91 protein-coding genes, 1 tRNA gene and 1 riboswitch (1 of these 93 running past the window's edge) are annotated in these 115,343 nt (G+C 70.4%); of the genes, 37 read left to right on the forward strand and 55 right to left on the reverse strand.

All coding sequences use genetic code 11. The features are described 5' to 3' along the window. The first annotated feature begins 202 nt into the window (after positions 1–202). Positions 203–841 carry an HAD family hydrolase gene (locus tag ACIQTP_RS39490; protein WP_403409054.1) on the forward strand — a complete coding sequence of 213 codons (639 nt, stop codon included), beginning with the start codon at positions 203–205 and terminating at the stop codon, positions 839–841. Between the two features lie 84 nt (positions 842–925). On the opposite strand, the gene ACIQTP_RS39495 is transcribed toward ACIQTP_RS39490, so the two are convergent. Then, a complete protein-coding gene (locus ACIQTP_RS39495) occupies positions 926–2,083 on the reverse strand; it encodes an acyl-CoA dehydrogenase (RefSeq protein WP_402042705.1) in 1,158 nt (385 codons plus the stop codon). Between the two features lie 175 nt (positions 2,084–2,258). On the opposite strand from ACIQTP_RS39495, the gene ACIQTP_RS39500 reads away from it, so the two are divergent. After that, entirely contained in the window at positions 2,259–3,602 is a 1,344-nt protein-coding gene (locus tag ACIQTP_RS39500; protein ID WP_403409056.1) for a UDP-glucose dehydrogenase family protein, read from the forward strand. A 152-nt stretch (positions 3,603–3,754) separates the two neighbouring features. Here ACIQTP_RS39500 and ACIQTP_RS39505 read toward each other — a convergent pair whose 3' ends face one another. Next, positions 3,755–4,252, reverse strand: a complete 498-nt coding sequence (locus ACIQTP_RS39505) for a CGNR zinc finger domain-containing protein (protein ID WP_403409058.1) — start codon at positions 4,250–4,252, stop codon at positions 3,755–3,757. A 104-nt stretch (positions 4,253–4,356) separates the two neighbouring features. Between ACIQTP_RS39505 and ACIQTP_RS39510 the strand changes: the two genes are divergently transcribed. Further along, the gene (locus ACIQTP_RS39510) at positions 4,357–4,725 is read left to right on the forward strand and encodes a VOC family protein (RefSeq protein WP_403409060.1); all 369 of its coding nucleotides are present in this window, start codon (positions 4,357–4,359) and stop codon (positions 4,723–4,725) included. 54 nt (positions 4,726–4,779) lie between these two features. On the opposite strand, the gene ACIQTP_RS39515 is transcribed toward ACIQTP_RS39510, so the two are convergent. After that, positions 4,780–5,139 (reverse strand): MerR family transcriptional regulator, encoded by a 360-nt coding sequence (locus ACIQTP_RS39515; RefSeq protein ID WP_403409062.1) that lies wholly within the window; start codon positions 5,137–5,139, stop codon positions 4,780–4,782. A 59-nt stretch (positions 5,140–5,198) separates the two neighbouring features. Here ACIQTP_RS39515 and ACIQTP_RS39520 point away from each other — a divergent pair, with 59 nt between their 5' ends. Further along, positions 5,199–6,338 carry an alkene reductase gene (locus ACIQTP_RS39520; protein ID WP_403409064.1) on the forward strand — a complete coding sequence of 380 codons (1,140 nt, stop codon included), beginning with the start codon at positions 5,199–5,201 and terminating at the stop codon, positions 6,336–6,338. Here ACIQTP_RS39520 and ACIQTP_RS39525 read toward each other — a convergent pair. Genes ACIQTP_RS39525 through ACIQTP_RS39535 form a run of 3 tightly spaced genes read right to left on the reverse strand, consistent with a single transcriptional unit; the run spans position 6,278 to position 9,200 of the window. After that, positions 6,278–7,495 carry a dipeptidase gene (locus tag ACIQTP_RS39525; protein WP_403409066.1) on the reverse strand — a complete coding sequence of 406 codons (1,218 nt, stop codon included), beginning with the start codon at positions 7,493–7,495 and terminating at the stop codon, positions 6,278–6,280. The two genes, ACIQTP_RS39520 and ACIQTP_RS39525, sit on opposite strands and share 61 nt — an antisense overlap. 5 nt (positions 7,496–7,500) lie before the next feature. Then, positions 7,501–8,031, reverse strand: a complete 531-nt coding sequence (gene purE / locus ACIQTP_RS39530; RefSeq protein ID WP_402042684.1) for a 5-(carboxyamino)imidazole ribonucleotide mutase — start codon at positions 8,029–8,031, stop codon at positions 7,501–7,503. Then, positions 8,028–9,200, reverse strand: a complete 1,173-nt coding sequence (locus tag ACIQTP_RS39535; protein ID WP_403409068.1) for a 5-(carboxyamino)imidazole ribonucleotide synthase — start codon at positions 9,198–9,200, stop codon at positions 8,028–8,030. Before ACIQTP_RS39535 ends, purE begins: the two co-directional genes overlap by 4 nt. A gap of 229 nt (positions 9,201–9,429) precedes the next feature. On the opposite strand from ACIQTP_RS39535, the gene ACIQTP_RS39540 reads away from it, so the two are divergent. Beyond that, on the forward strand, positions 9,430–9,981 hold the full coding sequence (locus tag ACIQTP_RS39540; RefSeq protein ID WP_403409070.1) for a GtrA family protein: 552 nt from the start codon (positions 9,430–9,432) through the stop codon (positions 9,979–9,981). 58 nt (positions 9,982–10,039) lie between these two features. Here the strand turns inward: ACIQTP_RS39540 and ACIQTP_RS39545 are convergent, their stop codons facing one another. Together ACIQTP_RS39545 and ACIQTP_RS39550 are read right to left on the reverse strand one after the other, a co-directional pair. Further along, the gene (locus tag ACIQTP_RS39545; protein ID WP_402042675.1) at positions 10,040–11,317 is read right to left on the reverse strand and encodes an ATP-binding protein; all 1,278 of its coding nucleotides are present in this window, start codon (positions 11,315–11,317) and stop codon (positions 10,040–10,042) included. 247 nt (positions 11,318–11,564) lie between these two features. Then, the gene (locus tag ACIQTP_RS39550; RefSeq protein WP_018566970.1) at positions 11,565–12,242 is read right to left on the reverse strand and encodes a response regulator transcription factor; all 678 of its coding nucleotides are present in this window, start codon (positions 12,240–12,242) and stop codon (positions 11,565–11,567) included. Between the two features lie 490 nt (positions 12,243–12,732). Between ACIQTP_RS39550 and ACIQTP_RS39555 the strand changes: the two genes are divergently transcribed. Beyond that, a complete protein-coding gene (locus ACIQTP_RS39555) occupies positions 12,733–14,229 on the forward strand; it encodes an oligopeptide:H+ symporter (RefSeq protein ID WP_403409073.1) in 1,497 nt (498 codons plus the stop codon). 105 nt (positions 14,230–14,334) lie between these two features. On the opposite strand, the gene ACIQTP_RS39560 is transcribed toward ACIQTP_RS39555, so the two are convergent. From ACIQTP_RS39560 to ACIQTP_RS39590, 7 genes are all read right to left on the reverse strand, one after another. Beyond that, a complete protein-coding gene (locus ACIQTP_RS39560) occupies positions 14,335–14,820 on the reverse strand; it encodes a GNAT family N-acetyltransferase (RefSeq protein WP_403409075.1) in 486 nt (161 codons plus the stop codon). A gap of 38 nt (positions 14,821–14,858) precedes the next feature. Further along, positions 14,859–16,133 carry a hypothetical protein gene (locus ACIQTP_RS39565; protein WP_403409244.1) on the reverse strand — a complete coding sequence of 425 codons (1,275 nt, stop codon included), beginning with the start codon at positions 16,131–16,133 and terminating at the stop codon, positions 14,859–14,861. Positions 16,134–16,192: 59 nt separating this feature from the next. Continuing rightward, positions 16,193–17,317, reverse strand: coding sequence for a hypothetical protein (locus tag ACIQTP_RS39570; RefSeq protein ID WP_403409247.1), 1,125 nt, complete (start codon positions 17,315–17,317; stop codon positions 16,193–16,195). A gap of 26 nt (positions 17,318–17,343) precedes the next feature. Then, the gene (locus ACIQTP_RS39575; RefSeq protein ID WP_403409077.1) at positions 17,344–18,294 is read right to left on the reverse strand and encodes a hypothetical protein; all 951 of its coding nucleotides are present in this window, start codon (positions 18,292–18,294) and stop codon (positions 17,344–17,346) included. A gap of 53 nt (positions 18,295–18,347) precedes the next feature. Beyond that, the gene (locus ACIQTP_RS39580; protein ID WP_403409079.1) at positions 18,348–19,076 is read right to left on the reverse strand and encodes an LPXTG cell wall anchor domain-containing protein; all 729 of its coding nucleotides are present in this window, start codon (positions 19,074–19,076) and stop codon (positions 18,348–18,350) included. 180 nt (positions 19,077–19,256) lie between these two features. Continuing rightward, a complete protein-coding gene (locus tag ACIQTP_RS39585) occupies positions 19,257–19,772 on the reverse strand; it encodes an ATP-binding protein (protein ID WP_403409081.1) in 516 nt (171 codons plus the stop codon). 282 nt (positions 19,773–20,054) lie between these two features. Further along, on the reverse strand, positions 20,055–20,423 hold the full coding sequence (locus ACIQTP_RS39590; RefSeq protein WP_351434467.1) for an STAS domain-containing protein: 369 nt from the start codon (positions 20,421–20,423) through the stop codon (positions 20,055–20,057). A 238-nt stretch (positions 20,424–20,661) separates the two neighbouring features. On the opposite strand from ACIQTP_RS39590, the gene ACIQTP_RS39595 reads away from it, so the two are divergent. Next, the gene (locus ACIQTP_RS39595; RefSeq protein ID WP_402042656.1) at positions 20,662–21,582 is read left to right on the forward strand and encodes an RNA polymerase sigma factor SigF; all 921 of its coding nucleotides are present in this window, start codon (positions 20,662–20,664) and stop codon (positions 21,580–21,582) included. Positions 21,583–21,791: 209 nt separating this feature from the next. Next, the gene (locus ACIQTP_RS39600) at positions 21,792–23,312 is read left to right on the forward strand and encodes an RICIN domain-containing protein (RefSeq protein WP_403409083.1); all 1,521 of its coding nucleotides are present in this window, start codon (positions 21,792–21,794) and stop codon (positions 23,310–23,312) included. 64 nt (positions 23,313–23,376) lie between these two features. Here the strand turns inward: ACIQTP_RS39600 and hutI are convergent, their stop codons facing one another. The 4 genes from hutI to hutU are packed head-to-tail and all read right to left on the reverse strand — an operon-like array spanning position 23,377 to position 28,854. Further along, entirely contained in the window at positions 23,377–24,564 is a 1,188-nt protein-coding gene (gene hutI, locus ACIQTP_RS39605; RefSeq protein ID WP_402042650.1) for an imidazolonepropionase, read from the reverse strand. A gap of 59 nt (positions 24,565–24,623) precedes the next feature. After that, a complete protein-coding gene (locus ACIQTP_RS39610) occupies positions 24,624–25,964 on the reverse strand; it encodes a formimidoylglutamate deiminase (protein ID WP_403409250.1) in 1,341 nt (446 codons plus the stop codon). After that, positions 25,955–27,184, reverse strand: a complete 1,230-nt coding sequence (locus tag ACIQTP_RS39615; protein WP_403409086.1) for an allantoate amidohydrolase — start codon at positions 27,182–27,184, stop codon at positions 25,955–25,957. Before ACIQTP_RS39615 ends, ACIQTP_RS39610 begins: the two co-directional genes overlap by 10 nt. After that, entirely contained in the window at positions 27,181–28,854 is a 1,674-nt protein-coding gene (gene hutU / locus ACIQTP_RS39620; RefSeq protein WP_403409088.1) for a urocanate hydratase, read from the reverse strand. The genes ACIQTP_RS39615 and hutU overlap by 4 nt, the downstream gene beginning before the upstream one ends. Before the next feature lie 206 nt (positions 28,855–29,060). On the opposite strand from hutU, the gene ACIQTP_RS39625 reads away from it, so the two are divergent. From ACIQTP_RS39625 to ACIQTP_RS39645, 5 genes are all read left to right on the forward strand, one after another. Then, positions 29,061–30,539 carry a diaminopimelate decarboxylase gene (locus ACIQTP_RS39625; protein ID WP_403409090.1) on the forward strand — a complete coding sequence of 493 codons (1,479 nt, stop codon included), beginning with the start codon at positions 29,061–29,063 and terminating at the stop codon, positions 30,537–30,539. 298 nt (positions 30,540–30,837) lie between these two features. Continuing rightward, positions 30,838–31,236, forward strand: a complete 399-nt coding sequence (locus tag ACIQTP_RS39630; protein WP_054236907.1) for a hypothetical protein — start codon at positions 30,838–30,840, stop codon at positions 31,234–31,236. A 119-nt stretch (positions 31,237–31,355) separates the two neighbouring features. Further along, positions 31,356–32,087, forward strand: coding sequence for a transcriptional regulator (locus tag ACIQTP_RS39635; RefSeq protein WP_403409253.1), 732 nt, complete (start codon positions 31,356–31,358; stop codon positions 32,085–32,087). 38 nt (positions 32,088–32,125) lie between these two features. Next, positions 32,126–32,635 carry a roadblock/LC7 domain-containing protein gene (locus tag ACIQTP_RS39640; protein ID WP_403409092.1) on the forward strand — a complete coding sequence of 170 codons (510 nt, stop codon included), beginning with the start codon at positions 32,126–32,128 and terminating at the stop codon, positions 32,633–32,635. A 66-nt stretch (positions 32,636–32,701) separates the two neighbouring features. Beyond that, a complete protein-coding gene (locus ACIQTP_RS39645) occupies positions 32,702–33,076 on the forward strand; it encodes a hypothetical protein (RefSeq protein WP_054231414.1) in 375 nt (124 codons plus the stop codon). A gap of 51 nt (positions 33,077–33,127) precedes the next feature. Here ACIQTP_RS39645 and ACIQTP_RS39650 read toward each other — a convergent pair whose 3' ends face one another. From ACIQTP_RS39650 to ACIQTP_RS39660, 3 genes are all read right to left on the reverse strand, one after another. Next, positions 33,128–33,697, reverse strand: coding sequence for a hypothetical protein (locus tag ACIQTP_RS39650; RefSeq protein ID WP_403409094.1), 570 nt, complete (start codon positions 33,695–33,697; stop codon positions 33,128–33,130). A gap of 105 nt (positions 33,698–33,802) precedes the next feature. Then, positions 33,803–34,753 carry a MurR/RpiR family transcriptional regulator gene (locus ACIQTP_RS39655; protein WP_403409096.1) on the reverse strand — a complete coding sequence of 317 codons (951 nt, stop codon included), beginning with the start codon at positions 34,751–34,753 and terminating at the stop codon, positions 33,803–33,805. Continuing rightward, a complete protein-coding gene (locus ACIQTP_RS39660; protein WP_403409098.1) occupies positions 34,750–36,489 on the reverse strand; it encodes an aromatic amino acid ammonia-lyase in 1,740 nt (579 codons plus the stop codon). Before ACIQTP_RS39660 ends, ACIQTP_RS39655 begins: the two co-directional genes overlap by 4 nt. 142 nt (positions 36,490–36,631) lie before the next feature. Here ACIQTP_RS39660 and ACIQTP_RS39665 point away from each other — a divergent pair, with 142 nt between their 5' ends. Genes ACIQTP_RS39665 through ACIQTP_RS39680 form a run of 4 tightly spaced genes read left to right on the forward strand, consistent with a single transcriptional unit; the run spans position 36,632 to position 39,936 of the window. Continuing rightward, positions 36,632–37,681 (forward strand): ABC transporter ATP-binding protein, encoded by a 1,050-nt coding sequence (locus tag ACIQTP_RS39665; protein ID WP_403409100.1) that lies wholly within the window; start codon positions 36,632–36,634, stop codon positions 37,679–37,681. Continuing rightward, positions 37,678–38,319, forward strand: coding sequence for an ABC transporter permease (locus ACIQTP_RS39670; protein WP_403409102.1), 642 nt, complete (start codon positions 37,678–37,680; stop codon positions 38,317–38,319). The genes ACIQTP_RS39665 and ACIQTP_RS39670 overlap by 4 nt, the downstream gene beginning before the upstream one ends. 1 nt (position 38,320) lies before the next feature. Further along, positions 38,321–38,989: an ABC transporter permease gene (locus tag ACIQTP_RS39675; protein WP_403409105.1), complete on the forward strand. Its 669-nt coding sequence runs from the start codon at positions 38,321–38,323 to the stop codon at positions 38,987–38,989. 14 nt (positions 38,990–39,003) lie between these two features. Next, positions 39,004–39,936, forward strand: a complete 933-nt coding sequence (locus ACIQTP_RS39680) for an ABC transporter substrate-binding protein (protein ID WP_403409108.1) — start codon at positions 39,004–39,006, stop codon at positions 39,934–39,936. Positions 39,937–40,229: 293 nt separating this feature from the next. On the opposite strand, the gene ACIQTP_RS39685 is transcribed toward ACIQTP_RS39680, so the two are convergent. Continuing rightward, positions 40,230–41,234, reverse strand: coding sequence for a LacI family DNA-binding transcriptional regulator (locus tag ACIQTP_RS39685; protein WP_403409111.1), 1,005 nt, complete (start codon positions 41,232–41,234; stop codon positions 40,230–40,232). A gap of 198 nt (positions 41,235–41,432) precedes the next feature. Here ACIQTP_RS39685 and ACIQTP_RS39690 point away from each other — a divergent pair, with 198 nt between their 5' ends. The 4 genes from ACIQTP_RS39690 to ACIQTP_RS39705 all read left to right on the forward strand — a co-directional run bounded on the left by ACIQTP_RS39690 (position 41,433) and on the right by ACIQTP_RS39705 (position 44,176). Continuing rightward, positions 41,433–42,332 (forward strand): amidohydrolase, encoded by a 900-nt coding sequence (locus ACIQTP_RS39690; protein ID WP_403409114.1) that lies wholly within the window; start codon positions 41,433–41,435, stop codon positions 42,330–42,332. After that, on the forward strand, positions 42,329–42,841 hold the full coding sequence (locus tag ACIQTP_RS39695; RefSeq protein ID WP_403409116.1) for a cysteine dioxygenase: 513 nt from the start codon (positions 42,329–42,331) through the stop codon (positions 42,839–42,841). Before ACIQTP_RS39690 ends, ACIQTP_RS39695 begins: the two co-directional genes overlap by 4 nt. A gap of 131 nt (positions 42,842–42,972) precedes the next feature. Further along, positions 42,973–43,638 (forward strand): carbonic anhydrase, encoded by a 666-nt coding sequence (locus ACIQTP_RS39700; RefSeq protein ID WP_403409119.1) that lies wholly within the window; start codon positions 42,973–42,975, stop codon positions 43,636–43,638. 103 nt (positions 43,639–43,741) lie between these two features. Continuing rightward, on the forward strand, positions 43,742–44,176 hold the full coding sequence (locus tag ACIQTP_RS39705) for a hypothetical protein (protein WP_402042599.1): 435 nt from the start codon (positions 43,742–43,744) through the stop codon (positions 44,174–44,176). Positions 44,177–44,633: 457 nt separating this feature from the next. Here the strand turns inward: ACIQTP_RS39705 and ACIQTP_RS39710 are convergent, their stop codons facing one another. Then, entirely contained in the window at positions 44,634–46,028 is a 1,395-nt protein-coding gene (locus ACIQTP_RS39710; RefSeq protein ID WP_054237278.1) for a cystathionine beta-synthase, read from the reverse strand. 143 nt (positions 46,029–46,171) lie between these two features. On the opposite strand from ACIQTP_RS39710, the gene ACIQTP_RS39715 reads away from it, so the two are divergent. The 3 genes from ACIQTP_RS39715 to ACIQTP_RS39725 all read left to right on the forward strand — a co-directional run bounded on the left by ACIQTP_RS39715 (position 46,172) and on the right by ACIQTP_RS39725 (position 49,925). After that, positions 46,172–47,197, forward strand: a complete 1,026-nt coding sequence (locus tag ACIQTP_RS39715) for an SGNH/GDSL hydrolase family protein (RefSeq protein ID WP_402042596.1) — start codon at positions 46,172–46,174, stop codon at positions 47,195–47,197. A 437-nt stretch (positions 47,198–47,634) separates the two neighbouring features. Beyond that, positions 47,635–48,855 (forward strand): acetyl-CoA C-acetyltransferase, encoded by a 1,221-nt coding sequence (locus ACIQTP_RS39720; RefSeq protein WP_402042593.1) that lies wholly within the window; start codon positions 47,635–47,637, stop codon positions 48,853–48,855. Positions 48,856–49,139: 284 nt separating this feature from the next. Next, entirely contained in the window at positions 49,140–49,925 is a 786-nt protein-coding gene (locus ACIQTP_RS39725) for a hypothetical protein (protein WP_402042590.1), read from the forward strand. Between the two features lie 28 nt (positions 49,926–49,953). Here ACIQTP_RS39725 and ACIQTP_RS39730 read toward each other — a convergent pair whose 3' ends face one another. Continuing rightward, the gene (locus ACIQTP_RS39730; RefSeq protein WP_402042587.1) at positions 49,954–50,265 is read right to left on the reverse strand and encodes a hypothetical protein; all 312 of its coding nucleotides are present in this window, start codon (positions 50,263–50,265) and stop codon (positions 49,954–49,956) included. Positions 50,266–50,368: 103 nt separating this feature from the next. On the opposite strand from ACIQTP_RS39730, the gene ACIQTP_RS39735 reads away from it, so the two are divergent. Next, positions 50,369–50,599 carry a DUF4287 domain-containing protein gene (locus ACIQTP_RS39735; RefSeq protein ID WP_402042584.1) on the forward strand — a complete coding sequence of 77 codons (231 nt, stop codon included), beginning with the start codon at positions 50,369–50,371 and terminating at the stop codon, positions 50,597–50,599. A 106-nt stretch (positions 50,600–50,705) separates the two neighbouring features. Here ACIQTP_RS39735 and ACIQTP_RS39740 read toward each other — a convergent pair whose 3' ends face one another. From ACIQTP_RS39740 to ACIQTP_RS39750, 3 genes are all read right to left on the reverse strand, one after another. After that, a complete protein-coding gene (locus ACIQTP_RS39740) occupies positions 50,706–51,584 on the reverse strand; it encodes a Bax inhibitor-1/YccA family protein (protein WP_403409125.1) in 879 nt (292 codons plus the stop codon). A 198-nt stretch (positions 51,585–51,782) separates the two neighbouring features. Further along, a complete protein-coding gene (locus ACIQTP_RS39745) occupies positions 51,783–53,021 on the reverse strand; it encodes a 4-hydroxybenzoate 3-monooxygenase (RefSeq protein WP_403409128.1) in 1,239 nt (412 codons plus the stop codon). A 174-nt stretch (positions 53,022–53,195) separates the two neighbouring features. Further along, positions 53,196–53,278: transfer RNA gene (locus ACIQTP_RS39750), tRNA-Leu, on the reverse strand. Between the two features lie 414 nt (positions 53,279–53,692). Between ACIQTP_RS39750 and ACIQTP_RS39755 the strand changes: the two genes are divergently transcribed. Further along, on the forward strand, positions 53,693–54,463 hold the full coding sequence (locus tag ACIQTP_RS39755; protein WP_403409131.1) for an ABC transporter ATP-binding protein: 771 nt from the start codon (positions 53,693–53,695) through the stop codon (positions 54,461–54,463). Positions 54,464–54,628: 165 nt separating this feature from the next. Next, entirely contained in the window at positions 54,629–57,157 is a 2,529-nt protein-coding gene (locus ACIQTP_RS39760; protein WP_403409133.1) for an ABC transporter permease, read from the forward strand. A 74-nt stretch (positions 57,158–57,231) separates the two neighbouring features. Here the strand turns inward: ACIQTP_RS39760 and ACIQTP_RS39765 are convergent, their stop codons facing one another. The 9 genes from ACIQTP_RS39765 to ACIQTP_RS39805 form a co-directional block, all read right to left on the reverse strand. Beyond that, positions 57,232–58,533 (reverse strand): class I SAM-dependent methyltransferase, encoded by a 1,302-nt coding sequence (locus tag ACIQTP_RS39765; protein ID WP_403409136.1) that lies wholly within the window; start codon positions 58,531–58,533, stop codon positions 57,232–57,234. A 559-nt stretch (positions 58,534–59,092) separates the two neighbouring features. Continuing rightward, positions 59,093–60,493 carry an NAD(P)/FAD-dependent oxidoreductase gene (locus ACIQTP_RS39770; protein ID WP_403409139.1) on the reverse strand — a complete coding sequence of 467 codons (1,401 nt, stop codon included), beginning with the start codon at positions 60,491–60,493 and terminating at the stop codon, positions 59,093–59,095. Between the two features lie 457 nt (positions 60,494–60,950). After that, positions 60,951–61,892 (reverse strand): exopolyphosphatase, encoded by a 942-nt coding sequence (locus tag ACIQTP_RS39775; RefSeq protein WP_402042113.1) that lies wholly within the window; start codon positions 61,890–61,892, stop codon positions 60,951–60,953. 215 nt (positions 61,893–62,107) lie between these two features. Continuing rightward, positions 62,108–62,644, reverse strand: a complete 537-nt coding sequence (locus tag ACIQTP_RS39780; RefSeq protein WP_403409256.1) for a DUF501 domain-containing protein — start codon at positions 62,642–62,644, stop codon at positions 62,108–62,110. A gap of 68 nt (positions 62,645–62,712) precedes the next feature. Then, positions 62,713–63,189, reverse strand: coding sequence for a septum formation initiator family protein (locus ACIQTP_RS39785; protein ID WP_403409142.1), 477 nt, complete (start codon positions 63,187–63,189; stop codon positions 62,713–62,715). A 117-nt stretch (positions 63,190–63,306) separates the two neighbouring features. Beyond that, positions 63,307–64,602 carry a phosphopyruvate hydratase gene (eno, locus tag ACIQTP_RS39790; protein WP_168509061.1) on the reverse strand — a complete coding sequence of 432 codons (1,296 nt, stop codon included), beginning with the start codon at positions 64,600–64,602 and terminating at the stop codon, positions 63,307–63,309. Between the two features lie 336 nt (positions 64,603–64,938). Beyond that, positions 64,939–65,658: a transglycosylase family protein gene (locus ACIQTP_RS39795; protein WP_403409145.1), complete on the reverse strand. Its 720-nt coding sequence runs from the start codon at positions 65,656–65,658 to the stop codon at positions 64,939–64,941. Between the two features lie 4 nt (positions 65,659–65,662). Continuing rightward, a riboswitch (cyclic di-AMP (ydaO/yuaA leader) is annotated at positions 65,663–65,826 on the reverse strand. Between the two features lie 183 nt (positions 65,827–66,009). Next, the gene (locus tag ACIQTP_RS39800; protein WP_403409148.1) at positions 66,010–67,029 is read right to left on the reverse strand and encodes a transglycosylase family protein; all 1,020 of its coding nucleotides are present in this window, start codon (positions 67,027–67,029) and stop codon (positions 66,010–66,012) included. Between the two features lie 171 nt (positions 67,030–67,200). Next, a complete protein-coding gene (locus tag ACIQTP_RS39805) occupies positions 67,201–68,484 on the reverse strand; it encodes a cytochrome P450 (RefSeq protein WP_403409151.1) in 1,284 nt (427 codons plus the stop codon). Positions 68,485–68,723: 239 nt separating this feature from the next. On the opposite strand from ACIQTP_RS39805, the gene ACIQTP_RS39810 reads away from it, so the two are divergent. After that, positions 68,724–69,968, forward strand: coding sequence for a globin domain-containing protein (locus ACIQTP_RS39810; protein ID WP_403409154.1), 1,245 nt, complete (start codon positions 68,724–68,726; stop codon positions 69,966–69,968). Between the two features lie 133 nt (positions 69,969–70,101). Here the strand turns inward: ACIQTP_RS39810 and ACIQTP_RS39815 are convergent, their stop codons facing one another. From ACIQTP_RS39815 to ACIQTP_RS39835, 5 genes are all read right to left on the reverse strand, one after another. Further along, the gene (locus ACIQTP_RS39815) at positions 70,102–71,088 is read right to left on the reverse strand and encodes a nucleoside triphosphate pyrophosphohydrolase (RefSeq protein ID WP_403409157.1); all 987 of its coding nucleotides are present in this window, start codon (positions 71,086–71,088) and stop codon (positions 70,102–70,104) included. Positions 71,089–71,232: 144 nt separating this feature from the next. Beyond that, entirely contained in the window at positions 71,233–71,892 is a 660-nt protein-coding gene (locus ACIQTP_RS39820) for a SurA N-terminal domain-containing protein (protein WP_403409160.1), read from the reverse strand. 261 nt (positions 71,893–72,153) lie between these two features. Beyond that, positions 72,154–72,795 (reverse strand): hypothetical protein, encoded by a 642-nt coding sequence (locus tag ACIQTP_RS39825; protein WP_403409163.1) that lies wholly within the window; start codon positions 72,793–72,795, stop codon positions 72,154–72,156. A 74-nt stretch (positions 72,796–72,869) separates the two neighbouring features. Beyond that, the gene (locus ACIQTP_RS39830; RefSeq protein WP_351300940.1) at positions 72,870–73,187 is read right to left on the reverse strand and encodes a hypothetical protein; all 318 of its coding nucleotides are present in this window, start codon (positions 73,185–73,187) and stop codon (positions 72,870–72,872) included. Positions 73,188–73,259: 72 nt separating this feature from the next. After that, a complete protein-coding gene (locus ACIQTP_RS39835; protein WP_403409166.1) occupies positions 73,260–74,087 on the reverse strand; it encodes a glycoside hydrolase domain-containing protein in 828 nt (275 codons plus the stop codon). Between the two features lie 388 nt (positions 74,088–74,475). Here ACIQTP_RS39835 and ACIQTP_RS39840 point away from each other — a divergent pair, with 388 nt between their 5' ends. Both ACIQTP_RS39840 and ACIQTP_RS39845 read left to right on the forward strand, forming a co-directional pair. After that, on the forward strand, positions 74,476–75,192 hold the full coding sequence (locus tag ACIQTP_RS39840) for a hypothetical protein (RefSeq protein ID WP_403409169.1): 717 nt from the start codon (positions 74,476–74,478) through the stop codon (positions 75,190–75,192). Between the two features lie 112 nt (positions 75,193–75,304). Next, positions 75,305–75,679, forward strand: coding sequence for a hypothetical protein (locus tag ACIQTP_RS39845; protein WP_403409172.1), 375 nt, complete (start codon positions 75,305–75,307; stop codon positions 75,677–75,679). Positions 75,680–75,722: 43 nt separating this feature from the next. Here the strand turns inward: ACIQTP_RS39845 and ACIQTP_RS39850 are convergent, their stop codons facing one another. Together ACIQTP_RS39850 and ACIQTP_RS39855 are read right to left on the reverse strand one after the other, a co-directional pair. Next, a complete protein-coding gene (locus tag ACIQTP_RS39850) occupies positions 75,723–77,435 on the reverse strand; it encodes an insulinase family protein (RefSeq protein WP_403409175.1) in 1,713 nt (570 codons plus the stop codon). Positions 77,436–77,468: 33 nt separating this feature from the next. Next, a complete protein-coding gene (locus ACIQTP_RS39855) occupies positions 77,469–78,422 on the reverse strand; it encodes a hypothetical protein (protein ID WP_403409178.1) in 954 nt (317 codons plus the stop codon). A 295-nt stretch (positions 78,423–78,717) separates the two neighbouring features. Between ACIQTP_RS39855 and ACIQTP_RS39860 the strand changes: the two genes are divergently transcribed. Continuing rightward, a complete protein-coding gene (locus ACIQTP_RS39860) occupies positions 78,718–79,161 on the forward strand; it encodes a hypothetical protein (RefSeq protein WP_403409181.1) in 444 nt (147 codons plus the stop codon). A gap of 112 nt (positions 79,162–79,273) precedes the next feature. Continuing rightward, positions 79,274–79,858: a hypothetical protein gene (locus ACIQTP_RS39865; protein WP_403409183.1), complete on the forward strand. Its 585-nt coding sequence runs from the start codon at positions 79,274–79,276 to the stop codon at positions 79,856–79,858. A gap of 1,124 nt (positions 79,859–80,982) precedes the next feature. On the opposite strand, the gene ACIQTP_RS39870 is transcribed toward ACIQTP_RS39865, so the two are convergent. From ACIQTP_RS39870 to ACIQTP_RS39885, 4 genes are all read right to left on the reverse strand, one after another. Further along, entirely contained in the window at positions 80,983–81,495 is a 513-nt protein-coding gene (locus tag ACIQTP_RS39870; protein WP_403409186.1) for an SUKH-4 family immunity protein, read from the reverse strand. A gap of 44 nt (positions 81,496–81,539) precedes the next feature. Continuing rightward, positions 81,540–92,492: a LamG-like jellyroll fold domain-containing protein gene (locus ACIQTP_RS39875; protein ID WP_403409189.1), complete on the reverse strand. Its 10,953-nt coding sequence runs from the start codon at positions 92,490–92,492 to the stop codon at positions 81,540–81,542. 316 nt (positions 92,493–92,808) lie between these two features. Continuing rightward, on the reverse strand, positions 92,809–93,534 hold the full coding sequence (locus tag ACIQTP_RS39880; protein WP_403409192.1) for an HNH endonuclease family protein: 726 nt from the start codon (positions 93,532–93,534) through the stop codon (positions 92,809–92,811). Between the two features lie 254 nt (positions 93,535–93,788). Next, the gene (locus ACIQTP_RS39885) at positions 93,789–94,703 is read right to left on the reverse strand and encodes a hypothetical protein (RefSeq protein ID WP_403409259.1); all 915 of its coding nucleotides are present in this window, start codon (positions 94,701–94,703) and stop codon (positions 93,789–93,791) included. Between the two features lie 165 nt (positions 94,704–94,868). On the opposite strand from ACIQTP_RS39885, the gene ACIQTP_RS39890 reads away from it, so the two are divergent. Continuing rightward, positions 94,869–95,453 (forward strand): TetR/AcrR family transcriptional regulator, encoded by a 585-nt coding sequence (locus ACIQTP_RS39890; RefSeq protein WP_403409195.1) that lies wholly within the window; start codon positions 94,869–94,871, stop codon positions 95,451–95,453. A gap of 16 nt (positions 95,454–95,469) precedes the next feature. On the opposite strand, the gene mfd is transcribed toward ACIQTP_RS39890, so the two are convergent. Further along, positions 95,470–99,000, reverse strand: a complete 3,531-nt coding sequence (mfd, locus tag ACIQTP_RS39895) for a transcription-repair coupling factor (protein WP_403409198.1) — start codon at positions 98,998–99,000, stop codon at positions 95,470–95,472. Positions 99,001–99,478: 478 nt separating this feature from the next. On the opposite strand from mfd, the gene ACIQTP_RS39900 reads away from it, so the two are divergent. After that, positions 99,479–100,930: a DUF2079 domain-containing protein gene (locus ACIQTP_RS39900; protein ID WP_403409201.1), complete on the forward strand. Its 1,452-nt coding sequence runs from the start codon at positions 99,479–99,481 to the stop codon at positions 100,928–100,930. Between the two features lie 106 nt (positions 100,931–101,036). On the opposite strand, the gene ACIQTP_RS39905 is transcribed toward ACIQTP_RS39900, so the two are convergent. Both ACIQTP_RS39905 and ACIQTP_RS39910 read right to left on the reverse strand, forming a co-directional pair. Next, the gene (locus tag ACIQTP_RS39905; protein WP_403409204.1) at positions 101,037–103,604 is read right to left on the reverse strand and encodes an ABC transporter permease; all 2,568 of its coding nucleotides are present in this window, start codon (positions 103,602–103,604) and stop codon (positions 101,037–101,039) included. Continuing rightward, a complete protein-coding gene (locus ACIQTP_RS39910; RefSeq protein ID WP_402042036.1) occupies positions 103,601–104,389 on the reverse strand; it encodes an ABC transporter ATP-binding protein in 789 nt (262 codons plus the stop codon). Before ACIQTP_RS39910 ends, ACIQTP_RS39905 begins: the two co-directional genes overlap by 4 nt. Before the next feature lie 409 nt (positions 104,390–104,798). Between ACIQTP_RS39910 and ACIQTP_RS39915 the strand changes: the two genes are divergently transcribed. Then, entirely contained in the window at positions 104,799–106,292 is a 1,494-nt protein-coding gene (locus tag ACIQTP_RS39915; RefSeq protein ID WP_403409262.1) for an MFS transporter, read from the forward strand. A 39-nt stretch (positions 106,293–106,331) separates the two neighbouring features. Here the strand turns inward: ACIQTP_RS39915 and ACIQTP_RS39920 are convergent, their stop codons facing one another. The 4 genes from ACIQTP_RS39920 to ACIQTP_RS39935 are packed head-to-tail and all read right to left on the reverse strand — an operon-like array spanning position 106,332 to position 113,792. Continuing rightward, positions 106,332–110,132 carry a TIR-like protein FxsC gene (locus tag ACIQTP_RS39920; protein ID WP_403409207.1) on the reverse strand — a complete coding sequence of 1,267 codons (3,801 nt, stop codon included), beginning with the start codon at positions 110,130–110,132 and terminating at the stop codon, positions 106,332–106,334. 7 nt (positions 110,133–110,139) lie between these two features. After that, positions 110,140–111,201 carry an AAA family ATPase gene (locus tag ACIQTP_RS39925; protein ID WP_403409210.1) on the reverse strand — a complete coding sequence of 354 codons (1,062 nt, stop codon included), beginning with the start codon at positions 111,199–111,201 and terminating at the stop codon, positions 110,140–110,142. Further along, a complete protein-coding gene (locus tag ACIQTP_RS39930; RefSeq protein WP_403409213.1) occupies positions 111,198–112,853 on the reverse strand; it encodes a hypothetical protein in 1,656 nt (551 codons plus the stop codon). The genes ACIQTP_RS39925 and ACIQTP_RS39930 overlap by 4 nt, the downstream gene beginning before the upstream one ends. Continuing rightward, a complete protein-coding gene (locus ACIQTP_RS39935) occupies positions 112,854–113,792 on the reverse strand; it encodes an SEFIR domain-containing protein (RefSeq protein WP_403409216.1) in 939 nt (312 codons plus the stop codon). A 409-nt stretch (positions 113,793–114,201) separates the two neighbouring features. Here ACIQTP_RS39935 and ACIQTP_RS39940 point away from each other — a divergent pair, with 409 nt between their 5' ends. After that, the gene (locus ACIQTP_RS39940; RefSeq protein ID WP_402042027.1) at positions 114,202–114,693 is read left to right on the forward strand and encodes a DUF485 domain-containing protein; all 492 of its coding nucleotides are present in this window, start codon (positions 114,202–114,204) and stop codon (positions 114,691–114,693) included. 32 nt (positions 114,694–114,725) lie between these two features. Then, positions 114,726–115,343, forward strand: the start of a protein-coding gene (locus tag ACIQTP_RS39945; protein WP_403409265.1) for a cation acetate symporter. Its footprint extends 993 nt past the window's final position; the window shows 618 of its 1,611 coding nt (coding positions 1–618); its start codon is at positions 114,726–114,728; the stop codon falls past the right edge of the window.

A 115,343-nucleotide genomic window follows, 5' to 3' on the forward strand; every position in this document is an offset into this window, starting at 1 on the left:
GGAGCCGGTCCACTTCCCCCAACCTCACTCCGGGAAGCTGCCCACGATCAGCCGAGATCACTCAACGTAACGAAGCACTACTAGGTCCTGTCCGGCGGATCAGGCGGGAAGGTGACGACAGGGCCCAGGACCGGGCCGGGAAGTCACCCCGGCCGGTGGCCCTGGCCGACAGTGACTCCCGGGCGGATGTCAGGGTGACGTCATGACCCTCTCCCCCGCCGCCCCCTCCGCTTCCGGCGCACGCCCCTTCGACGCGGTGCTCTGTGACGTCGACAACGTGATCCGCGTCTACGAACCGGCCCATCTGTACGCGCTGGAGCGCGCCGCCGGGCTGGCCGAGGGCACCACCATGAAGGTGGCCTTCGCACCGGAGACGGCGCTTCCGCTGGTGCTGGGCCGGATCACACCGGACGAGTGGGCGGGGTCGATCCTGCGGGGCCTGACCGGGCTGGTGCCCGACGGGACGGCGGTGGAGCTGAGCACGGCGCTCGTACGCTCGCCGTTCCACGCCGACGAGACGGTGGTGGCGCTGCTGCGCCGGGCCCGCGCCCGCATGCCCGTGGTCCTCGTCACCAACACCTCGGTCCAGCTGGAGGAGGACCTGGAGTCCCTGGGGCTGACGGACCTCGCCGACCACGTGGTCAGCAGCGCGCGGGTGGGCATCGCCAAGCCCGACCGGCGCATCTACGACATCGCCGTCGAGCGGGCGGGCGTACCGGCGGAGCGCTGCCTGTTCGTGGACGACACCCTGGAGAACGTGGAAGCGGCGGCCGCGCTCGGCATGCGGACCGTCCACTACCGCACGCCGGAGGATCTGCGGGGCGCGCTGAACGGCCTGTGAGGCCGAGAACGGCATCGTGCTGCCGGGACAAGAACGAGGGGCACCCTGGCGGGTGCCCCTCAAGTCCCTGGCGCCGAGGGTGGGTTACGGCAGGTTGCGCGCCATCACGATGCGCTGGACCTGGTTCGTGCCTTCGTAAATCTGCGTGATCTTGGCATCGCGCATCATGCGCTCGACCGGGTAGTCGCGCGTGTAGCCGTAGCCGCCGAGGAGCTGGACGGCGTCCGTGGTGACCTCCATCGCCACGTCCGACGCGAAGCACTTGGCCGCGGCGCCCTGGAAGGTGAGGTCCTTGTCGCCGCGCTGCGACTTGGCCGCCGCCGCGTACGTCAGCTGGCGGGCGGCCTCGATCTTCATGGCCATGTCGGCGAGCATGAACTGGATGCCCTGGAAGTCGGCGATCGGCTTGCCGAACTGCTTGCGCTCCTGGACATAGCCCTTGGCGTAGTCGAGGGCGCCCTGCGCGATGCCGAGCGCCTGCGCGGCGATCGTGATGCGGGTGTGGTCCAGGGTCTTCATGGCCGTGGCGAAGCCGGTGCCCTCCTCGCCGATCATGCGGTCGGCCGGGATGCGGACGTTGTCGAGGTAGACCTCGCGCGTCGGGGAGCCCTTGATGCCGAGCTTCTTCTCGGGGGCACCGAAGGAGACGCCCTCGTCCGACTTCTCGACGACGAAGGCCGAGATGCCCTTCGAGCGCTTGGTGGGGTCGGTGACCGCCATCACCGTGTAGTACTCCGACTCGCCCGCGTTGGTGATCCAGCGCTTCACACCGTTGAGGACGTAGTCGTCGCCGTCACGGACGGCCTTCGTCTTCATGCCCGCCGCGTCCGAGCCCGCGTCCGGCTCCGAGAGGCAGTACGAGAACATCCCGTCGCCCTTGGCGAGAGGGGTCAGGTACTTCCGCTTCAGGGCCTCGGAACCGGAGAGGATCACCGGGAGCGAGCCCAGCTTGTTCACGGCCGGAATCAGGGAGGAGCTGGCACAGACACGCGCCACCTCCTCGATCACGATCACTGTGGCGAGCGCGTCGGCGCCCGCGCCGCCGTACGACTCCGGCACGTGCACGGCGTGCAGGTCGGAGGAGACCAGGGCGTCCAGGGCCTCCTGCGGGAAACGGGCTTCCTCGTCCACCACGGCCGCGTACGGCGCGATCTTCGCCTCGGCCAGCGAGCGGATCGCGTCACGGAGCATGTCGTGCTCCTCGGACGGGCGGTACAGGTCGAAATCAGCCGATCCGGCCAAGGTCTCTCACGCTCCAAGCACGCTAATTACCGTTAAGTAACCCAAATTTTAGGGGTCCGCCCACGGGAGGGATACGTGAGCTTGGCGACAGGGGGGAACCTGCCCGATGAGGGGCCCGAACATGCCCCGACTATGCTCGGGCAGCGCACTGAAGCCATACATCCCAGGAGCATCCATGGCCCTCAAGATCACCGTGATCGGCACCGGCTATCTCGGCGCCACCCACGCCGCGGCCATGGCCGAGCTCGGGTTCGAGGTACTGGGTCTCGATGTCGTCCCCGAGAAGATCGAGATGCTGCAGCGGGGTGAGGTCCCGATGTACGAGCCGGGGCTCGAGGAGCTGCTGCGCAAGCACGTGGCGGGGATCGAGGGATCCACCGGCCGACTGCGCTTCACCATGGACTGGGCCGAGGTCGGGGAGTTCGGCGACGTCCACTTCGTCTGCGTGAACACGCCGCAGAAGCACGGGGAGTACGCCTGCGACATGTCGTACGTCGACGCCGCCTTCGAGGCGCTCGCCCCGCACCTGAAGGGGCCCGCCCTCGTCGTCGGCAAGTCCACCGTGCCGGTGGGCTCCGCGGAGCGGCTGGCGCGCACGCTCGCCGAGCTCTCCCCCGCCGGTGAGGACGCCGAGCTCGCCTGGAACCCGGAGTTCCTGCGCGAGGGCTTCGCCGTCCAGGACACGCTGCACCCCGACCGTCTTGTGGCCGGCGTGCGCAGCGAGCGGGCCGAGAAGATCCTGCGCGAGGTGTACGCGACGCCGGTCTCCGAGGGCTCGCCCTTCGTCGTCACCGACTTCCCGACCGCCGAGCTGGTGAAGACCTCCGCGAACTCCTTCCTCGCGACCAAGATCTCCTTCATCAACGCCATGGCCGAGGTCTGCGAGGCCGCCGGCGGCGATGTCGCCCTGCTGGCCGAGGCCATCGGGCACGACGAGCGGATCGGACGGAAGTTCCTGCGGGCGGGGATCGGATTCGGCGGCGGCTGTCTGCCGAAGGACATCCGCGCCTTCATGGCCCGGGCCGGTGAGCTCGGCGCGGACCAGGCGCTGACCTTCCTGCGCGAGATCGACTCCATCAACATGCGCCGTCGCGGCCAGATGGTGGAGATGGCCCGGGAGGCGCTGGGCGGTGGATCCTTCCTCGGCAAGCGGGTCGCCGTGCTCGGCGCGACCTTCAAGCCCGACTCGGACGACGTCCGGGACTCGCCCGCGCTGAACGTCGCCGGGCAGATCCACCTCCAGGGCGGCCAGGTGACCGTCTACGACCCGAAGGGCATGGCGAACGCCAAGCGGCTCTTCCCCACGCTCGGGTACGCCGACTCCGCGGTCGAGGCCGTGCGTGGCGCCGACGTCGTCCTGCACCTGACCGAGTGGCGGGAGTTCCGCGAGCTGGACCCGGCGGTGCTGGGCGAGGCCGCCTCGGCCCGGGTGCTCCTGGACGGCCGCAACGCGCTCGACCCCGAGGTGTGGCGCCGGGCCGGATGGACGTACCGGGCGATGGGTCGGCCGACCGCCTAGGTCCTGTCGGTGCTTCGCGGGTGATCCGGTAGTGCTGCGCAGGTGACGGCGGTCCGGCCGAGGCTCAGTCGGCCGGACCGCCGTCGGCACATATTCTCCACCCTCCCGGCGACCGGTGTGGCCGGTTGTCCCACTTCGCGCCCACGGACGGGCTACTTCGCGCGGTAACGGCGCATCTTCGCGCGCGCCCCGCAGACCGACATCGAGCACCAGCGGCCGCGGCCGGCCGGGGAGCGGTCGTAGTACGCCCAGTGGCAGGTCGGTGCCTCGCAGGCCTTCAGCCGCAGCCAGGTGCCCTCGACGAGCGCCTCCGCGAGGGCCGCCGCGACGCGCGACGCGAGTGAGGCGGCCGCGGGGACGAGCCGCGCCGCGCCGTCGTGCTCGTCGACCGTCACGTGCAGCGGGGCCCGGGCCAGCAGCTCGCCGAGGGGGGGCACCGCGCGGTGCGCCGGGTGGCCCGCGTGCGCCAGGCAGGCCGCGCGCAACGACTCGCGCAGCTCGCGGGCCGTCTCCGCCTCGCCCTCCGCGAGGCCGAAGGGCGCCCGGCCCTCGGCGGTGTCCAGCGAGTCCGCGCCCGACTCGATGTCCAGGGTGTTCACCAGCGACTGGATCAGAGCCAGACCGCCGGGTGCGGGCGCACGGTCATTCATGGTTGCGACGTTACCTCCTATGCGGGAGCATGCAGTAACCGTTACCTCTTGAAGAGGCATAGAGGTAACTCGTCGGTGTCGTTGGTAACCCATCGGAGGAAGTCATGGCTCTCGCCAAGCTGGGTGTCGTCGTCCTGGACTGTCCCGACCCGCGCGCCCTCGCCGGGTTCTACGCGCAGGTGCTCGGCGGCAGCGTGGAGGAGGACCCCGGGGACAGCTCATGGGTGGACCTGAAGGTGCCGGACGGTCAGGCGCTCGCCTTCCAGCAGGCGCCCGACTTCGTCCCGCCGCGGTGGCCCGCGCCGGACGGCTCGCAGCAGTTCCACCTGGACCTGGTGGTGGAGGATCTGGACGCGGTCGAGAAGGAGGTGCTGGGGCTGGGCGCGAAGCCCCTGGACACCGAGGACCGTTCACGCACCTGGCGGGTGTACGCCGACCCGGCGGGGCACCCCTTCTGTCTCTGCGCCTGCTGAGGACGAGGAGGAGAAGCGGGCGAGGCCGATGCCAAGGGGGCCTACGTACGTCGGTCAGGCGTCCCCGGCCGCGTCGATCACCTCGTCCAGCGTCTCCCGGGAGCGCACCAGGTCGGCGATCACACGGTCGATGCGGTCGCGTTCCGCGGTGAGGTCGGCGACCAGCCGCGGGGTGGCGGTCGCGGAGGGCCCGCCGTCCTGGTCGCGCATGCACGGCAGCAACTGCCGGATCTTCGGGCTGTGCAGCCCCGCCGCGTACAGCTCCTGGATCCGTACCACCCGGTCGACGGCCGCCTCCGCGTAGTCGCGGTGTCCGCCGGGCGTGCGCTCGGACGCCAGCAGCCCCTGGGTCTCGTAGTAGCGCAGCGACCGCTCGCTCACGCCCGTGCGCCGGGCGAGTTCACCGATCCGCATTCCGCCTCCGCCGTCCGGGACTTGAATCTGACACCCGTGTCAGGTTCTAGCGTACGGCCATGACACGGACGACGGACTTCCTGGCCCCGGCCCGGCTCGGCCGGCTCGGGCTCCCCCACCACCTCGTGATGGCCCCGCTCACCCGCAACCGCGCGGAGGCGGACGGCACCCCGGGCCCCCTCATGGTCACCCACTACGCCCAGCGCGCCACGGCCGGTCTGCTCATCGGTGAGGCGTCGACGCCGAACGCGGTCGGCCAGACGTACCCGAACATCACCGCGATCCACACCGACCGGCACGAGGCCGGGTGGCGGCGGGTCACCGAGGCGGTGCGGGCGGCGGGCGGGCACATGTTCCTGCAGCTCCAGCACGGTGGGCGGGTCAGCCATCCGGCGACCACCGGCCTGACCCCGGTCGCGCCCTCCCCCGTGCCGCTGCCGGAGACGATCTTCACTCCGCGGGGGCACCGGCCCGCCGTCGTACCCCGGGAGATGACCCGCGACGACATCCGCGCCACCGCCGCCGACTTCGCCGCGGCCGCCCGCCGCGCCGTCGCGGCGGGGTTCGAGGGCGTCGAGGTGCACTCGGCCAACGGGCATCTGCTGCACCAGTTCCTCGCCGGAAACACCAACCGCAGGACGGACGGGTACGGCGGCCCGGCCGGGCGACGGGTGCGGTTCACAGCGGAGGTCACCGAGGCGGTGGCCGACGCGATCGGCGCCGACCGGGTGGGAGTGCGGATCTCCCCCGGCAGCACCGTCAACGGCGTGCGGGAGGACGACACCGAAGCCCTCTACCCCGCGCTCCTGGCCCGGCTGAAGGAGCTGGACCTCGCCTATCTGCACCTCGTGCACGCCGACCCGGACACGACGGTGTACCGGCGGATCCGCGCCGACTGGCCCGGCGTCCTGATCGGCAACCCGGTCCTGACCGGCCTCACCACCGAGGCCGTCACCCGGGCCGCCCGGGACATGCTGGCGGCCGGCGCCGATCTGGTCGCCCTCGGCCGCCCGTTCCTGGCCAACCCGGACCTGGTGCGACGGCTGCGCCTGGGCGCCCCGCTCAACCCGGTCCGGGACCAGTACCTGATGTACGTGGGCGGGGCGGACGGCTACACCGACTACCCCGCCCTGGACGCTCAGGCCCCGTTGCCGTCGAGGGACTCGATCGTCGCGACGGACGGACCGCGGGTGGCCTGAAGACCGCGCGCCACGTCTTCCGCGGCACCCAGCACCCGTACCGCGTTCTGCCAGGTCAGCTTGGCGAGGTCGGTCTTCGACCAGCCGCGGTCCAGCAGCTCGGCGATCAGGTTCGGGTAGCCGGAGACGTCGTCGAGGCCGTCCGGGGTGAACGCCGTGCCGTCGTAGTCGCCGCCGATGCCGAGGTGGTCGACGCCGGCGACCTCGCGCATGTGGTCGAGATGGTCCGCCACCGTCGACACCGTGGCGACGGGGCGCGGGTGGGACTCCTCGAAGACGCGGTGGACCTTCATGCCCTCGGGGGTGGTGTCGAGGTGGTGGAAGCCGTTCGCGCGCATGTTCTCGTCGGCCGCGGCCGTCCAGTCGACCGCCGCCTGAAGGACGAATTTCGGTACGAACGTCACCATCGCCACTCCCCCGTTGGCGGGCAGCCGCTCCAGCACGTCGTCCGGGATGTTGCGCGGGTGGTCGCACACCGCGCGCGAGGAGGAGTGGGAGAAGATCACCGGCGCGGAGCTCGTGTCGAGCGCGTCCCGCATGGTCGTCGCCGCGACGTGCGAGAGGTCGACCAGCATGCCCTCGCGGTTCATCTCCCGTACGACCTCACGGCCGAAGGCCGACAGACCGCCGACGGCGGGCACGTCCGTCGCCGAGTCCGCCCACGCGATGTTGTGGTTGTGGGTGAGGGTCATGTAGCGCACACCCAGCGCGTACAACCCCCGCAGCACGGCGAGGGAGTTGTCGATGGAGTGGCCGCCCTCCGCGCCCATCAGGGAGGCGATACGGCCCTGCGCGCGCGCCGCCTCCATGTCGGCGGCGGTCAGCGCGGCCCGCAGGTCGGAGGGGTGACGGTCGATCAACCGCCGTACGCAGTCGATCTGTTCCAGCGTCGCGGTGACCGCGCCCGGCAGGTCCGAGCGCACGTACACCGACCAGAACTGCGCGCCGACGCCGCCGGCGCGCAGCCGGGCCAGGTCGGTGTGCAGGTGGGCGCTCTGGTCGGCGGCGATGTCGCGGGCACCGAGGTCGTAGCGGACCTGTTCGCGCAGCGCCCAGGGGAGGTCGTTGTGGCCGTCGACGACGGGGAAGTCGGCGAGGAGGGCGCGGGCCTCGTCGGCGGACGACGTGGACGTGGCGGATGACGTGGAGGTGGCCATGCGCGTCACTTCCCGGAGCCGAAGCCGAAGCCGCCGCCCGCGCCCTCGACCTTGGCGCGCAGCCGCTTGCCCTTCTCGGTGGCCTGGTCGTTCAGCTCCTGCTGGAACTCCCGCATGCGGGTGAGGAGTTCCTCGTCGTGCGCGGCGAGCATCCGGGCGGCCAGCAGGCCCGCGTTGCGCGCGCCGCCGACGGAGACGGTCGCGACCGGCACACCGGCCGGCATCTGCACGATCGACAGCAGCGAGTCCATGCCGTCGAGGTACTTCAGCGGGACGGGCACACCGATGACGGGCAGCGGGGTGACGGACGCGAGCATGCCGGGCAGATGGGCCGCCCCGCCCGCGCCCGCGATGATCGCCTTGAGACCGCGCCCCGCGGCCTGCTCGCCGTACGCGATCATCTCGTGCGGCATGCGGTGCGCGGAGACGACATCCACCTCGTAGGGGATCTCGAACTCGTCCAGCGCCTGCGCGGCCGCTTCCATGACGGGCCAGTCGGAGTCCGACCCCATGACAATGCCTACGACGGGGCTCATTCGGTGATCGTGCCTCTCAGGTAACCGGCTGCGTGGCGGGCGCGCTCGAGGACGTCGTCCAGGTCCTCGCCGTAGGTGTTGACGTGGCCGACCTTGCGGCCGGGCTTCACGTCCTTGCCGTACATGTGGATCTTCAGCTGGGGGTCGCGGGCCATGCAGTGCAGGTACGCGGAGTACATGTCCGGGTAGTCGCCGCCCAGGACGTTGACCATGACCGTCCACTTGGCGCGCGGGCGCGGGTCGCCCAGGGGGAGGTCCAGGACCGCGCGGACGTGGTTGGCGAACTGGGAGGTGATCGCGCCGTCCTGGGTCCAGTGGCCCGAGTTGTGCGGGCGCATGGCCAGTTCGTTGACGAGGATGCGTCGGGCGCCGTCGGCAGTCACGGTCTCGAAGAGCTCGACGGCCAGGTGACCGACGACACCGAGTTCCTTGGCGATGCGCAGCGCGAGCTCCTCGGCCTGGAGGGCCAGCTCGTCCGGTATGCCGGGCGCGGGGGCGATCACCGTGTCACAGACGCCGTTGACCTGCTGGGACTCGACCACGGGGTAGGCGACCGCCTGGCCGTGCGGGGAGCGGACGACGTTCGCCGCGAGTTCCCGCACGAAGTCGACCTTCTCCTCGGCGAGGACGGGCACGCCGGCCCGGAAGGGGTCGGCCGCCTCCTCGATCGACCGGACGAACCAGACGCCCTTGCCGTCGTAGCCGCCGCGGACCGTCTTGAGGATGATCGGGAAACCGTCGCCCTCGGCCCCTTCGGCGAGGCCCTCCGCCGCGAACGCGGCGACGTCCTCGACGTCGGTCACGATCCGGTGCCGTGGGCACGGCACGCCGATCTCGTCGAGTTTCGCGCGCATCACGCCCTTGTCCTGGGCGTGCACGAGCGCGTCCGGGCCGGGGCGGACGGGGATGCCGTCCGCCTCCAGGGCACGCAGATGCTCGGTGGGTACGTGTTCGTGATCGAAGGTGATCACGTCGCAGCCCCGCGCGAACTCACGCAGCGTGTCGAAGTCGCGGTAGTCGCCGATGACGACATCGCCGACGACCTGCGCCGCGGAATCCTGAGGGGTGTCACTGAGGAGCTTGAACTTGATGCCGAGCGGGATGCCCGCCTCGTGTGTCATACGAGCGAGCTGGCCCCCGCCGACCATGCCGACTACCGGGAACGTCACGCTCCAAGGGTATCGGTCGCGCCAGGGGGGCCGGTTTCCGCGCCTGCGCCCGGCTGTGATTCCGGCGTGGCCCCGGCTGTGATCCCGGCCGCGGCCCGGGTTTTCCCTCGCTGTGACCCGCTCTTTCCGGTCCCGTGAGGCCCTCCACAGGCACGAGGGCGGCCCGCTGGATAGAGTGGCTGGGTTGAATTTTTCGACCGATGTCCGACCTACGGGGGCTGGCGACACCATGGGCAGTGCTTCTTCGGGGCTTCACGTACGGCCCCGCAGCGCGGTTCGCCGCCGGTTCGACCAGCTGTTCCGGGAGATCGCGAAGTTCGGAGCAGTCGGCGGAGCGGGGCTTCTCGTCAACCTGGTGACCTTCAACCTGGTGCGTAGCGCGACCGGGCTGCAGGTCGTACGGGCGAGTGTCATCGCCACGATCGTCGCAATCGTCTTCAACTACATCGGGTTCCGCTACTTCACGTACCGGGACCGTGACCGGGGCGGCCGCACCAGGGAGATGGGCCTCTTCGTGCTGTTCAGCGCGGTGGGGCTGGTCATCGAGAACGGTGTGCTGTACGTGGCGACGTACGGGTTCGGCTGGGACAGCCCGCTGCAGAGCAACATCTTCAAGTTCCTCGGCATCGGCATCGCGACGCTGTTCCGGTTCTGGTCGTACCGCACGTGGGTGTTCCGTACGGTCCCGGGCGAGGCACGTGAGGTCCTGGAGAGCGCGGAGGCGCTCCTCGACGAGGAACCGGAGCCTCGGCGGTCCCGGGCACGGGCCCGGGCGAACTGAGCCGTCCAGGGCCGGTCCAGGGCTGTCCGACCGTCCGGGGCTATCTGACCGTCCGGCGCTATCTGACCGTTCGTTCCTCGTCCTCCACCAGTGGTGGCCTCTTCAGCGGGGTGCGGGAGAGGAACAGGCCGAACACCGGCGGCTGTGCCTGGAGCATCTCCAGGCGGCCCCCGTCCGCCTCCGCGAGGTCGCGGGCGACCGCGAGGCCGATGCCCGTGGAGTTGCGGCCGCTGATCGTGCGCTCGAAGATGCGGGCGCCCAGGTCGGTGGGGACACCGGGGCCCTCGTCCGTGACCTCCACGACGGCCTGGTTGCCCGTGACACGGGTGCGCAGGGCGACCGTGCCGCCCCCGTGCATGAGCGAGTTCTCGATGAGCGCGGCCAGGACCTGGGCGACCGCGCCCGGCGTGCCGACGGCCTGCAGATGCCGCTTGCCGGAGCTGACGATGGCGCGGCCCGCGCTGCGGTAGGCCGGGCGCCACTCCTCCAGCTGCTGCTTGATGACCTCGTCGAGGTCGAAGGTGACGGCGGAGCCGGTCCGGGGGTCGCGGGCGTTGGTGAGGAGCCGCTCCACCACGTCCGTGAGGCGCTCGACCTGTGTCAGGGCGATCGTCGCCTCCTCCTTCACGTTGTCCGGGTCATCCGTGAGGGTGATTTCCTCCAGGCGCATGGAGAGGGCCGTCAGCGGCGTACGGAGCTGGTGGGAGGCGTCCGCGGCGAGGCGGCGCTCGGCGGTGAGCATCCGTGCGATCCGCTCCGCGCTGCCGTCCAGGACGTCGGCGACACGGTCCAGCTCCGGGACGCCGTAGCGCTTGTGGCGCGGGCGGGGGTCGCCGGAGCCGAGCCGCTCCGCGGTCTCCGCGAGGTCGGTGAGCGGGGAGGCGAGGCGGTTGGCCTGCCGTACGGCCAGCAGGACCGCGGCGACGATCGCGAGCAGCGCGACCGCGGCGATGATCAGGAGGGTGCGGCCGACCTCGCGCGTCACGGCCGAGCGGGGCTCCTGGACGGTGACCGTCTCGCCCTCCTCGCCCTTGGCGGTGGAGTGGATGACGTCGCCGCTGGGCTGGAGGCCGAGCTCGACGGGGGCCTGGCCGGGGATGCGGATCACGGCGTACCGGTCTTCCGCGACCTGGTTCTTGAGGATCTCCGCGTTGACGTGCTCGTCACCGAGGATGCGGCTGTCGACGATGCTGGCCAGGCGCAGGGCCTCGGAGTCCACGCGTTCCTGGGCGCTGTTGCTGATCGTGCGGGTCTCGACGATCACGAGGGACACACCGAAGACGGCGATCACGACGAGCACGACGGAGAGCGTGGACTGGATGAGACGGCGACGCACGGGGTCCTCCGGGCAGGTGGCTGTACGTGGACCAGTGTGCCTTGACGCCGCGCTGGGCTGGGCTGGGGCGGGCGTTCGGGTGGCCCGCGGTTCTTGGCCGCGGGTGGATGGGGTGCGGGTCGGGTCGTTCCCCGTCCGCGGGCCGGTGGGGGCTGATCACGCGGTTCCCCGCGCCCCTGGGGCGGGGCTTCGCCCCGCATCCCCGGCCCCGCCCGGAGTCGCTCCCAGCCCCCGCCGCCGCAGGGCCTCAGCTCTTTTCGAAGCGGAAGCCGACGCCTCGTACCGTCGCGATGTAGCGGGGGTTCGCCGCGTCGTCGCCGAGCTTCTTGCGGAGCCAGGAGATGTGCATGTCGAGGGTCTTGGTGGACGACCACCACGTGGTGTCCCAGACCTCGCGCATCAGCTGGTCACGCGTGACGACCCGGCCGGCGTCGCGGACGAGGACCCGCAGCAGGTCGAACTCCTTCGCCGTGAGCTGGAGTTCCTCGTCGCCCATCCAGGCGCGGTGCGACTCGACGTCGATGCGCACCCCGTGCGTGGCGGGCGGCTGCTGCGGCTCCGCGGCGCCGCGCCGCAGGAGGGCCCGGACACGGGCGAGCAGTTCGGCAAGGCGGAAGGGCTTGGTGACGTAGTCGTCGGCGCCCGCGTCGAGACCGACGACGGTGTCCACCTCGTCGGCGCGCGCGGTCAGGATGAGGATGGGGACGGTGTGGCCTTCGGCACGGAGGCGGCGGGCCACTTCGAGGCCGTCCATGCCGGGCAGGCCCAGGTCCAGGACGACCAGGTCGACGCCGCCCTGCATTCCGGCGTCGAGCGCGGTGGGTCCGTCCTCGCGCACTTCGACCTCGTAACCCTCCCGGCGCAGGGCGCGGGCCAATGGCTCCGAGATGGACGCGTCGTCCTCGGCGAGCAGTACACGGGTCATGGGGTGATGGTAGTCCGCCGCGGACAGCGCCTGTGGTGTGATCGCCGACCGTAATTCTTACCCGGGGCTGTACGGTTTCCCGCCTGCGGCTGTGGGAAGCGATCTTGCCCGGCACCTTCGAATAGGCATCCGTGGTTCCATTATTACCTGTGATCCATGTCTCAAGTCCTTCCATATGCCACATTGGGATGTCGTATGGTGACCAGACGCCTGTAGCACCAGTGAGGACCTTTGGCGCGCACTTGTCGCTGAAGGTCTCTTTCATGTGCGGGCTGGTGTTCGCCAGCCTTGAAAGGAATGACCTGTGGCCGGGCCCGAGCGCATCGATGCGTGACGGGCGTGGATCCCGGTGGTCGCCGTCCACCGCTTCGCAATCCGGAGCGGACTCCCCGTGGGCGTGGGGAAGGACGGGCGAACCCCGCCGGTGCCGGCCGCCCCCCACCGGGCGCGTAACGCTCAAGCAGCGCGTCCCGACCAGCAAGGAACGACCATGGCGTCCAGCCTGACGAAGGACTCGGTGACTCCGGGCACCCCCGGTTCCGAGAGGACCTTCTTCGGCCACCCCCGCGGACTGGCCACTCTCTTCATGACCGAGATGTGGGAGCGATTCTCCTACTACGGCATGAAGGCTCTGCTCCCGCTGTACCTGGTGGCACCGGGCGGCCTGCACCTGAGCGCGGCCACCGCGACCGCGATCTACTCGGTGTACCTGTCGCTGGTGTACCTGCTCGCCCTGCCGGGTGGCTGGTTCGCCGACCGTGTCCTCGGCCCCCGCAAGACGGTCGCCGTCGCGGGCGTCATCATCATGCTGGGCCACCTCACGCTGGCCCTGCCGTCGTCCGGCACGTTCTACGGCGGCCTCGGGCTCGTCGCGATCGGTTCCGGTCTGCTGAAGGCCAACATCTCCACGATGGTCGGTCACCTCTACGACGGCCCGGACGACCCGCGCCGTGACGGTGGCTTCACGCTCTTCTACATCGGCATCAACGTCGGCGCCTTCGCCGCTCCGCTGGTCATCGGCACCGTCGGCGAGAACGTCAACTGGCACCTGGGCTTCGCGCTCGCCGCGCTCGGCATGGCGCTGGGTCTGGCCCAGTACCTGCTCGGCGGCCGTCACCTGAACCCGCGCTCGCACGAGGTCCCCACGCCGCTGTCGGCCCAGGAGAAGGCCGCGACCCTGCGCAAGTCCGCGCTGTGGGCGGCCGTCGCGGTGGTCTTCTACTGCATCGTCGGCTTCTCGGGGCACTACACCCTGAACTGGCTGCTGGTCCCGATCACCATCGCCGGTCTGGTCATCCCGGTCATGGTCATCGCCCGGATCAAGCGCGACAAGGACCTCGACCGCGCCGAGCAGTCGAAGATGTCCGCGTACATCTGGTTCTTCGTCGCCGCGGCCGTCTTCTGGATGATCTACGACCAGGGCGGCTCGACCATGTCGATCTTCGCCGACTCCTCCGCCGAGAACACGATCTTCGGCTGGGAGTTCCCGGTCTCCTGGTACCAGTCCGTCAACCCGGTCATGATCATGGCGCTCGCGCCGGTGTTCGCCTGGGCGTGGCTGGCGCTGAACAAGCGCGGCAAGGAGCCGAGCACGGCCACCAAGTTCGCGTCGGGTCTGATCCTGATCGGTGCCTCGTTCTTCCTGTTCCTGGCCCCGCTGACGATCGCCGAGGGCGGTCACAAGGCGGCCGCGATGTGGCTGGTCGCGATCTACTTCGTGCAGACCGTCGGTGAGCTGACGCTCTCCCCGGTCGGCCTCTCCGTCACCACGAAGATGGCTCCCGCGAAGTACGCCTCCCAGATGATGGGTGTCTGGTTCCTGGCCGTCACCGCCGGTGACGCCACGACGGGTCTGCTGTCCATCGCCAACGTCGACCTCAACAAGACGGGCATCGTCGCCCTGGAGGCCACGCTCGCCGTGATCGCCGGTGTCGCGGTGTGGATGTACCGCAAGAAGGTCAAGGTCCTGATGGGCGACGTCCACTGACGCACGCCGCCATGTAGGCGCTGTTCTCCGACCGAAGGGCCGTCGCACCAGCGGGTGCGGCGGCCCTTCGGCGTGCGCGGGTACGGACGGAAAGTCTCCCCGGGGTCAGTCCCGCAGGCTCCGTACGAAGCGCAGGCCGGGGCGGCCGCCGATCTCGATCTCACCTGTGGGCAGGAATCCGGTGCGGTCCAGTACGGCTCGCGAGCCGGCGTTGTCGAGTGTCGTGCGGGCCCACAGCGTCGTCAGCCCGTACTCCCCGCCGGCCAGGGCGCAGGCCTCACGGACAGCGGCGGTGGCCAGGCCGCGCCCGGCGGCCCGCTCGGCGATCCGGTATCCGAGCTCGGCCGTACCGTCCACCGCGTCGATCAGGTTGACCCGTCCCAGCAGCTCACCGTCGCCGCCCACCAGGACATGGAAGAAGCACGTCCCTGTGGCCTGCTCGGCCAGCAGGGCGCTGTGCCGTGCGTCGAAGCCGGCGAAGTAGTCGTCGCCCCGGTCGGACACGGAGGCGGCGAAGTAGGCCCGGTTCTCCTTCTCGAACTCGAGAAGCGCCGGGGCGTGATCGGGGCGAAGGAGCTGGAGTCGGGGCACGCGCCGATGCTACGCACCTGCCCCGAGACTCCGAAAGCTCAGCGTGTGCGGCGGTGCGGCATGAACGTGAAGATCGCTCCGCCCAGCAGGATCACCGTCCCCGCGACCAGGCCGAGTGCCCTGAGCATGCCGTGGTCGTCGGCGCCCGTCTGGGCGAGGCCACCGCTGGAGCCGCCCGAAGAGCTGCCCGAGTTACCCGAGGAGCCCGAGGAGCCCGAGGAGTCACCACCCGACGCGCCGCCCGCCTGTTGGGTGGTGTCCAGGGTCAGGGAGACCTCGGACTTCGTCGGGGTGCAGGTCGTGGTCGTACCGAGGGCCATGATCGTCAGCACGCCCGGGGACAGCGTCGACCGCCCGCTCGCGCCCGGCTTGTACGTGCCCGTGAGGTCGGGGATCTCGATCGGGTCGCCCGACTTGATCGCCTGGGAGTTGGTCGGCCCCTCGACATGGACCGTGCCCTTGTCCGAGCCGCCCAGGGCCACCTCCATCGACGGCTTGACCGAGTCCGCCGGGATGTCGGCCGGGCTGTCCATCACGGACTTCTTGAACTGGACGGTGAGGTCGAAACTCCCGCCGTTCCTCTTGGCGTCGATCTGCACGGGAGAGGTGGCGTTCTTGTCCCCGATGGGCGTCTTGCAGGCGTAGGGGACGGAGACTTCCTTGCCGGTGAAGTCGGTCTGGCCACTGTCACTGGGACTTGCCGACGACGATCCGGTGGGCTGCGTCGACGGTGTGGTGGAGGGAGTGGTCGTAGGAGTCGTCGAGGGCGTGGTGGAAGGAGTCGTCGTCGGTGTGCTCGAAGGAGTCGTCGACGACGCCGTGACCTCGATGGTCGCCGCCGGCTCCACCGTCTGGGTCGGTGCGCACTTCGTGTCCGTCGAGAAGGCGTTGATGCTGTACGCGTCCGGTGTCAGCGTCACCTTGCCCGGCGCCGTCAGTTTCAGCGTGCCCTTCATGTCGGAGAGCACCATCGCCCCGCCCTTGGGGATGGCCGGGTTCTCCCGAGGTCCCTGCATCGCCAGGTCGGCGGTCTGCGCACCGGCCGCCTTGAGGGTGCCGCTCGGCTGGACCGAGTTGGCCGGGAGGTCGATGAGGTCGGGGTTCTTCGAGGCGGCCTGGGTGAACTTCCAGACCACCGTGACCTCGTCGCCCACACTCGCCGTCGCGGGCGCGGTGATCTCCACCTTGGTGGTGCCCTCGACGGGATCCAGGCCGGAGGCCGGGGGCGGAACGCATCTGGTCGCGTAGGACACCTCGGCGGCCTGGGCGGGGCCCGCGGCCACGCCCACCAGAATGCCCGCGCCGCCGAGCATCAGCGCGAGCCCTGCCGCGCTCGTTCTGCGACCTCCGGGCACAACTCTCCCTCGCCTGTTCACGGGTTCCCCTTCGTCGTCGGACCGGTGTCGTGCGGTGCGGAGAGCTGACCGTTCGCCGCGGTCCCCGGAACGTTGTCCGGCGTGAACCACGGCAGGGTCGGGGTCGTAGCGGTGCCGGGTGGCACGGGTGTGGCCGCGGACGCGCTCGCTCCGGGCACCCGGGACGGGCTCGCCTCGGCCATGCGGAACGGGGCCGGCCTCGGCACACGGGAGGCGAGTTCGGGCAGGCGCAGGATCCGCTGGCGCCGCGCCCGCCCCGCCGGCCTGCGCGGGCGCACCCGGTCCACCACGGCCATCCCGACCCGGAAGACCGCGGCCGGCACCACCACGGCGAGCAGGATCCAGAAGAGGGTCACCCCCCAGGGGCGGCCCACCCCCCAGGGCTGCTCGGCGAGGACCTTCCCGCCGTACCGCAGCGAGACCGTGTAGTCGCCGTGCGCCCCGGCCGCGAGCTCGACCGGCAGCTTGACCTGCGCCTTCTTGCCGGGTGCGATCGTGCCGCGCCAGTCCTGTTCCTCCCACTGCGGCGCGAACACGCCGTGGGAGGTGCCGATCTGGAAGACGGGGTCCTTGACGGCGGCGGTACCGACGTTGCCGACGGTGAAGACGAGGCTGCGCGAGGCCGGCGCGCCGAACCAGGTCAGCAGCCCGCTCGACCCGTCGAGGCGGGTGTCGGTGAGCACCGAGAGCCGCCCCCCGCCCACCTCCTTCGGCAGTGGTTCTACTGAGTGCCCGGCGACCATGAAGATCGCGTCGGCCTCCGCCTTCTCCCCGGTGACCGTGGCGACGTGCACCACGCACGGGCACGGTTTCGGCGGTTCGGTGACCGGCAGTTCTTTACTGAAGTGGCCCTGCGCGTCGGTGGTGACGGCCCGGCCGTCGGCGTTGGCGCAGGAGTTGGTGCCGCCGATCACCCCGCGGGACGGCACGGCCTGCCCGCAGATCAGCATCATCAGCAGGGTCTTCGGCCGCCATCCGTTGCCGGTCACGGTGATCGAACCGCCCGTCCCCGCCTCGGACCTGGACAGGCTCACACCGGGTTTCCCGGCCGCGGACGCCGGGGACACCGGCCCCGCCAGCGGGGCCAGGACGAGCGCGAGCGCCGCCACCAGCGCCGACATCCGCGCCTTGCCGCTCAGGACTCCGCTCACGACACCGCTCCCGTCCACTCGACTTCCGTACGCGGCCGTTCACCCGTCCCGCCGTCCGTCGTACGACGCCTGTGACGTCGTACGCCCCACCAGGTGCCCAGCGCCGCGAGCCCCGCCCCGGCGGTGGCCGCGAGCGCGCCCCACGGCACGAACCGCACCGACGCGGACGCCGTGGCACGCGCCCCGCCCGCCGCGGTCACCGTCAGCCGTACGTCGACCGTGTCCAGCGCCGGGGGGTCGCGCCAGGGCTCGGTGAGCGTGACGCGGCGGCCGGGCAGGAGGTCGAGGGGCAGGGTGCGCGGGGCACGGTCCAGGGCGCGGCCGAGAACGCCGTCGGCGCGTACCGCGAGTCTCGGGGTGAGCACGGTGTTGCCGCGGTTGACCAGCTCGTAGGAGATGCGCCCGCCGTGCACGACGACGTGCTCGACGGTGAGCGCCGACACCGCGGGACCGCCGACCCGCAGCTGGACCCGGACCGCCGAGGACCGGCGGCCCGCGCCCGCCACGATCGCGCCGGGGTGGTCGCCGGGCGTCGCGCCGGCCGGGACGCTCACGGTGAACGGCACGTCGGCCCGGGTGTGCGCGGGCACCCGCAGCGAGAGCGTGCGCACCGGGACCCGGCGGCCGCCCCGGTCTCCGGCGAAGGCGATCCAGGCGCCCGTGTCCGTGGACTTTCCGGCGGCGCGCACGGTGAGGTCGCCGTCTTCGGTGGTGCCGGCGTCCGCGCCGCGCAGCCGCACGGTCACGGGCCGCGCGCCCGGGTTGAGCACGGACACGGAGTCCTGCAGCACCGTGCCGGGCGCGCCCTCCGCGTAGACATACGGCCGCCCGCCCGGCGCGCTCGCGGACGGCGCGAGGGACCAGCCGTCGTCGGCCGCGGCCACCGGGGCGGCGGCGGCCGACAGCAGCACGGCGACGGCACAGCGGAGGACGGGGGCGAACGGCATCGGCGGCTCCTGCTGGTCGTACGGTCGTACCGTCGTACGGGGGCGCGGCGCCCTCAGCGGCGGGTCGTCTGATGCCTGCGGGTCAGCCACAGCGTGCCCGCCGCGCCCGCGAGCAGCACCGTGCCGCCGAACGTGCCGAGGGCGATCGCCGAGTCGGCGGGGCCGGTCTGCGGGAGCTGGCCGCCGGAGTCGGTGCCGGTCGAGCCCGTCGAACCGCCCGAGCCGCTGGGTCCGCTGGATCCACCGCTTCCCGAACCGCCGCTCGCCGCCGTGACGTCGAGGGTCAGCGACGGCCCGGGGTTGTTCGTGGGAGTGCAGGTGGTCGTCGTGCCGAGCGCCTTGATCGTGAGCACGCCCGCGGTGAAGGTGACCTTGCCGGTCTTCTTCGGTGTGTACGTACCCGACAAGTCACTGATTTTGATCGGGGTGTTGGCGGGGATCGCGGCCGCGTTGGCGGGGCCGCTCACGGCCACCGTGCCGCTGTCCGCGCCGCCCACCTTGATCACGGCGCTCGGGCTCATCGCGCCCTTGCCGAGCTCCACCGGGCTGGAGGAGACGCCCTTCTGCCAGGACATGGTGAGCTGGTAGCCGCTGCCGCTCTTGACGCTCTTGATGTCGATGGGCGAGACGGCGCTCTTGTCGCCGATCGGCGTCTTGCACTGGTAGTTGACGTTCACCACGCCGGCCTCGGCGGCAGGGGCGGCCATCAGCACCGCCGAGCCGGCCAGGGCCGCGGCGAACGCGAGCGCGGCGGTTCGTTTCTGGTACGTCCGGTACGACACCTCGGGGCCTCATTCCTGACGGAACATCAGATCGGCCGTCAAGGTACGCCCGGTCCCTTGTGGAGGGAAGACAAAGTGCGCGCCGGATCCGAGGAGATCCGGCGCGCGTTCGGCGACGTACGAAGAAGGGTTCGAACCGCGGGTAACCCAAGGTCGGAGTCGCACCCGGGATCGGGTGGGCTACGCGGGCGCCCCGAGTTCCGCCCACACCGTCTTGCCGGTGGCCCCCGGAGTGCGTACGACTCCCCAGTCCAGGCACAGCCGCTGCACGATGAACATGCCGTGGCCGCCGGGGCGGCCGGCGCGGTGTGGGGTGCGCGGGGCGGGCTGGCCCGCGCCACGGTCGGAGACCTCGACGCGCAGCACCTTGTTGTCGCAGGCGATCCGGAGCTCGTCCGGACCCTCCGCGTGCAGACAGGCGTTGGTGACGAGTTCGGAGACGACCAGCAGGACGTCCTCGGCGGCGGCCCGCCGGTCGGCGCTCGCGGCGGGCAGCCAGCCCCACGCGTGCAGCGCCTGGCGGGCGAAGTCGCGGGCGAGCGGCACGACGCCGCTCTCGCCGTCGAAGCTCAGCCTGCGGGCCTGACGCCCCCCGGACGGGGCGGCCAGGCCGCCGCCCCCAGGTGCCCCGGAAGCGCCGCCGTCGCCCGATTCCGGGCCGCGGTCGCCCGGCGGGTAAGGCCGGGTGGTGCTCATCAGCGCTTCACCTCACCGATTCACCAGTTTCACGATTCAAGACTCAGTACTCAGCATGTGGTACGCGCCGCGGGCGCTTTCGCACTCAGGGCGTTCCGGACGAATATCTACGACGATCACCTACGACGTTCCCACCGATTGTTGCCGACATAGTCAGGATGTCTCCTGCCCGACCGATCCGTGGGAACACCCCCTTTGTTCGACGAGGATCGTGCGACACGGGCGAGCCGCGATCCCAGGGGGGCTCCGGAGCATGCCGAGACGGGGCCTCGGCCGCCCCGCCTAGTCGGCCAGGGCCGCATCGAGCGTCTCGTGGACGGTGAAGACGGCGTCCGCCCCGGTGATCTCGAAGACCCGGGCCACCACCGGCAGCATCCCCGCCAGGTGGACTCCGCCGCCCGCGGCCTCGGCCTTCAGCCGGGCGCCGAGCAGCACGTTCAGCCCAGTGGAGTCGCAGAACTCCAGTCGCGAGCAGTCCACGACCAGTCGCGAGTGCCCCTTGTCAAGGCAGTCCTCGAGTGGTTCGCGCAACAATTCAGCGGTGTGGTGATCCAACTCACCCGCGGGGGTCACGACGGCGCTTGAGCCCTCTTCTCGCACCTCGACTAGAAGTCGGCCCGACTGTGCGCTGCCGACCGTCTGGCGGTCCATGCCGTCTCTCTCCCGAGCGTCGCGACTGCTGATGTACGCACTCGAACACTACGCCTTCCTCACGATCCCCGACACCCGAACAACCCCCCGAAAATGGACATTTCGTAATGAAACGCACTTGCGGGCGGCGCGCAAAAGCGGATAGGGCTAGTAGCGACACCTATTCGACACGGCCGGCTTCGGAGGCGCCGCACACCGCAGTGCACGCATTGGCATCGGCGGCCATATGCCGAGAACGATGGAGGACACCATGTCACCCCGGCTCGACGCATCGCAGACCCAGACGGCGACGTCGACACCCTCTCTGGAAAGCCCGGAGCGTCTCGACGAAACCGGAACCAGTGGACTCGACGGACTCGACGGACTTCCCGAGATCCCCCCGTACGACGAGGTGGGACCGGTGGACGCACGGGCCCTGTCCAAGACCCTCTTCGAGCGGCTGGAGTCCCTCGAAGAAGGCACCCACGACTACTCGTACGTGCGCAACACGCTGGTCGAGCTCAACCTCGCGCTGGTCAAGTTCGCCGCCTCCCGCTTCCGCTCCCGCAGCGAGCCGATGGAGGACATCATCCAGGTCGGCACGATCGGCCTGATCAAGGCGATCGACCGCTTCGAACTGAGCCGCGGCGTCGAGTTCCCCACCTTCGCGATGCCGACCATCATCGGCGAGATCAAGCGCTTCTTCCGCGACACCTCGTGGTCCGTGCGCGTACCGCGCCGACTGCAAGAACTGCGTCTCAGCCTGGCCAAGGCGGGCGACGAACTCGCCCAGCAGCTCGACCGGGCGCCCACGGTGGGCGAGTTGGCGCAGCGCCTGGGCATCACCAACGACGAGGTCGTCGAGGGCATGGCCGCCTCGAACGCCTACACGGCCAGTTCGCTGGACGCCCAGCCCGAGGAGGACGACTCCGAAGGCGCGCTCGCGGACCGCATCGGCTACGAGGACCACGGCCTCGAGGGCATCGAGTACGTGGAGTCCCTCAAGCCCCTGATCGCCGAACTCCCCTCGCGCGACCGGCAGATCCTCTCGCTGCGCTTCGTCGCCAACATGACGCAGTCCGAGATCGGTGACGAGCTCGGGATCTCGCAGATGCATGTGTCGCGGCTGCTGTCACGGACGCTGGTGCGACTGCGGAAGGCACTGACGGTCGAGGAGTGACGGTCGAGGAGTGACGCTCCCTGCCCCCTCCGGCACCTGCTCTTTTCAGCTGGGAGCGGTCCGGCGCCGACGGCGCCGGACCGCTTTTTTCTTGCGCCTCCTTCCTCCCTCTTTCCTCAAAGGGCAACTCCCGTCACCATGAACACTCCAAACTGGCTGGTACGTCAGGACGGGAGCGAGCGACCGCACGGGTGCGAGGAGGCCGACACATGGCTCAGGACGACGCGGGCGCGTCCGACACGCGGCTCACCGAACTGCTGAGCGCCGACACCCCCAGCGCCTATCCGGCCCTCCAGGAGCTCCGCGGGCGGCACCGCCCGTCCGTCCTCGCCTACGCTCGCCTGTGCACCCGCGGCGAGTCGGCGGCGCGACAGCTCGCGGCGCAGGCGTTCACCCTGGCGGCACAGGAGACGGCGCGCGGCTCGAACCCGAGCGTCCCCTGGCGCCACCGGCTCCTGCTGCTGGCGGGGCAGGTGGCCGCCTCGTGGGCGAGGGACGAACGGGCCGCCGGCCTCGACCCCGGTCTGCTCCTCGTGCTGAGCACGGCGGGCCCCGGCGGGCCCGTGCCGCCCATGCTCGCCCCGTTCCGGTCCCTCCCGTCCCGCGCCCAGGGCCTGCTCTGGTACGGGGTCGTGGAAGAGGAACCCGCCGACCGGGCGGCCGTCCTGCTCGGCCTCACCCGTGAGGACGTGACGTACGGCGCACAGCCCGCGCTGCACGCCCTGGGCCAGGCCTGTCTGAAGTCCCGGCTCGCCGCCTCCGACGACCCGCGCTGCGGGGACTTCCGGCGGCTGATCGAGGAGTCGCTGCGGCCGGACAACCCCCGTTCCAGCCCCGACCTGCACGCCCACATGGCGCACTGCGCGCACTGCACGACGGCCTACGAGGAGCTGTCCGCCCTGCGCGACCATCCGCGCACCGCCCTGGCCGAGGGACTGCTGCCGTGGGCGGGCACGGCGTACGTCACGAGCGAGGCGAGCGAGCCCCGGCCCGGCGTCCCCATCGCCTCGGGGCCCTGGCCGCCGTCCCGCCGTTTCGTCCTGACCTCGGCGGCGGCCCTCGGCGTCGCGCTGGTGCCGCTGCTGTTCGTCGTGCTGTCGTCGGGCGGCTCGCCGTCCCAGAACACGGCGGGCTCGGTCACCGTCTCGTCGAGCGTGCCGCAGGTGACGGTGACGGCGACCGTCTCGGCGACCCCCTCGCCCCCGGCCCCGCCGCCCTCCGCGACCAGCGAGTCCCCTTCCCCTTCCCCTTCCCCGAAGCGGAGCCCCTCCCCGTCGAGATCGGCCAGTGCGACGCCGTCTCCCACGCCCACCCCGGCCTACCCGCCGGGCAGCGACTACGCCCAGGTCGTGAACCTCGCCTCGGGCCTGTGCCTGGACATCCGCGACGGCGATCCGACACAGGGCACGGACGTCGTCACGGCCCCCTGCACCTCGGCCCGCACCCAGCGGTGGCGGGTCGACTCCGGGCGCGGCGTCCTGCAGTCGTACGCCGACTCCGACCTCTGTCTGGACAGCCGCGGCTCCGTCGACAACGGCGTCGGGATCTGGGACTGCGGCTCGGTCGACGGCAGCCACGGCCAGAACCTGAGGTTCACCGTGGACGACGACGGTGTGATCCGCCCGTCCATCGCCGTCGAGACCGCGGTCACGCCGAGCGGCGGGGACGGCCTGTCCCTGCTGCCGCTCGACGGGGGTACGAGTCAGCGGTGGCGGGCGGGGGCGTCCTGATCCCGGCGTCCTGACGCCGGCGCCGTGACTCCGGCCTCGCGGCCTCGGACTCGGGACCCCGGCGTCAGACCTCGCGTGCGCCGCGCCGCCAGACGCCGGTGACCAGCGGTACGCCCGGCCGGTAGGCGAGGTGGACGTGGCTGGGCGCGTCCAGGAGGGCCAGGTCGGCGCGGGCGCCGACGGTGAGGCGGCCGATGTCCGTGCGGCGCAGGGCCGCCGCGCCGCCCGCCGTGGCCGACCAGACCGCCTCGTCCGGGGTCATCCCCATGTCCCGTACCGCCAGCGCGATGCAGAACGGCACGGAGGAGGTGAAGGACGAGCCCGGGTTGCAGTCGGTGGAGAGGGCGACGGTCACGCCCGCGTCCAGGAGGCGGCGGGCGTCCGGCCACTCGGCGCGGGTGGAGAACTCGGCGCCGGGGAGCAGGGTCGCGACCGTCCGGCCGTTCGCCAGGGCCTCGACGTCCGCGTCCGTGAGGTGGGTGCAGTGGTCGGCGCTCGCCGCGTCGAGTTCGACGGCGAGCTGGACGCCGGGGCCGTACGAGAGCTGGTTGGCGTGGACGCGCGGGTGCAGGCCCTTCGCCTTGCCGGCCGTGAGGATCGCGCGGGCCTGGTCGCCGTCGAAGGCGCCCTTCTCGCAGAAGACGTCGACCCAACGGGCGTACGGGGCGCAGGCGTCGAGCATCTCGCCGGTCACCAGGGCCACGTACGCGGCCGGGTCGTCGGCGTAGTCCGGGGAGACGATGTGCGCGCCGAGGTAGGTGACCTCGTCGGTGTGCGCCGCCGCGATGCGCAGCGCCCGGGCCTCGTCCTCGACGGTGAGGCCGTAGCCCGACTTGGTCTCGAAGGTGGTGGTGCCCTGGCGCAGGGCCTCGTGGAGGTAGTGGGTGAGGTTGCGCTCCAGGTCCTCGTCACTGGCGGCGCGGGTGGCGGCGACGGTGGTGCGGATGCCGCCCGCCGTGTAGCCGCGGCCCGACATGCGGGCGTTGAACTCCTGGGTACGGTCGCCCGCGAAGACCAGGTGCGAGTGGGAGTCCACGAAGCCCGGGATCACCGCCCGGCCACCGGCGTCGACCCGGTTGTCAGTGGCGGGTGCTTTTCTTGAGTCACCGGTCCACGCGATGCGGTCGCCTTCGATGACGACGGCCGCGTCCTGGATCAGACCGAGGGGAGATCCGTCGCCGAGGGAGGGATCGTTGGTGACCAGGCTGGCGATGTTGGTGATGACGGTGGTCGTACCGGTGGTGCTGCTCATGGCGTCCTCTTGGGGGCGGAGTTCGGCGGTCGTGACGACAGGGCCCAGGTCGACAGGGCCTAGGCGCGCAGGGCTTCGACTGCCTGCGCGAGGGCCTGCGGCACATCGGGAACAAGGGCGTGCGCTCCGTCGCGTACGACGTGCCGACCGCCCACGACCGTGTGCCGTACGTCGGCCGCCGTCGCCGCGAATACGGCCGTCTCGGCGCCCAGGCGCGGCACCGGCCCCGCTGTTCTGACCGAGTCGAGGGCGATCGTCGTGAAGTCGGCGAGCGCGCCCGCTTCGAGGATGCCCGCGTCCTGCCAGCCGAGGGCCGCGTGGCCGTCGGCGGAGGCGGCGCGCAGCAGGGCGGCCGCCGTCCAGTGACCGCGGGTGCGGGTGCGCAGGCGCTCGTTCAGCTCCATCGCGCGGGCCTCTTCGAGCAGGTCGATGACGGCGTGGCTGTCGGAGCCGAGGGACAGCGGCGAGCCGGCTCGCTGGAGGGCGACGGCGGGGCCGATGCCGTCCGCCAGGTCCCGTTCCGTCGTCGGGCACATGCACGTGCCCGTCCGGGAGTCGCCCAGCAGCGCGATGTCCTCGTCCGTGAGGTGCGTGTTGTGGACGCCGGTCGTGCGGGAGCCGAGCACGCCGTGGTCGGCGAGGAGCCGCGTCGGGGTGCACCCGTGCGCGGCCTGGCAGGCGTCGTTCTCCGCCGTCTGCTCCGACAGATGCACGTGCAGCGGGGCCCGCCGCTCCTCGGCCCAGCGCGCGACCGTCGCCAGCTGCCCGGCGGGCACGGCCCGTACGGAGTGGATGGCCGCTCCGATCCGTGCGTGATCACGTTCCTTGAGAAGTGAAGAGCGTTCCGCCCAGGCCTCCGCGCTGCCGTCGGAGAAGCGGAGCTGGTGGTGGTTGGGCGGCTGCCCGAAGCCGGAGGACACGTAGGCCGTGTCGAGGAGGGTGATCCGGATGCCGGCCTCGCCCGCGGCCGCGATGAGCGCCTCGCCCATCGCGTTCGGGTCGGCGTACGGGGTGCCGCCGGGGGTGTGGTGCACGTAGTGGAACTCGCCGACGGCCGTGACGCCCGCGAGCGCCATCTCCGCGTACACGGCGCGGGCGAGCGCGTGGTACGTGTCGGGGGTCAGCTTGTCCGCGAAGGCGTACATAAACTCGCGCCAGGTCCAGAAGGTGCCGGAGCCGACCTGGACGGTGCCGCGCAGGGCGCGGTGGAAGGCGTGCGAGTGGGCGTTGGCGAGGCCGGGGAGGGTGAGTCCGCGGAGGATCTCGGCGCCGGGGGGCGGGGTGGCGGTGTTCTCGCGGACGGCAGTGATCCGCCCGTCCGTCACGTCCAGGGCCACGTCCGGCTCGACGTGGGTGTCGAGCCAGGCGTGTTCAAGCCAGTACGTCTGCGTCACCTGCAGGCCAGCCCTTCGAGTACGTCGGCGAGTGCGGTCACCCCGGCCACGCAGTCGTCCTCGGCGGCGTACTCGGCCGGGGAGTGCGAGACACCCGTGGGGTTGCGTACGAACAGCATGGCGGTCGGGACGGTCCCGGAGAGGATTCCGGCGTCGTGTCCGGCGCCCGTGCCCAGGACGGGAACCGTGAGTGCCGCGGCCCCTTCCCCGTCCTTGCCCAGGATGCGGGCGAGCTCGTCGCGCAGAGCGTGTTCGAACTCGACGACGGGGGTGAACGACTCGCGGACGACGTCGAGTTCGACGCCCTGGGCCTCCGCGTACTCGCGGGCCGCCTTCTCGACGCCGGTGACGACCGTGTCGAGGGTCGTCTGGTCGGCGGCGCGGGAGTCGAGCCAGCCGCGCACGAGAGAGGGGATGGCGTTCACACCGTTCGGCTCGACGGAGATCTTGCCGAAGGTGGCGACGGCGCCGGCGAGCTGGGCTTCACGGCGGGCGGCGAGCACGGTCTCGGCGTACGACAGCATCGGGTCGCGGCGGTCGACGAGCCGGGTGGTGCCCGCGTGGTTGGCCTCGCCCCGGAAGTCGAAGCGCCAGCGGCCGTGCGGCCAGATGGCGCTGGCGATGCCGACCTGGTCGCCGCTGAGGTCGAGGGCACGGCCCTGCTCGACGTGCAGTTCGACGAAGGCGCCGATGCGGGCGAGGCGCTCGGGGTCGGGACCGATGGTGTCGGGGTCGTATCCGGCGCGCTCCATGGCCTGCGGGAGCGTGATGCCGTCGCCATCGGTCAGCCGGTGCGCCTGTTCGACGGTGAGCTGTCCGGCGGCCAGCCGGGAGCCGACGCAGGCGAGTCCGAAGCGGGCGCCTTCCTCGTCGCCGAAGTTGACGATGGCGAGGGGACGGGTGAACTCGGCCTTCCTGGCGCGCAGTTCGTCCAGGGCGGCGAAGGACGACACCACGCCGAGGGGCCCGTCGAAGGCCCCGCCGTCGGGCACGGAGTCCAGGTGGGACCCGGTGACGACGGCGTCGCCCTCGGCGGGGTCGCCGAGCCAGGCCCACTGGTTGCCGTTGCGGTCCAGCTCGTAGCGCAGCCCGCGGGACTCGGCCTGGGCCCGGAACCAGGCCCGGCAGTCGGTGTCGGCCCCGGTCCAGGCGAAGCGGCGGTAGCCGCCGGAGGCGGAGCTGCGGCCGATCGGCAGCAGCTCCGCCCACATGCTGTGGAAGGTCACGCGGCGCCGCCCTCGTCGCCTTCGCGCATCGGGATGCGCACGCCGCGCTCCTGGGCGACGGACTCGGCGATGTCGTACCCGGCGTCGACGTGCCGGATGACACCCATGCCGGGGTCGTTGGTGAGCACGCGGCGGATCTTCTCACCGGCCAGCTTGGTGCCGTCGGCGACGGACACCTGGCCGGCGTGGATGGAGCGGCCCATGCCGACGCCGCCGCCGTGGTGGATGGAGACCCAGGAGGCGCCGGAGGCGACGTTCACCATGGCGTTCAGCAGCGGCCAGTCGGCGATCGCGTCGGAGCCGTCGAGCATGGCCTCGGTCTCGCGGTACGGGGAGGCGACGGAGCCGCAGTCGAGGTGGTCGCGGCCGATGGCCAGGGGCGCGGCGAGCTCGCCGGACGCCACCATGTCGTTGAAGCGCTCGCCGGCCTTGTCGCGCTCGCCGTAGCCGAGCCAGCAGATCCGGGCGGGCAGGCCCTGGAAGTGGACGCGCTCACCGGCCAGCTTGATCCAGCGGTGCAGGGACTCGTTCTCCGGGAAGAGCTCGAGGATCGCCTTGTCGGTCTTGGCGATGTCGGACGCCTCGCCGGAGAGGGCCGCCCAGCGGAAGGGGCCCTTGCCCTCGGAGAAGAGGGGGCGGATGTAGGCGGGGACGAAGCCGGGGAAGGCGAACGCCCGCTCGTACCCGGCGAGCTGGGCCTCGCCGCGGATCGAGTTGCCGTAGTCGAAGACCTCGGCGCCAGCGTCCATGAAGCCGACCATGGCCTCGACGTGCTTGGCCATGGACTCCCGGGCGCGGGTGGTGAAGCCCGCCGGGTCCTTGGCGGCAGCGTCGGCCATGTCGTCGAAGTCGATGCCTACGGGAAGGTAGGCCAGCGGGTCGTGGGCCGAGGTCTGGTCGGTCACGATGTCGATGGGGGCGCTCTCGGCGAGCATGCGCGGCAGCAGCTCGGCGGCGTTGCCCAGGAGGCCGATGGAGAGCGGCTTGCGCTGGTCGCGGGCCTCGACGGCGAGCTGGAGGGCGTGCTCCAGGGAGTCGGCCTTGACGTCCAGGTAGCGGTGCTCGATGCGGCGCTCGATGGCGCGCGGGTCGACGTCGATACAGATCGCGACGCCGTCGTTCATCGTCACGGCGAGCGGCTGGGCGCCGCCCATGCCGCCCAGGCCCGCGGTCAGGGTGATGGTGCCCGCGAGCGTGCCGTTGAACTTCTTGGCGGCGACGGCGGCGAAGGTCTCGTAGGTGCCCTGGAGGATGCCCTGGGTGCCGATGTAGATCCAGGAGCCGGCGGTCATCTGGCCGTACATGGTGAGGCCGAGGGCCTCCAGACGGCGGAACTCCTCCCAGTTCGCCCAGTCGCCGACCAGGTTGGAGTTGGCGATGAGGACGCGCGGGGCCCACTCGTGGGTCTGCATGACGCCGACGGGGCGGCCGGACTGGACGAGCATCGTCTCGTCCTGCTTGAGGGTCCGCAGCGTGCGGACCATGGCGTCGAAAGAGCGCCAGTCACGGGCGGCCTTGCCGGTGCCGCCGTAGACGACGAGCTTGTCGGGGTGCTCGGCGACCTCGGGGTCGAGGTTGTTCTGCAGCATCCGCAGGGCGGCTTCCTGCTGCCATCCCAGGGCACTCAGTTCCGTACCGCGCGGCGCTCGGACGGGGCGGGGTCCTGACATGGTCTGCCTCCTAGCGGACTGTTGCAGTAGATATTCACATCCTGGCTTCTTGAATAGAGCTAGTCAATAGATGAGTGGGCCAGCGGGGGCGTAGCGCGGATGTTTGGCTGGGATGTATGGGCACAGAAACGGACACGACGGAGGATTCAGTGAGCGATGGGGCGGCAGGGACCGGGGTGTCTTCGACGGGGACGCCTTCGACCGGAATGCCTTCGGCTGCGGCGCCTTCGGGTGGGGCTTCGGCGGGCGGGGCGTCTTCGGGTGAGGCGCCTTCGGCGGGCGGGGGCGAATCCGGCTCCGGTCGCGTGGCGCGGCGCGACGGTGCCGTCCGGGCGGCCGTGGAGCATGGACTGCTGGGGCCCGAGGCCCCCATCATCGCCCTCCTCGACGTTCCCGGCATCAAGGCCTCGGCGGCGGAGCTGCGGGCCGCCTTCGACGCGGTGACGGCGCCGGGCACGCCCGTGCTGCACGCCTTCGCGGTGAAGGCGACCCCGCTGGTGCCCGTACTGCGGCTGCTGCACGAGCACGGCATCGGCGCGGAGGTCGCGAGCCCCGGCGAGCTCGCCCTCGCACGGGCGGCCGGGGTGCCGCCCGCCGAGACCGTGCTCGACTCACCCGCCAAGACGATCGCCGAGCTGCGCGAGGCGCTGGCGCTGGGCATCGCCGTCAACGCGGACAATCCGCAGGAGCTGGACCGCATCGACGGCCTGGTCGGGAACCTGCCCGGCGGACCGAACGGCGGCCCCGCGGGATCCCCGCACCCCCGCTCCCCCCTCGGAATCCGGGTGAACCCGCAGGTCGGCGGGGGCTCCATCGAGGCGTTGTCCACGGCGACGGCGACCTCGAAGTTCGGGGTCGCGCTGCGCGACGAGGGTGCCCGGGAGTGGATCGTCCAGGCGTACGCCGACCGGCCGTGGCTGACTCGGCTGCACGCGCACACCGGATCGCAGGGCATCCCGCTCTCGCTGATGGCACGGGGGATCGCGGAGACGTACGCGCTCGCCGAGGAGATCAACCGGCGTGTCGGGCGGCGGCAGATCGACACGCTCGACATCGGCGGCGGGCTGCCGGTCAACTTCGGCTCCGACGTCACGACCCCGACGTACGCGCAGTACGCGCGGCTGCTCGCCGAGGCGGTGCCGGGGCTCTTCGACGGGCGGTACGGGCTGGTCACCGAGTTCGGGCGGTCGCTGCTGGCCAAGCACGGGACCGTGGTCGCGCGGGTCGAGTACGCGAAGTCCGCCGGGGGCCGGCCGGTCGCGGTGACGCACGCCGGGGTGCAGATCGCGACCCGCACGGTGTACGCGCCCGGGTCCTGGCCGCTGCGGATCGCCGGGTACGACGCGTCGGGGCGCCCCAAGGCGGGACCGGACGTCGTCCAGGACATCGCGGGGCCCGCCTGTTTCGCGGGCGACCTGCTGGCCGAGGGGCGCGCGCTCCCGCTGCTCGAACAGGGCGACTACGCGGCGGCGTTGGACACGGGCGCGTACTACTTCGCCCACCATTACGCGTACAACTCCCTGGCCCGGCCGGGCGTTTACGGCTTCGCGTCGGTCGAGGGCGGGGACGGGAACGGCGGCAGGAGTACGGACGTGCGGTTCGCGGTCGTACGGGAGCCGCAGCGCGTCGAGGAGATCGTCGCGGAGTCGGGCGGCGCGCGGCCGACGGCACTCACGGCGCTGTAGCCCCCGGCACCCGGCACCCGGCGTCCAGCCCCCCGGCACCCGGCGCCCCGAAATAGAACACGGCGTGCGTGGCCTCGCCGCGCACCCCGGTGGACGTGCGGGCGCCCCCCGGCGCGCCATCGCAACGCCCTCACCAGCATCCGAACAGCGCCAAGAGGACTGAAAATATGGTCAGTTGACCCACCTTAGTCACCGCGCGCATGTTCCACAGGAAAATGCCAGATCCCTCACCCGTCGCGCACACGTTGCGTAACTTCGGCGTCACTCGGCCGAACCCTTTGGCGGGAGGGGATACGTGGTGCCCGGAATCGACGAGTGCCTACTGGAAGCCATGCGACTGCCCGGTGCCCGGGGCGCCGCGGTGGTCGACTGGACCAGCGGGCTGGCCCTGGGCACGGTCGGGGACGCCCCGGGCGGTGACCACGAGACGACCGCGGCGGAGGCGGCCGAGCTCGCCCGGCTCGCCGCGGAGCACAAGGCGTTCGCCCCGTCCGACGGGTCCGACTGGTCCGAGCAGGAGACCCCGGTCGAGGACCTGATCGTCAGTAACCGTGACAGCTACCACCTGCTGCGGTTCGTCAGGACCACGTTCGACAGCAGCGTGTTCCTGCATCTGTGGCTGGACCGCGCGGACGGCAATCTCGCGCTGGCCCGGATCCGGCTCGGTGAGATGGCCGGACGGCTGGTGCTGGGATGACGACAGTCAGAACACCGCCCGCGCCCGGACTCGCCGTGCGCAAGGACAGCGGCCAAGACCACGACAAGGACCACGACAGCGACAACGACAGGGCGGCGGCCCCCGTCGGCCTCTCGCCCATGCTCAGCCGACTCGCCGCCGAGCGGGCCACCGGCGTGCTGGTGCGCGAGCGCGGGGTGCTCTACCTCTGTGACGGCGAGGTCGTGCACGCCGAGAGCCCCGCCACCCCCTCGCTCGACGTGCTGCTCACCGCGCGCGGAGTGCTGGCGGCCGAGTCCTGGCGGGAGGCGGTCGCCGAGGCCGGGGCGCGGCGGCGGGTCGGGCGGTTCCTGGTCGAGCGCGGCCGGATCGCCGAGGGCGCGCTGGAACTGTGCCATCTCGGGGCCCTGTACGACGCGGCGTACTTCGCGCTGGGGCCGAGCAGCACTCCGGCCCGGTTCCGGTACGGCGCCGCGCACTGGCTCGGCCCCGTGCGTCCCGTGCCCGTGGCCGCGCTGGAGCGGGAGACGCTGCGCCGCCGCCAACTGCTGCACCGGGTCTGGCCCGAACCGGCGACGGACACCGCCCCGTTGGCGCGCGCCTCGCGCGCCGCCGAGCCGTCGGTCCCCCTGCGCCAGTGGGCCGTGCTCGGCCGGGTGGACGGTCTGCGGACGGCGTCGGACATCTCGCTCGCCCTGGGGCGGCCCGCGTTCCACACCCTCGTCGACGTCCGCCGGCTGGCCGCGGCCGGGTTCGTCACGGCGGCGAACGCGCCGGAGCGTGCGCCGTTGCCCAAGGTGCTCACCCAGTCTTCCGCCGATCCCGACGTCGCGTTGTTGCGCCGGCTCCGAGATGCGCTGGAGGCCCTGTGATCCGCGCGCTGCGACAGCGTGCCGAGAGGAGACTGCTGATGGCGGCGGAACCCGAAGTCCTCGACGAGCTGCACCGGTTGAGGGCCCGTGTGCCCCAGCTGACCGGTGCGCTGGCGGCCAGCGTCGACGGACTCGTACTCGCTCATGACACGCCCGGAGTGGAGCCCGAGGGCGTGGCCGCGCTCACCGCGGCCGCGCTGGGGGTGGCCGTGCGGATGGCGGACGCCACCGGGCAGGGCGAATTCCGCGAACTGCTGGTGCGCGGCGTCGACGGCTATGTGGCGACGTACGCGGCGGGCGGCTCCGCCGTGCTGACGCTGCTGGCCCAGGACCGGGTCAACGTAGGCCGGCTGCATCTGGAGGGGCGCCGTTCCGGTACCCGGATCGGCGAACTCGTGGAGGCCGCGACGGCGCGCGGCGAACCGGTCGCCCCGGCGCGGGCTCCCACGCGGCCCGCCTCCATGCCGACGCGCACCCGTACGGCGCGCGGGACGCCCCGCACGCCCCCGACCCCCACCCCCAACGCCCCCACCGCATCGGAAAGCTGACCGAAGAGTCGGCCCGAGAGTCGGACCGAAAAGTCGGGCCGACAAGCCGAAAGGAAGAACCACACCATGACGAACACCGAAACCGCGCTGAAGGAAGCACTGGCCTCCATCGAGGGCGCGACCGGAGCCGCCCTCGTCGACTACACCAGCGGAATGGCGCTGGGCACGATCGGCGGCAGCAAGGGCTTCGACCTCACCGTGGCGGCGGCGGGCAACACCGACGTCGTCCGCGCCAAGATCCGCACCATGGAGCACCTCGGGCTCAAGGGCGAGATCGAGGACATCCTGATCACGCTGTCCGACCAGTACCACCTGATCCGGCTGATCAAGGGGCGCGGCGGCAACGGGCTCTTCCTGTACCTGGTGCTCGACGCCAAGCGGTCCAACCTGGCGATGGCCCGGCACCAGCTGAAGCGGATCGAGGCGGACCTCGAGGTGTAGCGACCCCCAGTCGCCGCCTCGGGTCAGCCGCCTCGGGTCAGCCGCCTCGGGTCAGCGGCGTCGCGCTCCGCCGGGCGCGGCGTCGCCGGCCGCCACTCCGGTGGCCCGGCAGGCCTTGACCGGCTTTCCGGCGGGAGCCCCGGCACGTCGGCCGAGCCAGTCGACGCGCACCCAGATCAGCGCCTCCTCGGCGCGTTCCCGGCGCCCGAGCCAGCCGGCCTTGAGCCACAGCCCGACGCCCGCACCGGCGAGCAGCATGCCGCCCGCGGCGGGCACCGCGAAGGAGCTGCCGAGCGCGGCCACGAAGGCGAGCAGCAGCCACCAGCGATGACCTCGGCGCCAGTTGCGTACCGTCACGGCCCGGTCCTGGAGCACGTCCTGCTTGCTCGCACGTGCGGCCGAGCGGACGAGTGCGGCGTACCGCTTCCTGCGGGTGTACGCCACCACGACGGCCGCGAGGATGAACAACGCGGCCCCGGCCAGGACCCCGATCCGGCGTCCGGTCAGCCCCGGCAACAGCACTCCGATACCGGCCGCGAACACCCCGAACCACCACAGTGGTGCCGCCCCGGCCCTCACCACGACGGCCACCCGAGCCAGGCCCTGCCCTCCGCGCGCCACGTTCTCCGCCTCCCGTGCCTTACGTCTTCAGCGTCTTTGGGCGCGCACGCTAACGAGCGAACGTGAGACGAGTCTGAGAAGCCGGGCCACTCCACCGAACCGTGACTACTCCACGAACAGGCCCCTGGCCGCCGCCCGCGCGTCGAACTCCTCCAGTCGCGTCTGGGCGTCCGGGATGTCGTCGCACATCGCCTCCAGCAGGACGCGCCCGAGGAGCATCGGGGAGCAGGCCGTGTCGAAGGCGAGCCCGGTGCCGACGGCGGCGGGCAGGAGGAGGTCCGAGACCTTGGCGACGGGCGCGAACGCGGAGTCCGCGACCGTCACCACCGTCAGCCCGGCCCCCTTGGCGTAGGCGAGCGAGTCCACGACCTCGCGCGGGTGGCGGGGCAGCGCGAAGCAGAGCAGGGAGGTGGCTCCGGCGTGGACGGCCGCGTCGATGCGGTCGTGCAGCATGGTGCCGCCCTCGTGCAGCAGCCGTACGTCCGGGTGGACCTTGGCGGCGAAGTACGCGAAGCCGTACGCCTGGGAGGCGGCGGCGCGCAGCCCGAGTACCGGGAGCGGACGGGAGGCGGCGAGCAGCCGTCCCGCGCGCTGCACCGGGCGGGGGTCGGCGAGCACCTCGGCGAGGTGCTTCAGGTTCTCGATCTCGGCCTCGACGGCCTGCTGGTACTCGTTGTACGAACCCGGGGCCGCCGCCTGTTCGGTGGGCGCGACCTCGCGCAGGTGCTTGCGCAGCGCCGGGTAGCCGTCGAAGCCGAGCGCGACCGCGAAGCGGGTGACGGAGGGCTGGCTGACCCCGGCGAGTTCGGCGAGTTCGACGCTGGAGAGGAACGGCACGTCGGCGGCGCTGCGCACCATGCTGTGCGCGATGCGCCGTTGGGTGGGCGTCAGCCGGTGCCCCTCGAAGAGCGCCTGCAGGCGCCCGGCGGGACTGTCCAGCACGCTCTCGTCGGCTTTCACGCCGGCGTTCACGTCGGCCTTCGCGCCGGCGTTCACGTCGGCCTTCACGCCGGCTTTCGCCTCCGCGCTCACGTCCATGCTCCTGTCCACGCTCATGACTCGCTCCCCCTCCAGATGTCCGTGAACCGGTCGAGCAGCGCGGCCGCCGCCGTCACGTCGTCCGTCAGCGGCCGGTCGGTCTGGTCCAGGCCGAGCACGGACTCGGCCAGTTCCATCGCCCGTCCGACCGGCAGCGCCGGGTCGGGCCGCAGGTCGCGCTGGCGCAGCGCCCGTACGGCGGAGACCAGTTCGCAGCCCACGACGAGACGGTAGGCACCGCACGCCCGCAGTGTCTGCCGTGCGGCGAGCGAGGCGAAGCTCGCCTGTTCCTCGACGCCCCGGGAGAGTACAGCGTGGCCGAGCGAGGCGGGCGCGGAGAAGGCGCGCAGGTCGCCGAGGGCGGCTGCGGCGGCGTACTCCAGGATCATCACGCCGGAGGACGCGGGCTCGTGGTCGGCGAGGAAGGGGCGCAGGCGGGTGTAGGCGGGTTCGTTGAGGGTGGAGAGCCGGGAGGTCGACAGCCGCGCCACCTGTGTGACGGCGAGCCTGAAGTGGTCGAGGGCGAGGGCGAGTTGGGCCTGGTAGAAGCCGCCGTGGTGATACGCGGCCATGTCCTCGGGCGAGATGAGGGGGTTCTCGGCGGCGGCGTTGATCTCGACGACCAGGACCCCTTCGAGGGCGTCCGCGGCGTCCTGCGCGGGCCCATGGATCTGCGGGACGCAGCGGAAGCCGTACGGGTCCTGGATCCGCCCGAGCGGCGGGGTGGGCCGGTCCGCCGCTCCGATCAACTCCCGCATTCGGCGCGACACTTCGGCCGAGCCCTTGTGCGGGCGCGCGGCGTGCACGGGCGCCGCGTACGCCTCGTGCGATCCGTCGACGGCCAGCAGTGACAGCGCGGCGACGACCTGTGTGGCCTCGATCAGCCCCCGCAGCTCGTCCAGGGCGAGCGCGGACTGTCCGAGGGTGAGGGCGTTGCTGCTGATGAGGGCGAGAGCGTCGTTGTTGTCGAGGGGCTGGGGTTCGGGGGGCAGGCCCTGCCCGAGGGACGACACCTCCTCCCCGAAGGACGTCACCCTCTCCCCGAGACCGAGAGACGGCAGCCCCTGGGCGAACGGATCGTGGCCCTGGCCCTGGCCCTGGGCCGGCACTCCCTGCCCCGCGAGCCGCTCCCCCTGACCCTGGGACCGCGGCCCGGACGATACGGGCGGCCCGGACGGTACGGCCGACACGGCCGGCGTCCGTGAGGCATCCGGCCCCCGCCAGGGATGCTCCCCCACCAGCGCCAGCCCCACCTGGGCCAGCGCCGCGATGTCTCCCGTACCCACCGACCCGAACTCGTTCACGACCGGATACGCGCCGGTCTCCAGGGCCTCGCACAGCGCCGTGACGACGGTGGGCCGCAGGCCCGCTCCGCCCGCCAGGAGCTGGTTGGCGCGGACGGCGAGCATGGCCCGTACCTGGCGGGCGGGGAGCTCCTCGCCGATGGCACCGGCGTGGCTGCGCAGCAGGCGCAGACCGTGCTCTGCGGCGGCCTCGGTCGGCACGTCCTCGTTCCGGTTGGCGCCGACGCCGGTGGAGCGCCCGTAGACACGACCGGTGGCGGCGATCTGCCGGGCGGCGTCCCAGGACTGCTCGACGCGCTTCATCGCCTCGGTGCCGGGAACGGGCCGCGCGGCCCCGTCGGCGAGCCGCACGATGTCGGCGACACCGGTGCTGCACCCGTCGAGCACCACGAGACCGGCGGTGAGACCGGCCACCACCGCACTCGGCGTGTCCGCATTTCGAGACGACATAGAGCCCAAACTCCCCTCAATCCCGACATTGGATCTTGCCTGGTGGTCATAAGTAACCAGCGATTAACACCGGACCGTTGACAACCTATTCAGGTACAGAGAACTCTGCATGACGATATGCAGGCCGGGCAAGGGACACCTCATGATCCAGTTCGACACGGTCCACAAGCGCTTCCCCAACGGCACCACAGCAGTCCACGACCTCTCTCTGGAGATGCCGGAAGGCGGCGTGACCGTCCTCGTCGGATCTTCCGGTTGCGGTAAGACCACCACCCTCCGGATGATCAACCGGATGGTCGATCCGACCTCCGGCACCATCCGCGTCGGCGGCAAGGACGTCCTCGAGCAGGACGCGGCCGAACTGCGCCGCTCCATCGGTTACGTCATCCAGCAGGCCGGCCTCTTCCCGCACCGCACGGTGCTCGACAACATCGCCACCGTGCCGCTGCTGCTGGGCTGGGGCCGCAAGAAGGCCAGGGCGCGGGCGGCCGAGCTCCTGGAGACCGTCGGCCTCGCCGCCGACGCCGGCAAGCGCTACCCGCACCAGCTCTCCGGCGGCCAGCAGCAGCGCGTCGGCGTGGCCCGCGCGCTCGCCGCCGACCCGCCCGTCCTGCTCATGGACGAGCCCTTCGGCGCGGTCGACCCGGTCGTGCGCACCCAGCTCCAGGACGAACTGCTCCGCCTCCAGAAGGAGCTCAGCAAGACCATCGTCTTCGTCACCCACGACATCGACGAGGCCGTCCGGCTCGGCGACCAGATCGCGATCTTCCGCACCGGCGGACATCTGGTGCAGTGCGCGACCCCGGCCGACCTGCTCGCCCGCCCCGCGGACGACTTCGTCGCCGACTTCCTCGGTGCCGAGCGGGGCCTGAAGCTCCTCTCGCTCCAGCACCTCGCCGACGTGCCGCAGGGCCCGGCCCCCGAGGGCGGCGCCTGGACCCTCGTCCTCGACGAGGCCCGCAAGCCGCGGCACTGGCGTGCGACGACGGACGACGCCGAACTCCCCGTACGACCGCTCAAGGACACCGACTCCCTGCTGGCGGCGCTCAACGAGTCCATCGCCTCACCCACCGGACTGGTCGCACGCGTGGACGCCGACGGCGTGCTCACCGGCGTCACCTCCCGCGACGACATCCACGAGCACGCGAGCAAGGCGCACGGCACCCACGGCACCGCGAGCGTGGCGATATGACCGTCGACTGGTCCTGGATCGGCGACCACACCCACGACCTCACCACCCTCGCCCTCTCCCACCTCCAGGCCGCGCTGCTGGCGGTCTTCTTCGGCCTGCTGATCTCCCTCCCGCTGGCCGTCGTGGCCCACCGGGTACGCGCCCTGCGCGGCGTGCTCCTCGGCCTCTCGAACGTCCTCTTCACGATCCCGTCGATCGCGATCTTCGTCCTCCTGCTCCCGGTGAGCGGCCTGACCCGCACCACCACGGTCATCGGCCTGACGGTCTACACCCTGGTCGTCCTGCTCCGGAACACGGTCGAGGGCCTCGACTCGGTCCCCGTGAAGACCAAGGAAGCCGCCAAGGCGATGGGCACCCGCCCGCTGCGGACCCTGCTCACCGTCGAACTCCCGATCGCCCTCCCCGTGATCATGGCGGGCGTGCGGATCGCGACGGTCATGTCGATCTCCCTGGTCTCCGTGGCCACCTACATCGGCGACGGCGGACTCGGCCAGCTCTTCACGGACGGCTTCCAGCGCAACTTCCCGACGCCGGTGATCGTCGGCGTGGTCCTGACCCTGCTGCTCGCGCTGGTCGCGGACGCGCTGCTGGTCGCGATCCAGTACGTACTCACTCCGTGGACGAGGCGGCGAGCCTGACATGTACGAACTCTTCAAGAACCTCGCCAAGTGGCTGGTCAGCGGCGATCAGTGGGCCGGCACCGACGGCATCGCGCACCGGATCGCCGAGCACCTGGAGTACTCGCTCCTCGCCACGCTCATCGCGGCCGCGATCGCGCTGCCGCTGGGCCTGCTGATCGGTCACACCGGCAAGGGCGCGTTCCTCGCCATCAACCTGTCCTCCTTCGGCCGGGCGCTGCCGACCGTGGGCCTGGTCGTCCTGGTCTTCCTGGTCAGCGGCCTGTCGCTGTGGTCGGTGTACGTGGCCCTTGTCGTCCTCGCGGTACCGGCCATCGTCACCAACACCTACGCCGGTATGAGCGCCGTCGACCCTGAGGTCAAGGACGCGGCGCGCGGGCAGGGCATGCGAGGCCACCAAGTCCTCTTCCAGGTCGAGATCCCGCTCGCCCTCCCTCTGATCATGACCGGCCTGCGCCTCTCCCTCATCCAGGTGGTGTCCACCGCCACGATCGCCGCGTACGTCAGCTTCGGCGGTCTTGGCCGGTACGTCTTCGACGGCCTGGCGCAGCGCGACCTCGTCCAGGTCCTCGGCGGGGCGGCGCTGGTCGCGATCGTCGCCGTCGTGCTCGACCTCGCGCTGGCCGGACTCCAGCGCTACCTCTTCCTCCGCCGTACCTCCGCCCACTGAGGAGCCGAAGAACCATGAACCGTAGGACTCTGCTCGGCGGCCTCTTCGCCGCGGCCTCCGTCCCCGCCCTGGCCGCCTGCAGCAGCGGCATCACCTCGCTGGACAGTTCCGGCAGCGGCAGCGGCGGCGGCTCCGGATCCAGTGCCGGCGGCGTGACCATCGGCACCGCCAACTTCACCGAGAACCAGATCCTCGGCTACCTGTACGCGGGTGTCCTGGACGCCGCGGGCGTCAAGACGAAGGTCCGCCCCAACCTCGGCTCACGCGAGATCGTCGTGCCCGCGCTGGAGGGCGGCGACATCGATCTCCTCCCCGAATACCAGGGCAGCCTGCTCCTCTACCTGGACGCGAAGGCCACGGACACCGAGGCCGGCGCGATGCAGAACACGCTGACGACCGTGCTCCCCAACAGCCTCGAAGTCCTCCCCTACGCGGCGGCCGAGGACCGCGACAGTTTTGCCGTCACCAAGGAGACGGCGGCCAAGTACGGTCTGACCTCCCTGGCCGACCTGCGCAAGGCCAACGGCAAACTGGTCCTGGGTGCCGCCGCCGAGATGAAGAAGCGGGTCGTCGGCGTCGTGGGCCTCAAGGACCGCTACGGGGTGGAGTTCAAGGAGTTCAAGTCCCTCGACTCCTCGGGCCCGTTGGTCAAGGGCGCCCTGAAGAAGGGCGACATCGACGTCGCCAACGTCTTCACCACGGACGTGGACGTCATCGAGAACGGCTGGGTCGTCCTCACCGACCCCCTCAACCTGATCCCCTCCCAGCACATCGTCCCCCTCATCGCCTCCCGCAAGGCCGACGCGAAGGTCCGCAAGGCCCTGGCCGCCCTCGGCAACGTCCTCACCTCCGAGGAACTGACCAAGCTCAACCGCCTGGTGGACAAGGAGAAGAAGGACCCGGACGCGGTCGCCAACGCGTGGCTGAAGAGCAAGAAGCTGGCATGAATCCCTCCCTTGGCGCCGCGCCCCAGACCCAGTGGGTGGTTCTTCGGCTGCGGGTGCACGGGGGCCGGTCGCGCAGTTCCCCGCGCCCCTAAAGCCACGCCCCGTGCGTGGGGGCCGGGGCTGGGCGCGCGGTTCCCCGCGCCCCTGAAGCCTCGGGCCGGCCGGAGTTTGAGGACGAGGCCGTTCAGCCGGTGCGGGGGTCCAGGGGGCGCAGCGCCCCTGGCGGGGGTCTGGGGGCGCAGCCCCCAGGGATGGGACGGGTAGGGGCGGCGGGGGCGAGGAACCCTGTGGGGCTACACCCGGACCGCTGAGCCCCGTTCGCTCATCCTCGGCGCGCACAGGATCCGCTTCTTCCGGACCCGTTTCCCCTCGATCGCCGCGACGGTCAGGCGGGCGGCCTCCGCGGCGATCTCCGGGAGGCCCCAGTCCACCGTGGTCAGCGGTGGGGTGAGCACCCGGGACACGGGGTGGTCGTCGAAGCCGACCACGGAGACGTCCCGGCCGACGGACAGCGAGGCCTCGGCGGCGGCGGCGTACACCCCGTACGCCAGCGAGTCGGAGAAGCAGAAGACGGCGGTCGCGGGCCGGGGCCCGTCAAGGAGGCGTCGGGCGACGACCGTGGCCTCGCCCAACTCCTGCGGGCACGGGACCAGTTCGGCAAGGAGCCCGAGCCGTTCCGCGGCCTCGCGGACGTACACGTCGGCGGGCCGGTCGGGCGTGCTCGGCCGGGTCGGGGTCAGCACGGTCACCCGGCGGTGGCCGAGCCCGTACAGATATTCCAGGACGGCGTCGATGCCGGCCCGGTTGTCGAAGATGACCTGCCCGGCGGTACGGGCCGTGCTGAGCGAGTCCCCGACGGCCACCACCGGCAACGCCTCGGCGATCGCCGCCCACCCCTCGGCAGAGGGGTTCACCGGCGACACCAGCAGCGCGTCGACACGTTGGTCGCGCAGCTGCTTGGCGAGCTTCAGCTCACGGTCGGGGTCACCGCCCGCGTCGAGGATCAGCGCGTAGCGGTCGCCGGCCAGCAGCTCCCGGCCGATGGCGGCCATCAGCTGCTGCTGCCAGAGGTCCTGGAGGTCGCCCGCCAGGACACCGACCATGCTGGTACGACCGCTGGCGAGGGCGCGGGCGATGGGGTCGGCCTCGTAGCCGAGGTCGGCGGCGGCCTTGCGCACCCGCTCCTCCGTCTCCTTCGAGACGTGCTTGCCACGCAGGGCGTAGGAGACGGCGGCGGTGGAGAGACCAGTGGCCTCGGCCACCTCCCGGAGGGTGGTGCGCTTATTGGGCCTGGCCATGCCGGGAAGCCTACCGGGACACGTCCACATCGCGGGCATACGGCGCCCTCCACCCCAGGGGCGCATGGTTGACAGAGAGGCTTGTTAACCGCTTAAGTTAACCGCATAAGTGAACCGGTTAACCACGCTCAGACCAGTCACCCCACCCCACCCCATCCCTCCCCGAAGACCGAAGACCGAGGACCCGAGGAACGCCGCGTGCCCACCGACGTCCACCAGCACATCTGGCCGCCCGCCTTCGTCGAGCTGCTGCGCGCCCGCACCGCACCCCCGTACCTCGACGGCTGGACCCTGCACCTGACGGGCGAGCCGCCGTACGAGGTCGACCCGGCCGACCACGACGTCGCGGCCCGCACCGCACTCGCCCACTCCGACGGTCTGGACCTGGCCCTGGTCTCCCTCTCCAGCCCGCTCGGCATCGAACACCTGCCGGCCGCCGAGGCCGCCCCACTGCTCGCCGCCTTCCACGACGGCGCCCTCGCGCTCCCGGCCCCCTTCGGCGTCTGGGCCTCCGCCTGTCTGTCGGAACCGGACACGGACCCGGACGCGGTCGAGCGCGAACTCCGCCGGGGCTGCGCAGGCCTCCAACTCCCCGCCACCGCCCTGCTGGACGCGGCCGGCTGGGACTTCTGCGCACCCCTCCTCGACGTCCTCACCCGCCACGACAAGCCGCTGTTCGTGCACCCGGGCACGGCTCCGCTCACCCCCGGCACCCCGCCCTGGTGGCCCGCGCTGGTCCCGTACGTCCACCAGATGCACGCGTCCTGGTTCGCCTTCCGCGCCTTCGGCCGCGCCCGTCACCCCCGTCTGCGTGTCTGTTTCGCCGCCCTCGCGGGCCTCGCCCCGCTGCACGGCGAACGGTTCGCGGCGCGCGGCGGCGGGCGCGGCGAGGTCGACTTCGACGCCTTCTACGAGACCTCGTCGTACGGGACCCGCGCCGTGGACGCGCTCGTGCGGGCCGTCGGCGTCGACGTGGTCGTCAGCGGCAGCGACCGCCCCTACGCCTCCCCCACCGTTCCCGACCTCGGCGCGGCCGCCGCCGTCCACGCCCTGCGCACCGCCAACCCCGCCCGCCTCCTGAAGGGAGCCACCCCATGACGTACGAGGCCCTGCCGGACCGCACGCTCGACAAGCGCGAGCTCCAGGCCCTCGTCGACGACCTCGCCGGCCGCCCCGAACTCTGGCGCGAACAGGTCGCGTTCTCCGACGAGGAGCGGCACTACGCGTCGCTGTACCGCGACGAGTACGTCGATGTCTGGCTGCTGTGCTGGACCCGGCGCAACGACACCGGCTGGCACGACCACGACATCTCCTCCGGTGCGGTCGGCGTCGTGCAGGGCGCGCTGACCGAGTCCAACCCGCGCATCGGCGGCAGCCATCTGTCCGTCACCGTCGGCGCGGGCGAGTCCTTCTGCTTCGGCCCCGATCACATCCACCGTCTCACCGGCGCCACCGACGACGCGGTGTCGATCCACGCGTACTCGCCGCCGCTGTGGCGCCTGGGCCAGTACGACATCACCGAGGACGGCCTGATGCGCCGTATCTCCGTCTCGTACGCGGACGAGCTGCGGCCCCTGGACCTTCCCGCGGACAGCTCCGCAGCCTGATCAAGGGGCGGTATCGCGGCAGCGATGATCCGACGACGATTCAACCAAGGATCATTAAATCGATACTCAGAGTGAGAGAGTGTGCGCCTACGGTGATGGAGCGCTACAGGCACAACTCCTGAGGGAGCGTCATGCCCTCGAACCGCAGGGCCTTTCTGGCGGCGACCACCGCCTCCGTACTCACCACCACAGCGTCGGCTCCGGCCGTCGCCGCCCCCCGCTCCCGGCCGGCGAACGCCCGCGCGGCGCTCGACGAACTCCTCGCGGGCAACCGGCGGTACGCCGCCGGGCGGCCACGTCATCCGCACGAGGAGCGCGCCCGGCGGCATGTCCTCGCCGCCGGGCAGCACCCGTTCGCGGTCGTCGTCGGCTGCATCGACTCCCGGGTCCCGCCCGAGCTGGTCTTCGACCAGGGGATCGGGGACCTGCTGTGCATAAGGACCGCCGGGCAGGTGCTCGACGAGGCGGTCCTCGCGTCCGTCCAGTACGGGGTGGAGGAGCTGGGCGTTCCCCTCGTGCTGGTGCTGGGGCACGAGCGCTGCGGGGCCGTCGCGGCGACGCTCGAACACCTCCGCACGGGGGCACCCGTGCCCGGCCATCTCGCCCTTCTGGTGGACGAGATCACGCCCGCGGCGCTCCGTACCCGGGCGGTGCCCGGGGACTGGGCCGACCACACCGTGCGGGCGCACGCGGCCTGGGTCCGGGACGCGATCCGGGCGGACCCGGCCTTCACCGCGGCGCATGTGGCCGCCGCGCGGTTCGACCTCGACACCAGCCTGGTCGCCCTCCTCCCCTAGCTCGGGGTGCAGGCCCCGGACATGCCCCCGGGGGTGCAGCCCAGCCCCAACAGGGGGGCTATCCCCAGTGCCCCGGGAGCCGCCGCTCCCTACCCTGAACAGCATGACCGGTAGGGAAGCGGGCGGCGACGCCGAACTGAAGAAGGAACTCGACGCCACCCTGCACGCGCGCAGGGAGTTGGGCGAGGAATACGAGTCCGCGCTCGTCGACTCGTTCCTGGAGAAGGTCGAACAGCGCCTCGACGGAGCGGTGGACCGCCGGGTACGGCGGCAGCTGGCCGAGCAGCAGATGGTGGTGGCCCGCGGTACGCGCTCCCCGCAGGGGACGTCGGATTCGTGGGGGGAGCGCTTCGGTTTCGGGATCGTGTCGCTCGTCCTGGCGGTCCCTCTGTCCGCGATCGGCGGCGGCGTGGCGCATCTGCCCGGCCTGTTGGTCGCCTGGGCCGGCATCGTGGGCGTCAACGTGGTCCAGGCCGCGCGCGTCACCCCGAACATCTTCGGCCGCCGCAGGGGCAAGGACTCCGACTGGGACGAGTAGTCAGCGGCGCCGTTTCGGGCGCAAAGACGCGGAAGGGCCCGGCACCTGTGACAGGTGCCGGGCCCTCTCCACGTGTTGCGCGGGGACCGCCGCACCCCCGTTACCGGGGGGCGGGACGACGGCGGTCCCCGCGAGGGACGCGGGCCGGGTCAGGGCCGGGCTTGCGCGTCCGTGGCGTCCATGGAGGTCCGGGAGCCGCTCCGGAGGTCCTTGGCGCCGTTTTGGCGTCGGCCGAGGCGGGGAGCCGCTCCCGCCCTGCCGACACCCACTAATGTGCCGGATCCGTGTTAAGCGGGTGCTGCGCGGACGTGACGCGCTCGTACCACTTCCGCGAAGTTCCCCGCCGAAAGACGGGAAGATCCCCCTCAGGAGGGGAACTTCGGGAAATATCCTCCCGCCGCCTGCGGAAATCGCCCCGACCGGCGCCTTCTTGCCCGCGGGGCGCTCCCGTCGGCTCCTACTGCTTGGCGCCGCCCTTGGCGAGGAAGGACAGCAGGTCCTGGCGGCTGACGACACCGGTCGGCTTGCCCTCGACGAGCACGATCGCCGCGTCGGCGCTGCCGAGCACGGACATCAGGTCGCCGACCGGTTCGCCGGAGCCGACCTGCGGCAGCGGCGCCGACATGTGCTTCTCCAGCGGGTCCTGCAACGAGGCGCGCTGGGTGAACAGGGCGTCGAGCAGCTCCCGTTCCACGACGGACCCGACGACCTCGGCGGCCATCACGTCCGGGTGACCGGCGCCCGGCTTGACGATCGGCATCTGCGAGACGCCGTACTCGCGCAGCACCTCGATGGCCTCGCCGACCGTCTCGTCCGGGTGCATGTGGACGAGGGAGGGGATGGCGCCGGACACCTTGTCGTTCAGCACGTCAGCGACGCGCGCGCTCGGGCCGGAGTCCTCCAGGAACCCGTAGTCGGCCATCCACTCGTCGTTGAAGATCTTGCTGAGGTAACCGCGCCCGCTGTCGGGCAGGAGCACCACCACGACGTCGTCGGGTCCGAGCCGCTCGGCCACCCGCAGCGCGGCGACCACGGCCATCCCGCAGGAACCGCCGACGAGCAGCCCCTCCTCCTTCGCGAGCCGCCGCGTCATCTGGAAGGAGTCCTTGTCGGACACGGCCACGATCTCGTCCGCGACCGTCCGGTCGTAGGCCGTCGGCCAGAAGTCCTCACCGACGCCCTCGACGAGGTACGGCCGCCCGGACCCGCCGGAGTACACGGATCCCTCCGGGTCGGCGCCGACGACCTTGACCTTGCCGTCGCTCGCGTCCTTCAGATAGCGCCCGGTCCCGGAGATCGTGCCGCCGGTGCCGACGCCCGCCACGAAATGGGTGATCCTCCCCTCCGTCTGCTCCCACAGCTCGGGGCCGGTGGAGTGATAGTGCGAGAGGGGGTTGTTCGGGTTGGAGTACTGGTCGGGCTTCCAGGCGCCGGGCGTCTCACGGACCAGCCGGTCGGAGACGTTGTAGTACGAGTCCGGGTGCTCCGGGTCGACGGCCGTGGGGCAGACGACGACCTCGGCGCCGTACGCCCGCAGCACGTTGATCTTGTCCGTGCTCACCTTGTCGGGGCAGACGAAGATGCACTTGTAGCCCTTCTGCTGGGCCACGATGGCCAGCCCGACCCCGGTGTTTCCGCTGGTCGGCTCGACGATCGTGCCGCCGGGCTTGAGGGCGCCGCTCTCCTCCGCGGCCTCGATCATGCGCAGGGCGATGCGGTCCTTCACGGACCCGCCGGGGTTGAAGTACTCAACCTTCGCCAGGACGGTCGCCTGGATACCTGCGGTCACGTTGTTGAGCCTCACCAGCGGGGTGTTGCCGACGAGGCTGATCATCGAGTCGTGGAATTGCACCGTTGTCTCCGGAGCTGCGTTTTAACAGGAATGGTCCCGTCAGCCTAAGGCCCTGGGTGACGGTTCACTCGCCGTTGAGATTGGCCGACCTGCTCCACGGGGCAAGCAGTGGTTGTACGGCTACGAGGAGGTGGCGGCGACGTATGTCGAGCTTGTCGAGGGCGAGGGTGGCACGGCGGATCGCGGCGGGCGCGGCGTACGGCGGCGGCGGGATCGGGCTGGTCGGTGCCGCGGCGGTCGGGGTGGTGCTGGCCGAGGTGCAGCTGGCGAAGCGCCATGTGGGCAACGGGCACGCGCACGCGCCGCGCGCCGATGGTCTCTACGGGTACGCGTACGCCGTGCAGGACGGGCCGCCGCTGCGGCTGACCATGCTGGGTGACTCGACGGCGGCCGGTCAGGGCGTGCACCGGGCCCGCCAGACGCCCGGCGCGCTGCTGGCGTCCGGGCTCGCGGCGGTCGCCGAACGCCCCGTCGAGCTGTGCAACGTCGCGCTGCCCGGCGCCCAGTCCGACGACCTCGACCGTCAGGTCGCGGTCGCCCTCGCGGACACCTCGCGGGTGCCGGACATCTGCGTGATCATGATCGGCGCCAACGATGTCACCCACCGGATGCCGCCGACGCGGTCGGTGCGCCATCTGTCGGCCGCGGTGCGACGGCTGCGTACGGCGGGGGCGGAGGTCGTCGTCGGGACCTGCCCCGACCTGGGCACGGTCGAGCAGGTCCAGCAGCCGCTGCGCTGGCTGGCCCGCCGCGCCTCGCGCCAGCTCGCCGCCGCGCAGACGATCGGCGCGGTCGAGCAGGGCGGCCGTACCGTCTCGCTGGGCGACCTGCTGGGCCCCGAGTTCGAGGCGAATCCGCGCGAGCTGTTCGGCCCCGACAACTACCACCCCTCGGCGGAGGGGTACGCGACGGCGGCGATGGCCGTCCTCCCCACCGTCTGCGCGGCGCTGGGCCTCTGGCCGGCCGAGGAGGAACGCCCGGACGTCTCCCGTCACGAGGGCTTCCTGCCGGTCGCGCGGGCCGCGGCGGAGGCGGCGTCCGAGCCGGGCACGGAGGTCACGGCCGCCATGCCCACGGGACCGCGGGGCCCGTGGGCCCTCCTCAAGCGCCGCCGGCGCCGGCGCGTCCCCGCCACGGATCCGGCTCCCGCGCCGACGCCGTCCGCGTGAGACGCCCGCTGCGGGTGCGGGGGCGTGTTCGCTCGCTGCGGGCGCCGGGTGTGTTCGCTCGCTGCGGGCGCGGGAGTGTGTTCGCTCGCTGCGGGCGCGTGGGGGCTTGGCGCGCCGTTCCCCGCGCCCCTCAGCGCGGGGCTGCGCCCCGAAACCCCCGGCGCCCGAACTTCCTCGGCTGCCCGCCGGTGGGGGCTTGGCGCGCCGTTCCCCGCGCCCCTCAGGGCGGGGCTGCGCCCCGGTTCGCCGCGTCTCTGGGGGCGGGGATGCGCCTCGGATCCTCGCGCCCCTGGATGCCTCCAGCAATCCAGGTGAGGAAAGCAAGCGCTTAGAAATGCGGTCCTAGTCACACCGTCGGAGCGGTGACCCGGGCGGTACGGGCGGGTAACTTCCCAAGCAGCCCTGCCCGTCCACCCCATAGCGCCCATGGAGCCGTGATGCCCGAAGCCGTGATCGTCTCGACCGCCCGTTCTCCCATCGGCCGCGCTTTCAAGGGCTCCCTCAAGGACCTCCGCCCGGACGACCTCACCGCCACGATCATCCAGGCCGCCCTCGCCAAGGTCCCCGAGCTGGACCCCAGGGACATCGACGACCTGATGCTCGGCTGTGGCCTCCCCGGCGGCGAGCAGGGCAACAACCTCGGCCGCATCGTCGCCGTGCAGATGGGCATGGACCACCTCCCGGGCTGCACCATCACCCGTTACTGTTCCTCGTCCCTCCAGACGAGCCGCATGGCCCTGCACGCCATCAAGGCCGGCGAGGGCGACGTCTTCATCTCGGCCGGCGTCGAGCTGGTCTCCCGCTTCACCAAGGGCAACTCCGACTCCCTCCCCGACACGCGCAACCCCTTCTTCGCGGAGGCCGAGGCCCGCACCGAGGCCGTCGCCAAGTCCGAGGGCTCGACCTGGCACGACCCGCGCGAGGACGGCCTCGTCCCGGACGCCTACATCGCGATGGGCCAGACCGCCGAGAACCTCGCCCGCATCAAGGGCGTCACCCGCCAGGACATGGACGAGTTCGGCGTCCGCTCCCAGAACCTCGCCGAGGAAGCCATCAAGAACGGCTTCTGGGAGCGCGAGATCACCCCGGTCACCACCCCCGACGGCACGGTCGTCAGCAAGGACGACGGTCCGCGCGCGGGTGTGACGCTGGAGGGCGTCCAGGGCCTCAAGCCCGTCTTCCGCCCCGACGGCATGGTCACGGCCGCGAACTGCTGCCCTCTCAACGACGGCGCCGCCGCCCTCGTGATCATGTCCGACACGAAGGCCCGCGAGCTCGGCCTCACCCCGCTCGCCCGCATCGTCTCGACCGGCGTCACCGGCCTCTCCCCCGAGATCATGGGCCTCGGCCCGGTGGAGGCCAGCAAGCAGGCCCTCCAGCGCGCCGGCCTGACCGTCGACGACATCGACCTCTTCGAGATCAACGAGGCCTTCGCCGCCCAGGTGATCCCCTCCTACCGCGACCTGAACATCCCGCTGGAGAAGCTGAACGTGAACGGCGGCGCCATCGCCGTCGGCCACCCCTTCGGCATGACCGGCGCCCGCATCACCGGCACGCTCATCAACTCCCTCCAGTTCCACGACAAGCAGTTCGGCCTGGAGACGATGTGCGTGGGCGGCGGCCAGGGCATGGCGATGGTCATCGAGCGTCTCAGCTAGTCCGTACGGGTAACCAACACCGAGCCCAGCGTGACCGGATCGGCCCAGAGCCCAGTAACCACCTGGGCTCTGGGCCGATTTGTGATCCAATCCCCCCCAAGATGTGACCTATCTCCCCTCGGAGAGGGATTTACGCAGGTCAGAGCCGCTGCGCGACTAAACCCGAGGGCCAAAGTCCTGTCCTATTCGTGACGTTACGCACTGACAGCAGGATGGTCCGCCCTTCAAGCTGATGTAGGAAGTCGGGGGGTCGACTTTGAACCGGGAGTACGTCAGTGAGCGCCATGCCGATTGCTTTGCTGCTCACCACCGCCGCGACCGCGGCCGTGGGCGTCGCCGTTCTGCGCACCCTGCAGGGTCTGCGCCGGCAGGTCGCGGCCCTGCACAACGAGCTGGCCGAGAGCCGCGCCACGGCCCTCACGCACGGCCTCGTACCGGCGGCACGCTCGGCCGCGGACACGGACGAGATACGCGCTGCCGTCGCCGAGGCGCTCGCCGAGGAACGGGAGCGGGAGCTCGCCGAGGCGCGGGCGTTCTGGGCCGCCCAGGAGGCGCGTGACGCCTCGGACGCGCCCTCCCTGCTCGGTCTGCCCGACAGCGAACTGTTCATGCCCCGCGAGTCGGACTTCGTGAGCCTGGAGCCCCTGGAGCCGGTCACCGAGGCGGGCCTCGACGCCGACGAGTACGCGGGCGACTCGCCCGAACTGGCCGCCGCCCGCCGCCGTCACCCCTCGCACCCGGACTTCGTCCCGGTCCAGTCACCCGTCGTGAACGACCACGAGCGCACGGTGTCCTGCCTGGAGGAGCTCGCCGAGTCCCGCACCGAGCTGGCGGACGTCCGCCCCGGCCCGCTCGGCACCCTCGACGTCTACGTCTTCGCCGACGGTACGACCCTGTGCATGACCCCCGGCCACCGCGAAACCGCGGAACGGCTGGCCGCGGCCCTGCACGCCGGCGAAACCCCGGTCCTCCTCGGCGGCTCCGGCATCTCCGGCGCCTACGCCCTGACCTTCGCCTGCGGCGAGGAGAACATCTACATCCTGGCGGACAGGGTCATAGCGTCTCTGTGAGCCCCCGCAGCAAGCCCCTGCACCGGCGTCACACCCCGGCTCTCTTCTGCGCCTCCTCCACCAGCAACACCGCCTCCGCCAGCTCCCCCTCGTCCCTCAGGACGACCGCCAAATCATGCACCGCGACGGTGATTTGATCAGCGACGGCGAACATCCCCGCGTCCGGCATCTCCAAAGGCTCGGCCGAGGGGTCCTCCACCCGCTGCGCCCACCGTGCCAACTCCCTGGCCAGCCCCAGCGCCTCCGCGGCGGCCCCTCTTTGCAGCCGGCTCTGCGGCGCGGCCCGCAACCGGTCGGCGAAGTGGTCCACGGCTCGGGTCAGCGGCGTCGTATCAAGCACGCCGCGAGACTACGCGCCGCGACGGGACTGTTGCCAACAACCGAACCCTCAGGCACCGTGGCGTGAAGGACCGGCTTACACCCCATTGCGTCCGGAGGCGCCGATGTCCCAAGTGTTCTCCCAGGAGACCCACCGCAATCTGCTCGCCCGCATTCCCCATTGCACCGGTCGTGAAGTCTCCGACTGGCTGCGCACCGTCGACGAAGGCCCCACCCTCTTCCGCTTCGAGGAGAAGGTCAGCTGGCTCCGCGCCGAGCACAACCTCGCGTACGGCCACGCCAAGGCGATCATTCACGAGTACGACTTGAGGAGGGCCGCGCGCAAGCTGCTCTGAGCGCGCACCACCAGGACCAGGCATCCCCCATGACAAAGGGCCCGCGAACCGTCGGTTCGCGGGCCCTTCAGGCCGGTCACCGGCCCGTTCGGCCGGTAGGGGTCGGCTAGTCGTCGCCGCTGAAGATCGCGACCAGCCGCAGCATCTCGACGTAGATCCACACGAGGGTCATGGTCAGGCCGAACGCGGCCAGCCAGGCCTCCTCCTTCGGCGCGCCGTACGCGATGCCGTCCTCGATCTGCTTGAAGTCGAGGGTCAGGAAGAACGCGCCGATCAGGATCGCCAGAATGCCGACGATCGCGCCCAGCGGGCCCATGCTGCGCAGTCCGCCGTCGCCCGCGACACCGAAGGCGACGAGCAGCAGGTTGACCGCCATGACGACCACGAAGGCGATCGCGATGGTCATACCGATGCGCGCGTACCGCGCGGTCACGCGGACCCAGCCCGCCTTGTAGACGAGGAGGGTCGCTCCGGAGACCGCCATGGTGCCGAGCACGGCCTGGAACGGCGCGCCGCTCCACCGGCTGTTGTACATCTCGCTGATGACCCCGAGGAAGACGCCCTCGAAGGCGGCGTAACCGAGGATCAGCGCGGGCGAGGCCGTGCGCTTGAAGGACTGCACCATCGCGAGGACGAACGCGACGAGCGCGGAGCCGATGGCGAGCCCGTAGCTGGTGCTGGACACCGGAAGCAGCGCCCAGGCGAGGATCGCGCCCACGGTGACGGTGCCGAGCGTCATGGCCGAGCGCATGACGACGTCGTCCATCGTCATCCGGCCGGTGGAGACCGGGGCCTGCGGCGGTGCGCCGGGCTGCAGGCCCTGCTGGGCGTAAGGGTTCTGCGCGTAGGGGTTGCCGCCCTGGGCGTACGGGTTGGCCTGCGTGCCGACAGCGGGTCCCCCGGCCTGCGGCGCCGCGTTGAATCCCGCGTAGCCGTTGTCGCGGCTGAACCCCCGTCGCGAGAAGACCGGGTTGCTGCTCCTCATTTCACTCCTCCATGGCCACCGTGCGTGGCCTTGGCCTCAAGGGTAATGGGTAGGCAAAGGACTGACCCTACTGCTTGGGGAGGATCTTTCCCTCACGTTGCCAAGGTACGCGTGTGTTTCCCGGCCCGCGCGCACTGGTACCAAGCCGTGACAGGCCCCTTACGCCCTGCTTGGCGGGGTCTCGGGACTCCGCGGCGGTCAGCCCAGAGGAAACCCGGTGTACCCCTCCGCCAGGTCCGTCCCGGCCGCCCGTGAGGTGGCGATCCGGCGCAGCCGGGCCAGCTGGACGCGGTCCTCGAAGGGGGACGCGTCCGGGGCGCGGTGCAGCAGGGTGGTCATGTCGTACGAGAACCGCTCGGCCTGCCAGACGCGGCGCAGACAGGTCTCGGAGTACGCGTCGAGCCGTTCCGCCGATCCGGTCTCCTCCAGGTGGACCAACGCGCGGGCGAACGTCACCACGTCGCCGACGGCGAGGTTGAGCCCCTTGGCGCCGGTCGGCGGAACGATGTGGGCGGCGTCCCCGGCGAGGAAGAGCCGCCCGTGCCGCATGGGCTCGTGGACGTAACTGCGCATCGGGGTGACGGACTTGGAGGTGATGGCGCCGCGCTCCAGACTCCACCCGTCGGCGGTCTCGAAGCGCCGCTCCAGCTCGTCCCAGATCTCCTCGTCCGCCCACGAGCCGGCGTCCGTGCCCTCGGGCACCTGGAGGTAGAGCCGGGAGACGGCGGGCGAGCGCATGCTGAGCAGGGCGAAGCCGCGGTCGTGGCGGGCGTAGACCAGTTCGTCGTGGGAGGGCGGCACGTCGGCGAGAATCCCGAGCCAACCGAAGGGGTACGTCCGTTCGAATACACGGGAGTGCTCGGCGGGTATCGCCTGCCGGGCCACTCCCCAGAACCCGTCACAGCCCACGACGTAATCGCACTCCAGCACGTCCTCGCGGCCCTCGTTCCCCTCGTCCCCCTCGTTCCCCTCGTTTCTCTCGTTCCTCTCGTGCCCCTCGCTCCTCCCGCGCCGGAAGCGGACCCGCGGCCGCTCGCTCTCCACCCCCTCCACCGCCAGCGCCTCGGCCCCGAAGAGCAGCGGGCCGCCCTCCTCGAGCTGGAGCGCGACGAGGTCCTTGCAGACCTCCGTCTGGGCGTACACCATCACGGAGCTGCCGCCGGTCAGGGCGGGGAAGTCGACCCGGTGCCGCTCCCGCGCGAACCGCAGCTCGATCCCGTCGTGCCGCAGCCCCTCCCGGTCCATCCGCCCGCCGGCCCCGGCGGCCCGCAGCACGTCCACCGTCCCCTGCTCCAGGATCCCGGCGCGCTGGCGCTGCTCGACGTACGCCCGGTCGCGGCTCTCCAGCACGACGGAGTCGATCCCCGCGTTGTGCAGCAACCGCGCCAGCAGCAGGCCGGCCGGCCCGGCTCCGATGATTCCGACGGTGGTACGCATCCGGCACGCCCCTTCGCGTTCCGCTCAGCCCGCAGTCCAGCTCGTTCGCCTGGTGAAAATTACTTCACCATTTCCTGACGGGAGTCTGCGGCGGCACGCGCTTGCTGTCAACGGTTCACGACGAAGACGCCGAAGGCGCCCCTGAGGGACGCAAGAGGACAGAAGGGTCGGAGGTGCCCGGAACCGGACTTGAACCGGTACGCCCGCGAGGGGCAGCGAGGTTTAAGCTCGCCGTGTCTGCATTCCACCATCCGGGCAGGCCATGGGCTCCGCATCGAGGTTCCGAGCCTATCGGGACGCATCCCTCGAACAGTGGGCGAGCGAACCGATGTTGTCTTATTTTATTGACGTCTGAGGGTGCATCAGCCCCCGGTACGGGCCATCCGCACTTGCCAATAGGGTTTCTGGCGGCACAGACCCGCGTATACGGAATGACGGAATTTCACCGTCCGAACGGACGCACCCACAGGGGTCGTACCCGGACGGCGCTCAGGAAGCACTCAGGGAGCACTCGGGGCGCGCCCTCATCCCCAGGTATGACAAGACCGTCCGCGGTCCGACCCGAGGCTGCCCCCGGAACCGGAACAGCGGCTGACTCCACGGCGCAAAACGGCCGCGAGGATGGGACACGTCCCCAAAAAACGCCGTCGTCCCGACAGGAGCACCCTCCCGTGACCAGCACGCCCCTCGCCGACCGGGCCACCACCGTGGCCGCCCGCGCCACGGAACTGTCGAAGGTCTACGGACAGGGCGAGACCCAGGTGGTCGCCCTCGACCGGGTCTCCGTCGACTTCCGGCAGGCGGAGTTCACCGCGATCATGGGCCCCTCGGGGTCCGGCAAGTCCACGCTGATGCACTGCGTGGCGGGCCTCGACACCTTCTCCTCCGGCTCCGTGCGCATCGGGGAGACCGAGCTCGGCTCTCTCAAGGACAAGCAGCTCACCAAGCTCCGCCGGGACAAGATCGGCTTCATCTTCCAGGCGTTCAACCTGCTGCCGACGCTGACGGCCCTGGAGAACATCACCCTCCCGATGGACATCGCGGGCCGCAAGCCCGACCGCGAGTGGCTGGACAAGGTCATCACGATGATCGGTCTCTCCGACCGCCTCAGCCACCGGCCCTCCCAGCTCTCCGGCGGCCAGCAGCAGCGCGTCGCCGTCGCCCGCGCGCTCGCCTCCCGGCCCGACATCATCTTCGGCGACGAGCCGACCGGAAACCTCGACTCGCGCTCGGGTGCCGAGGTGCTGGGCTTCCTGCGCAACTCGGTACGGGAGTTGGGGCAGACCGTGGTGATGGTGACCCACGACCCGGTCGCGGCGGCGTACGCGGACCGGGTGGTCTTCCTCGCGGACGGCCGGATCGTGGACGAGGTGTACGGGCCGACGGCGGACTCCGTCCTGGACCGCATGAAGCAGTTCGACGCCAAGGTCCGCACCAGCTGAACGGCCTGTACGGCCTCGTCCTCGACCCCCGGACGGGCTGAAGTCGCGCGCAGCGCCGCCCCTTCAGGGGCGCGGGGAGCTGCGCGACCAGCCCCCGCCGGCCCGCAGACAGGGCCACACCCTCCGCCTGCCGACCGCCTCACCCTCCTGGACTGAGAAAACTCCATGTTCCGAACCGCCTTGCGCAACGTGCTCGCGCACAAGGCCAGGCTCCTGATGACCGTGCTCGCCGTAATGCTCGGCGTGGCGTTCGTATCGGGCACCCTGGTCTTCACCAACACCATCTCCGACGCCTACCAGAAGAGCTCCGCCAAGGGCTTCGGCCAGGTCGACGTCGCCATCCAGCCCGAGGCCCAGGACGACAAGGGCGACAAGGTCGGCAAGGAGCGGAAGCTCACGCAGGCACTGCTCGAGAAGGCCTCCAAGGTCCCCGGCGCCGGCAACACCGTAGGCGTCGTGAGCGGCTTCACCGCGATAGCCGGCAAGAACGGAAAACTCGTCGGCAGCGGCTTCCAGTCGCAGGGCGGCAACTACTGGGGCACCAAGGACGCCCGCTACCCGCTGACCAGCGGCCACGCGCCGAAGGGCAGGAACGAGGTCGCGATCGACTCGGAGACCGCCAGGCGCGCGGGCTACAAGGTCGGCGACACCGTACGGCTCTCCGTCGACGGCCCCGTCCTCAAGCCCACCGTCGCCGGAGTCTTCACCACCGACGACGGCAACGTCGCGGCCGGCGGCAGCCTCGCCCTCTTCGACACGGCGACCGCGCAGCAGCTCTTCCACCGCGTGGGCGAGTACGACGAGATCGACGTGAAGGCCGCGTCCGGCACCAGCCAGACCGCCCTGCGCGCCGCCCTCGACCAGGTCATCCCGAAGGGCGTCGCCTCCACCACCACCGGCAAGCAACTCGCCGACGACCAGGCGAGCGCGATCGCCTCCGCGATGAGCGGCATGAAGACGGGCCTGCTGGTCTTCGCGGGCATCGCGCTGTTCGTCGGTACGTTCATCATCGCCAACACCTTCACCATGCTGGTCGCCCAGCGCACCAAGGAACTGGCCCTGCTGCGCGCCGTCGGCGCCTCCCGCCGTCAGGTCACCCGCTCCGTGCTCGTCGAGGCCTTCGTCGTCGGCGCGGTCGCCGCGGTGGCGGGTCTGCTCGCGGGCATCGGCATCGGCGCGGGCATGCGCTCCCTGATGGGCTCGCTCGGCGCCACCGTCCCGGACGGCCCGCTGGTGATCTCGCCCGGCACGATCGCCACGGCCCTGCTCGTCGGCATCCTCATCACCATGCTGGCCGCCTGGCTGCCCGGCCGTCGCGCCGCGCAGATCCCGCCGGTCGCCGCGATGAGCAGCGTGCACGCGCAGGCGTCGACGAAGTCCCTGGTCGTACGGAACACGATCGGCGCCCTGTTCGCCGCGGCCGGCATCGCCGTCGTCCTGTACGCGACGACCATGAGCGGCTCGGACGGCCAGGCCCCGATGGGGCTCGGCGCGGTCCTCCTCATCATCGGCGTCTTCGTGCTGACCCCGCTGCTCTCCCGCCCCCTGATCGCGGCGGCGGCCCCGGTGCTCCGTGTCTTCGGGGTCTCCGGCAAGCTGGCCCGCCAGAACTCGGTGCGCAACCCGCGCCGTACGGCCGCCACCGCCTCCGCCCTGATGATCGGCCTCACCCTGATCACCGGTATGACGGTGATGGCTGGCAGCCTGCAGAAGTCGATCGACAAGATGGCCAGCTCCGCGATCAAGGCGGACTACGTCGTGTCGATGGCGAACGGCGTCCCCCTCTCCCCGGCCGTCGCGAAGACCCTCGCCGGCCTCGACGGTGTCACCGACACCAGCCCCCTGCGCACCTCCCCCTCGCGCATCGACGGCACGTCCGAGTTGCTGGCGGGCGTGAACGGCGAGTCCATCGCCAAGCTCACCGACCTCACGCTCGACGAGGGCGCCTTCAACGTCGGCGGCACCCAGGTCGTCGTGGACGACGACACCGCCAAGTCGCACGGCTGGAAGGCCGGTTCGGACCTCGCGGTCTCCTACGAGGACGGCAAGAAGCAGCGCCTCACCGTCGCCGGGATCTACCACGGCAACATGATGATCAACGGCATCATGGTCGACAACGCGACGCTCGCTCCGCACCTGACGGACGTCTCCGACATGCAGGTCATGCTGAAGACGTCCAACGGCACGTCCGACGCGACCAAGAACAAGCTGGAGAAGGCCCTCGGCGACAACCCGGCCATCCAGGTCCAGGACAAGAAGGACATCTCCAACGGCATCGCGCAGATGTTCACCCTGATCCTGAACATGCTCTACGGCCTGCTCGCCATGGCGGTCATCGTCGCCGTCCTCGGTGTCATCAACACCCTGGCCATGTCGGTCTTCGAGCGCTCCCAGGAGATCGGGATGCTCCGCGCGATCGGCCTCGACCGCAAGGGCATCAAGCGGATGGTCCGCCTGGAGTCCCTGGTCATCTCGCTCTTCGGCGGCGTGCTCGGCATCGGCCTGGGCGTGTTCTTCGGCTGGGCGGCCGGCGAGCTCGTCGGCAGCAGGATGTCGACGTACGAACTGGTCCTGCCCTGGGCCCGGATGGCTCTCTTCCTGCTCCTCGCGGGGACGGTCGGCGTGCTGGCCGCGCTGTGGCCGGCCCGCCGGGCGTCCCGCCTGAACATGCTGTCGGCGATCAAGTCGGAGTAGCGGCGCAGGAACCGTCACGAACGTCGGGGCCCCGTTCCGGATCGGAACGGGGCCCCGGTCGTCGGCGGACCACTTCAGTGGGCGGGGTTCCAGGTTCTGGCCCGCAGGGGCATTCCGGAGGAGCCGGAGGGCTCGGGGGTCCTGACCGCCAGCACCTGGTTGACGCCGATGCGGTTGCGCTCGAAGGCGACCGCGGAGGCCGCCATGTAGAGACGCCAGACACGGGCGCGGCCCGGACTGGTGAGCGCCACGGCCCGCGCCCACTGCGCCTCCAGGTTGGTGACCCAGCGGCGGAGCGTGAGGGCGTAGTGCTCGCGGATCGACTCGACGTCGCGGACCTCGAACCCGGCGCGTTCCAGCTGGGTGACGGTCGTGCCGATGGGCGCGAGCTCGCCGTCCGGGAAGACGTACGCGTCGATGAACTCGTCCACGTCGTACGCCGATTCGTCCCGCCGGGGCGGCCGTGCGATCTGGTGGTTGAGCAACCGCCCACCCGGCTTGAGGAGGCGGTACAGCACCTCGGCGTACTCCAGGTAGCGCTCGGCGCCCACGTGTTCGGCCATGCCGATGGAGGAGATCGCGTCGTACGGCCCGTCGGCGACGTCCCGGTAGTCCTGCACCCGGATCTCCACCCGGTCGGTCAGTCCCTTGTCCGCGACCCGCTTACGGGCGTACGCGGCCTGCTCGTGCGAGAGCGTGACCCCGACGACGCTCACGCCGTGCTCGCGGGCGGCGTGGATCGCCATCGAGCCCCAGCCGCAGCCGACGTCGAGGAGCCGCTGACCCGGCCTCAGATCGAGCTTCCGCGAGATGAGTTCCAGCTTGTCGCGCTGGGCGTCCTCGAGGATGCCGCCGTCTTCCCAGTAGGCGCACGAATAGACCATCGAGGGCCCGAGGACGATCTCGTAGAAGTCGTTGCCCACGTCGTAGTGGTGGCTGATGGCGCGCTGGTCGCTGCGCTTGGTGTGGAGGTGGCCGCGGCGCCTGCGCACCTCCTCCTGGGGCGGGCTGGGCGGCAACGGGAGGCCACCCATCTTCACCAGTCCGCGCACGGCGGCCCGTACCTCCGGATCGCGCAGGGCCTCCGCGACGCCTCGCGCGTCCTCGCCCCGGTCCCAGACCAGCCCCGACAGCAGGTCGAGCGCGGTGTAGAGGTCACCCTCCACTCCCAGGTCCCCGGCGACCCAGGCCCGGGCCAGCCCCACCTCACCCGGTTTCCACAGCAGCCGGCGCAGAGCGCGCCGGTTGCGTACGACGACGGCGGGGGCGCCGGGAGGGCCCGCCTCCGAGCCGTCCCAGGCGCGGATGCGGAGGGGGAGCGGAGCCCCCACCAACTGTTCGACAAGGCTCTTCAGCCGCGGCGCGGCGTCCTGCATGGCGTACACCTCCGAGACAACACTCCCGAACGCTCCAACACCACGTAAACACCAACTGGCCTCGTGCGCAGTCCCCCTTCCGCGTTACAGCTGAGCAAAATACCTGTACCTACCACGTTCTTCCGCCCCCGCCGCCCCTACCCGTCCCCTCCCCACCGGGGGCTCCGCCCCCAGACCCCCGGGCGGGTTCGTCGGCCGACGGCTGGTGGGGGCTTGGCGCGCAGTTCCCCGCGCCCCTGAAGCACGGGGCTACGCCCCGGCGCCCCTTCAGGGGCGCGGGGAACTGCGCGGTCGACCCCCGCCGGCCGACAGCCGGACAAGTACAGGCGGCCGGCGGGGGATCTGGGGCGCAGCCCCGGCCCTGGGGGGCGCGGGGAACTGCGCGACCAGCCCCCACCAGCCGTCGGCCAAAAGGCGGAGGGCGGCGGAGGATGCGGGGCAGAGCCCCCGCCCCAGGCAGAAGACTCGCCCCCCCGACGCCAAAGGGACCTCCCGCACCACGGATGGCGGGAGGTCCCTCGGGGACGAGCGGGTGACCGGAGTCAGGAGGCCTTGGCCGTCAGGAGGCCTTGGCCTTCTCCTCGGTCTTGGCTGCGGCAGCCGGAGCCACGGCGGCCGCAGCCGGCGCCGGCTTCGCAGCCTCGTAGAACTCCTCACGGGGAGTCTCGATCGCACCGAGCGAGACGACCTCACGCTTGAGGAACATCGCGAGCGTCCAGTCGGCGAAGACCCGGATCTTACGGTTCCACGTCGGCATGGCCAGCCCGTGGTAGCCGCGGTGCATGTACCACGCCAGACGGCCCTTGAGCTTGATCTTCATCTTGCCCATGACGATCATCGCGACGCCCTTGTGCAGGCCGAGACCCGCGACAGCGCCCTTGTTGGAGTGCGAGTACTCCTTCTGCGGGAAGCCCCGCATACCGGAGACCACGTTGTCGCCGAGGACCTTCGCCTGACGGAGCGCGTGCTGCGCGTTCGGCGGGCACCAGGCGTTCTCGACCCCGGCCTTGCGCGCGGCGACGTCCGGCACCTGGGCGTTGTCGCCGGCGGCCCAGATGTAGTCCGTGCCCTGCACCTGGAGGGTGGTCTGGGTGTCCACGTGACCACGCGGGCCGAGCGGCAGACCGAAGCGAGAGAGGACGGGGTTCGGCTTGACGCCGGCCGTCCACACGATCGTGTTGGAGTCGACCTCGAGGCCGTTCTTCAGCACGACGTGGCCCTCGACGCAGGAGTCCATGGAGGTGGAGAGGTAGATCTCCACGCCACGGCCCTCCAGGTGCTCCTTGCCGTACTGGCCGAGCTTGGGGCCCACCTCGGGGAGGATCTTGTCCGCGGCGTCGACGAGGATGAAGCGCATGTCCTCGCGGGACACGTTGGTGTAGTACTTCGACGCGTCGCGGGCCATGTCCTCGACCTCGCCGATGGTCTCCGCACCCGCGAAGCCACCGCCCACGAAGACGAAGGTGAGCGCCTTGCGGCGGATGTCCTCGTCCGTGGTCGAGTCAGCCTTGTCGAGCTGCTCGAGGACGTGGTTGCGCAGGCCGATGGACTCCTCGATGCCCTTCATACCGATGCCCTGTTCGGCGAGGCCGGGGATCGGGAAGGTGCGGGAGACCGCGCCCATCGCGATGACGAGGTAGTCGAAAGGCAGCTCGTACGCCTCGCCCACGAGGGGGGCGATCGTGGCGACCTTGCGGTCCTGGTCGATGGTGGTGACCCGGCCGGTGAGGACCTCCGCCTTGGGCAGGACGCGTCGCAACGGGACGACGACATGCCGAGGGGAGATGCTGCCGGCGGCGGCTTCGGGGAGGAAGGGCTGGTAGGTCATGTACGACCGGGGGTCGACGACCGTGACGGTCGCCTCGCCGTAGCGCATCTTCTTGAGAATGCGCCGAGCTGCGTACAGGCCTACGTACCCACCGCCTACTACGAGGATCCTGGGACGCTCCGTGGTGCTCATGCCATCGAGTATCCACCCGCCCCTGGGGGGTCGCTCGTGCGCCCCTTCACAAGCTTGGGTGAGGCCTCTGCTACACTGCGCCGCCCACGTGACCCAGGTCATGGCGGGGAGGGGGAACCACCGTGTAGTGGCGACCGTTGTCAACACCGCGTGAGCTGCCGCTCCGGGTGTTCGAACCCGTCGAACCACCCCTCCGCTTCACCCGCCGGAAACACTCCCGGAACACTCCGTTGAGCACCCTCCCGAGCCTGGTGAGCACCCTAGGAGCACCCAAGCGGGCTCATCGTCCCCCCACAGGGCCGAATTCCTTGTGAAGAACTTCACGAAGTTTTCCGGCGGCGTGTCGCCGAGAGGGTCCGAATGGCCCCCTGGACGCGCTCATACGTTATCCGACCTGCTCAAGGGAGGCTACCAGCGGGTAGCAAAGGATCCCTCGGAAGACGCGAGCGTCAGCCCTTCACGCGATGGACCACGCGATCCCGTCCAGGATGTCGTGCTCGCTCACCACGACCTCCGCCGCACCGATCCGCTCCATGATCGCGAGCAGTACGAGGGCGCCGGCCGCGATGACGTCGACGCGCCCCGGGTGCATGGAAGGGATCGCGGCGCGCTCGGCGTGGGTGGAGGCCAGCAGCCGCTCGGTGATCTCGCGGACCTTCTCGTACGGGAACCGGGAGTGGTGGATGGCGGCCGAATCGTAGCCGGGGAGGTCCAGCGCGATGGCCGCGACCGTGGTGACCGAACCGGCGAGGCCGACCAGCGTGTGGGCCTCGCGCAACGGGACCGTCCGCTCGGCGAGGTCGAGGGCCGCCTCGATGTCGGCGCGGACGGCCTCGATCTCGGCGGGGGTCGGCGGGTCGCTGACGACCCCGTCGTGCACGAGGTGCCGCTCGGTCATCCGTACGCAGCCGATGTCCACGGAACGGGCGGCGCGTACGTGGTCGTCACCGACGACCAGTTCGGTGGACCCACCGCCGATGTCCACGACCAGGTAGGGCCTGGCGAGGTCGTCCCGGCCCGTCAGTTCCTTGGTCGCGCCGGTGAAGGAGAACTCGGCCTCCTCGTCGCCGGTGATGACCTCGGGCTCGACGCCCAGGATGTCCAGCACACCACGCACGAACTCGTCCCGGTTCTCCGCGTCGCGGGAGGCGGAGGTCGCCACGAAGCGCAGTCGCTCCGCGCCGTGCTCCTTGATGATCGCCGCGTACTCGCGGCAGGCCGCGAAGGTGCGCTCCAGGGCCTCGGGGGCGAGGCGTCCGGTGCGGTCGACGCCCTGGCCGAGCCGGACGATCGTCATCCGGCGGTCCAGATCGACGAGTTCTCCCGTCGCCGGGTTCGCGTCGGCGACGAGGAGGCGGATCGAATTCGTACCGCAGTCGATGGCGGCGACCCTGGTCATCGGTTGTTGTCTCCTGCTCGTGGATTCGGTTCAGCGCCCCGTCAGGGGCGCGGGGAACTGCGCGACCAGCCCCCACCGCCCCGCAGCCGAACAACGACCGGGCGGAGCGGGGCCCGGGGCGCAGCCCCGACCCCGGGGGGCGCGGGGAACTGCGCGCCCGGCCCCCACTCACCCGCAGACGAAGCACGCACCGGGGGGAAGGAGGCGAAGCCCCCTCACTCTCCCTCGGACGGCGGCTCCGCCGCCACCACGCACGCACCCTTGCGCCACCACTCCGGCAGCATCGCGATCGCCTCGTCGCCCAGCGGATTCACTCCCGGCCCCGCGGCCAGCGAGTGCGCCACCAGTACATGCAGACACTTCACCCGGTCCGGCATCCCCCCGGCGCTCGGAAAGCCCGCCAGCACCTCGATGGCGTCGCGCCGCGCGATGTAGTCCTCGTGGGCGGCCCGGTACGCGGCGGCCAGCTCGGGATCGGTCGCCAGCCGCTCCGTCATCTCCTTCATGACACCTCCCGCCTCCAGCGTGCCGATCGCGGAGGCCGCGCGCGGGCACGTCAGGTAGTACGTCGTCGGGAACGGCGTACCGTCCGGCAGCCGGGGCGCCGTCTCCACCACGTCCGGCTGCCCGCAGGGACAGCGGTGCACGATGGCCCGCAGCCCGCGCGGCGGCCGGCCGAGCTGTTGCTTGAAAGCCTCGACGTCCGCGTCGGTCGGCTCGGTGCGCGGGGTGGGCGGCGGGGGCGTTTCCATGCCTGTGCTCAAGTCTCTTTCTTCTTCGATTCACCGGTTCACCGGTCATCAGGTCACCGGTCGTCAGGTCACCGGTCGGAGTGGTCCGACTTGTCGACGCCGTCCCAGACGTTGGCGTACCAGGGGCGGGCTGCCACCCCCAGGTCCGTACGCGACCGCTTCGCCGCGTCCGGGTCGATCACGACGTATCCGGTCTCGCCCGGCATCACATAGTGCAGCCGTTCCCGGATCTGCTGCTTCGCGTACGCGTCGTCCTGCCAGCGCGCCTTGAGGTCGCGCAGCTGTTCGACCCGGGCGCGGGCCTGCTCCTGTTGTCGCTCCAGATCGGCGATCTCGGCGCGCTGGGACACGTACTGCCTTATCGGGTACGCGAGGGCCACGATCAGAGAACAGAGTACGAGAGCCAGCAGTGCGGCGCGGCCGGTCAGTCGCGAGCGGCGGGCCTGGCGCTTGGTCTGCGAGCGGTAGACCCGGGCCGCCGTCTGCTCGCCGAGCAGCTTCAGCCTGGTCGCGGTGGAGAACCGGTCCCGGTCCTTCACGGCCATGTCCCGCCTCCCGTTCACACGCGCGTACGTCCCCGGACACGGTACGGGACCGGGTACGGGGACGTACGTACGACTGGCTAAGGCTTGACCCTCGGCGGGTGTCAGCCCTTGCTGTGCCTACTGGTTCGCAGAGCGAAACCGCGGGAAGGCGCTACGGCCCGCGTACACCGCCGCGTCGTCGAGGATCTCCTCGATGCGCAGCAGCTGGTTGTACTTGGCGACGCGGTCCGAGCGGGCCGGGGCGCCGGTCTTGATCTGGCCGCAGTTCACCGCGACGGCGAGGTCGGCGATGGTGACGTCCTCGGTCTCGCCGGAGCGGTGGGACATCATGCACTTGAAGCCGTTGCGCTGGGCCATCTCGACGGCGTCCAGGGTCTCGGTCAGCGAGCCGATCTGGTTGACCTTGACGAGCAGGGCGTTCGCGGAGCCCTCCTCGATGCCGCGGGCCAGGCGCTCCGGGTTGGTGACGAAGAGGTCGTCGCCGACGATCTGGACCTTGTCGCCCAGCTTCTCGGTGATGACGTTCCAGCCGGCCCAGTCGTCCTCGTACAGCGGGTCCTCGATGGAGACCAGCGGGTACGCGGAGACGAGCTCCTCGTAGTACTCGGTCATCTCGGCGGCCGAGCGGGACTTGCCCTCGAACTCGTACTTGCCGTCCTTGTAGAACTCGGACGCGGCGACGTCGAGCGCGAGCGCGATCTGCTCACCGGGGATGTAACCGGCCTGCTTGATGGCCTCGAGGATGAGGTCGAGCGCGGCGCGGTTCGACTCCAGGTTCGGGGCGAAGCCGCCCTCGTCGCCCAGGCCGGTGGACAGGCCCTTGGTCTTCAGCACCTTCTTGAGCGTGTGGTAGACCTCGGCGCCCCAGCGCAGGGCCTCGGAGAAGGACTCCGCGCCGATCGGGGCGATCATGAACTCCTGGATGTCCACGTTGGAGTCGGCGTGCGAGCCGCCGTTCAGGATGTTCATCATCGGAACGGGCAGCAGGTGCGCGTTCGGGCCGCCCAGGTAGCGGAAGAGGGGGAGGTCGGACGCCTCGGAGGCGGCGTGCGCGACAGCGAGCGAGACGCCGAGGATGGCGTTGGCGCCGAGCGAGCCCTTGTTGTCGGTGGCGTCCAGGTCGAACATCGCCTGGTCGATCAGGCGCTGCTCGGTGGCGTCGTAACCGACGAGCTCCGGGCCGATCTGTTCGATGACGGCGAGGACGGCCTTCTCGACACCCTTGCCGCCGTAACGGTTGGGGTCACCGTCACGCAGCTCGATGGCCTCGAAGGCGCCGGTGGACGCGCCGGACGGAACGGCGGCACGACCCGTGCTGCCGTCGTCGAGGCCGACCTCGACCTCGACCGTGGGGTTGCCTCGGGAGTCCAGGATTTCCCGGGCTACGACGACGTCGATGGACGGCACGAGCATCTCCTTCTGGGATGTGACGCGGGTACGCGGAGCCTGTGATGGCTTCGCGACATGAGCCTAACCGCCCCGGGGGGATCGGCCAGCCGGTCGCCCACCCCTTGGGCAGAACTGAACGTACACATTGTTCCAGAACGGAACAAAAACGGGTACGGAAATCTGGGTACGAAACGCTCGCTACGAATGCCGGATACGAAAAACCCCGCTCTGGTGCGTACGGGGGAACACGCACCGGAGCGGGGGGCCCGTGGGGACGGGGGTGGCCCTCACCGGGGTCTCCAGTGTGGAGACCCCTTTTATGAGGAACCTGTCATTCGGCTTGGGTGAGGCTGCCGATCATCAGCTGAGGTGAAGCTGCTGACCCGGGTAGATGAAGTCGGCGTCGTCGACGATGTCCTTGTTCAGCTTGAACAGCTGCTGCCAGCCGCCCTTGATCTTCTTCTTCTCGGCGATCGAGCTGAGGCTGTCACCCTTGACGACCTTGTACTCGCCGTCACCCTTCTTGACCTTCTTGCCGGTCGGGGTGGAGACGGTCTTCCCGGCGGCCGGACGGGACGCCGAACGGGAGGCCGCGGTGTCCGTCGAGCGGGTGGTGGTGCCAGTGCTCGGCGAGCTGTTCGACGAGGAGCCGTTCGAGGAGGACGAGGTCGACGGGGTGCTCGAGCCGCCGGTGTACGCGGCGCCCGAAAGGCCCGTGCCGCAGGTCGGCCAGGCGCCCTTGCCCTGCGCGGCGAGGACCTTCTCGCCGATGGTGATCTGCTGGGACTTGGAGGCCTGGTTGGCGGTCGCGGCGTACGCGGTGCCGCCGTACGCGGCCCAGGTGGAGGCCGAGAACTGCAGACCGCCGTAGTAGCCGTTGCCGGTGTTGATGGACCAGTTCCCGCCGGACTCGCACTGGGCGACGGTGTCCCACTCGGAGGTGGTGGCGGCGGAGGCGCTGCCGGCCGCCATCAGCGGAGCGGCGATGGCGACACCGGTGACACCGGCGAGCGTGGCGACACGGGTGGTCCGGTTGAAAACGGTCGGGCGGCGGTGCTTGCCCTTGCTGGAAAACAGCATGGAGAGATCCCCTCACCGACGCCTGCGAGGTGAGCTGTCGGGTTCGGGCGGGTGAGTGCCCGGCCGTGCGCTGTGAGCGCTCGGCTTCACCCCAAGCCACTCCCGGTCAACTACCGGGCGCGGCGCTTACCTTGGGTCCCCCGCTCCTGCCTACGGCGCTGACGCGTCGACTGTTCCCGTACGGCCGCTGGCAGGATTCGGCGTTGGCGACCGTCGGGGCCCGCTGTGGCGAGCGGTCACGACCGTAAGCAGTCGATCGACTGAATTCCAAAGACGATCAGGGTCTTTGAGATCCATCTCTCACTCACGCCAAACCGGACATTACACAGCGAACCATGACGTGAACTGCCCCTACTTTTCGCCCGGTTCAGCACCAACTGCAAGGCTCTGACCGGGGAGGATCAGGTTCGGGTCGACGCCGACCGTCTTCTTGTTCGCGTCGTACAGCTCGGCCCATCCGCCTTCGAGGTCAAGGGCGTCCGCGATGGTCCAGAGATTGTCTCCGGCGCGCACGACGTAGGAGCCGTCGACGACACCACGGGAGGCGCCGACGCCGCGCGAGGCGTGCCGCCCCGAGGAGTCGTCGGTGCGACCGTCCACGGCGCTGTCGGTGGCGTTCTCGTCCGCGTTGTCGCCACGGTGACGACCGGCGCCGGTCGTCGCACTCTCGGACGCGCCGGAAGGGTCGTCACTCTGGCCGGAGTTGCCCGAGCTGTCACCCTTCGTCGTCTCCGTATCGGAGCCGTCCGCTCCCTGAGTGCCGCCGGTGTCGGCCTTCGTCGTGTTCTCGGTCGCGTTCCTGGTCGCCTTCGAGGACGAACCGGACGAAGACGAGCCAGACGAAGACGAATCAGACGAAGGCGAATCGGACGTCGAGCCGGACGAGGCGGACGGGGTGGACGGAGTCGACGTCGCAGACGAACTGGACGAACCGGATGAATTCGATCCCTTGGACGAGTCGTTCGCCACGCCCGTGTCGACCAGGATGTCGCCCGAGTTCTTGCTCAGCCCGGAGAGCGGTCCGCAGGTCGGCCAGGGGGTGAGGCCCTGGTCGTCGAGGAGCTTCTCGGCGATGGCTATCTGCTGCGAGCGGCTGGCCTCGTCGGCGCTCGACGCGTAGGCGAGGCCGCCGTACTTCTCCCAGTCCGCCTGGCTGATCTGGAGCCCGCCGTAGTACCCGTTGCCGCTGTCGGCACTCCACTGGCCGGCGCTCTCGCACTCGGCGACCCGGTCCCACGTGGTGCCGTCGGCCGCGCTCGCGCTGGTGGCACCGAGCAACGGGATCGCGATGGCGGATCCGGTCACTCCTGCCGCGACGATGAGGGCCGGGGCCTGACGGGGGCGACGATGGCGGCCGTTCCCGGAGAGCATGCGGAAGCCTTTCACGTGACAGCAGGTGATTACGCGACGGGTGAGTCGCGTTGACGAGTGAACGTATCCGCACCCGAACACTTGTCACAAGTCGATGCAGCGTAGATCACGTGAAGATCACAGAGTTGAGAGCGTGTCAGGTTTACTCGCCCGTGGGTGTATGGTCGCCCGCTATCGCGAGACCGGTACCGGAGACGTGAACTCCACTGGAAGCGTGCGCAATCCGCGCATAATGAGGCCGCCGCGCCAGCGCAAATCGGCCGAATCTACCGCGAGTTGAAGGTCGGGGAGACGGGTGAGGAGGGTGGCGAGCGCGGTCTGGCCCTCCAGACGGGCGAGCGGGGCGCCGAGGCAGTAGTGGATGCCGTGGCCGTAGCCGAGGTGTTGGTTGTCACGGCGGGAGAGGTCGAGCGTGTCCGGCCGTTCGAACCGCGCGGGGTCACGGTCCGCAGCCGCGAGGACCACGAGGACGGGGTCGCCGGGTGCGATGTCCTGACCGCCGATGCGGACGGCCTCGGTGGCGAACCGCCACGTGGCCAGTTCCACGGGCCCGTCGTAACGGAGGAGTTCCTCGACGCCGGTCTCGAGGAGTTCGCGTTCGTGGGCGGCGAGGGACTTCTGGAGGCGCGCACGCTGCTCGGGGTGGGTGAGCAGGGCGTACGTGCCGTTGCCGATGAGGTTGACGGTCGTCTCGAACCCGGCGAAGAGCAGGATGAAGGCCATGGCGGCGGCCTCGTTCTCCGTGAGGTGCTCGCCGTGGTCGGACGCGCGGATGAGGCCCGAGATGAGGTCCTCACCAGGGACGGGCGTGTCCGGAAGCCCTTCCCGCTTCTTGTGAATGAGCTCGAGCAGATACCCGCGCATCTTCTTGACGGACCGCGCGACCCCGCCCCGCGGCCCGCCCCCGTGCCGGATCATCATCCCCGCCCAGTCCCGGAAGTCGTCCTGGTCCTCGCGGGGTACGCCCAGGAGGTCGCAAATGGCGTAGATGGGAAGCGGGAACGCGAACTCGTGGATCAGGTCGGCGGAACCCTTCTGCGCGAACTGGTCGATCAGTTGATCGGTGAGCTCCTGCACACGCGGCGCGAACTCGGCCACCCGTCGCGGCGTGAACGCCTTCGAGACCAGCCGCCGCAGCCGGGTGTGGTCCGGCGGGTCGATGTTCAGCAGATGCGTCATCAACTCGGCCTTGCGCTCCCCGGGAATACCCGTCTTCCCCTTGGCATGCGCAGGCTCGTCATGATGCGCCGGATTCTTGCTGAGCCGCGCGTCGGCGAGCGCCTGCTTGGCGTCCGCGTACCGGGTGACGAGCCAGGCCTCCACCCCGCTCGGCAGCCGCGTCCTGTGCACGGGGGCGTGCTCCCGCAGCCAGGCGTACGCGGGATAGGGGTCGCTGGCGAACTCCCAGGTGAAGAGTTCGGGAGCGGGGCTGAACGGCGGCGGCTGATCGGTCACTCCCCGACGGTATCCGGAGGGAGGGGAAGGACGGGGCGGTGGTGGGAGGGGAGGGGCGAGGCGGTGGTGGGAGGGGCGGGAAAGGGCGGCGCGGGAAAGGGCGGGGCGGCATGCCGAAGGGAGGGGGAGCGGGGTGGGGATTGGCGCAGGTGGCGCAGGCCGCATCCCTTTCATCCCGGACCATCCCTGAATCGGCTCCTGTTTGACTCCGCGGCTCGCCGCCTCCCTAAATTCGCGCCGTGGACCCCGAAATACTCAGATCCAGCTTCGCGGTCGTCGAGAGACGGGCCGAGTTCGCGGTCAAGTACTTCTACTCGCATCTCTTCCGGCACAACCCGGACATCCGCGGGCTGTTCCCCCTGGGCTTCCCGGAGGACATGGAGCGACAGCGGGACCGGCTGTTCGCGGCACTCACGTATGTGATGGAGCGGCTGGAGGATCCGACGCTGCCGGCGTACCTGCGGGACCTGGGACGGGACCACCGGAAGTACCTGGCCGAGCCGGAGCACTACGCCGCCGTGGGGGCGAGCCTCATCGCCGCGTTCGCCGCCGTCGCGGGGTCGGCGTGGAACGCGGAGACCGAGAAGGCCTGGGCCGAGGCATACGGGGCGATCACGAACGTCATGCTCCAGGGCGCGTGGGAAGCAGAGCACGAGGGTGAACCGCCCTGGTGGGACGCCGAGGTCGTGTCCCGGACCCGGCACGGCGACGACCTCGTCGTACTGACCCTCCGCCCGCACCACCGGCTGCGCTACTCCCCCGGCCAGTACGTCAGCGTCAGCGTCCCCCACCTGCCGGGCATCTGGCGCCCGTACTCGCTCGGCAACGCCCCCCGCGCCGACCACACCGTCGACCTGCACGTCAGCCGCGTCGAGGACGGGGTGCTGTCGACCGCCCTGGTCCGGCAGACCCGAGAGGGCGATGTCCTGCGGCTCGGCGCACCCGGCGGCGCCCTGACCCTGCGGGCGCCGGGGGAACGGCCGCTGACCTTCATCGCGGCCGGCACCGGATGGGCCCCGGTCAAGGCGCTGCTCCAGCAACTCGACGCCACGCACGAGGCCCGGCTGTTCCTCGTGGCCCGCGACACCTCGTACCTCTACGACCGGTCGGCCGTGGAACGACTCCAGTCCCGGTTACCCCACCTCGCGGTCACTTTCATCACCCCTGCCCCCGGCCGCCCCAAGGCCCAGGCCACCGAGCGGCTGCTGACCGCGCTGGGCAACCGTGCCGGCTGGGCCCGCCACGACGTCTATCTCGCCGGCCCGTCCCAGCTCCTCGAGGAGATCGCCGGGGCCCTCCCCGCCCTCGGCACCCCGCCGGAACAGATCTTCCACGACCTCATCCCACCCGCCGACCCCAGCCGCCCCCGCCCCCTGGGCCCCGCGGAGTGGCTCCTGGACCGCCCCCACCCCAACTGGCACAACCCGACAAGCCGCGCCCCCCAGCACGTAGCCCTGGGGGTCCTTCCCCGGACGAAAGCGTGAAGGCGGGGCCTGCACGTGATCGACACCGGCGACATCGACGTCTTCCTCGGCCTGGACGAACAGACCGTCACCGTCCCCGGCACCGGCGCGGCCGCGCTGATCGTCCCCCCTCCCCCTCCCCGCTTCCGCTTCCTCAGCCCGTCTCCGTCGTCCGGATCGCGTCCCGGTAAGCCCGCGCGGCCGCGCGCAGGGCCGCCTCCGGGTCCACTCCCTGGGCTTCCGCGTGGGCGGCGATGGCCAGCAGTTCGTAGCCGACGCCTTCGCCTCGGGGGAGTTCGACCTCAAGTCCCGCCGTGCGCACGCGCGATGCCAGCTTCGCCGCGAGGGCCAGGCCCGGCTGGCCCAGTGGTATCCCCTCCGTCACGGACGTCCGCCGCTTCTCCTCGGCCTTGGTGCGCAGCCAGTGCTCCTTGACCTCCTCGGGGGTCGTGGCCGTCTCGTCGCCGAACACGTGCGGGTGGCGGTGGATCAGCTTGGCGACGATGCCGCCGGCCACGTCGTCGATGGAGAAGGGAGACTCGGGGTCCTCCTCCGCGATCCTGGCGTGGAAGACGACCTGGAGCAGGACGTCGCCGAGCTCTTCCCTGAGCTCGTCCCGGTCGCCCTCCTCGATCGCCTCGACGAGCTCGTACGCCTCCTCGATCCCGTACTTCGCGAGGCCCTTGTGGGTCTGCTGGGACGACCACGGGCACTCGACGCGGATGCGGTCCATGACCTGGACGAGGTCGAGGAGGCGGGCGCCGGGCAGGTCGTACGAGGCCGGGAGCAGCTCCAGGTCCGGCATCTGTATGCGGCCGGAGCCGGCGAGGCGGGCCAGGCCGTCGGTGAGACGCGGCTCGCCCTCCCCGGTGGCCACGACGACCACCGTGCGACCGCCGGCGCAGACGTCCACGAGGTCCTGGGCATCGGGGGACGCCTCGTCGACGCCGATACCCGCCTCACGCAGATACGGCAGCTGCGGATGCGCGCCGTCCGCGCACAGCACCTGGTCGGCGGCGCGCAGCGCCTGCCAGGCGGGCCAGGACAGCAGCCCGGGGGCGACGCGGTGGCTGGTGGTGAGCAGGACGATACGGCCGGGGTCGGGAACCTGGGCGGTGGCGTCGGAGCTGGTTGCGTTCACCCCACGAACGTAACCCACGCCACCGACGGCCCCAGGAGTTATCCACAGGTCGGGAGGGGGTCGACCCGTTTGTCCACAGCGCCGCCCCCAGGCCGGGACCCTGGCGCTGCCTACTGGCCCAATGGCCGATGAACCACCGGCCTACTAAGCCGTCTGCTGCGTCCCCGTCGACGTGACCTCCCGCAGCCACGGCGTCTTCACGTCGACGCGGCTGCTCTTCTGGACGTCCCAGGCGCCGTAGCGCGGGTTCAGGTCGACGTTCAGCTTCTTGGACGCGTTGGACATGGCCTTCCAGAACATGGCCTTGCCGTCGGTGGTGTTCATGTCGGCACCGAGCGCGGCGGCGAGTTTCTGGGCCTCGATCTCGGTACGGAGGTTGTCGTCGAGACGCTGGGGCGCCACCCCGTACTGCTGCAGCCAGGCCGTCTCCAGCGCCTTCGCACCGCCCGCCTGGCCCTCCAGCGTCGTGCGCATCTGCTGGGTGTCCGCGCGGGTGACGCTCACGCCCGCGTCCTTGGCGGCCCGGTCGAGGACCTGGTCGAGGACCATGGTGTGCAGGGTGTCGCGGGTGAGGCTGCCGGTCTTGGCGATGACCTGCTCGTACTGGGTGTCGTCCTTGACGGCGGCCCGCTGCGCGGAGCGCACCTCGTTCACCCGGCTCTCCAACTGCGCGACCGTGATCCTCTGACCACCGACGACGGCCGCGGCGCCTGGGTGCGCCTCGCCACCGCACGCCGTGAGAAGGGGGGCCGCGGCGACGATCGCGGCGGAGAGGACGAACGCGGTGCGACGGCGGCGGTGCAAGGAAACCTCCCGAGGAGATTGTGCGACGGTGCACAAAGTCTTGCGGTGATCGATGTTAGGCAGTGGCCCGGCTCTCGGCCAGCCATTCGACCAACGATTCGCGGAGACTTCGGATACCGGCGCGGCCGCCGTGACGAGCGGGACGGCCACCGTCCGCTCGTAGGACCGTTCACATCCATTCGTGCGACCGATCACGTACGGCCGCACAACCGGCCACGTCGGGTCGTACCGCCGGTCGTGTCCTGTCGTGGCGGCCCCCGGCTAACCGCGTGCCTGGACCTCGCGCTCGATGACCCCGGCGACCTCGGCGCGCAGTCCGTCGCCGACGCGCGCCACGGTGATGTTCTTGGCGCTCGTGGAGTCGGCTCCGGCGTCCCCCACCAGCACGAAGTCGACCCTCTGATACTGCGGGGCAGTCTGCGCGGCCGCCGTGACCTCGGGTCTTCCGGTCGCGACGACCACGTCGCAGGACCGCTGGAGCAGGCCGTTGAGGTAGGGCCGCGCGTTGGCCGCGGACTGCTCACCGGTCACCGGGACATAGCTCACGCGCGCGTGCGTCTTGAGGGACGCGTCCTGCATGCCCTGCCAGACCTCGGCCGCGGTGGTCCCGGCCGTGATCCCGTCCTTGCCGGTCAGCAGGCAGGCGTCGACGTCCTTGTAGTGGCGGGCCCGGGTGTCGGGCAGCTGTCGCTTCGTGTCGGTGCGGGAGAGCAAGTACCCGGTGACGGCTACCGCGACCGCGACGATCACGGCGCCCGCCACCATCGCGACCCCCCGGCCGCCCAGCACACGCGGCCACTGGAGTACCGCCCGCACACCGGCGGCGAGCCTCGACTCCTGCGTGGCGTCGCGCGCCGCCTTCGCGCGCTGCGCCTGCGGCACCTGCCTGACCCGCTTGACCACGTGGTTCCCGTACTTCCGCTCTTCGCTCTTCCGCTCTTGCGTGCTCTCGTCCGGCCGGTCCGGCCAATGCGCCGCTAGTACCCGACGCGCCGGGGCCAGACCGTCCAGGCGTGCACCGCGGCGCCGACCATCGACACCAGGATCAGGAGCACGTCGTCCGCGAACTCGAGGCCGTGGGTGGTCTCGGGCGTGAGCGAGAGCTGCATGACCCACGCCACCAGCACCGCGCAGAACCCCCCGAAGACCGCCCAGTCCGCGCGGGTGCCCCGCCGCAGGGCGATCACGAGGGACGGAACAGGACACAACAGCCCCAGGCTGACGACGGGAAGCGCCGCCAGCCCGGCACGGACGGCGGACGGTCCGACGACCGCCGGCAGCCTTTCGACCCTCATGCCCTGCTCCTCCTCTTGTTGTTCTCCGGCGATCCCGGGATGGGTCCGGATGACGCCGGACGCTTCCGGATGTCAGCCGGTGATGGCGACCGGCGCGTCCCAGGCGTCGCGGTCCACGGTGATCGTGTAACCGCCGATGGTCTCCTTGCTGTTGACCATGTACTGGTGGGCGCGGCTGTGGTTGGTGAACTGGGTGGAGCCCCACGGCCAGTCCGAGGTTGTGGTGTTGGCCTTGTCCCACAGCGCGTACCAGAGGTTGCCCGGCAGGTCCGTCTTGTCGGTCGCGGTCGCGATGGCCTTGGCGCTGGAGCTGGTGAAGCCGTAGAACCCGGTCCGGTACGTCTTGGCGTGCAGTGCCTTGTCGAAGGCGCGCACGTACGTCAGCGTGGCCTTGTTGCACGCCGTGTTCGTGACGTCGTACGACTCCATGTCCAGGTAGATCGGGCTGCCCGCCTTCATGCCCAGCGCGGACGCCTTGGTCACCGCGTCCGCGGCGTCGGTGGCGCCGAGCGAGGCGGCGTTGGTGGCGGTGAGCTTCTCCGGGTTGGAGCCGGTCTGGCAGGACGGCTGGGCGCCGACGTACAGCGGGATGAGCTTCCAGCCCAGCGTGCTGACCGACTTCACCCAGGAGGCGGTGAGGTTGGGCTGGCTGCAGCCGCGGTTCTTGCCGCCGATGTAGACGGCGGCCGCTCCGTAGAAGCCGGTGTGCCAGGCCTTCATCGCCGTCAGCGAGGGTGCGGCGCAGGTGTCGAAGGCGCGGCCCGTGAACGTCCGCTGGGCGGGCCAGGTCGTCGCCGCCATCGACGTCTGCGCCGCGATCCCGGCTCCGGCGACCACAGCTGCGCCTGCCGTCGCCCAGGCGATGTAACGGCCCTTCTTAGACATCCGATGGCTGGACATCCCCACCCCATTCATGACACGCGCACGTCACGGCGCGCGGTACGCGCAGGACATGCGGACATATAGATCGAATCAAGACAGTTCAAGACAGTTGAGCCCCGTCGGCGCCCATCCCGGCTCACCGGCGAGAGAGGGTGACCGGCCCCCGGCGCGCGGGGCGGATCGCACCGTAACCGACGCCACCCCCTTGATCGGGAAACCCCGCATCTCAATCGCCACAAGAATCCCTCAAGTCACGGCAAAACATCGGGAGTCCATGGAACCCCGGCCCGATCGAGCCCCTCTTTTACCGATCTTTGGTACCCCGATGGCTGTGCATGGCCTGTGCACCCATAGAGTCCGCTCGGCTCAACAGCACCACTTCTCAAAGAAGGACTCAGACATCCCGATGCGTCACCCCTCTCGCACGGCCAAGGCCCTGCTCGCCGCAGCCGTGCTCCCGCTCGCCCTGGCGGCCTGCTCCTCCGGAACCACCGTTCAGCCCTCGTCCGCCAAGACGAAGCAGGCCAAGGACCCCAACGCCGGTCTGCTGACAGGCGCGCAGCTCAAGAAGGCGCTGGCGCCCGCGTCCTTCTTCGCCACCGGTTTCGCGGTCGACCCCAGCGGTGCGCGGGACACCGGCACCACGTACATCGCCCCGAGCTCCTCCCCCGCTCCGAAGCCGGACTGCTCCCTGCTGGGCGGCACCAGCTGGATATCGATCACCGGCGATTCGGGGGTGTCCTTCGCCCAGAACGACTACGTCAGCAAGAACACCTCCGAGGACATCGCCCAGGAGATCGACACCTACCGCGGCACCACCTCGACGACCGTGCTGACGGACCTGGAGAAGATCGCCACCACGTGCGCGACCTTCACCGACTCCGAATCGCACACCAAGGTGAAGGTCACCGGCGCCACCACGCCCGGCCTGGGCGACGCCGCGTACACCATCACCCTGACCAACAGCGCCTGGCAGAACGGCACGACCCTGATCGCCGTGCGCGCGGGCACCGATGTCGTCAGCGTCATGTCCACGGACGGGCACGACAACGGCGCCGCCACGGCGAAGAAGCTGGCGACCCGGATCGTGACGTCCCTGAAGGGCGAACACCAGCGCGTGTGACCCGCCAGATGGGAACATGACGCCCCCCGAGAGGTTTCTCGGGACCCGGGAAACCTCTCGGGGGGCTCGTAGGGCGCTCGTGGGTGCTCGGGGGAGTGTGAGGGGCGTGGGCATGAGCGTGGACAAGCGCCTGGAAGCCGGCTGGGCCCAGCGGATCGCGTGGTCGGTTCTGGTGGTCGCGTCGCTGGGTCTGCTCGTGTGGGTGCCGTTCCTGTATGTCGCGATCCGCCGCGGCAGGGGCTCGGACTGGGGCGCCTTCGCCGCGTTCCTGCTGTACGAGCTGGTGACGCTGCCGTGGGCGACCGTTCAGTCGAACGCGGGTGATCCCGTCCTCGGCGCGGTCGCCGTCGTCACTCTGGCGATGGCGGTCTGGCTGCTGCTGTTCGCGCTGTTCGACAAACGCACGCCGAAGTACGCCAGGGCGAACGCGGACCGGATGCCCGGACCCATTCCGGGCCCGGCGCCGGGCAACCCGTATCTGCGCTGAGGGCACCCGGAAACCCGCGTCCACGCCCAAGGCACCGGGCGGTTCACCCGCGCCGGGTGCTGCGAACAACCCTGACGGCCGGCCAGGCCAGCAGTGCCCCGACGGCCCAGAGGAAGACGGTGAGACCGGCCCATTCCCCGGTGCTGGTCTCCGGGTCCGAGGCGCCGAAGACGGTGTACGAGAGGGCCAGGAGGGACCAGAGTCCCGCGAGGATCCCGAAGATGACGAGCATCGCCGTCTGCCCGCCGGTGCGCCGCGCCGATGTCTGCTGCCGAACCGCGCCGGCGGATCCTGCGGTCCGCCCCGCCGAAGCGGCGCCCTCCGACTGCCGCTGCCGGGGCGGCAGGTGCACCACCGCACCCGGATGCACCGCCGCGTCGATGGTCGCCATGGTGTGCGCGTCGATCCCGTGCTCCCTGGGCTCCACCTCCACGGACAGCCCGTCGGTGCCGATGAGCCGGCGACCGCCGTCGGGCCAGCTGAGCAGGGCGGCGCAGGCGCGGTAGAGCACGGTGACCGCCTCGCCCCCCGCCGTCAGGCTGACCCCCTCGCCCCCGACGACCACGGCCGGGCCGCCCTTGCGCACGGCCTCGAACCGCGTGCCCGTGACGGCGTACGACGAAGTGGTCGGGGCGGCCGTGTACCCGGCCCAGTCGGCCCCGTGCCCCGAGGGAGCCTGCAGCAACGCCGTCCCGGCGGCCTCCAACGCCACCGCGTGCACATGCTGCGGCGTCATCGCCCACAGCTCGGCGCGCAGTTCGTCGAGCCCGCGCGGCGGACGGTGGGCGAGCAGTTCCTCCGCGGCGCCCGGCAGCCGCCGTACGGCCGCGTCGGGCGCGGTCAGCGTGGCGTCGCTGCGCCCGCGTACGGCCTCCAGGTCGGCCTGCGCGATCCGGCCGACCTGGAGCCCCGCGAGCACGTCGACGAACCCGCCGAGGACCGCGTCCTGCTTGGCGGGCAGGGCGTCCGCGAAGGCGGTGACGGTCGCGAAACCGTCCCGGCGGGAGGTGTAGTCGCTGGCCGCCGTGTAGGAGTAGCCGCCCTCCTGGCGCAGGGAGCGGGAGAGTTCGCGTTCCAGGACACCGGCGTACAGCCGGGCGGCGGTGGTGTCGGTGACGACGGCGTCGAGCAGGACGCCGCCCTTGCCGTCGGAGAAATAGGCGGGGGCGGTGGGGAGGGCGGAGGTGACGGCGGGCATCGGTCGCCGCTGACCGGCGGGCAACTTGAGCGAGAGCCCGGCCGGCAGCCGCTCCCCCGCGATCCACAGCACGGCGTTGTCCCGGGTGAACCAGGTCCCGGCCCATTCCCGTACGTCGTCCGGCCGCACCCCCCGTACGCCCCACTCCGGGTAGCTGACCAGCCCGTACCCCTGGGCGCCGTACCGCCACAGCGGCAGTTGTCCGGGCTCCCGGCGCGCCTCCTCGGTGCGCAGGATCTCCTTCTCGGTCTCCAGCCGCTCCATGGGCAGATCGAGGAGGGAGGTGCACACGCCGTCGAGGTAGGCGACGATCTCGTGCTCGGCGCCCTCGACGTGGAAGTGGGTGAACGCGGCCTTGGTCGCGCCGTTGAAGTGGTAGTCGGCCAGGCCCTGGCGGTGCAGCGCCAGGTGCTCCACCAGGTGGGTGATCCCGGCCCCGGCGAGCGTCTCGTCCGCGACGCCGACGCGGAAGACCAGTCCGGCGCGCATGGGCCCGGCGGCGTACGCGAAGAGGGTGGGTATGCCGTCGACCTCGGTGTGGTGGATGCCCTGGCTCATCGTCTGCCTCTGCCTGTCTCGTTCGGCATCCGCTCAGCCTCTTCCGAGGGCGGCGGAACGGTGTTTGACGTACGCGTCCGCGGGCTTGCCGAGGTAGCTCCACGGGTACTCGGAGGCCAGGTTGCCCAGGGCGCGGAAGTGCGCGGCGGCGCGTGCGGAGTCGCCGATCAGCGAGAAGAGCGCGGCGAAGACGCCCTGGACGGTGACCCACCCGTACGTGGGTCGGTAGTGCCGGTGCAGGACGGACCGCTCGGCGGCCTCGACGAGTTCGGCGTGGACGTGGGCCTGGCGCAGATAGTCGGTCCGCTCACTCCCCGCGGAGGGCAGCGCGATCCAGTGCTCCAGGTGCGCCTCCGCCACCAGCCCCCCGTTGAGCGATCCCTCGGGCGAGTTGAGCAGGCACTCGCGGGCGAACCCGTGCGCCGCCTCCCAGCTCCCGCTCCACTTGGGACACAGCTGCTGGAGCAGCCGGGCCTGTCCGGTGAAGTGGTGGGGGTGGTACGCGGCCAGTCGGTCGTACCTCCGGCGGGCCTCGTTCTGCCCGAGTTGCAGCCCCCTGGCCGTGTTCAGGCGCGCGGCCCAGGCCGCGTCGTGGGACGGGTCGAGGGCGGTGGCCCGGATGAGCAGTTGCTCGGCCTGCCGCAGGTGCTCGTGCAGCTGCCGGAACTGTTCCCGGCTGACGTGCTCGGCGCGCGCGTCGGTCCGGATCTCCCAGCCGACCTTGACCTCGCGGGTCCCGAGCAGGGTGAGGGCGAGTACGTCGTCGGGGGCGGCGGCGACGAGTTCCCGCAGGGGGTGTTCGACACCGGGCACATCGGCGACGACGCCGACGAGGAAGGCCCGGTCGGTGCCCCGCGGCAGCCCATTGGCGTACTGCCGGATCCCCGCCCAGTCCCGCGCGGCGGTCGCCTGCCGCAGCCAGCCGGCCTCGGGGAAGGCGGAGGCGAGTTCGAAGTCGGGGGGTGGGAGGGACGCGTCGGTCGACATGGAGCGGATGGTAAGTGGCGGGTTGGGGACGGTTTTCGCTCAGGTGTGGGGAGATTGCGGGAACGGAATACCCAAATGGTGCATACGGGCGTCGACTTGACCTTTCGATGACCGACCTTGGACGGGTCATGACTCGAACTTGAGTTTGACTTGTATGAGGTGACCTACCACTTTTCTTTTGGCTTGGAACAATCCATGCCACCGCTGTCACCGGCACTGTCGCTGCCACCGCCACCTCTCCGTCGTCGCAACTGTCACCGTCACTTTCACCCCACCGTCACCAGGAGCCCCACCCGTGGCACTCAACGGCCGTCGCGCCAGACAACTGCTGGAGATCTCAGCCCCCTTGCTGCTCCAGGGCGAGCAGGTCGAACTCACGAGCCTGGCCGGCGTCGGAACGGTCTCGGTGCGCAAGCAGGCCCTCACCGCGGCGGTGGTCGGCGTACTCAGCGCGGGAACCGTGATGGCGACCGTCACGCCCCGCCCGATGTACCTCGTCCTGACGAACCAGCGGATCCTGTTCTTCGACGGCAACCGGGGCGGCAAGCCGGGCAAGCTGCTGATGAACCTCCCGCGCCCGTACGTCACCGCGAGCGCGCCCAAGAAGACCTTCCTGGGCCTCAAGGTGGTGACCCACCTGACCGTCGAGGGCCAGGAGGGCGCCCTCAAGGTCGACTTCCCGGTCCAGACCCGCGCCGACGGCCACCGGTTCGCGACGGCTCTGCCGGTCACACGCTGACGCGCTTCTCCATCGCCGACTCGCGACATAGACCTGCGGCATAGTCAACCGAACGGCTGAACCGATCCCAAGCCGCCCGACGGAAAGCATCCGCGTCACTACATTCCGTCACATGGCCAGCTCGGCGCATGAGGCGATGCACCAGATCTTCAGGGAGGACCCGGGGCTGTTCGCCCGGGCCCTCCCGAAAGCGGGCATCGCCTTACCCGAACCCACCACGATCCAGCTCCTGGACACCGATCTCACCGGGATCAAACCCATGGCGCGCCGCGTGAACACCCTGATGCGCGTCGACACGGCGGACAGCGGAAGCTACCTGCTCGCCGTGGAGGCACAAGGCAGACCGGACCCGGACAAGCTCAACAGCTGGACGTACTACCTGGCGTATCTCTACGCCGAGTACGAGCTGCCGCCCCTCCTGCTCGTCGTCTGCCAGGACAAACCCACGGCGTCCTGGGCCGCGCAGCCCATCCGCATCGGCCTGCCCGTCCACACCAGCATCGCGGTCTTCCCACTGGTCCTGGGCCCCGAAAACCTCCCCACGATCATCGACCCGGACGAGGCGGCCGAAGACCTGGCTCTAGCGCCCCGAAGTGCTAAACCGTCGGAACCTTCACGAGTTTATGAAGGGAGATCTGCTGCTCAACGACATCCGACAGCACAGAGGGATCGGCGATTCGTTCTTCCAAGCCGGTGAGCCAGATGTTGCTTCCCTCCCAGTCCAGTGGTAGCCGGGACTTGGGCCACACGTCCACCATCTGACGCGCCAATCGAAGCCCTGACTCGACCAGCGACAGTTCTCCGGCCACGGCGGAAATGAGTACCCCGTCTTCGAGTTCCCGCACCGCTGGCGGGAGGCCTCTCCCTTGCTGCACGCTCACGTGTTCATACAGCGCATCGACGATACTTGAAATCGTCGGCGGCTCCTCCAACAACAACCTGCTCTGCGCGACAAGCCGCCGAGCAGCTGATTGATATTCGCTGGAGTGGCGCACAAAAGAAACGCTCTCTTGGATTCCGGAGGGAGTGACCATTCGCTGACCAAGCGTCAACGAAATAACCGGGAATTCCCGCACCAGCGCATGGATGTGCGCGGTGGGAAAGTATCCGTCCCCTGCCGTTGTACGGTCCAGAGTCACACCCTGAACGACTGGACCGATACATCGGAGCAATCGCAAGGGTCCCCATTCCGAAAACCCTGGGAGAGTCGCACCCCAATCAGAGGTGACACGCTTGGCGGTTGCCGCGTCAGACTTACTCACAGATTCACCTCGAATACCCAGTGAGGCCGCTGGAGTCTTGAACCAGAAATTGGCGATCGGTAGAACTAATCCGTCACACTATTCCTGTAACGCGTCCACAATCTGGTGATCCACTCATTCGATCCATTGGGTGGCTCAGAGGTCACCACTGGCAACGGGGCCGATTCCACCAAGTGCAGCAGCGTCCAGGCCAATCCAAAACAGTTGTCATCCCCGAAGCACCCCAACAGAAGTTGATCCTATTCGTCGGTGACAGGCTTCTCAATCGCATGAAGCGCCCGTTCCATCTCATCGAACGCCTCATCACCGTCCTCCGAGTTGTCCGCCTCGGAAGTGAGCGGGCCGAGTCGGACGAACTCGCGAACCTCATCCCTGATCACTACGGTGCCCCTGCAGAAGATGCGGATGATTAGCCCAGCAGTACGCCATCATCTCCTTGATATCTTCATTGAAATAGCTTGGGTCGCCACAGTTTTGCTGACCTATACTTCGATCATTCCTCGGATGAAAACGGCGGGGGTCCGATATCTCTCGACCTCGCGGCTTGCGCCTTTCGATTTCAGTCATCCCAGTTTGAATAGTCCCCCATCGCCACGTCTTCGCAGATTCCATCCCAGAACCCGTTGTGCACCATCGCAGTGTCATCGATAGTGACGATGATTTCACGAACCTCGTCCGCTACCTCCTCAAATACCTCTTGCTCTTCATCTTCCTCATAGAAAGGAAAACGATCGATCACCCCAGCAACGCATCGCGTAAACGAGTCGAGATCCCTGTTGACGTGGGTGGCCATCGTCGACTCAACCTTGGGAATATGGACAATCTCACCCGTTGCGACAACGATACAGATCCTTCCCAGCAGTCCACTCGTCGCGATGGACACCAATCCACCCTGTCGGATTTCACCAAGGAAAACGGCCTCTGCCAAAGGACGGTACTCGTACCCGATCAGACCGCCGGGAATCCCCGACTCAAGGAGTTCTCTTGCGATACTCTCGGGTACCTCTGACGAGGATCCGATGCGGATCATGGTGAACTCGGGCCTAGGCAACTCAGGTAGCTGTTCGGGCATGGGATGAATTTCCGTCCTACCGCTGATTCGGTCCGACATTATCGCTATGGCCGCGAGGCAAACATGTCCGCAACCGCCTTCTTAAGGTCAGCGTTTGTTTGACTTCGTATCGCCTTCTGCAGGCCTGGGTCCGGGTCGTTCCACGGGAAGGAATGTGATACTACGACATCCGTGTCCCGCAGAAGGGGATCACACTTGTTCGCACACGGGGCGCGCTCTGAATAGATCTCGGAAATGTTATCGACTCCTCCCGCCTGGTTGATCACGTCTTCTTCCGCATGTATTCCGGCTCGACCTTTCCCCATCGCCCTGCCGGTGATGATTCTCCCGTCCTTCAAAAGAGCCGACGCGTAGTTCTTGGTCGTCTTGTCACGCTCCAGGACGCGCCGGTCATGGACTGCCTTGACCAAAGGGTTTTCGGTGTCCGTGTAGTCAACCTGGGTACCCAGGTTGCTGCAGTTGTGGACCAGGACGGGGGTGTCCCCGGCCTCCACATAGTAGGTGTGGAGGGTGCCGATGGTGAGGTCATAGGTGGTGGTGTTCGCGTGGTAAAGGCGGACGCCGGCAACCTCGGCGGTGCCGGTCGGGGTCTGGAGGACGTCGCCGGCCTTCAACTCCTTGGCCTCGACGAACGCCGACTGGGTCTCGTCGTAGAACGGGTGGTGGAACGTCGTCGTCAGATGCGCGCTCTGCTCGGCATCCGTACCGACAACGGCCTTGGTGTCCTGAGTCGAAACCGTGCTGACCGCCGCCACCGGGGCCGACGCTGACTCATGACCGTGGCCGTGGTTCGCCGCCAGCACGCCGAGCACCGCCGCCGAGGCCGCCAGGCCGAACGCCGCCTTGTGGGCCACCTTCCGGCCCAGGGACTTCGCCCCGCCCTTCGCTGTCTGCTTCGCCGCCGACTCGGTCGTCTTCTTGATGGTGAGGTCGACGAAGTCGTGGTCGGTGCGCGTCACGATCACCGCGGTGACCTCGTGAGCCTCCGTACCCGCAACACCCGGCACCGAGTTGGCGATTGTGTCGCCCACTCGCACATGGTCAATTGCTTTGGCGGTGCCATCCGCCATGAGCACGGGAGTGGCACCAGAGAAACTGTGGCACTTGGACTGAGACTGACTCCGCGTCCCCGCCCCTTCAGACTCCGCCGCCGAAGCCGCCTCGTCCGTGGCATCGGCCGCCGCGGAATCCCCGGCCTCGGTCGCCCCCTTGCCGAAGAGCCCGCCCACGACCTTCATGGCCTTGGGCGCCACCTTCGCCAGGATCTTGCCGCCGAGGCTGCCGAGCGCACCGCCGACCGCGCCGGAGACCGCGCCCTCGAGCGCTGACTCACCGAACGCTCCCGCGCTGCAGTCGCCGCCACCGTTCTCGGCGCACTTGAAGCCCTGCTCCACCAGGGAGCCCGCCGCGCCCGCGGCAGCGGCACAGCCGATCGTGCCCAGGCCGGCCGTGAACGCCTCGCACCCCGCGAACACCGCCGTCGACACCACGAAGGAGGTGATCGCAGCCGCGTGGTGCTTGACGTACGTCGCCGTCGCCTTCGCCGCCTTGACCGTCGCGTGGTACGCGGTCCGCGCCACATGGGCGACCGCCTTGGCGGCCTTCTTCACATGGCTCGCGACCTTGTGCGCCGCCTTCTTCACCGCGTGGACCACGCGATGCACCACACGTGAGGCCTTGTGATACGCCGTATGCACCGCATGGACGGCCGCGTGATAGATCCGTCTGACGTGCCGTGCCGCGTAGTGGTAGACGCGCCGCACCACCCGCACCGTCGCGTGGTACACGTCCCGCACATGGTGGACGATCTTGTGCGCCGCGTGCTTGACCGCGTGGACGACCTTGCGGGCCACGTGCTTGGCCGCGTGGTAGACCTTGTGCGCCACGTGCGAGACCGTGTGCTTGACCTTGTGCGCGACCTTCTTCGCCCCGCACACCACGTCGTACCAGGAGCAGTTGCCCGACTCGTCCGTGCCCGCCATCGGGTTGTCGTCGACATAGGCGAAGGGGTTCGCCGCCACCGAGTTCGGCACCGCGTTCAGCGAGATACTGTCCTTGTTCAGGAACTGGCCCGTGTCCGGGCTGTACCAGCGCGAGGCCGTACCCACGTCACCCGTGCCCGGTTCCGTCCAGCCCGACTGGAAGCCCAGGTGACCCGTCACCGTGTTCGTCGGCGAGACGACCTTGCCCAGCGGGTCGTACGACGCCGAGCCCGTCAGCGCGGTGGCGCCCGAGGTGAACGTGCCCACCACGTCGCTGTGCAGGTCCGTCAGGGCCAGGACTCCGCTGCCGCCCGACGGCTTGACGCCGATCACGCCGCCCGCCGGGTCGTACGTGTACGTGTTGTCGCCGTCCGACGCGATCGTGTTGTCCGCGCCGGAGTAGGCGAACGTGCGCGTGGACTGCGCCGTCGTGTCCGTGTCCGTGATGTTCCGGCCCAGGGCGTCCAGCGTGTACGACTGCGTGCCGGCCGCGATCTGGCTGCCGAACGCGTCCGTCTTGTACGCCACCGAACCCGACGTCTGCGACTCCTGCGTCATCGTGCCGCGCGCGGAGTAGTCGTAGGAGTGCGTGCCGTCCGAGGTGAGCTCGTCACGGGCGTCGTAGGTGTAGACGTCCGAGCCGTTGCGGATGCGGTTGCCCGAGGCGTCGTACGCGTAACTCTTCGTCGTCGAACCGTTGTTCCACGACGTCAGACGGTCCGACCAGTCGTACGTGTACGTGTTCGACGAGGCGCCGGACACACCCGTCGTCGCCTTCGACGTCAGGTTGCCGTTGTCGTCGTAGCCGTACGAGAAGCCCGCCAGCGTCGACGCGCCCTGGACCAGGACGTCGCTCGTCAGCTCGTGCGAGCTGTTGTAGCCGAACGTGCGGGTCTGACCCGTCGAGCCGTACTTGACCGACTTGACCTCATTCAACTGACCGTATGTGTAGGTCAGTTGGGTGCCCGTTGCCGCGTCGTTCAGGGATGAGAGACGGCCCGCCGTGTCGTAGCCATAGTTCGTCGTGCCCGCCGCGTCCGTCCGCGTCAGCATCGACGCGTCGTCGTTGTACGTGAAGCTCGACGAGCCCGCCGAGCCCGAGGCCGTGAGGACGTCACCCCTGTCGTCGTACGTGAACGCGTCGTGCGTGGCGGCCTGGTGGTCCACCGCGCCCGCGATGCCGGCCTCGTCGGTGTCCGCCGACAGGACCCGGCCGTCCGCGTCGTAGTTGAAGCTGCGCTTCGCCGTCGCCGCGTCGGCGCCCGCGCCGGACATCGACTTCAGCTGGCCGTTGACGTCGTAGGTCATCGACGTCGTGACGCCACCCGGAAGAGTGGCCGTCGTCAGCTGGCCGTCCGCGTCGTAGGCGAAGGTCGTCGTCGAGTCGGCCGCCGAGGTGTACTTGTCGGTCGTCGGCTCGATCACCTTCTCCTGCTGGCCCCACGGCGTGTACGTGTAGCGCCAGGAGTTGCCGCGGCCGTCGGTGAAGCGCGTGCGGTTGCCCGCCGCGTCGTAGCCGAAGGTCGTGGTGATCGACGTCGAGGCGTCCACCGGCTCGACCTGCTGCGTGATCGCGCCCGACGCGTCGTACGTCCAGCGCGTGGTGTGCTGGTTGGCGTCGGTGGACGCGATCAGGTTGCCCACGCCGTCGTACTGCTGCGAAGTCGAGGACAGCGCGGCGCCGTTCGCGTCGTACTCGCGCGTCGCCGTCGGGTCGTCCGAGGCGTTGTAGTCCGTCTCCGTCCGGGTGCCGTCCGCCAGCGTCGTCTTCGTCGTGTTGCCCTCGAAGTCGTAGCCGTAGCGGGTCGTGTTGCCCGCGCCGTCCGTCACCGAGGTGATGTCACCGGCCCGGTCGTAGGCGTAGGAGCTGGTCACGCCGCCCGCCGACGTCGTCGACGCGGTGTGGGCGCCGTACGGGTTGCCGGTCGTGACCGCGTACGAGTTCGTCGTCGTCAGCGTTCTCGTCGACGGGTAGCGCTCCATCGTCGTCGAGGTGAGCTGGCGGCCCATGAAGTCGTACGTCGCCTGGGTCTGCGCGCCCGCGGCGTCCGTCGCCGACAGCTGTTCGCCGTTGGTGTCGTACACCGCGTGCGTCTTGGTGCCGTCGGGCGCCGTGATCTGGGCGAGGTTGCCCATCTGGTCGTAGAGGTACGAGGTGGTCTTGCCGCTCGGGCTGATCTCGTCGGTCTGGTTGCCCTCGCTGTCGTACTTCCAGACCGTGGTGCCCGCGTCGGGCGTCGAGGCGCCCGCGGGGGTGTACGAGGGGAGCGCCTCGGAGACCTTGTTGCCGTTGGCGTCGTACGCCGTGGTCGTCACCAGGCCGTTCGGGTCCTCCTCCTCGACGCCCTCGCCGAAGGTGTTGAAGCCGCTGGTGGTGACGGGGTGGACGGTCGCCGCCGTGGTGCCGTCCGGCTCGGACTGGACGGCGGGCGCGGTGGAGACCGCGAGGTTGCCGGCCTCGTCGTAGGCGTACGTCGTGGTGTTCTGCTCGGCGTCCGTCGTGGACGTCGGCAGGCCCCGTTTGTCGTAGGTGTACTTGGTGGTCTGCTCGGTGGAGGAGCCGACCGTGCCGCCCGTGCGGCCCTCGCCGTAGAGGGAGGTGACGTCGGTCGCGGACAGGGCTCGCTGGTAGACCTGCACGTCACCGACGGATCCGGCGACGACGTCGCTCGTCGTGCCGTCCGCCTTCTCGGTGCCGCCGATGGAGAGCGGTCCGGTGCCCGTCCAGGGCGCGGTGTTCGTGCCCGAGCCCGCCTGGGCGCCGTTGACGTACAGCTTCATCGAGCCGGTCGTCGAGTCGAAGACGCCGACCAGGTGCGTCCAGGTGTTCAGCGTCGGTGCCGCGGTGGCGGTGGCGTCGTAGAACGCGGTCGGGGAGGCCACGTCGGCGTTGGCCGCGTGGAAGCGGTACGCGTTGTCGGCCTTGGAGTACTGGAGGTAGAAGGAGGCCCGGTTGGTGCCGCCCTGCGCGACGAAGGTGCGGTAGGTGGAGGTGTCGGTGAGGTTGACCCAGGCGGAGACCGTGTAGGAGGCGGTGGTGTCCAGGACCGGACCGGTGGTGTCGACGAGGTTGCCGGTGCCGGTGGTGGTGCCCGCGAACTTCGCCGCGCTGTCCGACCAGGTCACGCCCGATCCGGCGGTGGCGGTGTTGCCGGTGCCGGAGGAGTCGGTGATGTTGGTGCCGGAGTCCTGGTTGAGCTTCCACCAGCCGGCCGGGTGCCCGGAGGCGTCCCCGTACAGCGTCTCGCTGAGCACGTTGCCCATGGCGTCGTACGTGCTGGTGGTGGTGCGGTCGTAGCCCGTGGCGTCGTGGTCGTTCTGGCTCGCGACCTGGTCGTCCGGGGTGTACGAGACCGTGGAGACACGGTCCACGCCGGTCGGGTCGACCGTGGTGGAGGTGGTGCGGGAGGCCGCGTCGACCTTGTAGTTGGTGACGGTCTCGCCGTTGTCGGAGGTCGAGGTGAGCAGGTTCCCGGCGGCGTCGTAGGTGTCCGACTCCAGGACGTAGGAGCTCTTGCCGTCCGCGCTGGTCCGCTTCACCGAGGCGGTCAGACCGTCGTCCAGGTAGGTGTACGAGGTGGTGTTGCCCATCGCGTCGGTCACCGACTGGAGGCGGCCTGACGGGTCGTAGGCGCGCGAGGACTCGGTGAGCAGGGTCGCGGTCCCCGGGTTGACCGGGTCACCGGTGTACATCAGGGCCTGCGTGAGCAGATTGCCGTTGTCGTCGTACGTGTAGCGGGTCTCGTTGCCCGCCGAGGTGACTTCCTTGGTCTTGTTGCCCTGGTTGTCGTAGGTGTACGTGGTCGTGTTGCCGTTGCTCGCACCCGCGACCGCGTTGGCGTCCGACTCGGTCAGCAGATGGTCGTAGGCGTCGTAGGTCTGCGTCTCGGTGCGCGCGTTGTCGCCGCCGCTCGCGTCGGCGACGGTCTGCGAGGTGACGTTGCCGTCCTCGTCGTAGACGGTCGAGGAGACGGCGGCGTGGGTCGCGCCGGTGACGCGGTCGGTGAGCTGCGGGTCGTCCTCCTCGGTGACCTGGCCGTTCAGGTCGTACTTGTACGAGGTGGTCAGGCCGTTCGGGTAGGTGTCCGAGACGACCTTCTGGCTGAGGACCTGGCCGAGGCCGTCGTAGGTGTACGTCGTCGCCAGGCCGATGGCGTCGGTGGTCGAGGCGACGTCGCCGTTCTTGAAGTACGCCACCTGGTTGACCGCGCCGCCGGGGCTGATCGTCTTCACCGGCAGGCCCTTGGGCACCACTCCGCCGTCGGCGGACGGGTAGGTGCTGGTGCCGTCGCTGTAGACGGTCGTGGTGGTGCGGCCCTTGGGGAATCCGGGGACGGCCGGGCCGGTGATACCCGTCTGGTTGCCCTGCGCGTCGTACACGTACGAGGTCAGGTAGGTGTTGTCGGTCGCCGACGCCGAGCGGCCGTCGCGCTCGGTCAGCAGCTGGTCGTTGCGCGGGTCGGTGGTGGTGAGCTGGGCCGTGGTGTCGTCCGGGTAGTACGTGTAGTACTCGGACGAGCACTTGTTCGCGGACTCGTCCTGGCAGGCGGTCGAGGAGACGATGTTGCCGCGCACGTCGTGACCGGTGATGTTCATCGACCCGTTGGGGTCGGTGACGGTGTGCTCGAAACCGGCGGAGTCGTAGCCGAAGCTCGTCCTGTTGCCGAGGCCGTCGGTCTCGGTCAGCGCCCGGTTGCCGTTGTCGACGTCGTACGTGTAGGTGAGCGTGGCGTTCGCCGGCGAGGTCACCTTGACCGTCTCGACCGGCAGCAGACCGGTGGAGTTCTTCGCGGCCTCCCACTGCTGGGCCACGTCCGCCGCGGCCAGCTGGGAGCGGTGGACGGCGACCTCGGCGATCGAGCCCTTGAAGTAGGTGGCGTAACCGGTGTTGCTGGTGGTGCTGGTGTGCGACTCGTCGGGCCAGTTGCCGCCGATGAAGCCCGCGCCGACGTACTGGTTGGTCTGGACGCTCATCGCGGCCGTGCCGGTCTGCGAGGCCACCAGCGAGTCGTCGAGGTACAGCGCCTGGCTGTCGGGCGCCGTCGACAGCACCACGTGGTGCCACTTGCCGTCGGTCACCGCGGCGGCGGAGCCGATGGGTTTGGTGGATCCGCCGGAGAAGTAGAACTCGCCGTACAGCTTGCCGCTGCTGCCGACATAGAGGACGGGCGTGTAGTTGCCGGTGGTGGTGCCCCCGCTCAGCGGGTCCTTGGACGCGCCGAGCAGCACGCCGTTCGCCGTGGAGGTCTTGAACCACATGCTGACCGACTCGGCGCCGGTGCCGGGCAGGATGCCGCTGGGCAGCGCCATGGACGAGGTGCTGCCGTCGAAGGTCGCGGCCTTCTGGTCGCTGAACGGTCCCGCCACGCCGAGCGTCACCGCGCTGTACGTGCCGTTGCCGCCGCGCACCTCGTCGACGGCGGTGGTCGCGCCGGCCGCCTCACCGAGGCGGAAGTAGCCCGCGGGCGCGCCGCCGAGGACCGCGCCCCGGTAGGTCTGGCTGGAGCCGGTGACCGTGGGGGCCCCGAGCTTCCAGACGCCGCCGTTCTCGTCGGTGAGCTGGGTGAGGGTGGTGGTGCCCGGGTCGTACTGCATCGCCGCGTACGTCTTGCCGGACGGCCGGGTGATGGAGGTCAGCAGGCTCGCCGCGTGGGTGCCGTACTGGTAGAGGGCGTTGACGTCGGCGGCGACCAGCGGGCGGCCGTACCAGGCGGCGTCCGCGACGGAGCCGTTGAAGTAGGTGGCGTAGCCGGTCTTCTCGCTGGAGCTCTGGTGCGGCTCGTCGGGCCAGTTGCCGCCGAGGAAGCCGGTGCCGAGGTAGTTGAAGGACTGGTTCTTGCCGAAGGCGACCGCGCTCTGGATGGAGACGGTGCCGGTGCGCGAACCGATCTTCGCGTTGTCGACGTACAGCGTCTGCGAGTTGCCCGCGGCCGACAGCACCACGTGGTGCCACTTGCCGTCGGCGACCGACGCGGTCGTGACGATCGGGTTGATGCCGCCGCTGTACCAGAACTCGGCGTTCAGCTTGCCGTCGGTGCCGACGTAGATCGAGGGGGTGTAGAAGCCCGCGGCCTGTCCGGAGCCGATGGGCTGGGAGGCGTACGAGTACAGGACGCCGGGGCCCGCGGAGGTCTTGAACCAGAGCGAGAGCGCGCCGGAGTCGGTGTCGTTGCCGGTGTTCTTCGGCAGCGAGACGTCGGAGGAGGTGCCGTTGAAGGTGGCGGCCTTGGCGGAGGAGCCGGTCAGCGGGCCGGCCGCCGAGCCCAGGGTCACGTTCTCGTAGGTCGCGTTGTCAGTGCCCTCGCCCGCGAGGACGGCGTCCTTGGCGGTCGTCGCGCCCGAGGCCTCCGACAGCGGCCACATGGCGTGCGGGTCGAGGTCGAGCGAGGCGTTCTGGTACTGCGAGCCGCTCGTGTAGCCGTACGTCGTGCACTTGGTCGTCGACAGCGGCGAGCACACCTTGGTGAGCTGGTCGCCGGTGTAGCCGTACGTCCAGGTCTGCGCGGTGGAGGAGTCGCCGGCGGTGACCGGGTCGGTGACGACGGTCTGGACGTGCGCGGCCGATGCGCCGGACGGCGTGAACCAGGTCAGGTTGAGGGAGCGGCTGGAGACCGCGGACGTCATCTTCGTGATGTGGCCGCTGGTCCAGGTGAAGGTGATGGACCGCCCGTTGGCGTCCGTCACGGAGAGCAGACCGTACGCGCCCGACCCCAGGGACTGGGTGAACGTGTAGACCGTGTCGTCCTTGTCGGTCAGCTTGTAGCCGCCGCCCGTGACCGTGGTGAAGGTGGCGAACCGCCCGTTGCCCGGGGCGAACGTGCCGTCGCTGTTCTTGCCGTACCCGACCTGCGATCCGTCCGGGTAGGTGACGTTGACGCTGGAGACCGCGCCCGACGCCGTGTACTGCTCGGTCGCCCGCGCGTCGAAGATGCTCGACCAGCCGGACCCGAACGCGCCGGTCCAGCGCGGGTCGCGGGAGTTGTAGTCGCGCTCCACGTCCAGCGAGGGGCCCACGGTGGAGATCGAGGCGTCGGTGTCGGAGGTGGTGTAGTTGCCGATCGACGCGTCGAAACCGTGGTCACTGCTGTTCTGCGACAGACCCGAGGTGATCACGGGTTGCGGCACCTGGACCGAGAGCGCGTACGGATCCGCCGTGGAATAAAGGGCCGTCGTCGAGTCGTACGCCTGAACGGTCCACGTGTAGTTCTTGCCCCAGGCCAGCTTGCCCGCCGGGACCGTCCAGTCGCCGGTGGAGATCAGACCGGACGTGGCGACCTGGGTGTTGGTCGCGTCGTAGACCTTGAAGACGTACTGACCGGCGCTGCCGCTGGAGTTGGCGCCGCCGGCCCAGGCGGTCAGCTCGGGTGTGGTGGTGCCCACGACCGCGTTGTCGGCGGGGAACTGCTCGTACAGCTGCGGCGCCGTGTTACCCGTGTAGGTGACCACGATGTACGGGCCGAGCCCGGGGTCGTTGAAGGAGCCGAACTGCTTCCAGTGCAGGTTGTCGGTGGTCGACGCGTAGAGCGCGAGGCCGTAGTCGGCGGTGGTGCCGTTCATCCAGCCCTGGATGGCGGACGTGGACAGGGAGACGGTCACGTTGTCGCCGACGGTGCGGTCGGCGCCGGTGTTGGCACAGGCGTTGGGCACGCTCGGCGTCGCGTTGCCGATCGACGAGCCGTACGTCGGCCCCGGGTAGCTGGTGACGCCCTCCGGGGTCCAGGCCTTCGTCACCAGCGCGACGTCGAAACGCTCGGCGGTGCAGGTGGCGGCCCAGGTGTCGAAGAGGTGCAGGGTCGCGGACGAGACGGTGACGCCGCTGCCGTCCCAGGCGGTGTCCCAGTGGTTGACGTAGCTGACCGCGGAGTGGGTGCCGGAGTCGTAGGAGCCGACCTTGACGGTCTGCTCGTAGGAGTGGTCGCCCGCGGCGGCGGACTCGGCGTAGGTGGTGGTCCAGCCGTCCGTGACCTGCGGGTCGACGGTGACCGGGAAGACGCGGCGCGCATCGTGCAGCCAGCTGTCGTCGAGGGTCACCTTCAGCGCGTAGCCGTCCTTGTCGTGGACGAGCTCGGTGGTGACGTCGTGGGTGGTGGCCGGGTCCCCGGAGCGCGGGTTCACCTTCGAGTCGTAGGCGTACGAAGCGGGGATGCGCTCGACGGTCCTGCCGGCGGAGTCACGCAGGTCGATCGACCCGCTCTTGGTCTGGACGGGCGTGAGGCCCTTGAGGTCCAGCGGGAAGGTCCAGCTGTTCCCCGCGTCCGCGGAACGCAGGATGACCGCGTCCTTGACCCCGGTCGCGGTGGGGGCGACCTGGAGGTCGGTGTCCGTCAGGACGTTCTCGTACGTGACGCGCGAACCGTCCGCCGTGCCCTTGACCGAGGCCGCGCCCTTGAGTCCGTAGGAAAGGGAGTGCGCGCTGTCGGCGGCGAAGGAGACGAGGCCGGAGTCACTGGCCTTGGCACCGAAGTCGACGCCGACGGAGTTGGCCTTCTCGTGCCAGCGGCCGTCAGGACCGGCTCTCACATCCACATCGATCGGCGCCCATCTCCCCTTCCCCACCTGGTAGTTGACGGGCGTCGGGGATATTCGGCGGGTGATGCTGCCGTCGGCGTTGTCGTAGACGGTGTCGGTGCGCGAGGACTTGGCCGCGTTGCGCTTGCTGGTCTTGGGGTTGTAGGTGCCGCCGCCGCGGCTCTTGCCCTGCTGAACGGCGGGCTTGTGCGGCTGGTAGGCGGCGAGCTCGCCCTTCCCCTTGCCCGGCGCCCTGCCCACTCCGCGCTTGGCGTCGGTCGTCTTCGCGGAGACGTGGTGGGCGTGCCCGGCCGCGGTGCCCGACTTCTGGTGCGGGGTCCGGCCCCAGTGCGGGTCCTGGAACCAGGCCACCACGGAGGACAGACTCGGCATCGAGAGGGACACCTGGCCCAACTCACGCCCGTCGGCGACCGCCTGCTGGGTCGTCAGCATCAGCGCGAGAGCCGTCAGGGCGACCATGGCCACCTGCCGCCGGATGCGGTGCATACGGCTGACGGGACGGCGGGGCTGGCGGGAACGGCGGGCAGGCCGAATGCGCACGGCTTCGACTCCAACAGTCAAGAGAGATCAGGCAGGGGGAACGCGCAGGAGAAGCACAGAAAACCCGCTGATCTTGACTGTTGTGAACATGCCGCGGACAGGCGTGAGGAACGTTTTTGGCCATACCTTGACCGGATCTTGCTGAACCAAGTCGACTTGTTTCGACTCGCCCCTTTGCTTCTTGTGAACTCCTTTGCGGGCTCCTCACCTTCTTGACGGATTCTCGTCATCTTGCCCTTGCGCCGAGCAGTATGAAGCGACGTCAGTTGGCGGTGAACCGCTTCGGCGCCTGGGTCGGGTTGCCGCCCGAGGGAAGCTTCTGGCCCGGGCACTCGGAGAGCACCTTCTTCATCGCGGCCTTCTCCCCGCCGGTGACCCACAACCCGTACTTCTTCTTCACGGCCACTTGCGCGGCCACATACGCGCAGCGGTAACCCTTGTTGGGCGGGAGCCAGGTCGCGGTGTCGCCGTCACCCTTGCTGCGGTTGGTGCTCGCGTCGACGGACAGCAGATTGAGCGGGTCGTTGGCCAGCGCTATCCGCTTGCTCGCGTCCCAGTACTTGGCGCCCTTCTGCCAGGCGTCCGAGAGTGCGACGAGGTGGTCTATGTCCACCAGGCTGCGGCCGCGCTTGTACGTCACTTCCTTACCGGAGTACGGGTCCGGGTCGAGCGCCCCGGAGACCACCTTGCAGGTGCCGCCGGTGAACTTCACGTTCTTCAGGTCCCGCTTGAGGATGTCGTCGCGGGTGTCGCACTTGTTGGAGTCCGTGTCGGCCCAGGCCGTGCCGAACCTCTCCCTGCTGTAGCCCGTCTTGGGCGCGCGCCCCTTGACGGTCAGTGAGTCCACGGCGGTGAGCGCGGCGCCGCCGACCGCCGTGCCCTGCGGGCCGGCGGAGCCCGTGGTCTCCTTCTTGCAGCCGCTGACCCCCGCGCCGCCGACGAACAGCACCAGTGCGGCAGCCGCCGCCCCACCCCTCAGACGCACCACGACGCCCCTCCCCTTGCTCCCCGGGTCCGCCCTGCGCAGGGCGCGTTTCCCTGGTGCCCACGGTAGCGGCGGGTATGCCCAGGCCATACCCTCCTTCAACGGGCAATAGGTGCACGCCGGGCGTATCGCCGGTGGTGACACACCTCCGGAAGGAGCTCCCGCACGGGCATCTTCGACCTTGTGTCGCCCGCTGCCGCACGCCCTCACGCCCGGCCGCACTCACCCCCCCATGCTCACATCCCCACACCGCCCCCTCACACCTTCCCGATCCCCAGCGTGGACTCCGAAGGCAGCAGCCCCGAACCCAGCACCGCGACCCAGAACTCGCCGAGCAGCTCGGTCAGTCGGCTCCGGTCGGGCGGGGTGAGGGCGAGCCAGGGGGCGGCGGCCAGTTCGTCCGTGTGGCGCTCGACCTCGGCGCGGAGCTCGCGGCCCGCGGGTGTGGCGGTGCCGGATTCGGCCACGAGGCCGCGCGCGACCAGGCGTTCACGGGCGCCGCTCCACTCCCGCCGGCTCCAGCCACGGCTCTCGAAGCGCTCGACGCAGGCCGCGCCGATCGCCGCGAAGGACACAAGCGCTTCGACGGGGTCGAGCCCCGCGACGAGCAGCGCCGCGAGGTGACCGTCGCCCCGGTGCTCGCGCAGGATCGTCGCCGCATGCCACAGCTGCAGGTGCGGGGCGGCCGGCCACGCCAACTTCGCGTGGGCCGCGGCCATGGGCCGGACCGCGGTGTTCGCGGCCTCGGCGGCACGGCGCAACAGCCTTGCGGCCTCGACGAGTTCGGTGCTCGCCGCGCGGTCGCCGAATATCGCGCGGTACGCCCGGTCCATGCCCCGCTCCCTCGCCTTCAGCGCGTCCGCGGGGCTCGCGGTGTCCCACGCGCAGTCCATGTGCGCGGCGACCATCCGCGGGCTGAAGCTGTAGAAGGCGGATGACACGCGCTCGCTCCCGACCGCCCCCAACGGCGCGGCACGGAAGGGGAAGTAGGTCGGCCAGCGATCCTCCGCCGACCCGGCGTACCCGAGCGCGGCCGACTCCTCGAAGACCTCCGGCGCGTAGTAGAGCACCGCGTGCAGGGGCTCCAGCAAGTGCCACAGCCTGCGCACCTCGCCGAGCTCGATCCCGACCCCGGTCCCTGCCCCTGATCCCGGCCCGATTCCGGTCTCCATACCGACAGCCCCGTCCCCCTGAACCATCCCGGCCACCTCACTACCGTGCTCCGACATGACGAAACCCCCTCGCCCCGTCCCCGCCCACGCGACAACTTGACACTGACAAGATTTCCTGAACCCGTCGAACTTGTCAATGCCTAGATTCCGCGTACGCTGATGACCATGGAGACCGCGAAGACCACTCCCGAACGCCCCTATCACCACGGCGATCTGCGTCGCGCGATCCTGAGCGCCGCGCTCGACGTCATCGCCGCCGAAGGCCCGTCCGCGCTGAGCCTGCGCGACCTGGCCCGCCGGGCAGGCGTCTCGCACGCGGCTCCGGCCCACCATTTCAAGGACCGCACCGGCCTGCTCACGGCGATCGCCGCCGAGGGCCACGCGCTGCTGTCGGCCGCGCTCACCGAGGCCACGGACCTGCCGGACGCGGGCGTCCGCTACGTACGCTTCGCGCGTGAGCACCCCGCGCACTTCCAGGTGATGTTCACGCCGGAGCTGCTGCGCGAGAACGACCTGGAGCTGACCACGGCCCGCGCCCTGACCGCGGACCGCCTGCGCCAGGCCGTCGCCGACCGGGTGCCGGAACCCGGCACCGACCCCCGCCTCGCCGGAGTCGCCGCCTGGTCCCTGGCCCACGGCTTCGCCACGCTGCTCCTCGGCCACAACCTGGACGGCGCGGTCGGCGACCAGAACCCCGAGGAGATCTTCCACACCCTGACGGGAATGCTGTTCCAGCCACCGTCGGCATGAGCCTGAGGTTCGCCCTCTACGACCCGAGGATCGTCGCCAGGAACTCCCCGGTCCACCCCAGCAACTCCCGCCCGACCAGCGGCTTCCCGCCCACCTTCGCCGTCTTCGGGCGGGGCACCAGGAGCTGGTGGGCGGCCGGCTTGATGACCGTGCCCGGGTAGAGCCGCTTGAGGCGGAGTTCCTGGGACTCGCGCAACTCCGCCGGCGCGAAGCGGATGTTGTTGCCCTGAAGCACGACCTCGCCGACGCCGCACGCCCGCGCGAGCATCCGCAGGCCCGCGACGAGCAGCAGGTTCTCGACCGGCTCGGGCAGCTTGCCGTAGCGGTCGGTGAGTTCCTCGCGTACGGCCGTGACGTCCTCCTCCGTGTTGGCGGAAGCGATGGCGCGGTAGGCCTGCAGACGCAGCCGCTCGCCCGGCGCGTAGTCGTGCGGGACGTGCGCGTCGACCGGCAGCTCGATCTTGACCTCCAGGGGCGGCTCCTCCTCGACTCCGCCTTCCAGGGAGGCCCGGTAGTCCGCGACCGCCTCGCCGACCATACGGACGTACAGGTCGAAGCCGACGCCCGCGATGTGACCCGACTGCTCGCCGCCGAGCAGATTGCCCGCGCCTCGGATCTCCAGGTCCTTCATCGCCACGTACATGCCCGCGCCCATCTCCGTGTGCTGGGCGATGGTCGCGAGCCGCTCGTGCGCGGTCTCCGTCAGGGGCTTCTCCGGCGGGTACAGGAAGTAGGCGTAGCCGCGCTCACGGCCTCGGCCCACCCGGCCGCGCAGCTGGTGCAGCTGCGAGAGGCCGAAGTTGTCGCCGCGCTCCACGATCAGCGTGTTGGCGTTGGAGATGTCGATGCCGGATTCGACGATCGTGGTCGACACGAGCACGTCGAACCTCTTCTCCCAGAAGTCGACGACCACCTGCTCCAGAGCCTGCTCCCCCATCTGGCCGTGCGCCGTCGCGATACGCGCCTCCGGGACGATCTCACGCAGCCGCGCCGCCGCCCGGTCGATCGACTCGACCCGGTTGTGGATGTAGAAGACCTGGCCCTCGCGCAGCAGTTCGCGGCGGACGGCCGCGCCGATCTGCTTCTCCTCGTACGGGCCGACGAAGGTCAGCACCGGGTGCCGCTCCTCCGGCGGGGTGGTGATCGTGGACATCTCCCGGATGCCCGTCACCGCCATTTCGAGCGTACGGGGAATGGGGGTGGCGGACATCGTCAGCACGTCCACGTTGGCGCGCAGCTTCTTCAGCTGCTCCTTGTGCTCGACGCCGAAGCGCTGCTCCTCGTCGACGATGACCAGGCCCAGGTCCTTGAACTTGGTCTCGGCGGAGAACAGCCGGTGGGTGCCGATGACGACGTCCACCGCGCCGTCCCGCAGACCCTCGAGGACGGCCTTCGCCTCCGTGTCCGTCTGGAAGCGCGACAGGGCACGGACGTTCACCGGGAACTGCGAGTAGCGCTCGGAGAAGGTCCCGAAGTGCTGCTGCACCAGCAGCGTCGTCGGCACCAGGACCGCGACCTGCTTGCCGTCCTGCACCGCCTTGAAGGCCGCGCGGACCGCGATCTCCGTCTTGCCGTAGCCGACGTCGCCGCAGATCAGGCGGTCCATCGGGACCGTCTTCTCCATGTCCTCCTTGACCTCGGCGATGGTCGTGAGCTGGTCGGGGGTCTCCGCGTACGGGAAGGCGTCCTCGAGTTCGCGCTGCCAGGGGGTGTCGGAACCGAAGGCGTGGCCGGGGGCCGCCATGCGCGCGCTGTACAGCTTGATCAGGTCCGCCGCGATCTCCTTGACCGCCTTCTTGGCGCGCGCCTTGGTCTTCGTCCAGTCGGCGCCGCCCAGACGGTGCAGGGTGGGGGCCTCGCCGCCGACGTACTTGGTGATCTGTTCCAGCTGGTCGGTGGGGATGTAGAGGCGGTCGCCGGGCTGGCCGCGCTTGGCCGGGGCGTACTCCACCACCAGGTATTCGCGGGTCGCGCCCTGGACGGTCCGCTGCACCATCTCGATGTAGCGGCCGACACCGTGCTGCTCGTGCACGATGTAGTCGCCCGCTTCGAGCGTGAGCGGATCGATGGTCTTGCGGCGGCGGGCCGGCATGCGCGCGCCGTCCTTGCCGGCCGCCTTCTGGCCGGAGAGGTCGGTCTCCGTGAGAACGGCGAGCTTGAGCGCCGGGTCCACGAAGCCGTAGTCGATCGAACCGCAGGCGACCTGCACCACAGAGGGCGTCAGCTCGGTCAGCTCCGCGTCGAGGCGGGCCGCGATGCCCTCGCCGCCGAGGACCTCGACGGTACGGGCGGCGGGGCCGTGCGCCTCGGTGACGTACACCGTGCGCCAGCTGTCCGCGAGCCAGCCCTTGGTGTCGGCGAGCGCCCTCGCCGTGTCGCCGCGGTAGGTCTCGGGGGCGTGCATGCCGAGCTTGATGGTGTCCGCGTCCAGCTCCTCGTCGGCCGCGAACGGCGACACCGACCACCACATCATGTCCAGCTCGCGTGCCCGGTCGCGGACGTCCGCGATGGCCCACAAGGAGGCCGCGCCGACGTCGATGGGGGCCTCGCCGCCCCCTGCCGTCGCCGCCCAGGACGCCTGCAGGAACTCCTGCGAGGTCGCCACCAGGTCCGCGGCCCGCGTCCGCACCCGCTCCGGGTCGCAGACGACGGCCATCGAACCCTTGGGCAGGACGTCGAGCAGCAGTTCCATGTCGTCGACGAGGACCGGAGCCAGCGACTCCATTCCTTCCACGGCGATGCCCTCGGCGATCTTGCCGAGCAGTTCGCCCAGCTCGGGGTGTTCCTCGGCGAGCCGGGCCGCCCGCTCCCGCACCTCGTCCGTCAGGAGCAGCTCGCGGCAGGGCGGCGCCCACAGTCCGTGCTCGGCGACCTCGAGGGAGCGCTGGTCGGCGACCTTGAAGTATCGGATCTCCTCGACGTCGTCGCCCCAGAACTCCACCCGGAGGGGGTGCTCCTCGGTGGGCGGGAAGACGTCCAGGATGCCGCCGCGTACGGCGAACTCGCCGCGCTTCTCGACGAGCTCGACCCGGGAGTACGCGGCTGCCGCGAGCGCCTCGACGATCCCGCCCAGGTCAGCGCTCTGCCCCGTCCGCAGGGCGACGGGCTCCAGGTCTCCCAGGCCCTTGACCTGCGGTTGCAGCACCGAGCGTACCGGGGCGACGACCACCGACACCGGGCCGGTCTCGGGGTCGTCGGGGCGCGGGTGCGCCAGGCGGCGCAGCACGGCGAGACGGCGGCCGACGGTGTCCGAGCGGGGGGAGAGCCGCTCGTGCGGGAGCGTCTCCCACGACGGGTACTCCGCGACCGTGTCGGGCGGGAGGAGGGACCTGAGCGCCGCGGCCAGGTCCTCGGCCTCGCGTCCCGTCGCCGTCACGGCCAGTACGGGGCGGCCGGCGTCGCGGGCCAGGGCCGCCACCGCGAAGGGGCGGGCGGCGGGCGGGCCGACCAGGTCGATGTGCATCCGGTTGCCGTCGGTGGCGGCCTTCACCGCTTCCGCGAGGGCGGCGTCCTTGACGACGGCGTCGAGCAGACCGTGCAGGCTCATGAAGGGCTTCCATCCCGGAGAGAGGGCAACGCGAACCGCCCGACACGTCTCGACGGGCCGGGGTTGTCCAGCCTACGACGGCGCCGCGCTCCCTGTGAGACGCAAGAGGTGGCCGGCCCCCACCCCTGGCACGAGGGCCCATCACCAAGCCCCCCCCCGCAGCCATACCCCGGCCAGCCAGCGAACCGGGGCGCAGCCCCGCCTTGAGGGGCGCGGGGAACCGCGCGACCAGCCCCCACCGCCCCGCAGCCACACCCCAGCCACCCAGGAACCCGGGGCACCCCCCGCCCTTGAGGGGCGCGGGGAACTGCGCGACCAGCCCCCACCGCCCCGCAGCCAAGCAACCCGGCCCAGCCGACCTGACCCCATCCCCCACCCCACTGGAAGTGAGCCGCACCACAACCCACCCCCGACCCTCAACCACTCCCCACGTCCCCGGCGTATACCCCGTGACACGTGATCACGTACCGGGAGCCGCATGAGCTCGAACCCGACCCCCGCCGACACCGCCCCAGGAACCGACAGCGTCTCCCCAAGAACCGACAGCGCCCCCATACCCCCGCCGGTCACCGCCGTCCCCGGCCGTGACCGGCGCCCCCGCGACCCCCAGCTCCTGGCCGTCCTGTTCTTCACCGCGTACGCGACCCTGTCGGTCTGCCGCTGGCGGCATCTGGCGACCCGTTCCTGGGACCTCGGCATCTTCGAGCAGGCCGTCCGCGCCTACGCCCATCTGCGCGCCCCCGTCGCCGATCTCAAGGGGCCGGGCAGCAACGTCCTCGGCGACCACTTCAGCCCGGTCACCGCGCTCCTCGCGCCCGCCTACCGCCTCTTCCCCACCCCGGTCACCCTCCTCGTCGCCCAGGCCGCGCTGCTGGCCCTGTCCGCGGTCCCGGTCACCCGTGCCGCCGCCCGGCTCCTCGGCCGCTCCCGGGGACTGGCGCTGGGCCTCGCGTACGGGCTGTCGTGGGGGATCCAGCGCGCCGTCGACTTCGACTTCCACGAGATCTGCTTCGCCGTCCCGCTGATCGCCTTCGCTCTGGAAGCGGTCCTGGAGCGACGGTGGCGCGCGGCCCTGCTGTGGGCGTTCCCGCTGGTCCTCGTCAAGGAGGACCTCGGGCTCACCCTGGCCGCGATCGCCCTGGTCGTGGCCGTGCGGGCCCGTAGACCCGCCCCGCGTACGGCACTGTGCGCGCTCGGGGTCGCCGCCCTGGGAGTGCTGGCCGCGGTGCTCACGTTCACGGTGGTGATCCCGGCCTTCAACACCGCGGACACCTACACCTACTGGAACAAGGCCGGCGGTGATCCGCTCGACGGCCTGGGCACCAAACTCCGCACCCTCGCCTGGCTGCTGATCCCCACCACCGGTCTGCTGGCCCTGCGCTCCCCCCTCCTCCTGGTCGCCCTGCCGACCCTGGGCTGGCGTTTCCTCTCCTCCGACCCGCACTTCTGGGGCACGGACTGGCACTACAGCGCCGTCCTGATGCCGGTCCTCTCCCTCGCCCTCGCCGACGCGCTCTCCCGGGCCCGCTGGAGCCCGCGCCCGTGGCTGCGCTCGTACGCGCTGCACCTGCCCGCGGCCGTCGTCGCGGCCGCGCTCGCGCTGACGACCTCGCTCCCGCTGTCCGTGCTGGGCGAGTCCGCCGCGTATCGCAAGCCCGCGCGCGTGAGTGCCGTCGAGCGGCTGCTGGCGCGTGTCCCGGACGGGGCGAGCGTCGAGGCGAACGTCGGCCCGAGCAGTCGGCTCGTCGCTCGCTGCCGGGTCTTCTGGACGGGCGACACCGGTGGCGTCACCCCGGACTTCATCGCCCTCGACGACTCCGACCACGCGATCCAGGACGTCCAGGCGTACGCCGGCCGTCTGCACCCCCGCGCTGTGTACGACGTCGTGGGCGCCGCCTACGGCTACGTACTCCTGGAGCGGCGCACCTGAGGCACCGCGTACGGCCGCGGGCCCGGCCCAGGAGGTGAAGTCCTCCTGGGCCGGGCCCGTCCCCCGTAACCCCCGTATACGGTGGCTTTGCGGCGGCTGCTGCCGGCTAGTCGGTGGCGATGGCGTTCAGTACGTTCATCCGGCCCGCCCGGAACGCCGGGATCAGGGCGGCGAACAGGCCCACGAACGCCGAGCCGATGAAGACCCCGATGATGGTCGGCCAGGGGATCTCGAGGACCTTCAGGCCTTCCAGGGCGAGGAGTTTCTGGGCGGTGGCACCCCAGCCCATGCCCAGGCCGAGGCCGAGCAGCGCGCCGAAGAGGGCGATGACGACCGACTCCAGGCGGATCATGCGGCGCAGCTGGCGGCGGGACATCCCGATGGCGCGCATCAGGCCGATCTCGCGCGTCCGCTCCACCACCGACAGGGCGAGGGTGTTGATCACGCCGAGGACGGCGACGACGATCGCGAGGGCGAGCAGGCCGTAGACCATGTTCAGGAGCTGGCCGATCTGGTCCTTGAGCTCCTGCTTGTAGTCGCTCTGGTCGCGGACCTGGTACTGCGGGTACTGCTCCATGGACTTCTTCAGGGCCGCGTACGCCTGCTTCTCCTGGCCGTTCCTGGCGCTGGCGAACATGATCTGGTCCGGCGGGATCCGGTCGGCCGGGAGGTACTTCCGCATGGTCTCGGTGCTGAGGTACCGCGCGCCCTGGTCGATGGCCACGTCGTCGTCGGTGATCGCGGCGACCTTGAGCTTCGCCGTGCTGCCGCCCTTGAAGGCGACGGTCAGGGTGTCGCCGAGCTTGACGTGGTGCTTGGTGGCGAACTTCGAGCCGACGGACATGGAGTCCTTGCCGTAGGCGGCGGTCAGTTCACCGGCCGTCGTCTTGCGGTGCAGGTCCTGTGCGTAGGTGGGGTCGGCGGCCGTGACGCCGTCGCTGTCCGAGGAACCGTCGGGGGCGACGATCTTGGCCTCGATGTCCCGGTAGTGCGTGACGTGTTCCAGGCCGGGCGTCGTCTCGATGGCCTTCGCCGCCTGCGGGACGATCCGCTGGTTGCCCTGGATGATGAAGTCGGTGCCGACCGTCTTGTCGAGTTCGTCGGTCGCGGAGGCGACCATGGACGAGCCGACCACCGACAGGCAGGCGACCAGGGCGAGGCCGATCATCAGGGCCGCGCCGGTGGCTCCGGTGCGGCGCGGGTTGCGCAGCGCGTTGCGCTCCGCCATCCGTCCGACGGGGCCGAAGAAGCGCAGCAGTACCGCGCTGATCACCCGGACGACACCGCCCGCGAGCAGCGGGCCGATGATGACGAACCCGATCAGGGTCAGGACGACTCCCGCGCCCAGCACCAGCGAACCGTCGCTCGCCTTGTCGGCATTGGCCGCCGTGAAGAGCGCGAAGGTTCCGGCGCCGGTGAGGACCAGGCCGATGATTCCGCGGACGAGACCGGCCTTGCCGTCCGCCGGTGTACCGGCGTCGCGCAGCGCGGCCATCGGGGAGACCTTGCCGGCCCGGCGGGCGGGCAGATAGGCGGCGAGGACGGTGACCACGACACCGAGCACGAGTCCGATGACCGGGGTCGTCGCCTTGACCGTCAGATCGCGGGTGGACAGGTCCATGCCCGCCGCCGACATGAGCTTCATCAGGCCGACCGCGAGGCCGACGCCCGCGCCGACGCCGAGGATCGAGCCGAAGACGCCGAGCAGGGTCGCCTCGACCAGGACGGACCGGTTGACCTGCTTGCGGGACGAGCCGATCGCCCGCATCAGGCCGATCTCGCGGGTGCGCTGGGCGACCAGCATGGAGAAGGTGTTGATGATCAGGAAGATGCCGACCAGGAAGGCGATCCCGGCGAAGCCGAGCATGGCGTACTTGATGACGTTCATGAAGGAGCCGACGCCGGAGCGGTTCTCGTCGGCGTACTCCTTCTGCGTCTGCACCTTGTACGCGCCGGCGCCGATCGAGGAGATGACGTTCTGCTTGAGCGTGTCGTTGGTGACACCGGTGGCGGCGGAGAGGTTGATGTGGGTGAACCGGCCGGTGGCGCCGAGCAGTTCGCGCTGGGCGGTGGCGGTGTCGAAGTAGACGACGGCGGCACCGGGGTTGGTCACCTTGAAGGTGGCGATGCCGACGATCCGGGCCTTGAAGTCACCGGTGACGGCGATGGTGCGCAGTTCGTCGCCGAGCTTGAGGTGGTGCTTGTCGGCGGTGTCGGCGTCGACCATCGTCTCGGTCGGCCCGCGCGGGGCGTGACCGGAGGTGATCTCCATCGAACGCAGGTCGTTGCGCGTCCAGTTGCCGGCGATCGTCGGGGCCCCGGTGCTCGACCCCATGTTCTTGTTGGCGCTGTTGACGACGGTCACGTTCATCGAACTGACCGCGCCCTCGGCGTACTTGACGCCCTGCGTCTTCTTGGCCCGCTCCAGGACCGAGGCGGGCAGCGAGTCGGGCCTGCCGTTCTGCGGGGTGTTGTCGCTCTTGGCCGTCTTCGGCGAGACGGTCACGTCGGAGGAGGTGGCGGCGAACAGCTTGTCGAACGTCGTGTTCATGGTGTCGGTGAACACCAGCGTGCCGCAGACGAAGGCCACGGACAGCAGCACCGCGACCGCCGACAGCGCCATCCGCCCCTTGTGCGCGAAGAAGTTGCGCATCGAGGTCTTCAGGACGGTCATGACGTACGCCCCCGCGCGTCGAAGTCCTTCATGCGGTCGAGGACCTGGTCGGCCGTCGGCTGGTACATCTCGTCGACGATCCGGCCGTCGGCGAGGTACAGCACACGGTCCGAGTACGAGGCCGCCACCGGGTCGTGCGTCACGATCACGATGGTCTGGCCGAGCTCGTCCACGGAGCGGCGCAGGAAGCCCAGCACCTCCGCGCCCGCCCGGGAGTCGAGGTTTCCGGTCGGCTCGTCCCCGAAGATGATCTCGGGGCGCGCGGCGAGTGCCCGTGCCACCGCGACGCGCTGCTGCTGGCCGCCGGAGAGCTGGCTGGGCCGGTGCTTGAGCCGGCCGGCGAGTCCGACGGTCTCCACGACCTGGTCGAGCCAGCCCTTGTCGGGCTTGCGGCCCGCGATGTCCATCGGCAGCGTGATGTTCTCTATCGCGTTCAGCGTCGGCAGCAGGTTGAACGCCTGGAAGATGAAGCCGATCCGGTCCCGGCGCAGCTGCGTGAGCTTCTTGTCCTTGAGCCCGGTGATCTCGGTCTCGTCGAGGTGGATCTGGCCACTCGTCACGGTGTCGAGTCCGGCGAGGCAGTGCATCAGCGTGGACTTGCCGGACCCCGAGGGGCCCATGATCGCGGTGAACTGCCCCCGCGCGATGTCCACGTCGACCCGGTCCAGGGCGACGACCCGGGTCTCCCCGGACCCGTACGCCTTGACGACCTGCCGCGCCCGCGCGGCAACGGCCGTACGCCCTCCAGTGCCCCCGTGCCTGGGAATGGTCACAGCCGATGTCACGGTGTATCTCCTATGTCGGTCAGCGGATGAAGTGCTCTTCGCTACGTCGGTAAGTCTGGTGGCGGGGGGTGGTCCGGCGCGCTGGTGCCCAGCGCAGTCTTCTACGGGGGAAAACCCCACCCCCGCGGGTTCGGCCCACCGCCCTCAGCGGCATAAAGCCAGGTTAAGGACGGCCTCGCCCTGTCTCGTCCTCCGCCGGTACGAACGCCCCCCGAGCCCTAGTGGGGAGAGACCCCTAGGGGCAGTCCACCCTTCGGTGGAGTCCCTCTCGGGGTTGCCTCCACCCTCGGTCCCGGTCAGCGTCCACCCTCCCGCTACGTGAAGGTCAAGTGAGATGGTGGGGGACGGCGGATAGTTGCAGGGGGAACCGATCAGGGGAGGCGCTCCAGTGGGCCAGGGGGACACCGGAATACGGGCCGCGGCGACGAAGCACCCATCGGCCTCGCGCAGCCGCAGGGGTGCCGTCGTCGCCGCCCTGATGCTCTCCATGGCGCTGGCCGCGCTCGACTCCACCATCGTCTCCACGGCCGTACCGCAGATCGTCGGCGACCTCGGCGGCTTCTCCGTCTTCTCCTGGCTGTTCTCGGGCTATCTGCTCGCGGTGACGGTCACCCTGCCGGTGTACGGGAAGCTCTCCGACACCTTCGGCCGCAAGCCGGTCCTCGTCGCGGGCGCCGCCGTCTTCCTCCTCGGCTCGCTGCTGTGCGCCACCGCCTGGAACATGGCCGCGCTCATCGCCTTCCGGATCGTGCAGGGGCTGGGCGGCGGCGCGTTGCAGGGCACGGTGCAGACGCTCGCCGCGGACCTCTACCCGCTCAAGGAGCGCCCCAAGATCCAGGCCAAGCTGTCCACGGTGTGGGCGACCTCGGCGATCGCGGGCCCCTCCCTCGGCGGGGTGCTCGCCGCGTACGCCGACTGGCGCTGGATCTTCCTCATCAACCTGCCGATCGGCGCGCTGGCGCTGTGGCTGATCGTCCGCCATCTGCACGAGCCGGTACGGGAGTCCTCCGGCCGCCGCCCCCGGATCGACTGGGCGGGCGCGCTGGCCGTCTTCGCCTGCGGTGGTGTGCTGCTCACCGCGTTGGTGCAGGGCGGGGTCGCCTGGGACTGGCTGTCGGCCCCCTCGCTCGCCCTGTTCGGTACGGGACTCGCGCTGATCGGTGCCGTGGTCGTGATCGAACGCCGGGCGGCCGAGCCGATCATCCCCGGGTGGGTGTGGCGGCGCCGCACGATCGCGGCCGTCAACCTGGCGCTCGGCGCACTGGGCCTGCTCATGGTCGCCCCCACCGTGTTCCTGCCCACGTACGCGCAGGCGGTCCTCGGCCTCGCGCCCGTCGCCGCCGGATTCGTGCTCTCCGTGTGGACGTTGAGCTGGCCGGTGTCGGCGGCGTTCAGCCAGCACGTCTACGGGCGGATCGGCTTCCGCAACACCGCGATGCTCGGCATCGCCGCCGCGACCCTGATCCTGCTCGCCTTCCCCTTCCTGCCCTACCCCGGTGAGCCCTGGCAGCCGGCCCTGCTGATGCTTCTGCTCGGCGGCGCCCTGGGCCTCTTCCAACTCCCCCTGATCATCGGCGTCCAGTCGACGGTCGGCTGGGAGGAGCGCGGCACGACGACGGCGTCGGTCCTCTTCTGCCGCCAGACCGGCCAGACCGTCGGCGCGACCCTGTTCGGCGCGATCGCCAACGGGGTGCTGGCCGCGCGGCTCGGCGGCGCCGGGGACCTGGACGCGGTGACGCGGGCGCTGGACTCGGGCGCGCCCGCCGAGCATGTGCGCCGCGCGGTCGCCGACGCGGTCCACGCCGTCTACCTGGGTGCGGCAGGCGCCGCCGCGCTCGCCTTCCTGGTCCTGCTGTTCGTGGCACCGCGGCGCTTTCCGGTCATCAAGAATCCCGGGGACTGAGAAGGATCACGCAACGACGCTCCGCCCTGACGGCGTTCGTCACCGCTCTGGGGGGACAGAACCATCGAAGACGTTGTGCAGGTCGTCGAACAGGCTGATGTCACAGGGCGTCAAGCGGGTCGTCTCAGCCACTTCGACGACGGTCGTCGCGATCGCCAGAACGACGCGCAAGTACTCGGCCCTGCGCCCTGATTCCATCAGGTCCACCAGGCCCGCTTGGAGGTACCTGCTGTGGAACTTCGGGGCTGAGTACTGGACGTCCCTGACGACAGGCGGCAACCCCAGCTTCCCGGCGCCGACGCCGGTCCACAGGACGGGCACGACCGCCGTCTCGCCCTGGCCGGCTGTCCGGCGAGCCAGATCTCGGCGCCGGCTGAACGCGTCCCATTCCATGCCGCACCACGCACTCTTGAAGTACTGGGGTGAGTACAGCGGTATGAACACTCGGGCACTGGCCAGCGCGAGTTTCATCTCCTCTTCCCAACGCGTACCCGAAGGCAGTCCTTCGTCGAAAAAGCCGAAGTCCGACCCCTGGAAGTCGGTCATTTCACGGATCATCTTGGTCAGATCAGTAAAGAAGCGATGCTCTGGACTGAGGCGCTCACCAGGGATGCGCCGTCTGCGGGCGTAACTCAGATAGAAGTACGGCACTCGCGTCGGTGGAACCGCCGACGTGTGCTCTGGTTCCCGATCACGGGCCCGGATGCTTGCCGGGGGCCGCGACCTCAACGTGGCCAGGAGTTCAGGCGTGACCTCGATCTCCGTCCTCGTGCCGGCGGCGGATGCCACAAGGACGGACCGCAGCCTCCCGGCCGAGTCGATCAGTGCCGTGCCCTGCGGAAGAGTGCGCGCCGCCGAGCGGGCGGGACTGAGTCGAAACCCCCTGCCTTGCTGTTGGGGCGGGTACCACGCCGCCACGGTGACCGGGCGCTTCGCGGTCAGTGCGAGAGGTGCTGGTGGGAAGACATCCTCTGTCATGACCAACAGAGCCAGTCTCGGGTCGTCGAGCCGCCGGACCGAGTTGTTCACGCCAACGGCCGGACCGCTGCGTTGATGGAGATGGAGCGCGCCGCGGCTCACGTCAACGTCGGCAGCGGTGAGCACCGTACGCGGCGCCACCACGACCCCGGTACCGAGAAAGGCATCACCTTGACTGATCCAGACCAGGGAGTGCAGGAACCTTGCGATTCCCGCTCTCCTCTCCAACACGCCCTGGACATAGGTACCGACAGACAAGCGGCTGACCTTGATGGACGACACGACCGCTGCCAAGTCCAGCGGACGCGTCGTTCCCGTCACCTCGATCAGTTCGGCCAGATCGCCGATGTGGTCCCACAGCTCTCCGTGCTGTGAGGCAAGGGCCGACTCAAGGTAGGCCAGGGCCGAGGCGGGGCTGAAGTCGTCCAGGGTCAGCGTCTCGTGCGGCCCCGGCCAGCGCGCCCCCTCGTCGAGAGTCACCAACACGCTGCCGTAGCCCTCCGGCGGTAGCCACTGCGGCACGGGTTCTCGCCAGCGAGAGGCGACGGCCAGGGCTTCCGGGGCGGCACCGTCGTAGATCAACAGCCAGCCCGGGTGTGCGCGCAGATGGGCGCGGAGGCGGGCCATGAGGAGATTGGGGAAGTTGGTGTCCCGGTTGCTGGTGAGCCCGAGGTCGGCGGCAAACGCAATGAGATCGTCCACCAGGACCTCGCGGGTGTGGGCACGGATCCAGCGGACCATGCTGAACTCCGCGGCCGCCCCCCGTGCACACTCGATGGCCAGCGCGGTCTTGCCCACGCCCGGGGGCCCGTCGATCACGCACGTTGCCGTACCCCTGAGGGGACGGATCCCGGTGGCCCTGGCACCGGCCCGGAGCAACACCTTCATGATGCGAGAAGTCGCGCCTCGGCCGACGTAGTTCTCCGGAAGCTCCGGTACCCGGCTGAGCACCCTCACCCTGGTAGGGGACGACTCCCCCGCCCCCCTGGCCTCAGCCTCGGTCTCGGACACGGCCGGAGCTTCGCCCGGCGCCCCACCTCGCGCCCGCGCCCGCGGGGACCAGAACGGCCACGTTCGCCGCTCCCTTGTTCTGGGCTCGGCCTCTCCCTGCTCCGGACCGGCAGCCGAAGGTGTCGTCGCCGTCCCCTCAGCACCCGTCAGCCGCGCGACCAAGTCCCCGTAGTCGCCCCCCGCTCCCCGGATGACGGCCAAGGCCACCTCCGCGAACGCCCTGCTGTCCGCGGGCAGTTCGAGGCCGTCCAGGCCGCCGTCCAGCCCTGTGGCGACGAGCGCCGCGAAGTCGGTCACACCACCGCCCAGTGTCTCCGCGACCCGCTCGCTCACGCCGTTGACGACCTGCTGCAGCACGCGCAGCGACTCTGTCCGGGTCAGCCGGGCCAGCAGGGCCTCACGCACACCGTCACGGAAGTCGTACAGCACGGCGTCCGGGTCCTCACTGGGTTCGGCCGGGGTGCGACGAACGAGAAGGCCGGAGAGGAAGATCTCGGAGAGCTGCATGGGGGTGGCGGTGGCCGGCAGCATGGTGCGCTGGACCAGCCGCATCACCGGGAGGCTGAGCGGGGCCGCTGCCAGCAGACGCAGGAGACTGAAGGCATCCGAGGAGTAGCCCGCTTCGAAGCGTTCGACCCAGCCGGCCGGGGTGCGGGGCTCATCGGCCGGCGTGGCGAGGCCGGGCCGGTCCACGACGGTGAGCGGGGCGGCGCGCAAGGGTGTCCAGTCGGTGGTGCGACCGGAAACGAGACGGGCCCAGGGGTTGAGCCAGGGACCGGAGACCTCCAGCACCGGCAGCCAGCGGATGCGCGCCCGCTCGACGGCACCGGCGCGGCCGCGGGGAATGCCGGGAAGGGGACCGGAGGTACGGACCTGGAACGTGGCGTGGGGTGCTTCGCCACCGCGCGCCCGGACCGGGGACGTACGCAGTGCCGTGCGGTGCCACAGGCGGCTGGGCAGGACCTGGAGCGCGGCCACAGGACGCTCCCGGGACCAGTCGGCGAGCGCGGCGGGCAGTTCGTTGCCGTACCAGGTCGGCCCGACACCGTCCGTCAGGACCAGGACGACCCGCCGTCCGGTGGGGTCACGCAGGGCCTCCCGCCAGCGCCGCGTGGTCCACGGGGTCTGTGCGCCGCGGCGGAACGGCGCGAGGCGCGGCTCCGGCCCGTCGGTGTGCAGCGCCCAGCAGCGGATGTCGGCGAAGGCTCCGTGCCGTTCGAGCAGGGTGCGCAGTTCGCCGGCCAGACGGTGCCAGACGGTCATGGTCGTGCCGACGTCGATCAGCAGGTCGACGGAGAAGCAGCGTTCGACCGAGGGGCGCAGCACCGGCAGCAGCAGCCCGGTGTCACCGGAGGCGGCTGCCGTGGCCTGCACGTCCAGGGTGCGGGCACCCGCCGAGGCGACGGTCCGGCGCAGTGGGCGCAGGGCCCGGGCCAGGGAGAGGACATCGATGAGTGCGGGTGGTTGCGCAATGCGGATGGCGTGCGCGCCACCGGAGGAGGTCCGGGTGGCGCCGGAACCGCCGGGCAGGTGGATGCGCGCCGATGGGGGCTCGGCGCCGAGGTCCGGGCCGGGGCCGGGGTCCGGCACCGGAACCGGCGGCGGTTCGGCCGGCTGCGGAGGGGCCGTCGGGTCGTTGCCGGATCCGATGAGCGACCAGTCCACCGGGCCGAGTCCGCTGAGCCGGGCGATCCACAACGCGTCCAGTGCGTCGAGCGCGTCGGGTTCGCCACCGGCATCCAGCAGACGTGCCAGTTCCCTCCGCAGGAGCCCGTCGCCCGACATGACCGGATCGTCCTCGGCCCCGTGCGACCGGCCCGGCTCCTCCTGGAGGTCGTCGTCGTCCGGCACGGCCGGTTCAGCCCTGGTCCAGTGGACGCAACAGGTGGTCGAGGAGCAGGGCCCTGCCGGTCTCGCCGTCCCACAGGCCTCGTTCGGCCATGAGCAGGGCGTTGAGCAACTGATCGTTCGCCAATGCTCCGATCTCCCGCTGCCGGGTGAGGAATTCAGCGATGAGTTCGGCCCGCGCTCCGGTGGGTTCCGGCGCGGGCGTCCCGGGCGGGTCGAGGTGGGCCGCGACGATACCGGCCAGCCGCTTCGGGTCGGCCGCCCCGATCTCCAGCCGAATACAGCGCCGCAGGAAGGCCATCGGAAACTCGCGCTCCTCGTTGCTGGTCAGCACCACGAACGGGAACTCGGCGCAGGCCACTTCGCCTCCGCTGACATCGACCTTCCGACGGTCGGCGGTCATCACCCGCTGCGGCTGCCCCCCGAGCCGGGCCAGTTCCGGAACGACGAACTCGCCCTCCTCGAAGACGTTGAGCAGGTCGTTGGGAAAGTCCATGTCACTCTTGTCGATCTCGTCGATCAACAGGACCCGGGGCCGACGCCAGGGCAACAGGGCCGTTCCGAGTGGCCCGAGCCACATGTACTGGCCGATGTCGGGCGGCTGGTGGCGCGCGCCATGGCCGCTCGCCAGAGCTCCGGCGTTGCGCAGCCCGGCGTCGTAGAGGCGGCCGACGGCGTCGTACTCGTACAGCCCGTCCTTGAGGGTGGAGCGGCTGGTGATGGCCCAGCGCAGTACGGGGCCGAGTCTCAGCTCGTGTGCCACGGCGTACGCGAGGGTGGACTTGCCCGTGCCGGGCTTGCCGGTGAGCAGCAGTGGGCGGCGCAGATGCAACGCGAGATTGACGAGGTGGATCTCCTTCTCTCCGGCCTGGTACGCGGCGCCCTGTCCGGCCCGGCCGAGGTGCCGCTGGACGGCGTCGTCGTCGGTGGCCTCCGGCGGCTCGTGCAGACGCACGTGGTCCGTACCGCCATGCCGGAAGGCCCGCCAGGGAGGCGCCGGAGGCAGCCTTCGGATGCCGTCGTGCGGGGTGCCGGTGCCCTGGTAGACCCACCAGTCCTGTCGCTGCGTCATGCTGCTCCTCCGTCGGCTTCGCGGGTGCCGGACATCTGGTGGTCCTGGTCGCCGTGGACACTCGTGGGGTCGTCCCACAGCAGGGTGATGTGGTTGCTCAGACTCAGCGGGTCACGGCGGTCGACCCTGCGTGCCTGGAGCACACTGTCCGGCAGGTCGGCCAGCAGGGCAGGCGGTTCGCTGTCACGCAGCGCGTCCAGCAGCAGGCCGGGGTCTCCCCTGTCCCGCCGCCAGACCATGACGGGGATGCCGTCCTCCAGTAGGGCCTCGCACACCGACTCCCGGATGAGGGGGTCGTGGTCGTCGTACGGGGTACCAAGGCCAAGGCAGGCCAGTTCGGCGTTCTCCCGCAGCCAGCCCTCGACTTCCGCGGGGTCGGTCAGCCTCAGGGGCGGATACTTCCCCGTGGGCCACTTCCACTGCACGGCCGTGGAGTCCTCGTCGACGTTCGCTCCTTCCACCGTGGCGCACGGACCCATCCAGCCGATGCGCTCCAGCGCGTCGCCGGGCCAAAAGCCGCGGTCGAGCGCTTCCCAGCGGCGGATCCATTCGCCGTGGATCGAGTTGTCCTGGTAACGGGGCAGGGACCGCACGACGACCTGGCAACTGTGACTCAAGGGGATTCCGGCGGAGCCGCCCGGCCACAGCTCCGCGGGGTAGCCGAGCAGCGAGTGCGGCAGCAGGAACTCCACCCGCTTGCTCACGCCCCTGCCGGCCTCCGCCTGTTCACGCCATGCGGCCAGGAAGTCGCGGCCTCGGCTCTCCAACTCGTCTCCGGTGAACAGGCCGGGCAGGGATCGTGCGCCCCGGAAGGCCGGCCGGGCGTCGCCGGTGCGCTCGTAGTAGAAGCCGCGCAGGGAGTAATGGCGCTTGGTGTACGGCAGGTCGCCCGGGGCGTCTTCTTCCTCGACCCGTATCTGGACGATGACCTGCCGCTCCACGTCCGCGGACCGCGGTGTGGTCTCGGACGGAGCCCTTTTCCTCGTCATGGCGCCGCAGCCGTCCGGGATGTGCGCGAGCAGCCGGGCGAGCCCGTCGCCCTGCCCGTCCGGCACGGGTTCCTCGCTGAGCAGCCGGAGAAAGCGCAGCATGTCCGCGTGACTGCCGGAAGCGTCGGCTCCGTCCACCTGCGCGTCGTGGAGCCGCAGCAGCACGAGAGGGAGGGGGCCGGTATCCAGCGGCCGCCCGGAGTCACGGCGCTCGGACGCGTAGAGGGACACCGCGCGTCCCCCGAACTCCGGTTGGTACGACCGCAGTTCTCTGATGAGAGCAAGCATGTGGCGGGTGGGCAGCGGGCCCGGCACGGTGAGCACCGTGACGGCGAGGTCGAACCACGCGGTATCGATGTCGTCCCCGTCGATACGCAGCAGGACATCCCGTAAGGACTTCAGCATCGAGGTTCGCCGGGCGGTGTCGACCACGGCCCGCAGGTGGTCACGGGCGACGTTGTGCTCGGGGGTGTCCTTCCGAAGTCGGCCACCGGTCTCCTCGAGCAGGTGGTGACGGCCTTCGAGCCGCTGCAGCCTCGGGATGTCGGTCAGGATCTCCGTCAGCAGTTCGGTCGTCTCCCGGTAGGCGCGGGCGTGCGGCGGCTGCGGCTCGGCACCGTGGTGCGCGGGGCGTCTCCCGAACAGCCGGCGCCAGCGGCGCACTCACTCCTCCCCGAGAGCGAGGCCGGCGGCGACCAGCTGGGCTCGCACGCCCTCGGTGCCGGTGTCGTCCGGCGCGATCTCCGCGAGGGCGATGTACATGGCCTTCAGCGTGGCATCGCGCGCCAGAGTGCGGCCGCTGCGGCGGACGAGGGCCCTCAGATGCGTCCGGGCATCGGGGCTCTCCGCGACGGGGAAGGCGTGGCCGAGGCCCAGGATCTCGCCCATCAAGTCCAGCAGTTCGTGGCGGACGGCGAGTTGGTGCAGTGCCTTGCAGGCGAAGAGCGCACCGGTCAAGGCCTGCGCGTCGGGGAAACTGAAGGTCGTGGGAGGCGGTTGCGGGGGCGGAACCGGCGTCGACTCGACCACCGCCGGGGGCAGCACCAAGGACGGTCGGACCGTCTCCCCTTCGGTCTGTTCGCGGGGCGGCAGCCGCGGCACCCGGCCCAGGGGCGGCACTGTCTCGTACGGCTGGTCGGTCAGCAACCGCAGCAGCTTCTCCCCACCGGCGACGGTGAACTCCTCGACGGGGTAATGGGCGTGGGAGCGGCCACCCAGCCAGACAGGCAGGTCGGCGGGGGAGCCTCCGGGCAGGACGACGGGGATGATCCGGTCCAGTGCCGCGACGGGGTCTTCGTAGACCAGGTTCCGCAACAGCAGGGCCTCCCACCGCACACCCATGCCCTCGCCGGCCGGGGCGTCGCCCTCGGCCCGCCGCTTGTACTCCGGGGAGGCGACGACGAGCACGTGGCGGCTGTCCCGGATGCCGCGCAGCATCCACAGGGCCCAGTCCTGGCGTCGTTCGCCGGCGGGCAGGTCGAGCTGGCCGTCGATCCCGCACGAGCGCAGGAACTTCCAGAACGCCCTGACCTGATCAACATGCTCCTGATGGTCATGCGCATATGAGATGAACGCCGACGCGGTTGACGGCCCCTCAGCCATGTGGCATCCCCCTGCCCTCCCGCGCACCACGACGAGTGCGTACATCATGGCCCAAGCCCAGGTGCCGGGAGGCGCGTTTGCCGATGCCGTCCCGCCGTCCACGGAAACGGACCGCGATCACCGGAACGCCCAGCACGATGCGCGCTCGCCGAGCGGCGCGCACCCCCGCACCAGGAGCCACGGAGCGGGCACAGCGGGGCCGTCTTGGCCTTCCGGCCTCCACACTGTTGATGAACGCCCGGTGGAAATGCGGGTAACACCCCGTGTCGTCGAAGTAAGCGCATACCGACCGCTCAGTTTGGTGAAAGCCCCACGCATCCCGGCTACCTGCGAGTAGCGTGCGTGCCTCGCCCACCCCCCAACTCCCTGCGGTCCGCACCGGGCCCGAGCCACGCAAGGAGATCACGGGATGCAAGACGCGTTCTCGTCCCCCGAGTACCAGACACGGCATCAGCCGCCGTACGACCCGCTCCACCCACCGCCGCACCCGTCCCCGTCCCCCCACCACACGCCCCCCTCGCACCTCACCTATCCCTGGCAACCGCAGCCCCGGCCACCCGAGCCCGAAAGAAGGCGACAGCCACGTCACCAGGCACTCGGCAGGCACAGCGACATCCGCGTCCTGCGCGGCGCCTACCGCTGGCAACGGCGGGTCGCGACACTCACCGCACTCGGCTACTTCACCCTCTTCCTCCTCCTGTCGGCGTTCGCGCCGGGACTGATGACGAGCGAAGTCTCCGGCGGACTGCCGACCGGACTGCTGCTCGGCCTGCTCCAGGTGCCGGTGACCTGCCTGGCGATCGGGCTGTACGAGTACACGGCGCGCCGGCGCGTCGACCCGATCGCGGACCGGATCCGCCGGCAGACCCAGCTGGACGCGAAGCGGGAGGCGACCCGATGAGCCAGGTGACCGAGGTGACCGCCCTGACGAGCATGGTCGGGTTCAGCAGTTCCGCACGGGCCATGTCACTGGTGGCGTTCACGGCCGTCGCCACGATCACGCTGCTGCTGTGCGTGATGACCGGGCCGGACCGCGACGACCTCGACGAGTTCTACACGGGCTACGGCTCCCTGTCGCCGATGCGCAACGGCCTCGCCATCGCCGGGGACTACATCTCCGCCGCGACCGTCCTCGGCACCGGCGGCGTCATCGCCCTGGCCGGGTACGACGGTGTCGTCCTCGCCCTCAGCACCGCCCTGTCCCTGATGCTGCTGATGTTCCTGCTGGCCGAACCGCTGCGCAACGCGGGCCGGTTCACCATGGGCGACGCGCTCGCCCGACGGATGCCGGGACGCGCGGTGCGCATCACGGCGTGCGCCGCGACCCTCGTCGCCCTGCTGCCGCTGATGCTGGTCCAACTCGCCGGCGCGGGCGATCTACTGGCCTTCATCCTCGGTTTCTCCAGCGACTCCCTCAAGACCGGCTGCATCATCGGCCTCGGCACGCTGATGATCAGCTACGCGGCGATCGGCGGCATGAAGGGCACCGCCCTCATCCAGATCCTGAAGATCGTGATGCTGCTCGGCTCGGGCACCGTGGTCGCCGCCCTC

Source organism: Streptomyces sp. NPDC090798 (genome assembly GCF_044768965.1).
Lineage (GTDB): Bacteria > Actinomycetota > Actinomycetes > Streptomycetales > Streptomycetaceae > Streptomyces.

Bases quoted from the DNA above. Each gene is read 5' to 3' on its own strand.
- ACIQTP_RS39775 (WP_402042113.1), bottom strand. From the start codon at position 61,892: ATGACCAGGGTCGCCGCCATCGACTGCGGTACGAATTCGATCCGCCTC.
- purE (WP_402042684.1), bottom strand. From the start codon at position 8,031: ATGAGCCCCGTCGTAGGCATTGTCATGGGGTCGGACTCCGACTGGCCC.
- ACIQTP_RS39765 (WP_403409136.1), bottom strand. From the start codon at position 58,533: ATGCAGGACGCCGCGCCGCGGCTGAAGAGCCTTGTCGAACAGTTGGTG.
- ACIQTP_RS39505 (WP_403409058.1), bottom strand. From the start codon at position 4,252: ATGAATGACCGTGCGCCCGCACCCGGCGGTCTGGCTCTGATCCAGTCG.
- ACIQTP_RS39770 (WP_403409139.1), bottom strand. From the start codon at position 60,493: ATGAGCACCACGGAGCGTCCCAGGATCCTCGTAGTAGGCGGTGGGTAC.
- ACIQTP_RS39625 (WP_403409090.1), top strand. From the start codon at position 29,061: ATGCCTTCGGCTGCGGCGCCTTCGGGTGGGGCTTCGGCGGGCGGGGCG.
- ACIQTP_RS39760 (WP_403409133.1), top strand. From the start codon at position 54,629: ATGTTCCGAACCGCCTTGCGCAACGTGCTCGCGCACAAGGCCAGGCTC.
- ACIQTP_RS39600 (WP_403409083.1), top strand. From the start codon at position 21,792: ATGGCTCAGGACGACGCGGGCGCGTCCGACACGCGGCTCACCGAACTG.
- ACIQTP_RS39905 (WP_403409204.1), bottom strand. From the start codon at position 103,604: ATGACCGTCCTGAAGACCTCGATGCGCAACTTCTTCGCGCACAAGGGG.
- ACIQTP_RS39845 (WP_403409172.1), top strand. From the start codon at position 75,305: ATGAGCGTGGACAAGCGCCTGGAAGCCGGCTGGGCCCAGCGGATCGCG.
- ACIQTP_RS39925 (WP_403409210.1), bottom strand. From the start codon at position 111,201: ATGACGCAGCGACAGGACTGGTGGGTCTACCAGGGCACCGGCACCCCG.
- ACIQTP_RS39725 (WP_402042590.1), top strand. From the start codon at position 49,140: ATGCCGATTGCTTTGCTGCTCACCACCGCCGCGACCGCGGCCGTGGGC.
- ACIQTP_RS39715 (WP_402042596.1), top strand. From the start codon at position 46,172: ATGTCGAGCTTGTCGAGGGCGAGGGTGGCACGGCGGATCGCGGCGGGC.
- ACIQTP_RS39555 (WP_403409073.1), top strand. From the start codon at position 12,733: ATGGCGTCCAGCCTGACGAAGGACTCGGTGACTCCGGGCACCCCCGGT.
- ACIQTP_RS39700 (WP_403409119.1), top strand. From the start codon at position 42,973: ATGCCCTCGAACCGCAGGGCCTTTCTGGCGGCGACCACCGCCTCCGTA.
- mfd (WP_403409198.1), bottom strand. From the start codon at position 99,000: ATGAGCCTGCACGGTCTGCTCGACGCCGTCGTCAAGGACGCCGCCCTC.
- ACIQTP_RS39740 (WP_403409125.1), bottom strand. From the start codon at position 51,584: ATGAGGAGCAGCAACCCGGTCTTCTCGCGACGGGGGTTCAGCCGCGAC.
- ACIQTP_RS39500 (WP_403409056.1), top strand. From the start codon at position 2,259: ATGGCCCTCAAGATCACCGTGATCGGCACCGGCTATCTCGGCGCCACC.
- eno (WP_168509061.1), bottom strand. From the start codon at position 64,602: ATGCTCGTGCCGTCCATCGACGTCGTCGTAGCCCGGGAAATCCTGGAC.
- ACIQTP_RS39695 (WP_403409116.1), top strand. From the start codon at position 42,329: ATGACGTACGAGGCCCTGCCGGACCGCACGCTCGACAAGCGCGAGCTC.
- ACIQTP_RS39745 (WP_403409128.1), bottom strand. From the start codon at position 53,021: ATGCGTACCACCGTCGGAATCATCGGAGCCGGGCCGGCCGGCCTGCTG.
- ACIQTP_RS39490 (WP_403409054.1), top strand. From the start codon at position 203: ATGACCCTCTCCCCCGCCGCCCCCTCCGCTTCCGGCGCACGCCCCTTC.
- ACIQTP_RS39720 (WP_402042593.1), top strand. From the start codon at position 47,635: ATGCCCGAAGCCGTGATCGTCTCGACCGCCCGTTCTCCCATCGGCCGC.
- ACIQTP_RS39840 (WP_403409169.1), top strand. From the start codon at position 74,476: ATGCGTCACCCCTCTCGCACGGCCAAGGCCCTGCTCGCCGCAGCCGTG.
- ACIQTP_RS39670 (WP_403409102.1), top strand. From the start codon at position 37,678: ATGACCGTCGACTGGTCCTGGATCGGCGACCACACCCACGACCTCACC.
- ACIQTP_RS39735 (WP_402042584.1), top strand. From the start codon at position 50,369: ATGTCCCAAGTGTTCTCCCAGGAGACCCACCGCAATCTGCTCGCCCGC.
- ACIQTP_RS39890 (WP_403409195.1), top strand. From the start codon at position 94,869: ATGGAGACCGCGAAGACCACTCCCGAACGCCCCTATCACCACGGCGAT.
- ACIQTP_RS39935 (WP_403409216.1), bottom strand. From the start codon at position 113,792: ATGGCTGAGGGGCCGTCAACCGCGTCGGCGTTCATCTCATATGCGCAT.
- ACIQTP_RS39800 (WP_403409148.1), bottom strand. From the start codon at position 67,029: ATGCTCTCCGGGAACGGCCGCCATCGTCGCCCCCGTCAGGCCCCGGCC.
- ACIQTP_RS39850 (WP_403409175.1), bottom strand. From the start codon at position 77,435: ATGAGCCAGGGCATCCACCACACCGAGGTCGACGGCATACCCACCCTC.
- ACIQTP_RS39865 (WP_403409183.1), top strand. From the start codon at position 79,274: ATGGCCAGCTCGGCGCATGAGGCGATGCACCAGATCTTCAGGGAGGAC.
- ACIQTP_RS39780 (WP_403409256.1), bottom strand. From the start codon at position 62,644: ATGGAAACGCCCCCGCCGCCCACCCCGCGCACCGAGCCGACCGACGCG.
- ACIQTP_RS39795 (WP_403409145.1), bottom strand. From the start codon at position 65,658: ATGCTGTTTTCCAGCAAGGGCAAGCACCGCCGCCCGACCGTTTTCAAC.
- ACIQTP_RS39835 (WP_403409166.1), bottom strand. From the start codon at position 74,087: ATGTCCAGCCATCGGATGTCTAAGAAGGGCCGTTACATCGCCTGGGCG.
- ACIQTP_RS39830 (WP_351300940.1), bottom strand. From the start codon at position 73,187: ATGAGGGTCGAAAGGCTGCCGGCGGTCGTCGGACCGTCCGCCGTCCGT.
- ACIQTP_RS39595 (WP_402042656.1), top strand. From the start codon at position 20,662: ATGGAGGACACCATGTCACCCCGGCTCGACGCATCGCAGACCCAGACG.
- ACIQTP_RS39680 (WP_403409108.1), top strand. From the start codon at position 39,004: ATGAACCGTAGGACTCTGCTCGGCGGCCTCTTCGCCGCGGCCTCCGTC.
- ACIQTP_RS39590 (WP_351434467.1), bottom strand. From the start codon at position 20,423: ATGGACCGCCAGACGGTCGGCAGCGCACAGTCGGGCCGACTTCTAGTC.
- ACIQTP_RS39635 (WP_403409253.1), top strand. From the start codon at position 31,356: ATGCTCAGCCGACTCGCCGCCGAGCGGGCCACCGGCGTGCTGGTGCGC.
- ACIQTP_RS39515 (WP_403409062.1), bottom strand. From the start codon at position 5,139: ATGCGGATCGGTGAACTCGCCCGGCGCACGGGCGTGAGCGAGCGGTCG.
- ACIQTP_RS39570 (WP_403409247.1), bottom strand. From the start codon at position 17,317: ATGTCGGCGCTGGTGGCGGCGCTCGCGCTCGTCCTGGCCCCGCTGGCG.
- ACIQTP_RS39885 (WP_403409259.1), bottom strand. From the start codon at position 94,703: ATGGAGACCGGAATCGGGCCGGGATCAGGGGCAGGGACCGGGGTCGGG.
- ACIQTP_RS39855 (WP_403409178.1), bottom strand. From the start codon at position 78,422: ATGTCGACCGACGCGTCCCTCCCACCCCCCGACTTCGAACTCGCCTCC.
- ACIQTP_RS39660 (WP_403409098.1), bottom strand. From the start codon at position 36,489: ATGTCGTCTCGAAATGCGGACACGCCGAGTGCGGTGGTGGCCGGTCTC.
- ACIQTP_RS39685 (WP_403409111.1), bottom strand. From the start codon at position 41,234: ATGGCCAGGCCCAATAAGCGCACCACCCTCCGGGAGGTGGCCGAGGCC.
- ACIQTP_RS39705 (WP_402042599.1), top strand. From the start codon at position 43,742: ATGACCGGTAGGGAAGCGGGCGGCGACGCCGAACTGAAGAAGGAACTC.
- ACIQTP_RS39575 (WP_403409077.1), bottom strand. From the start codon at position 18,294: ATGCCGTTCGCCCCCGTCCTCCGCTGTGCCGTCGCCGTGCTGCTGTCG.
- ACIQTP_RS39900 (WP_403409201.1), top strand. From the start codon at position 99,479: ATGAGCTCGAACCCGACCCCCGCCGACACCGCCCCAGGAACCGACAGC.
- ACIQTP_RS39785 (WP_403409142.1), bottom strand. From the start codon at position 63,189: ATGGCCGTGAAGGACCGGGACCGGTTCTCCACCGCGACCAGGCTGAAG.
- ACIQTP_RS39870 (WP_403409186.1), bottom strand. From the start codon at position 81,495: ATGCCCGAACAGCTACCTGAGTTGCCTAGGCCCGAGTTCACCATGATC.
- hutU (WP_403409088.1), bottom strand. From the start codon at position 28,854: ATGTCAGGACCCCGCCCCGTCCGAGCGCCGCGCGGTACGGAACTGAGT.
- ACIQTP_RS39655 (WP_403409096.1), bottom strand. From the start codon at position 34,753: ATGAGCGTGGACAGGAGCATGGACGTGAGCGCGGAGGCGAAAGCCGGC.
- ACIQTP_RS39525 (WP_403409066.1), bottom strand. From the start codon at position 7,495: ATGGCCACCTCCACGTCATCCGCCACGTCCACGTCGTCCGCCGACGAG.
- ACIQTP_RS39675 (WP_403409105.1), top strand. From the start codon at position 38,321: ATGTACGAACTCTTCAAGAACCTCGCCAAGTGGCTGGTCAGCGGCGAT.
- ACIQTP_RS39540 (WP_403409070.1), top strand. From the start codon at position 9,430: ATGGGCAGTGCTTCTTCGGGGCTTCACGTACGGCCCCGCAGCGCGGTT.
- hutI (WP_402042650.1), bottom strand. From the start codon at position 24,564: ATGAGCAGCACCACCGGTACGACCACCGTCATCACCAACATCGCCAGC.
- ACIQTP_RS39665 (WP_403409100.1), top strand. From the start codon at position 36,632: ATGATCCAGTTCGACACGGTCCACAAGCGCTTCCCCAACGGCACCACA.
- ACIQTP_RS39520 (WP_403409064.1), top strand. From the start codon at position 5,199: ATGACACGGACGACGGACTTCCTGGCCCCGGCCCGGCTCGGCCGGCTC.
- ACIQTP_RS39940 (WP_402042027.1), top strand. From the start codon at position 114,202: ATGCAAGACGCGTTCTCGTCCCCCGAGTACCAGACACGGCATCAGCCG.
- ACIQTP_RS39645 (WP_054231414.1), top strand. From the start codon at position 32,702: ATGACGAACACCGAAACCGCGCTGAAGGAAGCACTGGCCTCCATCGAG.
- ACIQTP_RS39875 (WP_403409189.1), bottom strand. From the start codon at position 92,492: ATGCACCGCATCCGGCGGCAGGTGGCCATGGTCGCCCTGACGGCTCTC.
- ACIQTP_RS39565 (WP_403409244.1), bottom strand. From the start codon at position 16,133: ATGCTCGGCGGCGCGGGCATTCTGGTGGGCGTGGCCGCGGGCCCCGCC.
- ACIQTP_RS39640 (WP_403409092.1), top strand. From the start codon at position 32,126: ATGGCGGCGGAACCCGAAGTCCTCGACGAGCTGCACCGGTTGAGGGCC.
- ACIQTP_RS39585 (WP_403409081.1), bottom strand. From the start codon at position 19,772: ATGAGCACCACCCGGCCTTACCCGCCGGGCGACCGCGGCCCGGAATCG.
- ACIQTP_RS39550 (WP_018566970.1), bottom strand. From the start codon at position 12,242: ATGACCCGTGTACTGCTCGCCGAGGACGACGCGTCCATCTCGGAGCCA.
- ACIQTP_RS39510 (WP_403409060.1), top strand. From the start codon at position 4,357: ATGGCTCTCGCCAAGCTGGGTGTCGTCGTCCTGGACTGTCCCGACCCG.